We start from the raw sequence: 112814 nt of genomic DNA, 5'->3' as shown, positions 1-112814 counted from the left end.
ACAGGTTGGCACGAATAAGACTTTGATTTTCCTTGCAGATAAGCATGGTTACATGTGGATAACTCAAGTCTCGGCAGCTACAATGATGGCTGTTTTTTGCCTCGCGTCTTGCGATTTAGGGGATGTCCGTGTCTGTGGAACTTTGGCAGCAGTGCGTCGAGCTTTTGCGCGATGAGCTGCCTGCTCAGCAATTCAACACCTGGATCCGTCCACTGCAGGTCGAAGCCGAAGGCGATCAGCTTCGCGTGTACGCACCCAATCGTTTTGTTCTTGATTGGGTTAATGAGAAATACCTCAGTCGCCTGCTCGAGTTGCTTACGGAACGCACCAATGGTCTGGTTCCAGACCTTTCCTTATTAATAGGAAGTAAGCGCAGCAGTGCTCCACGTGCTGCTGTCGCTCCAGTATCAACCGCGTCGGTTACACCCGCTCAGCCTGCCAGTGCTGCGTCGAATGCCGTTAGTAGTGAGCCTTCTCGCGCCAGCTTCGATCCCATGGCCGGTGCGGCCAGCCAGCAGGCGCCGGCGCGTACTGAGCGTACGGTGCAGGTCGAAGGTGGGCTTAAGCACACCAGTTATCTGAACCGCACCTTTACCTTTGATAACTTTGTCGAAGGTAAATCCAACCAGCTGGCCCGCGCAGCGGCCTGGCAGGTGGCGGACAACCCCAAGCACGGTTACAACCCGCTGTTCCTTTATGGCGGCGTGGGCTTGGGTAAGACCCACTTGATGCATGCAGTGGGTAACCATCTGCTGGCGAAGAACCCGAATGCCAAGGTGGTGTACTTGCATTCCGAGCGGTTCGTCGCGGATATGGTCAAGGCCTTGCAGCTGAACGCGATCAACGAGTTCAAGCGTTTTTACCGTTCGGTCGACGCGCTGCTGATCGACGATATCCAATTCTTCGCCAAGAAAGAGCGTTCACAGGAAGAGTTCTTCCACACCTTCAACGCTTTGCTCGAAGGCGGCCAGCAGGTCATTCTCACCAGCGACCGTTACCCAAAAGAAATCGAAGGCCTGGAAGAACGCCTCAAGTCACGTTTCGGTTGGGGCCTGACGGTAGCCGTCGAGCCGCCTGAACTGGAAACCCGCGTGGCGATTCTGATGAAGAAGGCCGATCAGGCCAAAGTCGATCTGCCGCATGATGCTGCTTTCTTTATTGCCCAGCGTATCCGCTCCAACGTGCGTGAGTTGGAAGGTGCGTTGAAGCGCGTCATTGCCCACTCGCACTTCATGGGCCGGGACATTACCATCGAACTGATCCGCGAGTCGCTCAAGGATCTGCTGGCCCTGCAGGACAAGCTGGTCAGCATCGACAATATCCAGCGCACGGTCGCCGAGTACTACAAGATCAAAATTTCTGATCTGTTGTCCAAGCGCCGCTCGCGTTCGGTTGCGCGGCCGCGTCAGGTGGCCATGGCGTTATCGAAAGAGCTGACCAACCACAGCCTGCCGGAAATTGGTGATGCCTTCGGCGGGCGCGATCACACAACGGTATTGCATGCATGCCGTAAGATTGCTGAACTTAAGGAATCCGACGCGGATATCCGCGAGGATTACAAGAATCTGCTGCGTACGCTGACTACCTAAATACGCAACTCCACTAGGCAAGGGACTAGACCATGCATTTCACCATTCAACGCGAAGCCTTGTTGAAACCTCTGCAACTGGTCGCCGGCGTCGTGGAACGCCGTCAGACCTTGCCGGTGCTCTCGAACGTGCTGCTGGTGGTCGAAGGCCAGCAGCTGTCGCTGACGGGTACCGACCTGGAAGTCGAACTGGTTGGTCGCGTCACACTGGAAGAACCTGCGCAACCTGGTGAGATTACCGTGCCGGCACGCAAGTTGATGGACATCTGTAAAAGCCTGCCGTCTGATGCACTGATCGATATTCGTATTGATGAGCAGAAGCTGCTGGTCAAAGCTGGCCGCAGCCGCTTCAGTCTGTCCACCCTGCCTGCCAATGACTTTCCCACTGTTGAAGAGGGTCCAGGTTCGCTGACCTTCAGCCTGGTACAAAGCCGGCTGCGGCGCCTGATCGAACGCACCAGCTTTGCCATGGCCCAGCAGGATGTACGTTATTACCTCAACGGCATGTTGCTGGAAGTACAGACCGGAATCCTCCGCGCTGTGGCCACTGATGGTCATCGTCTGGCGATGTGCTCCATGGAAGCAGCGATCGAGCAGGTCGAACGTCATCAGGTCATCGTGCCGCGCAAGGGGATTCTTGAACTGGCCCGTTTGCTCACCGAACAGGACGGCAGCGTCAGCATCGTTCTCGGTCAGCACCATATCCGCGCGACTACCGGTGAATTCACCTTCACCTCGAAACTGGTTGATGGAAAATTCCCGGATTACGAGCGTGTACTGCCGCGTGGTGGTGACAAGCTGGTGGTCGCCGACCGCCAAGGCCTGCGTGAAGCATTCAGCCGTACTGCGATTCTGTCCAACGAGAAGTACCGCGGAATTCGCCTGCAACTGGAATCTGGCTTGCTGAAAATTCAGGCTAACAACCCGGAACAGGAAGAAGCGGAAGAAGAGATCGCCGTTGACTACAACGGCAGCTCGTTGGAAATCGGTTTCAACGTCAGCTACCTGCTCGACGTATTGAGTGTGATGACCACCGACCAGGTTCGCCTGATTCTCTCCGATGCCAACAGCAGTGCCCTGGTGCAGGAAGCCGACAACGACGACTCGTCCTATGTCGTTATGCCGATGCGCCTGTAACCGCTGAATGTCCCTGACTCGTTTTACCGTCACCGCGGTGCGTAATTTGCACCCGGTGACCCTCTCCCCCTCCCCGCGTATCAATATACTTTCCGGCGCCAACGGCAGCGGCAAAACCAGCTTGCTCGAAGCCATTCATCTGCTGGGGCTGGCTCGCTCCTTTCGTAGCACTCGTCTGCTTCCGGTCATTCAATACGATCAACTTGCCTGCACGATTTTCGGTCAAGTTCAGCTGTCTGATGGACGGCAAGGCAGTCTGGGAATTTCTCGGGATCGTCAGGGAGAATTTCAGATTCGTATCGATGGGCAGAATGCGCGCAGCGCAGCGCAGCTGGCCGAGACCTTGCCGCTGCAGTTGATCAACCCGGACAGCTTCCGTCTGCTCGAAGGCGCACCGAAGATTCGTAGGCAGTTTCTCGATTGGGGAGTGTTCCACGTGGAACCTCGGTTTCTCCCTGCCTGGCAGCGCTTGCAGAAGGCCCTGCGTCAGCGGAACTCATGGCTGCGGCATGGTACACTTGACGCCGCTTCACAGGCGGCTTGGGACCGAGAGTTATGCCTGGCCAGCGACGAAATTGACGGATATCGGCGCGCCTATATTCAGGCCTTGAAACCGGTATTTGAACGCACCCTGAATGAACTGGTTGAGCTGGAAGGGCTGACCCTCAGCTACTACCGCGGGTGGGACAAAGAGCGTGAGCTGAATACAGTGCTTGCATCTACCCTCGCCCGCGATCAGCAATTGGGACACACCCAGGCTGGCCCGCAGCGCGCTGACCTCAGGTTGCGCTTGGGAGCGCACAATGCCGCCGAGATACTCTCGCGTGGGCAGCAGAAATTAGTTGTATGTGCCCTGCGCATCGCGCAGGGACATTTAGTGAATGAGGCCAAGCACGGCCAATGCATTTATCTGGTGGATGACTTGCCGTCAGAACTGGATGAGCAACACCGTCGTGCGCTGTGCCGATTGTTGGAAGACTTGCACTGCCAGGTGTTTATCACCTGTGTAGACCATGAATTGTTGCGGGAAGGCTGGCGCACGGATACGCCAGTTGCCATGTTCCACGTGGAACATGGTGGCATCACCCAGACCCACGACCACCGGGAGTGAAGGCATGAGCGAAAACCAAACGTACGACTCCAATAACATTAAGGTCCTCAAGGGCCTGGATGCCGTACGCAAGCGGCCTGGTATGTACATCGGCGATACTGACGATGGCAGTGGTCTGCACCACATGGTCTTCGAGGTGGTCGATAACTCTATTGACGAAGCCTTGGCCGGTCATTGCAGTGAAATCACCATTACCATCCACCCGGATGAGTCGATCAGCGTGCGCGACAATGGTCGCGGTATTCCAGTGGACATCCACAAGGAAGAAGGCGTTTCCGCCGCTGAAGTGATCATGACCGTTCTGCACGCAGGCGGTAAGTTCGACGATAACAGCTACAAGGTTTCCGGAGGTCTGCACGGTGTGGGTGTTTCTGTAGTTAACGCCCTGTCCAAGGAACTGGTTCTGACCATCCGCCGCAGCGGCAAGATTTGGGAACAGACTTACGTACACGGTGTGCCTCAGGCGCCGATTGCGACCGTGGGCGACAGCGATACCACCGGAACGCAGATCCACTTCAAACCGTCCGAAGAGACCTTCGCCAATATCCATTTCAGCTGGGATATTCTGGCCAAGCGTCTGCGCGAACTGTCGTTCCTCAACTCCGGTGTTGGCATCCTGCTCAAGGATGAACGCAGCGGTAAGGAAGAACTGTTCAAGTATGAAGGCGGACTGCGTGCGTTCGTTGAGTACCTCAACCAGAACAAGATGGCGGTCAACCAGGTGTTCCACTTCACGGTACAACGTGATGACGGTGTGGGGGTCGAAGTTGCCCTGCAGTGGAACGACAGCTTCAACGAGAACCTGCTGTGCTTCACCAACAACATTCCGCAGCGCGACGGTGGTACTCACCTGGCCGGCTTCCGTTCGGCGCTGACGCGTAACCTGAACGCTTATATAGAGCAGGAAGGTCTGGCCAAGAAGCACAAGATCGCCACCACCGGTGACGATGCCCGCGAAGGCCTGACCGCGATTATTTCGGTAAAAGTACCGGATCCAAAATTCAGTTCGCAGACCAAAGACAAACTGGTTTCCAGTGAAGTGAAGACAGCAGTCGAACAGGAAATGGGCAAGTATTTCTCCGACTTCCTGCTGGAGAACCCCAACGAAGCCAAAGCCGTAGTCGGCAAGATGATCGACGCCGCGCGTGCCCGTGAAGCCGCGCGTAAAGCCCGCGAAATGACCCGTCGCAAAGGTGCGCTGGATATTGCCGGCTTGCCGGGCAAACTGGCCGATTGCCAGGAGAAAGACCCTGCCCTTTCCGAACTCTACATCGTGGAAGGGGACTCCGCGGGCGGCTCTGCCAAACAGGGCCGTAACCGCAAAACCCAGGCGATCCTGCCACTCAAGGGCAAGATCCTCAACGTCGAGAAAGCCCGTTTCGACAAGATGATTTCCTCCCAGGAAGTCGGCACCCTGATCACCGCCCTGGGCTGTGGCATCGGCCGCGATGAGTACAACATCGACAAGCTGCGCTACCACAACATCATCATCATGACCGACGCCGACGTCGACGGTTCGCACATTCGTACCTTGCTGCTGACCTTCTTCTTCCGTCAGCTGCCGGAACTGGTTGAGCGCGGCTACATCTACATCGCCCAGCCGCCGCTGTACAAGGTCAAGAAAGGCAAGCAGGAGCAGTACATCAAGGACGACGACGCCATGGATGAATACATGACGCAGTCGGCCCTGGAAGACGCCAGCTTGCACGTCAATGAAGGTGCACCTGGTCTGTCCGGTGAGTCGCTGGAGCGCCTGGTCAATGACTACCGCCTGGTAATGAAAACCCTCAAGCGTCTGTCGCGTCTGTACCCGATCGAGCTGACCGAGCACTTCGTCTACATTCCGCGCGTGGAGACCGAGCAACTGGCAAATAAGGAAGCCATGCAGCAATGGCTGAGCCTGCTCGACGGTCGTCTCAAGGGCATGGAGAAATCCGGCCTGGTGTATAAGACCAGCCTTCATGAAGACCAGGAGCGTCATCTTTGGTTGCCGCAGGTCGAGCTGGTTTCTCATGGCGTATCCAGCTACATCATCTTCAACCGCGACTTCTTCGCCAGTAACGACTACAAGACTGTTACCAGCCTAGGCGATCAGCTCAATAGCCTGCTGGAAGAAGGGGCCTATGTGCAGCGTGGTGAGCGCAAGAAAGCCGTAAGCACCTTCAAGGATGCACTGGCCTGGTTGATGGCCGAAAGCACCAAGCGCCACAGCATTCAGCGCTATAAAGGGCTGGGTGAGATGAACCCGGACCAACTCTGGGAAACCACCATGGACCCGGAAGTACGCCGCATGCTCAAGGTACGCATTGAGGACGCCATCGCAGCTGATCAGATCTTCAATACGTTGATGGGCGATGCTGTTGAACCGCGTAGGGACTTTATTGAAACCAACGCCCTGGCGGTGTCCAACCTGGACTTCTAAAGCCCCTACCAGGAGGCCAGAACGCGTTCTTCCGATTCCGGCCTCTGTTTAAAAGCCCCTGCTGATGTCTTAGCAGGGGCTTTTTTGTTCCACATGGAACATGCAGCCGATTGCAGGTAACTCGAATTGATCGATAAAAAAGCCGGCACTAGGGCCGGCTTTGGATTTCACTGAAAAACTTATGCACGGAATGCAGTAACTCGTGCCTTTGATAAAACGGCTTATGAATCATTGTCTTGAAAGACTTAATGGCACTCTGCCGGTATTTCGCTCACAGGTTATCCACAATGGCTCTAGGCCGGCTCACGAGCCTCGAGTGGCTGGCTTTGTGTATCCAGTGAACCGATATCGCGTTGGGCCTGACTGACCCAGGCAAAGGCGCGGTCATTAAGTTCAGCTATAGCGCGCGGGCCTGTACCTTCGGCGTACATCAGCGGGCCGATCACCACCTGAACGGTTCCGGGCGTCTTGCGCCAGCCCTGCTTGGGCCAAAACTCGCCGGCATTGTGGGCAATCGGCAGCACCGGCAGGTTAGCATTCACCGCGAGGGAGGCGCCGCCACGGCTGAATTTGCCGATCTGCCCTGGTGGAATACGTGTGCCTTCCGGGAATACCAGCACCCAGGCGCCCTGCCCCAGACGCTTATGGCCGAGTTTGGCCAGCTGCTTGAGCGCCGCCTTGGGGTTGCTGCGGTCAATCGCGATGGGTTTGAGCATGGCCATCGCCCAGCCAAAGAATGGCACATAGAGCAACTCGCGCTTGACCACCTGGCTCAACGGTTCGAAGTAGCCGCAGAGGAAGAAGGTTTCCCAGGTGCTCTGGTGCTTGGCGAGGATCACGCAGGGCTGCTCGGGGATATTGTCCAGGCCCTTGATCTCGTAGTTGATGCCGACCACCACCTTGGCCAGCCAGGTGGCGCAGCGGCACCAGTTCTGCACGACGAAGCGGTAGCGTGCGCGGAACGGCAGAAAGGGCGCGACGAAGACGCTGAGGGTGCACCAGAAGAAGGAGCTGGAAGCCAGCAGCAGATAGAAGAGGAAGGTTCTGAGGGTCTGCACTGTCGACATGGGAGCTTTTACCGTCGCAGGCAGAGCCTGCTTTATAAGTGGAGAAGCTGTGCGGCAACCGCCGCCAGATCATCGAATACCAGGGTGCCCGCTGGCAATCCTTTCGCCAGGGTGCGTTCGCCCTTGCCGGTCTTTACCAAAACTGGCTGACAATCGACGGTTAATGCAGCGCTCAGGTCACCGCTGCTGTCACCGACAAACCAGATGCCCTTGAGTGCTATGCCATAGTACGCAGCAATCTGCTCAAGCATGCCGGGTTTCGGTTTGCGGCAGGCGCAGCCTTCATCCGGGCCGTGGATGCAGTGCACGATCAAGCCCAACTCGCCACCTTGCGCTGCCACCAGCTTGCGCAGGCGCGCATGCATGGCTTCCAGCGTGGCCAGGTCGTAATAGCCACGGGCAACCCCAGACTGGTTGGTGGCCACGGCCACCGTCCAGCCGGCTTGCGACAGACTTGCGATGGCCTCGATGGCCCCGGGCAGCGGGATCCATTCGGCGAGGCTTTTGATATAGGCGTCAGAGTCGTAATTGATTACGCCGTCGCGGTCGAGAATCAGCAGTTTCATGCGGTAATCCGTAACCGGCTGGCGGCGGTGTGGCCGCCAGCCGGTAAAGGTGATGATGGGTATCGCTGTGCTCCACCCATCCTATAGGCGACTTAGCCGAGTACCGAGATATCAGCGACGCCGAGGAACAGGCCGCGTAGCTTAGCCAGCAGCGCATAGCGGTTGGCCCGCACTGCAGGGTCTTCGGCGTTGACCAGTACGGCCTCGAAGAAGGCGTCTACAGGCTCACGCAGATTTGCCAACTGGCTGAGCGCCAGGTTGTACTGACGCGCTGCAGCGAGCGGTTGCACCGCATGCTCGGCTTGCTGAATGGCGGCGTTGAGGGCGAACTCGCTGGGGTTGTCGAAGTGATGGGCTTCGACGCTCGCTGCGACCTGGCCTTCGGCTTTGCTTAGCAGGTTGGACACACGCTTGTTGGCTGCTGCAAGAGCGGCTGCTTGCGGCAGTGCGCGGAAGGCCTGCACGGCTTGTACACGCTGATCGAAGTCCAGCGGCGAGGTCGGACTGACGGCACGTACGGCTTGGTACACGGCGACGTCGACGCCTTCATCCTCATACCGCGCGCGCAGGCGATCGAAGATAAAGTCCTGCACCTGCGGTGCCAGGCCGTCAGCTTTGACCTTGTCAGCGAACTGGGCGATGGCAAAAGCGATGGCGTCCGCCAGATCCAGATCCAGCTGTTTCTCGATCAGAATGCGCAGCACGCCAAGGGCGGCACGACGCAGGGCGTAAGGGTCTTTGCTGCCGGTGGGCAGCATGCCGATACCGAAGATGCCGACCAGGGTGTCCAGCTTGTCGGCCAGGGCCACGGCAGCGCCGGTCAAGGTGCTCGGCAGTTCGGCACCGGCACCGCGCGGCATGTACTGCTCGTTCAGCGCCAGGGCCACATCATCGGCTTCGCCGTCGTGCTTGGCGTAGTAGTAACCAGCGATGCCCTGCATTTCCGGGAACTCGCCGACCATTTCACTGGCCAGGTCGCACTTGCAGAGAATGCCAGCGCGGGCGGCACGGGTGGCATCGCCACCGATGCGCTCGGCAATAAAACCGGCCAGGGCGGACACACGCTGTGCTTTGTCGTAGACCGAACCGAGCTGAGCCTGGAACACCACATTGGCCAGGCGCTGGTTGAAGGTCTCCAGCTTCTGCTTCTTGTCCTGCTTGAAGAAGAACTCGGCGTCGGTCAGGCGCGGACGCACCACCTTCTCGTTGCCGGAAATGATCTGCGCCGGGTCTTTGCTTTCGACGTTGGCCACGGTGATAAAGCGCGGCAGCAGCTTGCCGTTACCGTCCAGCAGGCAGAAGTACTTCTGGTTGTCCTGCATAGTGGTGATCAGCGCTTCTTGCGGCACTTCCAGGAAGCGTTCCTCGAAGGAACACACCAGCGGCACCGGCCATTCAACCAGGGCGCTGACTTCATCCAGTAGCGCCGGCGGCACGATGGCCGTGCCCTGCTCTGCTGCAGCCAGTTCATTCACGCGGGCGATGATCTGCGCGCGGCGCTCGGCGAAGTCGGCAATCACATAGGCGCTACGCAGGTCTTCCGCGTAATTGGCCGGCGCGCTGATGCGCACCTCGTGGTTGGCGTGGAAGCGGTGACCACGGGAAACCCGGCCGGCTTGTTGGGCGAGGATTTCGCAGTCGATCACTTCGTCACCGAACAGCATCACCAGCCACTGGCTCGGGCGGACGAATTCGGTCTTGCGCGCGCCCCAGCGCATGCGTTTCGGGATTGGCAACTCGTTCAGCGAGGTTTCGACGATACCCGGCAGCAGGCCAGCCGCCGCTTGGCCGGGAATGCTCTGGCTGAATTTCAGCTTGGGGCCGCTTTGGTCGATTTGGCTCAGCTCAACGCCGCACTTCTTGGCGAAGCCCAGCGCGGCTTGCGTTGGGTTGCCGTCTTTATCGAATGCCGCCTGTACGGGCGGGCCGTCGAGGTTGACGGTGCGGTCAGGCTGCTGGGTGGCGAGTTGCTCGACCAGCACCGCCAGACGACGCGGCGCAGCGTAATAGTGCACGTTGCTGTAGCCCAGACCCGCCGCCTTGAGGCCTTTCTCGATGCCGGCGAGGAAAGCTTCGCCGAGGGTTTTCAGGGCTTTCGGTGGCAGCTCTTCGGTGCCCAGTTCAACCAGGAAATCACGGGTACTCATTCTGCTGCCTCCAGCTTGGCCAATACTTCATCACGCAGGTCGGGAGTGGCGAGCGGGAAGCCGAGTTTGCGCCGCGCTTGCAGGTAGCTCTGCGCCACCGAACGAGCCAGCGCACGCACACGCAGGATGTACTGCTGACGCGCGGTCACCGAGATGGCCCGGCGCGCATCCAGCAGGTTGAAGGTGTGCGAGGCTTTGAGCACCATTTCGTAGGTCGGCAATGGCAGTTCCAACTCGATCAGGCGGTTGGCTTCCGACTCATAGAAATCGAACAGCTCGAAGAGTTTCTCGACGTTGGCGTGTTCGAAGTTGTAGGTCGACTGCTCCACTTCGTTCTGGTGGAACACATCGCCATAGGTGACCTTGCCGAACTGGCCGTCGGTCCATATCAGGTCGTACACCGAATCGACACCCTGCAAGTACATGGCGAGGCGTTCGAGGCCATAGGTGATCTCGCCGGTTACCGGGTAGCACTCAATGCCGCCCACTTGCTGGAAGTAGGTGAACTGGGTGACTTCCATGCCGTTCAGCCAGATTTCCCAGCCCAGACCCCAGGCACCGAGGGTCGGCGATTCCCAGTTGTCTTCAACGAAGCGGATGTCGTGCACCAGCGGATCAATGCCGATGGCTTTCAGCGAGCCTAAGTACAGCTCCTGGAAGTTTTCCGGGTTCGGTTTGAGCACCACCTGGAACTGGTAGTAGTGCTGCAGGCGGTTGGGGTTTTCGCCATAACGGCCGTCAGCCGGACGACGGGAAGGCTGCACATAGGCGGCGTTCCAGGTCTCGGGGCCGATGGCACGGAGAAACGTGGCGGTGTGGAAGGTGCCCGCGCCAACTTCCATATCGTAGGGCTGCAACACCACACAGCCCTGCTCGGCCCAGTACTGTTGCAGGGCAAGGATCAAGTCTTGGAAGGTGCGCACGGCAGGCGTAGTCTGGCTCACAAATTTCACCCGTACTTTGGCGGCTTGAGAAAGTCCGCGAGTATACCGAAGCTCAGGAAAACCCGCATGCCACGCTGTTTCTGGTGCAGTGACGATCCGCTTTATCAGGCGTACCACGATGAAGAATGGGGTGTGCCGCAACGTGATCCTCAGGTGCTGTTTGAATTGCTCCTGCTGGAAGGTTTTCAGGCGGGTCTGTCGTGGATCACCGTACTGAAGAAACGCGAGCACTACCGCAAGGTGCTGTTTGGATTTGATGTACAGCGCTTGGCCGCACTGAGCGACGAGTACATCGAAGAAACCCTGATGCAGGATCCCGGCATCATTCGCAACCGCCTCAAGCTCAAGGCCGTGCGTAAGAACGCCCAGGCCTGGCTCAAGCTGGAAGAACCGGCGGCCTTGCTCTGGTCATTTGTCGGGGGCGTGCCGAAGATCAATCACTTCAGCGAACGCGCTCAGGTACCGGCGGTTACGCCTGAGGCTGTGGCGATGAGCAAGGCCTTGAAAAAAGCCGGTTTCACCTTTGTCGGCCCGACCATCTGTTATGCCTACATGCAGGCCAGCGGCATGGTCATGGATCACACCAGCGATTGTGACCGTTACGCGCAACTGACCACTCGCTAGCTCGGGTGGTTACAATAAGCGCCTTTTGATCGGCTGGAGTTGCCTGTGGAAAAGCTCAAAGGTGCCCTGGTGGTGGGCTTTCTGCGTTTGTTTGCCTTGCTGCCGTGGCGCGCCGTTCAGGCCGTGGGCGCGGCGATTGGCTGGTTGATGTGGAAGCTGCCGAACGGCTCACGCGAAGTGGCCAGCATCAACCTGCGCAAATGCTTTCCCGAACTGGACGAGGCTGCGCACCAGCGCCTGCTGGGCCAATCGCTGAAGGATATCGGCAGAACCCTGACCGAGAGCGCCTGTGCCTGGATCTGGCCGGCGCAGAAATCCATCGACCTGGTGCGTGAGGTCGAAGGCCTGGATGTGCTCAAGGACGCCCTGGCCAGTGGCAAGGGCGTGGTTGGCATCACCAGCCACCTGGGTAATTGGGAAGTGCTGAACCACTTCTACTGCGCGCAGTGCAAACCAATCATCTTCTACCGCCCACCGAAGCTGAAGGCCGTCGATGAGCTGCTGCGTCAGCAACGTGTGCAGTTGGGCAACCGTGTTGCGCCGTCGACCAAAGAAGGCATCCTTAGCGTGATCAAGGAAGTGCGTAAAGGCGGCGCCGTGGGCATTCCGGCTGACCCGGAGCCGAGTTTGTCGTCTGGCGTCTTTGTGCCGTTTCTGGCCACCGAAGCGCTGACCAGCAAGTTTGTTGCTGGCATGTTAAGTGGTGGCAAGGCTTGTGGGGTGTTTCTGCATGCGCTGCGCCTGCCGGATGGCTCGGGCTTCAAGGTTATTCTGGAAGCTGCGCCGGAGGAGATGTACAGCACCCAGACGGAAACGGCCGTTGCGGCGATGAGTTCGGTGATTGAACGCTATGTGCGTACTTACCCGAGCCAGTACATGTGGAGCATGAAGCGCTTCAAGAAGCGCCCAGCCGGCGAGGCCAAGTGGTATTGAGGTAAGCCCCTGAGGGGCATGAAGTTGCAGCCGGGGTTGGCTCTCGACTAGGCTGCTTAAACCCAGTCGGATGGACGGCGCATGAGCAATAGTCGAAAGAATGTCCGCACCCCTCTCAAGGTGCGTTTGCGCATTGACCACCCGGTACACGGTGAGTTGATGGTCACCACGCGGGACATTTCCGAGTGTGGCGTTTATGTGCTGATGGATCATGCGCCCGATAAACTGCTGATGGGTGAGCAGGTGCAGGGGCAGGTACAAGGCCTGCCGATGGAAGCGCCGATTCTGACGCTGGAGGTCGTCCGTGTAGAGCCGCTCGGTGTCGGTCTGCGCTTTGTGCCCTGCGAGCAAACCGACGACTAACGCGCGGGCTTGTCCAGCCGTTTGAGAAACACCGCGATTTCCTTGCCCGCCTGTTTGTCGCCCTTGTCTTCGGCCACTGCCAACCCTTGTGTCCAGGCCATGCGCGCCTCGTCGTTCAACCCCTGTTTGTGCAGGGCCTGGCCGAGCAGTTTCCACGCGGCGGAATACTGCGGATCAAACTGCACACAGCGCTGAAAATGTTCAGCTGCCCGAGTCCATTCGCCTGCATCCAGATAGCCTTTACCCAAACCGAAGCGCAACAGCGCGTTGTCCATGCCTTTTGCCAGCATCTTTTCCAGCGCGTCGGTGCTCATGCAGTCTCCTTGCTCGGGGCAAGCCCTCAGCCAGCGGTTAGGTGCTGAAGGCAGCAGTCGGTTGGCGTTGAGCGCAGCGAAGCCCAACAGACACGTTGGGTTTCGCTAATGGGGCGCAGCAATGAACGTTAAAAGAATGTCAGGCCGACCTGGAACAGTCGCTCAGCGTCGCGGATGTATTTCTTGTCGACCAGGAACAGGATCACATGGTCGCCGGACTCGATCACCGTGTCGTCGTGGGCAATCAGCACCTCTTCATCGCGGATGATCGCGCCGATGGTGGTGCCGGGCGGCAGGGCGATGTCTTCGATCATGCGCCCGACCACCTTGCTCGACTTGGCGTCACCGTGGGCGATGGCTTCAATGGCTTCAGCCGCCCCTCGGCGCAGGCTGTGTACACTTTCGATATCGCCGCGGCGTACGTGGGTCAGCAGGGTGCCGATGGTGGCCAGTTGCGGGCTGATGGCAATGTCGATCTCGCCACCTTGCACCAGGTCGACGTAAGCCGGGTTGTTGATGATGGTCATCACCTTGCGCGCGCCCAGGCGCTTGGCCAACAAGGAGGACATGATGTTGGCTTCGTCGTCGTTGGTCAGGGCCAGGAAGATGTCGGCATCGCTGATGTTCTCTTCCACCAGCAGGTCGCGGTCGGAGGCGCTGCCCTGCAGCACAATGGTGCTGTCGAGGGTTTCCGAGAGGTAGCGGCAACGCGCCGGATTCATCTCGATGATCTTCACCTGATAACGGCTTTCGATGGCTTCGGCCAGGCGTTCACCGATATGCCCGCCACCGGCGATCACCACCTTCTTGTAGCTGTCTTCCATGCGCCGCATTTCGCTCATCACCGCGCGGATATGCGCCTTGGCGGCGATAAAGAACACTTCGTCATCGGCTTCGATCACCGTATCGCCCTGCGGCATGATCGCCCGGTTGCGGCGGAAGATCGCGGCTACGCGGGTGTCGACATTGGGCATGTGCTCGCGTAGCTGACGCAGTTGCTGACCGACCAGCGGGCCGCCGTAGTAGGCCTTGACTGCCACTAGCTGCGCCTTGCCTTCGGCGAAGTCGATTACCTGCAGGGCACCGGGGTATTCGATCAGGCGTTTGATGTAATTGGTCACCACCTGCTCGGGGCTGATCAACACATCGACCGGGATCGATTCGTTGCTGAACAGGCCGCTGCGCGTCAGATAAGCCGCTTCGCGCACGCGGGCAATCTTGGTGGGCGTGTGGAACAGGCTGTAGGCCACCTGGCAGGCGATCATGTTGACTTCGTCGCTGTTGGTCACGGCCACCAGCATGTCGGCATCGTCAGCACCGGCTTGACGCAACACGGTGGGGAACGAGCCGCGACCTTGTACGGTGCGGATATCCAGGCGGTCGCCAAGGTCGCGCAAACGATCAGCGTCGGTGTCGACCACGGTGATGTCGTTGGCTTCGCTGGCCAGGTGTTCAGCCAAGGTGCCGCCGACTTGGCCTGCGCCGAGAATGATGATCTTCATGCAGTAATGTCCTCAGCCGCGCGGGGCGGCGGCGATTTTCATCAGCTTGGCATAGTAGAAGCCATCGTGGCCGTCTACTTGCGGGAAGAGTTGGCGACCGTGGGCCGTTTTATGGCCGAAGGTGCCGGCGATATCCAGCTCACGGGCACCCGGCGTGCGGGCCAGGAAGGCCGCTATGTTGTCACTGTTTTCGGCCGGCATCACCGAGCAGGTGGCATAGAGCAGGATGCCGCCGACCTCCAAGGTTTGCCACAGGCTGTCCAGCAGTTCGCCTTGCAGCGTGGCCAGCGCTGGGATGTCTTGAGCCTGACGGGTGAGCTTGATATCCGGGTGACGACGGATCACCCCGGTGGCCGAGCAAGGCGCATCGAGCAGGATGCGCTGGAACGGTTGGCCATCCCACCAGGCCGCCAGATCGCGGCCATCGGCGGCGAACAGCTCGGCGTGAAGGCCCAGACGTGTGAGATTCTCGCGCACGCGCACCAGGCGTTTTTCTTCCAGATCCACCGCCACCACGCCCGCTAAACCGGGTTCGGCTTCGAGCAGGTGACAGGTTTTGCCGCCCGGCGCAGCGCAGGCGTCGAGCACACGTTGACCGGGTGCCAGGTCGAGCAGGTCGGCGGCCAGTTGCGCGGCTTCATCCTGCACACTGACGCGGCCTTCGGCAAAGCCCGGCAAGGTGGTGACATCGCAGGCGTGCAGCAGACGAATGCCGTCGCGGCTGAAAGTGCAGGGTTCGGCCTCAAAGCCGACCCGGCGCAGCTCGGCCAGGTAATCATCGCGGCTGCCAAGGCGGCGGTTGACCCGCAGAATCAGCGGCGGGTGGGCATTGTTGGCCGCGCAGATGGCTTCCCAGTGCTCTGGCCATTGCGCTTTCAGGGTTTTCTGCAGCCAGCGCGGGTGGGCGGTGTGCAGCACCGGGTCACGCTCGAGGCTGGCAATAATGCTTTCGCCGTCGCGTTGCGCGTTGCGCAGCACGGCATTGAGCAAGCCCTTGAGCGAGGGCTTTTTCAACTTGTCGACGCAGGCGACTGTTTCGCCGAGGGCGGCGTGGGCCGGAATGCGTGTATAGAACAGCTGGTACAGGCCGATCAGCAGCAGCGCTTCGACATCGCGGTCGGCGGCTTTGAAGGGTTTTTGCAGCAGCTTCTCGGCAATCAGGGCCAGACGCGGTTGCCAGCGCGCAGTGCCAAAGGCCAGGTCTTGAGCCAGGCCGCGATCGCGCGCTTCGACCTTGTCCAGCAACGGCGGCAGGCTGCTGCCCAGCGAGGCTTTGCCGGCCAGTACGCTGGCCAAGGCACGGGCGGCGGCGAGACGTGGGTTCATGCGCCCAACACCAAGCCAACGGCAAACTGCTCGCGGCGGCTGTTGTACAGGTCACTGAAGTTCAGCGCCTTGCCGCCTGGCAGTTGCAGGCGGGTCAAGCGCAGCGCGCCTTCACCACAGGCGACGGTCAGGCCCGATTTGTCGGCAGCGAGCACTTTGCCGGGAGTACCGCTGCCCTCGCCCAGCGTAGCGGCATGGACTTTCAAGGCCTCGCCGCCCAGCGTGCTGTGGCAGATCGGCCAGGGGTGAAAGGCGCGCACCAAGCGCTCCAACTCAATGGCTGGGCGACTCCAATCCAGGCGCGCTTCATCTTTGTTTAGCTTGTGCGCGTAGGTGGCCAGGCTGTCGTCCTGAACTTCGCCCTTGAACGTGCCGTCAGCCAGGCCGGTGATTGCTTGAATCACGGCATGTGGGCCGAGGCTGGCGAGGCGGTCGTGCAGGCTGCCACCGGTATCTTCGGCAGAAATGGGTGTGCTGACCTTGAGCAGCATAGGCCCGGTATCCAGGCCCGCTTCCATCTGCATCACGGTGACACCCGACTCGGCATCGCCTGCCTCAACCGCGCGCTGAACCGGTGCGGCACCACGCCAGCGAGGTAGCAGTGAGGCGTGACTATTGATGCAGCCCAGACGCGGTGTATCCAGAACCACCTGCGGCAGAATCAGGCCGTAAGCCACTACCACCATCAAGTCAGGCTTGAGTGCAGCCAGCTCGGTTTGGGCGGCGGGATCGCGCAGACTCTGCGGTTGATACACCGGGATGTCGTGCTGCAGGGCCAGCTGCTTGACCGGACTGGGAGTCAGCTTCTGCCCTCGACCGGCCGGGCGATCCGGCTGGCTGTAGACGGCAATGATCTGGTGTGGCGTGTCGAGCAAGGCCTTGAGGTGTTCGGCGGCGAATTCCGGGGTGCCGGCAAAGACAATACGCAGTGCTTCAGTCATGGGGGCTCGCTAAAGAAAAAGGCTTGCCGCAGCAAGCCTTTGAAAGGTGTGGCTCAAGCCTGCTGGCGATGCTGCTTTTCCAGCTTCTTCTTGATGCGGTCGCGTTTGAGATTAGACAGGTAATCGACAAACAGCTTGCCGTTGAGGTGGTCGCATTCGTGCTGGATACACACCGCCAGCAGGCCTTCGGCGATCAGCTCATAGGGCTGGCCATCGCGGTCCAGCGCCTTGATCTTGACCTTCTGCGGGCGGTCGACGTTCTCGTAGAAGCCTGGTACCGAGAGGCAACCTTCCTGGTACTGATCCATTTCGTCGGTCAGCGGCTCGAACTCGGGGTTGATAAACACCCGTGGCTCGGACTTGTCCTCGGACAGATCCATCACCACGACGCGCTTGTGCACGTTGACCTGCGTCGCGGCCAGGCCAATGCCCGGTGCGTCGTACATGGTTTCAAACATGTCATCGATCAGCTGACGCAAGGCGTCATCGACCACGTCCACCGGCTTGGCGATGGTGCGCAGGCGCGGATCGGGAAATTCGAGGATATTCAGGATCGCCATATGCGTTTGTGATGCACTTGTGGAATAAAGTCAAAATCCGCTGCTAAGATGATGAGCAGCATTGAAAAACGGCTTCACGCCGCAGCACGACTGGGTTTCGTCGCGGCGCTAGGGCGCTCCACGTGAAGACACATAATAAAGGGATTCACCGCATGAGGAAATCACTACTCGCCCTGCTGCTGCTTGCCGCAGGCGGCTTGGCCCAGGCCGACGTGCAACTCAAGGACGGTCACCCAGACCGTTACACCGTGGCCAAGGGCGATACCCTCTGGGATATCTCTGGAAAATTCCTCAGCCAGCCTTGGAAATGGCCGGAAATCTGGCACGCCAACCCCCAAGTGGAAAACCCCCATCTGATCTACCCGGGTGACCAGCTCAGCCTGGTATACATTGATGGTCAGCCGCGCCTGATGCTCAACCGTGGTGAGTCGCGTGGCACCATCAAATTGTCGCCGCAGGTGCGCAGCACGCCAGTGGCTGAAGCCATACCGGCGATTCCGCTGGAGGCTATTAACAGCTTCCTGCTGGTCAACCGCATTGTTGATACACCTGATCAATTCCTAGCTGCGCCCTATATCGTTGCCGGCAATGCCGAGCGCGTTGTCAGCGGTGCAGGCGATCGTGTGTATGCGCGCGGAAAATTCGACGAGAGTGCACCGGCTTACGGCATCTTCCGTCAGGGCAAGACGTACATGGACCCGGAAACCCAGGAGTTCCTTGGAATTAATGCTGACGACATCGGTTCCGGTGAGATTGTCGCCGAGGAAGGTGATGTTGGCACCATGACGCTGACCCGTTCGACTCAGGAAGTACGTCTGGGCGACCGTCTGTTCGCTACTGAAGAGCGCCCGATCAATTCGACCTTTGTGCCGAGTGAGCCTGCCAGTCAGGTCAACGGTGTGATCCTTGATGTTCCACGCGGTGTGACCCAGATCGGTCAGTTCGATGTGGTCACCATCAACAAGGGGGTCCGCGATGGCTTGAAGGAGGGTAACGTACTGGCCATTTATAAGACTGGCGAAACTGTGCGTGACCGCATTACCGGTGAGTCGGTGAAAATTCCGGACGAGCGCTCGGGTTTGCTGATGGTCTTCCGCACCTACGACAAGCTCAGCTATGGCCTGGTGCTGGGGGCGTCACGCTCACTGGCGATCATGGATAAAGTGCGTAACCCATAACATCGAGCAGCCCCGCAAATGCGGGGCTTTTTATTGCTCTTTGAATTTCCAGCCGTCTACACGGCGCGACCGATCAAGGATGATCCGGATGTCGCAATCTTCCGCTCCTCCCCCTGCGGTTTCTCCTGCTGAATTGGAAGCCCGCCTGCGTTTGCACAGCTTGCCGGAGCTGGGGCCTCGACGCTTTCGCAAACTCCTCAGTGCCTTCGACAATGCTTCAGCCGCGCTCAGCGCGCCTGCCAGTGCCTGGCGTTCCCTGGGCTTGCCGCAGGTATGCAGTGAGGCGCGGCGTAGCGTTGAGGTGCGTGAGCGTGCGGCGCAGAGTCTGGCCTGGTTGGAGGTCGCTACGCATCATTTGTTGATGTGGGATGACACGATTTATCCAGGGCTGCTGGCCGAGTTGGCGGATGCACCGCCGTTGCTGTTTGTTGACGGTGACCCGACTTTGCTGGAGCAGCCGCAACTGGCCATGGTCGGTAGCCGGCGTGCGTCGCGGCCAGGTCTGGATACTGCGCAGCGTTTCGCTCGCAGCCTGGCGGGTGGCGGTTTTGTGATTACCAGCGGCCTGGCCTTGGGGATTGATGGCGCGGCCCATCAGGGTGCACTGGATGCCAATGGCAAGACGGTGGCGGTGCTTGGCACCGGTTTGCAATGCCTGTATCCGCCGCGGCACAAGCAACTCGCCGCCGATATCGTCGCCCGTGGCGGGGCGCTGGTGTCCGAATTGCCGCTGGATTGCCCGCCGCAGGCGGGCAATTTCCCCCGGCGCAATCGCATCATCAGCGGCCTTTCCGTTGGCGTACTGGTGGTGGAAGCCAGCCCGTCCAGCGGCTCGCTGATTACTGCGCGCCTGGCCGCCGAACAGGGGCGTGAGGTCTATGCGATTCCCGGTTCGATTCATCACCCCGGCGCGCGTGGTTGTCATCAGTTGATCCGCGAAGGGGCGACGCTGGTGGAAAGTGTCGAGGATATTCTCCAGGCTCTGCGCGGCTGGCAGGCGCACTCACTCACTAGTACCGCTTGCACACCCGAGCCGCCCAGCCATCCATTACTGGTCTTGCTGCATGCTGCGCCGCATAGCAGCGAAGCGCTGGCGGTGGCCAGTGGTTTACCCTTGGCTGAGGTGCTGGCTGCGTTGACAGAGTTGGAACTGGACGGTCGCGTTGTTTGTGAAAATGGCCGCTGGGTGGGCTGCGCGCTTTAGCTTGGATACACTGCCCGCCAGGCCTTAGTGGAGAGCAGTAAATGGTCAGCAATTGGCAGATACAGCAAGCAGCACGGGTGGTGCGCAACGGCGGCGTGATCGCTTATCCGACCGAGGCGGTGTGGGGGCTTGGCTGTGATCCGTGGAATGACGAAGCGGTGGAGCGCTTGCTGGCGCTAAAGGATCGTCCCGTACACAAAGGGCTGATTCTGGTCGCCGCCGAGATTGAACAGTTCGATTTTCTTCTCGAAGACCTGCCGGAAATCTGGCTGGCGCGTCTTACCGGTAGCTGGCCGGGCCCCAACACCTGGCTGGTGCCGCACCAGAACCGTCTGCCTGATTGGATCAGCGGCCAGCACGACAGCGTGGCCCTGCGCGTCAGTGATCATCCGCAGGTGCAGGCGTTGTGTCGTCTGACCGGTCCGCTGGTGTCGACTTCGGCTAACCCGGCTGGCCGCCCGTCTGCGCGTTCGCGCCTGCGGGTCGAGCAGTACTTTCCTGGTCAGCTGGATACGGTGCTTGGCGGAGCCTTGGGCGGGCGCAAGAACCCGAGCCTGATTCGCGACTTGATCAGCGGTGATGTAATCAGGCCGTCCTGACCCGAGCATCCCAGATACGTGCGACTGAAGCCTCGTGGCTAAGGAAAACCAGGGCTTCAGCTGCATGAGGCGTTACGGCAACAGAATGCTCGACCCGGTGGTCTGCCTTGCGCTCAAGGCCGTTTGCGCCAGTGCCGCATCCTTGAGTGCATAGCGGTTGCTGATCTGCACCTGCAACTGGCCGCTGGCAATCATGCTGAATAGTTCGTCCGCCATGCTTTGCAGCCGGGAAGGCGTATCGGCGTAACCGGCCAGGGTTGGGCGGGTGACGAACAGTGAGCCTTTTTGCGCGAGGATGCCCAGGTTGACGCCGGTTACGGCGCCCGACGCATTACCGAAGCTGACCAGCAGGCCGCGTGGCGCTACGCAGTCCAGCGAGGTTTCCCAGGTATCCTTGCCGACGCCGTCGTAAACCACCGGGCACTTCTTGCCGTCAGTCAGTTCCAGTACGCGTTGGACAACGTTTTCATGGCTGTAGTCGATGGTCGCCCAGGCCCCCTGCTCTATGGCCCGCGCCGCTTTTTCCGCCGAGCTGACGGTGCCGATCAGTTTGACCCCAAGCGCCTTGGCCCATTGGCAGGCGAAGGAGCCCACCCCACCGGCAGCGGCATGCAACAGAATGGTTTCGCCGCCCTGCAGCGGGTAGGTCTGGCGCAGCAGATACTGCACCGTCAGGCCCTTGAGCATCACTGCGGCGGCCTGCTCGAAACTGATCGTATCCGGCAAATTCACCAGCTTCTCGGCTGGCAGTACGTGCAGTTCGCTGTAAGCGCCCAGCGGTCCAGTGGCATAGGCCACGCGGTCACCCACCTGAACGCTGCTCACTGCAGAGCCCACCGCCTCGACGATCCCCGCTCCCTCGGTACCCAGGCTGGATGGCAGGCCCGGCGGCGCATACAGGCCGCTGCGGAAATAGGTGTCGATATAATTCAGGCCGATCGCCTGGTTCTTCACCCGCACTTCATTCGGACCAGGGGCTGCGGGGGTGTAGTCGGTGTAGTCGAGAACATCCGGGCCGCCGTGATGGTTGAACTGGATACGCATGGCCATTTTCAGAGTCTTCCGCGATTGAATGCCTGGATGATGCCCGCAGGGGCAGAAATGTGCCGTTATCCAATCGTCTGCATTGACCGTCGTCAACTGCGGCCTTGGGGTGGCTGGTGTTATGCTGGCCGCCCATTTTCCCCGCGGCCACGTGCCGCCTGGCCTTACCCGTTTTCAAGGTGCCGCCGTGAGTGACCGTACTGAGGCCGTCAAAGCCTACCTGCTGGACCTGCAAGACCGTATCTGCACTGCCCTGCAAGCCGAAGATGGTGGTGCCGAATTCTTCGAGGATGCCTGGCAGCGGCCAGCCGGCGGTGGCGGTCGCACGCGGGTGATGGAGAACGGCGCGCTGATCGAAAAGGGCGGGGTGAACTTCTCCCATGTGTTCGGCGATAGCCTGCCGCCCTCGGCCAGTGCGCATCGGCCGGAACTGGCCGGGCGCGGCTTCGAGGCCCTTGGCGTGTCACTGGTGATCCACCCGGAAAACCCCTATGTGCCGACCTCCCACGCCAACGTGCGCTTCTTCAGCGCCGAGAAAGAAGGTGAAGAGCCGGTCTGGTGGTTCGGCGGCGGCTTCGACCTGACGCCTTACTACGGCAATGAAGAAGACTGCCGGCACTGGCACCAGGTCGCCCATGACGCCTGCGCGCCCTTCGGTGCCGAGGTCTATCCGAAGTTCAAGGCCTGGTGTGATCGCTACTTCCACCTCAAGCACCGCGGCGAGCCGCGCGGCATTGGTGGGCTGTTCTTCGATGACCTGAATCAGTGGGATTTCGACACCAGCTTCGCCTTTATGCGCGCCATCGGTGATGCCTATATCCAGGCCTATCTGCCCATCGTGCAGCGCCGCAAGCTGACCCCCTATGGCGAGCGCGAGCGTGAATTCCAGGCCTTCCGCCGTGGCCGCTATGTCGAGTTCAACCTGGTGTTTGATCGCGGCACGCTGTTCGGCCTGCAGTCCGGCGGACGCACCGAATCGATCCTGATGTCGCTGCCGCCGCATGTGCGCTGGGGTTACGACTGGAAGCCAGAGCCGGGCAGTGAAGAGGCGCGCCTGACCGAGTACTTCCTGACCGACCGTGATTGGCTTGCAAATTTGCCTTGATCGCTGCTGCGCTAGGCCATGCTGCGTTGAGAGCAGGCTCGGAATGCTCATTTACAGCTCGTAAACTCCGCTTCCTCGCCTGCTCTCGCCTTGCCTGACCGTCGCTCGCGGCGCGCTGAAGGCAAATTTCAAAGAGGATTTTTGATGGACCGCTACGGCGTATTCGGCAACCCCATTGGCCACAGCAAATCGCCGCTGATTCATCGTCTGTTTGCCCAGCAGACTGGCGAGCAGTTGAGTTATGAAGCCCTGCTTGCGCCGCTGGACGACTTCCCCGGATTTGCCCGCACGTTCTTTGCCGAGGGTTTGGGGGCGAATGTCACGGTGCCGTTCAAGGAACAGGCCTTTGCTCTCGCTGATCAGCTCAGTGCCCGTGCTCAACGCGCTGGTGCGGTGAATACCCTGAAGAAGCTGGCTGACGGCAGCCTGCTGGGTGACAACACCGACGGTGCTGGTCTGGTGCGTGATCTGACGGTAAATGCCGGGGTAACCCTCAAGGGCCAACGCATCCTCCTGCTCGGTGCCGGCGGTGCGGTGCGCGGGGTGCTGGAACCGTTACTGGCCGAACAGCCGGCGGCGCTGGTGATTGCCAACCGCACGGTGGAAAAGGCCGAGCAACTGGCCCGCGAATTCGCCGACCTGGGCCCAGTGGTTGCCAGCGGTTATGACTGGATTGATGCGCCGGTGGACCTGATCATCAACGGCACTTCGGCCAGCCTGGCCGGCGAGCTGCCGCCGATTGCCCCCAGTCTGATCCAACCCGGGCATACCCTGTGCTACGACATGATGTACGGCAAGCAGCTGACTGCCTTTAACCGCTGGGCTGCCGAGTACGGCGCGGTGCGCACCCTGGATGGTCTGGGCATGCTGGTCGAGCAGGCCGCCGAAGCCTTCTTCCTCTGGCGCGGCGTGCGCCCGGCCAGCGCGCCGGTATTGGCCGAACTGCGCCGCCTGCTGGCCGAGGGCTGAAGACGTGGGATTGAGCGCTGACAAATTAGCGCAGATCAGCGCGCTAACCCTGCGCCATTATCAGGGCTGTGCCGAAGCCTTTCGCGAGGGCACCCGCGATCATGATGTCAGCCAGAATATCGCCGCTCTGCTCGCGCATATCGAGGCCACGGCGCCCTACCAGATTCTCGATTTCGGCTGCGGGCCGGGCCGCGATCTGCGCACCCTTAGCGCCATGGGCCACACCGCCGTCGGTTTGGATGGCTGCGCGCGCTTTGTCGAAATGGCCCGCGCCGACAGCGGCTGCGAAGCTTGGCAGCAGGATTTTCTTGCCCTCGACCTGCCGCCTGAACGCTTCGACGGCGTGTTTGCCAATGCCTCGCTGTTTCATATCCCCCGCCAGGAGCTGCCACGGGTGTTGAAGCAATTGCATGCCACCCTTAAACCCGGTGGTGTGTTGTTCAGCTCCAACCCCCGTGGTGAGAATCAGGAAGGCTGGAATGGCGAGCGTTACGGCGCCTATCACGACCTGGCCAACTGGCGCGTATTGCTCAATGCTGCCGGCTTCAGCGAATTGCAGCACTACTACCGTCCGGCTGGCTTACCACGTGACCAGCAGCCCTGGCTGGCCAGCGTGTGGCGCAGTCGTAATTAATGTGATTTTGAAAACTTGACTTACGGGTCTGATTCTTCAAGGATGCCCATCTCCCCTACTTGACGATCGCAGTGCACTTGCCTGGCTCGTATGAACGGCTTAAGCGCTATGTCTTTTCGTATATAGCGATGCTGATTCATAAGCTGGCGATGGATTGCAAAGGAGTTCTGGATGAAAACGGGTTTTCCCCGACACCTAGTCAGTCTACTTGCCGCAGCGGTATTCAGCAGTCACGCCCTGGCCGAGCAGGTGCAGGTCGCGGTGGCGGCCAACTTCACCGCGCCGCTGCAGGCGATTGCCAGTGAGTTTGAACAAGACACGGGACACAGCGTGGTCGCCTCCTTCGGTGCCACCGGCCAGCTGTATGCACAGATTCAGAACGGTGCGCCGTTCGAAGTGTTGCTCAGTGCCGATGAAAGCACCCCGGCCAAGCTCGACAGTGAAGGCCTGGGCGTCAGCGGCTCGCGCTTTACCTATGCAGTTGGCAGCCTGGTGCTGTGGTCGGCCAAACCGGGTTATCTGGATGGCAGCGACGCGGTGCTCAAGGCCAATCAGTACAAACACCTGGCGATCGCCAACCCGAAAGCCGCACCCTACGGCTTGGCGGCCACCGAAGTGCTGGACAAGCTGGGCTTGAGTGCGGCAGTCAAAGACAAGCTGGTCGAAGGGCAAAACATCACCCAGGCGCATCAGTTCATTGCCACCGGCAACGCCGAGCTGGGCTTTGTTGCACTGTCGCAGGTGTACAAGGATGGCCAGCTCAGCAGTGGTTCGGCCTGGATGGTGCCGGCGCAGATGCACACGCCGATCAAGCAGGATGCGCTGATCCTCAAGAAAGGCGAACATAATCCCGCCGCGGCAGCCCTGACCGAGTACCTGAAAGGTGAGAAGGCGACGAAGATCATCAAGTCCTACGGCTACCAACTCTAAAAGGCGGTTGTGATGCCACTGACTAAAGCCGATCTCGCTGCGGTCCTGCTGACGCTTGAGCTGGCATCGCTGACCACCCTGTTGTTGCTGCTGATCGGTACACCGATTGCCTGGTGGCTGGCGCGCACGGGATCGCGCTGGAAGCAGCCGATTGGTGCCATCGTCGCCCTGCCGCTGGTGCTGCCGCCGACGGTGATCGGTTTCTACCTGCTGGTGAGCATGGGCCCACACGGTTTTATCGGGCAGCTGACTCAGAGCCTCGGCCTCGGCACCCTGACCTTTACCTTCACGGGGCTGGTGATCGGCTCTGTGTTCTATTCCCTGCCCTTTGTTGTGCAGCCGCTGCAGAACGCCTTCGAGGCCATTGGCCGTGGGCCGTTGGAGGCCGCAGCGACGCTGCGTGCGGGCCCATGGGATGCATTTTTTACAGTGGTGCTGCCGCTGGCCAAGCCGGGTTTTATCACGGCGGCGATTCTCGGTTTTGCCCATACCGTGGGCGAGTTCGGTGTGGTGCTGATGATTGGCGGCAATATTCCCGGCAAGACCCAGGTGGCGTCGGTGCAGATCTACAACCATGTGGAAACCATGGAGTACGCCCAGGCCCACTGGCTGGCGGCTGGCATGGTGCTGTTCTCCTTTATCGTGCTGCTGGCGCTCTATTCTGGTCGAAGCAGCGGGCGCAGCAGTACGCGGGTGTGGCAATGATCTGGCCCTTGGCGCGGCGCAATCCGGTGATTCGCTCAGTCGCTGAGCCGGGAGCAATCAAGGCGCGCTTCAAGGTTGAGTATGCGGGCTTTCGCCTGGATGTTGAGCTCAACCTGCCGGGGCGCGGCGTTAGCGCCCTGTTCGGCCATTCCGGCTCGGGCAAGACCAGTTGTCTGCGTTGCTTTGCCGGGCTGGATCAGCCGAGCGCAGGCTACCTGCAGGTCAACGGCGAACTCTGGCAGGACAGCGTCCAGGGCATTTTCGTCCCGGCACATCAGCGCGCCGTGGGTTATGTGTTTCAGGATGCCAACCTGTTTGCCCACCTCACGGTACGGCGTAATCTGCAGTACGGGCTGAAACGCATCCCCGCTGCGCAGCGGCGGATTGCCCTGGAGCAGGCGGTGGAACTGCTCGGTATAGAGCATCTGCTGGAACGCTTGCCGGGCAAGCTGTCCGGTGGCGAGCAGCAACGCGTCGGCATTGCCCGCGCCCTGCTGACCAGCCCGCGTCTGCTGCTGCTAGACGAGCCGCTGGCGTCCCTCGACCTCAAGCGCAAACAAGAGGTGCTGCCCTATCTGGAGCGCCTGCATCAGGAGCTGGAGATTCCGATTGTCTACGTCAGCCATTCGCCGGATGAAGTGGCGCGCTTGGCGGATCACCTGGTGCTGCTAGAAGACGGCCAGGTCAGCGCCAGTGGCCCGCTAAAGGAAACGCTTTTGCGCGCCGACCTGCCGTTTGTCTTCGAGGACGATGCCGAAGCGGTGGTCGACAGTGTGGTCACCGCCCATGATCAGGCCTACGGGTTGCTCTACCTGCAATTGCCAGACAGCCCGATCAACCTGCGTCTGCCTCACGGGCCGTTGCCACTGGGCCAGTCGGTGCGCATCAAGGTCAAGGCGCGCGATGTCAGCCTGAGCTTGCAACAGGCCGAGGACAGCAGCGTGCTTAACCTGTTGCCGGCGCGGGTAGTGGACTGGATCAACGTCGCCGAACAAGCCCATGTACTGGTGCGCGTGCAAGTGGGCGGCGAGCAACTGATCGCCCGTATCACCCGATACTCCTTCGATCGCCTGCAGATCCAGCGCGAGCAGTTGCTATGGGCGCAGGTCAAGTCGGTGTCGTTACTGAGCACTCACTGATGCCTGGGCAAACGCGCCGGGGATGACCTGCGAGCGCTTCAGGCCCAGCCACTCCAACTCGATAAACACCAGTACCACAACAGCCTGGACGATCACGAAGGCGTAGCCCAGCACGTTCGGCGTGAACCAGCCGCTGAGCAGCACCAGCAGGCTGAGCACCACCCATAGCGCATTCAGGCCGATCACCGTGTAGACCGCTGCCCGCGCCATGCTTTCACGGCGCGACAGCCAGAGCAGAAAGGCCACCAGCGGAATCAGTACCACGCCGACGCCGAAGAGGAATTCACCCGGCAGGGCCAACAGGCTGCTGAGCCCGTCAGCCAGCAGCAGGAGTTGCGCCGTGGTGATCACGCCGACCAGACCATCGGCGAGCAGGGCACGGCGCAGTAACAGCGAAGGGTGCAAGGTAGTCATGGCGAAATCTCCGTAAAGAACCGTCGAAATGGCGGCTTGCCCTTAGATTTCGCCGATCCGCGCGCGGTGTCGATTACCTCGCAGGTAATGGCTGCAATGACCTCGCTGGTCTATCGTCGATGCCCATGAACAGCCAAATCCAGCCCGTCGGCGCTCTGCTGCGCCAGTGGCGCCAACATCGTCGTCTTAGCCAGCTCGACCTCGCTTGCGAGGCCGACATTTCCACTCGCCACCTGAGTTTCGTCGAAACCGGGCGCGCCCAGCCCAGCCGCGAGATGCTGCTATTGCTCGCCGAGCAGCTGGAGATTCCGCTGCGCGAACGCAATCGCCTGCTTAGCGCCGCCGGCTATGCGCCGCTGTTCACTCAGCGTGAGCTTTCCGAGCCAGCCATGGCGGCCGCGCGCAGCGCCATCGACCTGTTGCTCAAGGCCCACGAGCCCTACCCGGCACTGACCATCGACCGCCACTGGAATCTGCTGGCGGCCAACAGCGCCCTCGCGCCCTTTCTACAAGGCATTGCCCCCGAGCTGCTGACGCCGCCGATCAACGTCATGCGCCTGAGCCTGCACCCGGGCGGGTTGGCCCCGCGTATCGTCAACCTGGGGCCGTGGCGCGCCTACCTGCTGGCGCGTTTGCAGCGCGATATTCAGGCCAGCGGCGATGCTCAGTTGCAGGCACTGTGGGATGAGCTGAACGCCTACCCGGGGCCTGTGGCGTCCGCGCACTTTGACAGCGACACGGTGCTGATGCCGCTGCAGTTTGCCAGCGAGCAGGGTGTGGTCAGCCTGATCGGCACCACCACGGTATTTGGCACCGCCAACGACATCACCCTGGCGGAACTGGCGCTGGAAACCTTCTTTCCGGCCGATGCCTTTAGCGTGCAGTACCTGCGTGACTTGGCTGAATCGACGCATCTTTCCGACGAAATCACTCTTTAGGCTACTTTTCTCCAGCATTCAGTGCAGTACCCTGTGGCACGCGATTGTATAAGCTGACCTGGTTCAGCACTGCTCACAACAATAATAAGGAGCACACCTCGTATGCGTTCTACAACGCTGTCTCGCTCGCTATTGCTCGCGGTTATCGGGTTGTTGACCAGCCTCTCGCCGTTGGCCTTTGCCCAGGCTATAACCCCGCATGAACAGGTTCAGGTGCAGGCCAGCCGGGTCACCAGCAGCCTGATGCTGTTACGCGGAGAGGGTTTCCAAAAGAAACACCAGGACGCCCTGGAATCTGATCTGCAGGCCCTGGCCGCTGCGGTGCAGAGCCTGCCGCAAAGCAGCGATGCGCTGCGCAGCGCCCATCAGGAACTGGTGGTGCAGATTCGTCGTGGTGTGGCCTTCGGCCCGAGTGAAGATGACATGCCCTGGCGCTACCCCGAGGACCTCAGCAAGGCCCTGCTCGGCGTGCTCGAGGAAACCCGCAAGCTGGCAGGGCCGGGTGAAAGCGAACTGTCTGCCAAGCTCGAATACCTCTCGGTGCAGTACCTCAGCCGTGCGTACTTCGGCAATTTTGAAACGGCGCGCGAACAGCCCGACACCTACCTCGGCCAGGATGAGCGCAAGATTGTGCCGTCGGTGGATGAGCAACTGGCCGCGCTAGATGGCAAGGCCGACCCGCAGATCGGCAAGCTGAAAACCCGCTGGGATTATCTCAAGGCTGCGTTGGTTGACCTCAACAGCCAGAGCAGCGCTCTGCAGAGCGCCTCGGGCCGACCGTTTGCGCCGATCACCGTGTATCGCCATACACGGTCGCTGACCACGCAATGGATGGCGATGTACTAAGTCCGTCTTCGATCTGCTGCGCGTCGGCGATACTGCGTTAAAAATGGCCTCGGAAAGCCCTTGCGGCTAACGCGCTTTAACGCGACCCGAAGGGCGAGTGAAGCGAGTACTGCTCATTTACAGTCGTAAACTCCGCGCCCTCGGCCATTTTGACCAGCCGAAGGCTGTTACTAACGTAGCGCCTTGTCTCGCTCTAGCTCGCGAGATCCGGATCGGCCTAGCAGTTTCAAGCAGTGGCTTTCTTCTCGCGAATACAGGTCGGGCCGGCGCGTTCGACGATGGCCTGTTCGACCTCTTTGCGCAGGCCCAGCAGGAAGGCCGCTTCAGCGGCGACGAACAGGGGGCCGATCACCAGGCCCATCACGTCATCGACAAACGCCGGTTTGCGCCCTTCGTAGTAGTGGCCGACAAACTGGATGATCCAGCCGATCACGAACAGACCGATGCCGCTGCTCAGCCATACCGCCGTCGATTGCACCGCCAGGCCCGCCGCCGCCCACAGGCTGAGCCCCAGCAGCAGTGCCATCAGCAGGCCGAAGCGCAGGTCCAGGCGCAGGTAGAACACCCCTGCCGCCAGAGCCACCAGCAGGGCTGGAGACAGCCACAGGCCGAGCAGCTCGAAGCCGGGGCGTGACAACAGCACGGCCACCGCCACAACGATCAGTGGAATACCGATAAAGTGGCTGAGAATATTGCGTTGGTCGCGGTGATAGGCCGCGTATTGAGCCAGATGATCAACCAGGGTTTTCATTATTATTTTCCTCATGCAAGACAGGTGGCCAGCATGAACCCACGCCCACGCAGCGCTCTGTCAGCTAGCCGACAAACCGCTTGGAACCGTCGATGAACAGCGAGCACCGCTATCAGGCACGTTTGCGTCAGGGCCACTGGTTCAGCGCCCTGCCCGCTGCATTGCAGGAGGCGCTGCTGGCGGCTGCTCAGGTGCAGCAACTGGCGCCCGGTCAGGTGCTGTTTCGCCGGGGCGACAAACCCTGTGGCTTGTATGCCGTGGTCGAGGGTGGCATGCGCATCGGTGCGGTCAGCGCCACCGGCAAGGAAGCGCTGCTGACCCTGGTTGAGCCGCCCTACTGGTTTGGCGAGATTTCCCTGTTCGATGGCCAGCCACGCACCCACGATGCCTTTGCCGAAGGCCCCGCCACTTTGTTGCTGGTGCCGCAGGCGCGGCTGCTGGCGCTGCTTGAACAGCAGCCGCAGTACTGGCGTGATTTCGCCCTGCTGATGAGCCACAAACTGCGCCTGGCGTTTATCGCCCTGGAAGAGATGAGCCTGCTGCCCGCCGCCCCGCGCCTGGCCCGGCGGCTGCTGCTGATCGCGGAAAACTATGGCGAGGGCGAGCCGCGCCGCGTGCTGCACCTGCCGCAGGAACAGCTGGCGCTGATGCTGGCGATCTCCCGGCAGACCACCAATCAGATCCTCAAGGAGCTGGAGGCTCAGGGCATTCTGCGCCTGACCTATGGCGAGATCGAACTCCTCGATCTGCCACGCTTGCGTCAGGCGGCGCAGTGAGCCAAACCGGCCGGGCAGGCTGCAAAGACTGAACCTGTGGCGCAGAATGGCGCTCTATTGCCGATCTGTTTGCCGCCAGAGCCCGATGTACCGATGCCGATAACCGCTGTTACCCCCACTGCCGCCCACGCTGACCTGCCCCCGGTGTTGGCCGGTCCGCTGCTGCGCCGCATGGAAGCGCAGCGCCTGGTGCTCTGGTTAGTTGGCAGCCGGCCGCTGACCCTTACCCTGCAGCTGAGTCATGGTGATGCAGCCGAGCCACAGCGCTTGCCGCTGCACGGTGAAAGCTGCCAGGTTATCCAGATTGGCGAGCAGGCGTTTATCCACCTGATTGACCTCAAGCTGGAAGCGCCGCTGCCCTGCGATATGCAGATTGATTACGACCTGCTGATCGAACAGCCGGATCAGGCCGCGCTGGGTATCGCCGACTGGGCGCCGCACCTGCTGTACGACGGCGCGACCCAGGCGAATTTTGTGCTGCGCGTGCAGCTGGATCATCTGCTGCACGGCTCTTGCCGCAAGCCGCATCACCCGGCGGCCGATGGCCTGCTCTGCGCTGACCGTCTGCTGGCCGAAGCGCATGCCGCCGAGCAGCGCCCGGCCTTGCTGCTGATGAGTGGCGACCAGATCTACGCCGATGATGTCAGCGGGCCGCTGCTGCGGGCGATTCATCAGGTGATTGAGCGCCTGGGTTTGTTTGGCGAGCATTTGCAAGGTGCGGTGGTCGATGACAGCACGGCGCTGTACCAGCACCCCGCCAGCTACTACCAGCGCGCCGAGCTGCTGCCGGCGCTGAAGAGCAACGAAACCCTGCGCGAACGCTTCTTCGGCGGCGTGGAAAAACCGGTGTTCACCAGCAGCAGCGCCGACAACCACCTGGTGACCTGCGCCGAAGTGTTGGCCATGTACCTGCTGGTCTGGTCGCCGCTGCCCTGGACCTTGCTGGATGCGGAAATGCCGGCACTCAGCGCCGAGGAAGTGCCGCGTTATCAGGTCGAGCGTGGGCGTATCGAAGCCTTTCGCGGCGGGCTGAGCCAGGTCGCCCGTGCCCTCGCCCACTTGCCGACGCTGATGATCTTCGATGACCACGACATCACCGATGACTGGAACCTCTCCGCACAGTGGGAAGAAACCGCCTACGGCCACCCGTTTTCCAAACGCATCATCGGCAATGCGCTGATCGCCTACCTGCTGTGCCAGGGCTGGGGCAATAACCCGGATGTGTTTGCTGAGCCGCTGCAGATGATCCGTGCGATGACCGAGGGCCGCGATGCTGCCAACCACATGGACAGTCAGCCGCAGGATGCGCTGATCGACACCTTGCTGAGCTTTCACCAGTGGCAATTCGTCCTGCCGAGCAGCCCGGCGCTGGTGGTGCTGGACACCCGCACCCGGCGCTGGCGCAGCGAGCGCAACCTCAAGCGGCCGTCCGGTCTGCTGGATTGGGAAGCGCTGTGCGAACTGCAGCAGGCGCTGCTCGACCAGCCGTCGGCGATCATTGTTTCCCCCGCGCCAATGTTCGGCGTCAAGCTGATCGAGACCATCCAGAAGGTCTTCAGCTGGGCCGGCCATCCGCTGATGGTCGATGCCGAGAACTGGATGGCCCACCGGGGCGCGGCGCAGGTGATGCTGAACATCTTCCGCCACTCGCGCACGCCAGGTAACTACGTGATTCTCTCCGGCGACGTGCATTACTCGTTTGTCTACGAGGTGCTGATCCGCCAGCGCAAGCGCGGGCCGAAGCTTTGGCAGATCACCAGCAGCGGCCTGAAAAACGAATTCCCGCCGCGCCTGCTCGACTGGTTCGACCGCCTTAACCGCTGGCTCTACGCGCCGTGGTCACCGCTCAACTGGCTGACCACGCGCCGGCGTATGCAGGTCAAGCCGCGCATCCCCTCGCGCAGCAAGGCCGGCGAACGCCTGTGGAATGGCGCGGGACTCGGCCAGGTGTGGTTCAACGACAACGGCCAGCCCTGTGCGGTCTACCAGCTGAGTGCCGATGGCTCGCCGGCGGTAGCGTTTGTCGATGACCGTGATAACGCACCGAGCACCGCGCCTGCCCGCCGCGCAGCAACTCAGTCGGCAGATCGCTCAGCCTGAGGACGCGCGGGCCAGAGCCGGGCCAGCCATTGCGCGCGCCAGCTCAAGGTCAGGGCGACGAGCAGCGTGGCAACGCCCAGCAGCATCAGCCACAGCAGGATGGCCATGGCCGGCGAATCGCCCGCCAGGCTGCACAGCAATGACAGCCCGAGCATCAGACTGGCGCCGCTGCGCAGGGCGACTTGCCGTGACGCCGTCTGTTGCACGCCGTGATGCACCTGACGCCAATGGTTGGGCAAGGCCAGGGCGAGCCAGGCAAAGCCCAGCACCGCCAGCAGCAGGGCCAACAGTGAGTACAGGGTGGCGTCAGACATGGGCGACCTCCAGCGTTTCTGCCTGCGGCACGCGGCGGCGCAGCTTGTGCGCGGCCAGCAGGGCGAGTGCTGCCCCAGCGAGCAGGCACAAGTCGGTGCCGGCCACCGGACCGTTGCCGCTGCGCAGGGTGGCCAGCAGGTGGTCGCCGGTGGTCAGCCAGTTGGCCAGAACGGCCAGCACGGCCAGCAGCGCAATCGCCGTGCACTGCTCGCGCCAGGCGTGCAGGTAACCGAGGCGCGGGTCATGCATCACGCGCCACACGGCATGGGCGCTCGCCACGAGCCACAGGGCATAGAAACTCAGGATTTCGACACGCGCGCGGCCCAGGCCAAACAGCTGCTCCTGCAGCGGCAGCCAGCGGTTGGCCAGCAGGAACGCCAGGGTGGCGAGAATCACCCCGCACACGCCGGCAACACTCAGGGCATCCAGCAGCGAGACGCCGAGATGGCCGTGGCGCTGCTGCTTCTTGCGCCGGGCCTGGGTCCAGAAGAACAGCCCGGTGGCGATCACCACACAACCGCCCAGGCCGCCGAGGAAATACAGCCAGCGCAGGGCGTCGTGGCGGAACTGGATGTAGTGCAGGCCGGCGATGAAGTTCCAGGTGTTCACTGTGGTTGAGGCCTGAAAGCGACCTATGACCTCACCGCTGACACTGGAAAAGCGGAAGTTGTCGATGTCCTTGGTCACGCTGCTGTGGCTGGTGCGGCGCAGCAGCACATTGCCGTTGGCATCCTTGGGATTGTTAACCCGCAGCAGGTACACCGAGCCCGGTCCCCAGTGTTGTTCAGCCTTGGTCACCATGGGCTCCAGCGGCGCCAGTTCTCCCGGCTGCTTGGCGGCCCGCAGGCGGATGCGACCGAGTGCTTCGCCGAGGAAAGCGCGTTCGGCGCTGACACCGCTTTGCACCTGCTCGCGGTAGGTGTGTTGCGGCGCATCGGGGTAGTAAATGGCGAACGCGACGATCAGCCCGGACAGGGTGATCAGCAGGTGGAACGGCAGCAGCGCCACGCCGGCTACGTTATGCACATCCAGGGTGCTGCGGCCAAAGGCGCGGTGCAGGCGCAGGGTGAAAAACTCGCTAAACAGCTTGCGGTGGATCACCACGCCAGATACCAGCAGGCAGAGCATGGCCATGCCGGCAATCCCCACTAACCAGGCGCCGATGTTTTTGTAGCGCAGCGTCAGGTTGTGGTGGAAGGGGTAGATAAAGCCACTGGCCCCCAGGGTCAACGGCTTGGCCAGCGGCTCCAGGGTGATCGGGTGGAACAGGTCGCGGCGGCTCTTGCGCGACTCTTCGCTGCCGTAAGTGAGGGTCAGGAACGGCGTGCGCTCCAGGGGCAGGATGATGGTCCAGACGGGCGCGTTGGCGGCGCGTTGTTCCAGCAGTGGGCGAATGTCACGGTCCAGCGACGGCCGCTGCATGCTGTCATCCCAGTGCAGGCGGGTGCTGGGCATCATCCAGCGGTCGATTTCCTTGTCGAACACCGACAGGCTGCCGGTCCAGAATACGGCGAACAGCAAGACGCCGAGCAACACGCCGGCCCAGGTGTGCAGCTCGCCCATGCGGCTTCTGAATCCTGTTTTCATGCTTGCCCCTGCAGCAGCAGGGGCGTGCCCCAGGCGATCAGGCTCAGGCCGCCGAGCAACAACCAGGCGTTACGCCGGCGCTCGCGGGAAAAGCCCCAGAGCAGCAACACCAGCAGGTAAATGAAGCCGAGCATGATCGCCAGCATCACCGCATCGCCCTGACTCATGCCGGCCCACCAGGCCAGCAGGCCGCTCAGGCCAACCAGTTGTGCGCTGGCGAAATAGGCCAGCGCACACAGGCCGACAACATGGCTGGCCGTCGCGGCCGGTTGGATAACATCGCGCAGGTGCATGGCGGCCTCACTCAAAGCGGTAGCTGGTGCTGAATTGCAGCGAGCGCGGCTCGCCCGGCAGGATGCCGAGGTCATTGGTGGCCGACTCGTAGTAGGTCTTGTCGCCCAGGTTGCGGGCGTTGAGGGCAAATGCCCACGGGCCGCGCTCATGGAACAGCCCGGCATCCAGCACGGTGTAGGCCGGCAGGGTGACGGCGTTGGTGGTCGAGGCTAAGGAATCGCCCTGATGGCGCACACCGAGGCCGACGCGCCAGCCGTTACCCAGCTCTTTGACGCCCCACAGGGTGGCGCTAAAGCGTGGGGCGTTGGCCGCCCGTTTGCCTTCCAGCGGGGTGGCCGGCGGCGTCGGGGTGATCGCCGGTGCCGTGGTGTTGTTCGACTGGGTCACCCGTGCATCCAGGTAGGTGAGCCCGCCCTGCAGGCTCAGGCCGTGGCCGAGATCGCCGAGGGCCGACAGCTCGACCCCTTCGGCGGTGATTTCACCGACATACAGCGACGGGCCGTTGGGGTCGCTGGGGTCACGGGTCGGCACGTTTTCCTTGATGATCTGGAACAGGCTCAGGCCCAGCTCCAAAGCACCGTCGTTCAGGCGCAGCTTGCTGCCCAGCTCATAGCTGGTGGTGATCTCCGGCGGCTGGATGGCGTTGCCCGGGTCGATCACCCCGGTGGCGCTGCCGGGCTGGTAAGAACGTGAGGCGGACAGGTAATAAGACGACCAGTCATTGGGCTGATAGACCAGGCCGGCGCGCGGGCTGCGGTAATCATCGTCGCGGCTGTAATCACTGTCGACGCGGTTGTCGAAATCGCGCTCCAGCTGATCTTCACGCAGGCCCAGCAGCATCACCCAGTGCTCGTTGAAGCGCATCAGGTCCTGGATGTAGTAGCCGGCGGTGTGGGTTTCGTAGATGCCATCGCGGCGCACGGAGGCAGCGCTGTAGGGCACGGTCTTGAGCACCGGGTTGTACACCGACAGGTTGTAGGCAGCCGGCAGGTCGCCGCCGCGTGACAGGGTGTCGCGCTCCTCGAGGGCGTACTCGGCGCCGACCATCAGCTCGTGCTGGATGCCCAGCCATTCGACCTGCTTGCTCAGCTCCAGCTTGTTGGCCAGGTCAGTCTGCTGGCTGTCGAAGTTGCTGCGCGACAGGCGTACGGTGGGCGTTACGGTGTTGAGCAACAGGCGGTTGATGGTGGTTTGGTTGCGCTCAAGGTCCAGGGTGCGATAGCTCAGGGTGTTGCGCAGTTGCAGGCTGTCGCTCAGGTCCACCTTGAGGTCGGCCTGGAAGGTGCTGTCAGCGCTGGTGCCGCTGTCGTTGTCGCCCGGGTTGGCCGAGCCGTAATAGGTCGAGCGCGAGACATCCGCCGGCTTGCCGTTGATGCCGGGAATGCCGGCATCGAACACGCGCTCATCCGCCAGGTGCTGGGCGCGCAGGTCGAGGGTCACGTCATCGTTGAAACGCAGGGTGGAGGCCAGCGCCAGGCCGTGCTTGTTGTACCAGACCTCATCGCGGTACGAGTCGCCCTCGTCAGCCATGGCATTGATGCGCACCTGCACCGCTTCGTTGATCGGCTGGTTGACGTCGAGTGTCAGGCGCCGGGCATCGTACGACCCCAGGCTGGCGGCCAGGTCAGTCTGCGCCTGCGAGTGCGGGCGCTTGCTCACCAGGTTGATCAAGCCCCCGGCCGAGCCCCGGCCGTAGAGCACACCACTGGGGCCTTTGACCACTTCCACCTGCTCCAGGTTGAAGGTGTCGCGGAAGCTGTTGCCGCCATCGCGCATGCCGTCCACATAGGTATCCGAAATAGCCGAGAAGCCACGGATGACGAACTGCTCGCGAATGCCCTCGCCGGTGCTGCTGGTTACGCCTGGGGTGTACGCCAGGGCGTCCTTGATCGAGCGCGCGCCGCGATCACGCAGCACGCTGGCCGGCACCGCATCGACCGTCTGTGGCACATCCAGCGAGTCGGCATCGGAGCGGGTGGCGCTGCTCACCGGCACGCTGCTCTGGTAACGGCTGGCCTTGCCGGAAATGGTCATGGCGGGCAGTTCGGTGCGGGCCGCTGCGTTGTCCGTGTGCGCGGGTGCGGGCCGCAGCACATAACCACCAGCCTCTACCTGCACGGCTTGCAAGCCGGTGCCGGCCAGCAGCACCGCCAGGGCTTCGGGCACGGTGTAGTGGCCTTGAAGACCTGCGGTTAACTTGTCGGCCGTTTGCTCGGCGGTAAAGCTGAGCAGCAGGTTGGCGCTGCTCGACAGGCTGCGCAGCGCCGGTGCCAAAGGCCCGGCGGCAATCGCGAAGGTTTGCTGCCCCTGCTGTTGGGCCGGCGCGGTGTCTGCGGCCAAGGCCACGCCCGGCAGTTGCTGGAGGGCCAGGCTGCAGGCCAGGGCCAAGAGCAGGCGGCCACTCGGTCGCTGTTGGAGGTTGTGCGCGGTGTGACGCGGCGGCGTCACGGGGCGATTGGCACGGTGCATGGGGGCTCCTGGCACAGAAAGCGAATAAGGTTCTTGCTGTGTAGGTGCCGCGAGAATGGCAATCGGGCAGTGCGTGGCTGAATTATTTTTCGCCGCGCTCGGCTATCTGCTGCGACGCGGGCTTAGCCGGCCTGTTCGATCAGCACCCAGTAGCGGCTGCGGGTGCGCACCTGCACTGGCAGCACGCTGGACAGGGTGACGAGAATGCGATCGCTGTCGTGCACCGGGAACACCCCGGACAGGCGCAACCCGGCCACGTGCGGATCGCAGCGCAGCACCCAGGGGCGGTAACGATCAAGCTCGGCGATAAATTCGCCCAGGGGCATGTCGTCAGCAATGATCTGCCCACGGGTCCAGGCCAGATCAGCCTCATGCAGCGGGCGCAGCGGGTCGATATGGGTGCGGCTGAAGCCGGTGCGTTGCCCAGCCAGCAGCACCTGCACGCGGTCACTGCGGCTCGGGTGGAGCTGTACGGCGCTTTCCTGCACGGCCACTTGGGTATGGCCGTCGTCCTGGCGCACGCTGAAACGCGTGCCCAGCGCGCGAATGCGCCCTTGTGCGGTTTGCACCTCCAGCGGCCGTGGGTCAACAGGCTGCAGGCCCTGGGCCGCGGCAGTGACGACCATGATCTCGCCCGCGCGCAGGTGCAGCAGGCGGGTGTGCGCATCGAACTGCAGGTCGAGCGCCGTGGCGGTGTTGAGTGTCACGCGGGTGCCATCGCTGAGGGTCACGCGGCGTTGCTCACCCGTGCCCGTGCGGTGTTCGGCGAGCTGTTCCCGCCAGGTGCTGGTGCGGCTGGCCAGCAGCCCGGAGCCGGCCAGCAACCCACCCCAGAACAGCGAGCGCAGCAGCGTGCGGCGGCTGGCCTGAGCCGTTTGTCGGGCATAGGGTGAGAGCGTCTGGTAGGCACTCTTGGCTGGCAATGCCTTGAGTCGGCCGGTCATGGCCTCGATATGCCGCCAGGCGCGTTCGTGCTCAGGGCTGGCGGCGCGCCAGGCCTGCCAAGCCAGCTGCTCCTGCGTGCTGGTTGCGCCGGACATCAGCAGGGTCAGCCATTCCACCGCCTGGTCGGCCACTGCCGCGCTGATCGGCTGACCCTCGGCCAAAGGCCTGGCGGGTGTGTTGGGGTAAACCGCGCTGCGTTGTCCGTTCATGTTCAGCTGGCCAGCGCGAACAGGTATTGGCGGTTGGCACGCATCAGGTACTGCTTCACCGAGCTGCTGGACACGCCCAGGCGTTGGGCGATTTCGGCATAGCTGAGTTCTTCCAGGTGGGCGAGCAGGAAGGCTTCCTTGACCTGGGCCGGCAGGCCGTCGAGGGCGCTGTCGATCTGGCGCAGGGTTTCCAGTGCCTGCAGTTGTTCTTCCGGAGAGGGATAAACCGCTTCCGGCAGGCTGGCGAGCACTTCAAGGTAGGCGTCTTCCAGGCGTTGGCGGCGATGGCGATGGGCAATCAGACGGCGCGCAATGGTCGCCAGAAAGGGCCTGGGTTCGCGAATTTCACTGGCCTGAGCGGAATGAATAACGCTGACGAAGGTGTCCTGGGCCAGGTCTGCGGCGGCAAAGGTGTCGTTCAGCTTGCGCCGCAGCCAGCCTTCCAGCCAGCCGTGGTGCTGGCGGTAGAGCGTGTCGAGGTCGGTGGAGAGGTCTAAATCAGAGGCAGGCACAGTGAGCTCCGGTCAGCCGGATGGCTACTCAGGCGCACATGATAATTATTATTATTAAAAACTCAATGCTGCCGGTAACGCCGTGCCCCGGCAGCTGATCAGCGGACTGCGCGCGCGTCAGCGCCGCACCGTTCTTAACGCAGTTTTTCCAGCATCTGGTAGTACCACATGCCGGCGGCCAGCATCGGGTTGCCGAACACATCCCCCAGCGGCACTTTGATGTGTCTGCAGGCGGCGAAGGTGTCGTAGTGACCCAGGGTGCCGGTCAGGGCGTTGGCCATGATCTCGCCCATGATGTGGGTGGTGGCGATGCCGTGGCCGGAGTAGCCCTGGCAGTACCAGACATTGTCCGAGAGTTTGCCCAGCTGCGGGATGCGGTTGATCACGATGCCCATGGCGCAGCTCCACTGAAAATCAATGGCGACGCCCTTGAGCTGCGGGAAGGTCTGCTCGATGCCGGGACGCAGTTCGGCCGCAATGTCGCGTGAGTCACGGCCGGAGTAGTTGCAGCCACCGCCGAACAGCAGGCGACCGTCGGCGGTCATGCGGTAGTAGTCGAGGACAAAGCGGCAGTCGTACACCGCCAGATCCTGCGGGTTGATTTCCTTTGCCCGCTCACCCAGCGGCGCGGTGGTGACGATGCCGCCCATGGCCGGGAAGATCATGCCCTTGAGCTTTTTCGGCTCCAGCTTGTGGTACACGTCGCCGGCCAGCAGCACCTGCTTGGCGTTGATCCGGCCTTGGGCGGTGACCACTGCCGGGGTGTTGCCATGCACAATTTCCAGCACTTCGGAGTGCTCGAAAATCAGCGCGCCCAGGCTGGCGGCGGCTTTGGCTTCGCCGATGCACAGGTTCAGCGGGTGCAGGTGCATGTTGCGGGTGTTCTTCAGCGCGCCGCTGTACAGGTCGCTGGCCAGGTGGCTGCGCACCCCGGCGCGGTCGAGCAGGGTCACGTCAGCGCCCATGCCGCGACGCTGTGCTTCGGCGTAGGTGGCTTCGAGCTCCTGCATATGCGTGGGCTTCATGGCCGCGTGCAGGTGACCGTGCTTGAGGTCGCACGGGATGGCGTACTTCTCCACACGGTTCTTGATGATCTCGTGGCCGCGCCAGCGCAGGTGCCAGATAAAGTCTTCGACTTCCTCGCCAAGGGTGTTGCGCATCTGCTTGGTCATCGCCGCATCACCGGACAGGCTGCCGGTGACCTGCCCGCCGTTGCGCCCGGTGGCGCCCCAGCCAATCTTGTTGGCTTCGACAATCGCCACCTTGAGGCCGCGCTCGGCCAATTCCACGGCAGACGCCACGCCGGTAAAACCGCCGCCGATGATCACCACATCGACACTGACCTCGCCTTGCAGGGTCGGGTAATCGGTTTCTTCATTGAGGGTGGCGCTGTAGTAAGACGGGCAACGCACAGCGGCCGGAGTAACGGGTTTGAGGGCGGCATTCATAAGCAGCTTCCTGGTAGACGACGGGAGTGGGCAGAGCAGTCAGAAACGATCCGATCGGCCATCCGGCGGACGCGCGTGACGGCAATGCCACAACGCCCAAAACGCCAAGGTTTGCGGCAGTTTGAGCTGATCACGCGGCGTTGCTGCGGGCAAAGGGGCGGGATAAAACACAAGAGAAGAGCGCATGGGTGCAAGGTTCACACAGGGCCATGCGTTGGTTAAATGCGGTTTTTTACATGCTTGGTTGTTGCTGGGCTAAACATTGGCGACCGCTTAAGCACCGCGTAACTGCGCCATCACCCGTTCGGCGTTCTCGGCGCAGGCCATGCCTTCGGGCTTGCTTTCGATGCTGGCAATAATGCCCAGCAGTTGCGCTTTGTTCTGCGCTAAACGCTGTTGCATGGCCTCGATTTCGCTGACTTTGCGCTGCAGGCTGCCGAGCAACTGATCGTGGGCCCAGCCTGCGGCGTTGGCATCGGGCAGCAGGTGGCGGATTTCCTCCAGGCTGAACCCGGCCTGCTGCGCACAGCTGATGATGCCCAGGGTCTGCACGGCCTGTTCCGGGTAGCGGCGGTAGCCGTTGGCCTGACGTTGCGCGCTGATCAGCCCGCTGGCTTCATAGAAACGAATACGCGATGCCGCCAGCCCGGTGCGGCTGGCCAGTTCACCGATTTTCATTCCATCACTCCGCACTATTGACCTTAAAGTTGACTTTAACCTTAGCCTTGCTCCACCTGCTACCTCGGAGTACGCCATGCCTGCCTTCCAACCGCTGCACCTGCCCAACGGTACTGTCATCCCCAATCGCATTGCCAAGGCGGCGATGGAAGAAAACCTGGCCGATACCCGCCAAGGCCCGTCTGCTGAATTGCTGCGCCTCTATCAAGCCTGGGCCGAGGGTGGTGCCGGGCTGTTGATCACCGGCAATGTGATGGTCGACCGCCGCGCCATGACCGGCCCCGGCGGCGTGGTGCTGGAAGATGCGCGCCAGCTGGATAAATTCCGCGAGTGGGCGCGCATCAGCCGGGCGCAGGGTGCGCAGGTCTGGATGCAGATCAACCACCCCGGCCGGCAAATGCAGGCCAACCTTGGCCAGCAGACCGTAGCACCGTCAGCGGTCGCGCTGGAGCTGGGTGGCCTGTCGAAAATGTTCCCCGTGCCCAAGGCGCTGGATGAAGCAGAAATCCAGGACCTGATTCAGCGCTACGCGCGCACTGCACAGCTGGCCGAACAGGCCGGCTTTACCGGCGTACAGATCCACGCGGCGCACGGTTATCTGCTCAGCCAATTCCTGTCGCCGCTCAGCAACAAACGCAGCGACCGCTGGGGCGGCCCTTTGGAAAACCGCGCACGCCTGCTGCTGGAAGTGGTCAAGGCGGTACGGGCTGTGGTGGCCCCCAGCTTCTGCGTGGCGGTCAAACTCAACTCGGCGGACTTTCAGCGTGGCGGCTTCGACGCGGCCGATGCCAAGCAGGTGGTTCAACTGCTCAATGAGCTGGCGGTTGATCTGGTCGAGCTGTCCGGTGGCAGCTATGAAGCGCCGGCCATGCAGGGCGATGCCCGTGATGGCCGCACCCTCGCGCGTGAAGCCTACTTTCTGGAGTTCGCCGGTGAGATTGCCGCTGCGGCGACGATGCCGGTGATGGTCACCGGTGGGATTCGTCGTTTGCCAGTGGTCGAACAGGTGCTGGCCAGCGGCGTGGCCATGGCCGGGATAGCCACGGCCTTGGCCATTGAGCCAGCGCTGCCCAAACACTGGCAGGCTGGGCAAGCGAGCCACGCCGAACTGCCGGCAATCCGTTGGAAGAACAAGGCGTTTGCCTCCCTGGCTTACATGGCCGTGGTGAAGTTTCAACTGCGCCAGCTCAGCCTAGGCAAGCACACCCACGCTGGGGTCTCGCCGCTACGCGCGCTGGTGTTGGAACAGCTGAAAAGTGCGCGACGTACCCGCCATTACAAACGCTTGATGGCCGCAGGCCGTTAATCGGGCAAGTGCCCGGTTTTCACCCAGATCAGGCAGCCGGCTTCGCTGAACGGCGTGTGCTGTGACAGGTGCGGACTGCGCAGCCAGCTGCCCGCGGGGTAGTCGCCGAACTCGTCCTGAAAGGTGCCTTCAAGCACCAGGATTTCTTCGCCGCCCCAATGCCGGTGGGCATTGAAGTAGGTGCCGGGGGCCCAACGCACCAGCGCCACGTGCTCGGTGCCGTGCTGGTGCAACGGCAACACCTGCAAGCCCGGCACCAGGCCGGACCGCCATTGCGCCTGGGTGCTGTCGATCACCACAGGCTGGTCATCGGCCACATCGAACTGCATCAATTTGACGAAGATGGTGCAGCCTTCGCGGCTGAAGGGCGCGTGATGGCTGCCGATGGGGTTACGTACGTAGGTGCCGGCCGGGTAATCGCCGCGCTCATCGGAGAACACCCCCTCGAGCACAAGAAACTCCTCGCCGCCGGGGTGGTGATGCGCGCTGAAGTGCGATCCTGCGGCGTAACGCACGATGCTGGTGGCACGTGCCACCTCATCGCCGATACGGTCCAGCATGCGCCGCTCCACCCCTGGCATGGGTGAGGCCACCCAGGGGCTGTCGGCAGCACGGATCAGGGCGCGCTGACTAAAGTCGGCATTCAGTTGCATGGTCGCCCCCCTTCACTCCGTCTGCTTCAGGCCTGCTTGAGCAGGTGGATCAACGCGTCGGCGGTGGCATCCGATGAGGCCGGGTTTTGCCCGGTGATCAGTAGGCCATCTACCGCTACATGGCTCTGCCAATCGTTCGTGCTGGTGTAATGGCCACCGTTGGCGATGAGCATATCTTGCACCAGGAATGGCACCACGTCGGTCAGCTGTACCGCAGCCTCTTCGCTGTTGCTAAAACCGGTGACTTTCTTGCCGCTGACCAGCGGCAGACCGTTGGCCGCTTTGACATGACGCAGCACACCCGGAGCGTGGCAGACCGCCGCCACCGGTTTGTTTTGTGCCTGGAAGTGTTCGATCAGTGCGATGGAGGTACGGTCTTCGGCCAAATCCCACAGTGGACCATGGCCGCCTGGATAGAACACGGCGTCGAAATCATCTGCCTTCACCTGGCTCAGCGGCACGGTGTTGGCCAGCGCCTGTTGCGCTGCCGGATCAGCACGGAAGCGCTCGGTAGCGGCTGTCTGTGCATCAGGGGCGTCGCTTTTGGGATCCAAAGGTGGCTGGCCACCCTTGGGCGAGGCGAGAGTCAGTTGGGTGCCAGCATCCTTAAACACGTAGTAAGGCGAGGCGAACTCTTCCAGCCAGAAGCCAGTTTTGTGTCCGGTGTTGCCCAGTTGGTCGTGTGAGGTCAGTACCAGCAGAATCTTCATGGTGTACTCCTTGGGGCGCAGGCCGTGATGATCAAAGAGAGCGGCAGCTTACGTGCGTTGGCCGCGGGCGATAATTCAAAAGCCGTGATGGTGCCTATCACGGCCAGGCATGGTCGGGCCATTAGAGCTCTGGCTTGTAGCCCAGGCGAATGCCGCCCCAATGCCGACCCTGAACCATGATGGGTACGGACAGGTCATGCATCAGCTCGCCGGTGTCACGCATGTAGGTTTGCAACAGCAGCGGCTTCTGGTGACTGCCGCAGCGGATGCCGGTGCGGTCATTGAACAGGCGCTTGCTGCGGCTTTTGAGGATATCCACCGCACGGTCGCCGCAGGGTGGATGGTTGAAGGCATTGTTGTGCGTGGGCACATAACCTTCCGGGGTGCAGGCGATGGCGAAGACCAGCCCCTCGTGCTGACTGAGCAGCGGCTCCTGAATGGCCGGCAGGGTCTGATCGGCATAACTGTCGAAACGGGTTTTGTACTTGGCCGGAAAGGTATTGGCGATGGGCTGATAGGTACGGTCAAAGAGGTCACTCTGACTGATGCGACCACGCTCCAGATCGGCCTCAAACTGCGCGGCAATCTGCACGGCGGCTTGCCGCGCCAGGTCATAGATGCGCTGGTGATAACTCGCCAGCCCGACTTCGGCGAGTTGCTCGCTGACGTACTCAGCTTCGCCGACCAAACGCTCGGCGGCCTGGCTGAGCTGCTGTGTCTGGGTGGCGCTGTCGCTGACGTCGCCGCGTAACTGACCGACGGCCACCGAGAGTTCGGCCAGGCGTTCGTGGTTGTGGCGGGTGCCGGTGTCGATCTGCCCGACCTGCTCCTCCACCTCTTCGGCCAGGCTGGCGATGCGCTGCAGTTGCTCGCCGGTTTGCTCAACCTGTTGCGCCGCGCGGGTCAACTGCTCGGCCTGCTGTTGCATGTGGCTGACCACCGCCGCACTTTGCTGACGGATGTCGCTGACAATCTGCCCGACTTCTTCGGTGGCGCTGCTGGTGCGGCCCGCCAGGTTGCGCACCTCATCGGCGACCACGGCAAAGCCACGGCCGAGGTCACCAGCACGGGCCGCTTCAATGGCCGCATTGAGCGCCAGCAGGTTGGTCTGGCTGGCGATGGCCTGAATCACCAGGGTGACTTTCTCGATCTGTTCGGTACGGCTGCTGAGGCCGTCAATCAGCTCGCGACTGGTGGCCGTTTGCGCACTGAGTTGCTGCATGGCGCTGATGGCCTCACGCAGGTCGTGCTGACCGCTGGCGCAGTTCTCGCGCACGCTCTGGGCCGCGCGCAGGGTGTGTTCGGCGCGCTGAGCGGTGTTCTGTTCGGTCTGAATAATGGCTTCAGCGGCGTGGTTGATTTGCTCGGTCGCGCCCAATTGCGATTGCAGCTTGCCGGCCACCTGATGCGCGGCATGGGCCACTTCGGCAGAAGCCAGCGCGTTATGGCAGGTGTGCCGTGACAGGTTTTGGCTGATACCAACAAACTCATCGTCGGCCTGGGTCGCCGTTGGCACCCCTTCATCCTGACGCTGCCAGGGCCCCAGCCACGGCCACAAGGCCAGCAGCAAAAAGGACGGGACGCTGACAAACCAGGGTACTTGCATCTGCTGGTATGCCACCATCAACCCGGCCAGACCCAGAGCATGCAGCGCGCAGGCCTTGGGGTAGGTAATAAACGCAGAGCGCATGACAAACCTCGTTATTTTTATTCTGGCGCGGCTAACACCAGAAACAGCCCGCGGCGCACCGCCAGACTATTTAAGCTCGTAACTCGCCCTGATGATGCGGACAATTGGCCGGGCAAGCGGCCATCGTCGTTAATTCTATAGACCATAGCGGGTGTCGCTCCTGGCGGCCAACTTCGCTTAACAGCCTGATTCGAACACCCAAGTCCAGCCAGGGCCAGGACACGTTGCTCGCACCTGAATTAACAACGGCCGCCCTGCTGCCGGATCAGTGGGCCGTTCAAAAACTGTGACGGTGGATAAACCCCTTGTCGAGCAGGTCTTTCCAGCGACCCAGGCATTGGCCGCCGGCACTGTGCCCGTACCAGTCCATCAGCGCGCCGCCATCGCCAGTGGCCAGCAAGGCGAGGGTATGACGCTGCGGCCGATAGGCTTTGAGTGGCTGGCCACGCAGGACCGCTTGCAGGTTAAACGCCAGCACCGGCCCCTGGCGCACCGCATAGACCCCACTTTTGCGCGCACCCGGCAGGCTGGCGCAGTCGCCCACAGCAAACAGGCTGGGCTGGGTGTAGCTCTGCAACGTGGGCGCCACTAAAACAAAGCCCTGCTCATCACACCCCAGACCACTGTGCGCCAGCCACGGCCACGCCGCCGCGCCGCTGGCCAACAGCAAGCGTAAACCGCGCCACACGGGTTCAGTGCCACTCAACAAGCTGTCGCCGTTGATCTGGCTTATGGGACAGTCTTCACGCACCTGCACCCGGCGTTGGCGCAGATGGCCGAGGGCGCGTAAACGCAGGCCAGGCGACAAGCCATCGAGCAGATGACCGGCACAGAACAGGGCCAGTTGCGGCACCTTGTCGGCCACGGCCAACGCCAGTTCAACCGCCGCTGCACCGCCACCGAGAATCGCCACAGGTTCAGGCTGCGCCTGCCAGCGCTGCCAACCCTGCAGAAACTCATCGAAAGGTTTGACTGCCAGCAACTGCATGGCGCTGCCCTGCTGCGCCGGCGTGCGGATGCCCGCGCCGACATTCAGCGACAGCCATTGCGCGCTGAACGTACGGCCGTCCGCCACTTGCACCAGCTGTTGCGCGGCGGACAGGCTTTCAACCGGCGCGATGATCAACTCAACCTTGGCCGCACGGCACAGCGCCAGCAACTCGACCTGACAGTCCTCCGCCCGATGCCGCCCGGCCAGCAAACCGGGCAACATGCCGGAATACCAAGCCTCCGGCCCCGGACTGAGCAAGGCAATGCGCCCCGGTGGCCGTTCGACCAAGGCCCAGCGCCGCAGCACACCCAGGTGGGCGTGGCCGGCGCCGATCAACAGCAGGTCGTAGTGAGTGCTCAATCGCGCGTATCCATCATGAAAACGGGGCCCTTATGGTACTGGATGTGCTCAGCCCCGTTAGCGTTGCAACTGCGGCGCAGCAAAATAGCTGTGCGCCGATTCCCCGGTGTTGTCGCTGTCGGCGGCAAACACCACGCCGAGGATTTTGCGCGGTGCGCTGCCAAAAGCGGCAATGGCATCGGCGCGCAGGTCGCGCGATTCGCGCTGCCACTGGCCCAGCGCTGCTTCCGGGCCGCGCAGCACAATCATCTCCACCGTCTCGGTATAGGCACTGCGTGCATGGGTGCCGGGGGCGGCGCGGTTGTCCCAGACATAACTGAGGGTCGCCGCCGGCAGGTCGGGATCGAAGAAGGTGCGCGCCAGACGCAGCTTCTGCCGCGTGGCGAAGCTCAGCGAATCCAGCGGGTAATCCAGCAGTACATAAACGCGTGCGGAGTAGTCGTCGCCTTCTCGGGTGGCAAAACGGGCCTGATCCAAGGCCTGTTCGGTGCGCCATTGCCAGCTCAGTTGCCAGGGTTGATCGCCGGGCAAATCGAGCGGATGAAGCAAACCACCCGCTGCCGCATCGGCCTTGATTTGCAGCACGGGCTGACCGTCCAGCTCTACCAGCGTGCGCGCCGAGGGTTTCAGCTTGGGGATATCCGCCAGCTTCCACGGCGTTGACCATTCGCCCGCTGGTGGCCCGGCTGTCCAGGGGCTCAGCACGTTTTCCGCCTGCGCCAACGGCGCCAGCAACAGCGTGGCCAGCAGCCCGATGCGCCTCACTTAAGCCTCCAGGCATGAAAGCGCTGGACCAGGCGCAACAGGCCCTGCGGGGCATGCGCGCGCTTCCATTCACCGGCGGCGTATTTATTCGCCTCGCTCATGGTCGGGTAGCTGTGGATGGTGCCGAGAATCTTGTTCAGCCCGAGGTTGTACTTCATGGCCAGCACGTATTCGGTGAGCAATTCGCCGGCATGTTCGCCGACGATGGTCACGCCGAGGATCTGATCCTTGCCCGGCACGGTCAGCACTTTGACAAAGCCGTGGGCGGCTTCGTCGGCAATCGCGCGGTCGAGGTCGTCGATGCCGTAGCGCGTCACTTCATAGGCAATGCCCTTGGCCTGCGCTTCTGTCTCCGAGAGGCCGACCCGGGCCACTTCCGGGTCGGTGAAGGTGCAATGCGGGATGACCCGGTAATCCACCTTGAAGCGTTTGAAACTGCCAAACAGCGCATTCACCGCTGCGTACCAGGCTTGGTGCGCCGCCACATGGGTGAATTGATAAGGCCCGGTGACATCGCCCACGGCGAAGACATTGGGCAGACGCGTGGCCAGGTACTCGTCGGTTTCCAGCGTGCCGTTGGGGCGTAGGGTCAGGCCCAGCTCTTCAACGCCATAACCGCTGACATTGGCCACCCGGCCCAGCGCCAGCAGCAGGCCATCAAAGGCGATGGTCACTTCTTCGCCGGTGTCCTGACGGCGGGCAATCATGCGCTGCTCGCCGTTGACCACTTCAAAGCGTTCCGCCCGGTGTTGCAGGCGCACGTCGACGCCATCGGCCAGCAAACTGTTGAGCACCAGCGCGCTGGCGTCTGCGTCTTCACGCGGCAATAAGCGCTCGGCCAGTTCCACCTGAATCACCTGGCTGCCCAGGCGCTGAAAGGCCTGCGCCAGCTCGCAGCCGATTGGCCCGCCGCCCAGCACCAGCAGCCAGCGCGGTTGTTCGCGCAGGCCCCAGATGGTGTCCGAGGTGTACGTGCGCACCTGATCCAGGCCCGGAATGCTCGGCACCAGCGGCCGTGCGCCAGCGGCGATAATCAGGTTGCGGCTGGTCAGGGTCTGGCCGTTGACCGCCACGCTCCAGGGCGAGAGGATTTTCGCCTGCCCCTGAATCACTTCAACGCCCAAGCCGGTGTAGCGTTCGACCGAGTCGTGCGGCTCGATGTCAGCAATCACCCGCTGCACCCGTTCCATCACCGCCGGGAAATCCACCGTGCCGTGCACACCGCTAAACCCCAGCGCCGGGGCTTTCTTCAGCTCATTGGCCAGCTTGGCCGAACGCAGCAGCGCCTTGGACGGCACGCAGCCGGTGTTCAGGCAGTCGCCGCCCATCTGGTGTTTTTCGATCAGGCTGACTTTGGCTTTTACCGCCGCCGCGATGTACGCGCTGACCAAGCCACCGGCACCCGCGCCGATCACCAACAGGTTGCGGTCGAAGGTCTTGGGTTTATCCCAACCGGCGTACACCCGCCGCGCCTGAATCAGGCCCAGCAGCTTGCGCGCGATCAGCGGGAATACGCCGAGCAGCACAAAGGCACCGAGCAGCCCTGGTGAAAGAATGCCGGCCAGCGAATCGAGCTTGCCCAGTTCACGCCCGGCGTTCACGAACACCAACGTGCCCGGCAGCATGCCCAGTTGGCTCACCCACCAGTAGGTGCGCGCTGGCAGCCGGGTCAGACCCATGGCCAGGTTGATCAAAAAGAACGGGAACACTGGCACCAGACGCAGGGCAAACAGATAAAACGCGCCTTCACGCTCAATGCCCGCATCAATACCCGCCAAGCGCTGCCCAAAGCGGCTCTGCACCCAGTCGCGCAGCAGAAAACGGCTGCTGAGCATGGCCAACGTGGCCCCCAGCGTCGAAGCGAACGACACCAGAATAAAACCTTCGAGCAGGCCGAACAGCGCACCGGCCAGCAGCGTCATCAACGCCGCACCGGGCAAGGACAATGCCGTGACCGCCACATAGGCGAGGAAGAACACCCCGGCCGCCAGCCAGGGCTGCGCCGTTACCTGGGCATTCAATGCCGCCTGCTGTGCTTTAAGCGCCTCCAGATTGAGGTACTGGCCAACGTCGAACACAAAGAAGCTGCCCAGCAAGGCGAGAATCACGCCCATCAAGGCCAATTTACGGCTATTCATCAGTCAGCGCCTCCAGAGCGCACAGGCTGTGGCACAGGCTAAAGCCGGCCAGTAGGGCATGCTGCGGCTGGTCGGCCACAGCACCCAAAATACGTGAACGGTAGGACAGTGCCGCCGGGCTGCCGGCTGGCCACTGGCGGTCGAAATCGGCGAGGAAGGCATCGTGGTCGTAGTTCAATGCAAGCGCCTCGATAAACACCCCGTCGCGCTCGGCACGGTAGAGCGCAGCCGGGTGGGGCGTACGGGCGATGCGGCTGACCAGGCCATAACGACCGCCGGCAAAGTTGCTCATGCCGGCCGCGCCGTTATTGATCAACGCGCCGTGCGTCAGGTTAAGCGCCACCGCCGCGCACGTATGGCTGGTGGCCAACACCTGAATGTTCTGCGCGGCGAACCATTGGTCCAGCTCGTGCTGACGCGCCGTCTCGCACAGCGATTCACGCGAACAACTCCAACCCGCCAGAGACTGCTCGTCGCCATGGCTGATCGCCACGCGTTGCCCCGCCACGCTGACCACCGCCGTGCAGGGCCGTGTGGCCAAACATTGCGCCATGCCGGGGATGCCGTGCACGGTGCGCTTCAACTGCTGCTGGATGGCATTGGAGCGCTCGACCACGGCCTCATCCACGCTCATCGGGTAGGCGCAACCGCAGCCCGCGCCGCTGTCATCGGCACGACCCAGTTCGGTTTCAACATTGCCACGCAGCGCCATATGGTCCGCAAGGCCCTGCTCAATCTGTTGGAAAATCGCAGCATCGGCGTCAAACCAGTGGGCATCGCCGTTGAACACCAGGCGCGCGCCCGGCTCACTGGCCACACGCTGCTGCAGGGCCGCCAAGGCCTGACGGTTGCCATACAGGCCACCGGCCACATACAGCGTGTCGCAGGCAAACAGCGGCTCAGCGGCAAAGGCCTCGCGCCGCAAACGGTAATCCAGCGGGCAATCGCGACCGGCGCGCATCAAGCTGTCCGTTGCGGGCGGCGCGACAACCAGCCCGGCAGCAGGTAGCCCAACACACAGAGGCCCAGGCCATACAGGTTGGTGCCCAGCAGCAGGGCGTACTTGCCGTCGCCGATGGCCCAGCTCTGCGGAATCCAGTTCAGGGTCAGGGCTACACCGAGGCCCAGACCGGTCCAGAAGCTCAGATGAAAACCCAGGCGGGTTGGCGTGGTCAGGCCATGCAGAACAAATACCGGGGCCAGGCCGATGACCATGGTGCCGCTGATGGTGGTGGCCTTGAGAATGTCGGTGCCGGCGATCATCGGCAGGTTACCCAGCAGGGCAAACACCACCATCACCGCCATCCCGACGCCAATGGCTTTCTGCCCGAGATCGCGGCCGGCCAGTTTTGGCAGCTCGCGGCCGACCAGTTTGGCCAGGCTGGAGAAGGTCGAGTCCAGGGTTGAGCCGGCGGCGGAGACCATCACCACGGTCATCAGCAACAGCGCGCCAATCCCCATGGTTTTCGCCAGCGCGGCCGGCACGTTGTCGGAAGCCGGCACACTCAGCAGTTGGGCATGCACGCCGATCAGGCTGAAGGCGAAAATGGCGATAAAACCGAGAATGCCGGCAATCAGGAAGGAGCGGCGCATGGACTTTTCTTCGCTGATAAAGCCGCGATCAGTCAGCACCGGGTCGTGGAAGCCATAGCTGAAGGCTTGCAAGCCGGCGACCAGCAGCAGGTCGACGCCAGCACTCAACGCCCAATGACTGGTGCTGGCCAACTCGCGGGGCGAGTGCTGCGGCAACACCATGCCCAGCACCCAGACCAGCGCAATGACGAAGATCGCCGCTTGCGCCGCGTCGGTAATGATCGAGCTGCGCAGCCCGCCGCGCAGGCTGTAGGCCAGGGTCACGGCGGTAAACAGCAGGGCGGCGGCGATAAATTTGAAGCTGCCCGAGTCACCGTAATAGCCGCCAACCACCGCGGTGTTGCTCCACACCTCGTTAAACAGGCGGATCAGGATCGCCGCCGAGAACGCCAGCGCTGCGCCATGGCCATAATGGCTGCTCAGGAAGCTCACCAGCCCGGTGGCCGCGTAACGGCGGCGCAGGCGGTAGATGACGAAACCGGTGAGCGGGATCGACAACCAGTACATGGCATACGCCAGGCCGCCGACCAGACCATAAGTGGCCCCCAGATTGGCGGCGTTGGTCACCGATTTGGCGAAGATCCAGCTGATAAAAATGCTGGAAGTGATCAACCACGGGCTGGCGCTGCGGCCCTGGTTGTCCTCGCCATTGAAGAAGCCGCCCAGGGTCACCGCGCGCGGCGACAGCGCCAACATCAGCACGCCGTAGACCACAAGAAAACCCCAGAAAAACAGCCCGGTCAGACTGGTTGGTTGCATGCTTCGATCCTTAGGAAGTGAGTGAGCCGCCGCAGCTGGAACCCTGCCCAGCCGTACAGGCGTAACAATGATCACGAGTGACGATCGGGTTGCCATTCAGACTGGCGAGCAGCAGGTCACGCAGGTGCGCGCGCTCGCGGCCGATCAGCTGGCCCTGCAACTGCAGCGGCAAATCGAGCATCTGGTTGAAGTCGCAGTCGTACAGGTAGCCCTGCCAGTCGACGCTGACCAGACTGCGGCACATCAATGGTTCGAGGTTTTCCGGCCGGTAGCTGTCGCGCAGCAACTGCATGTAGCCATTGAACTGGCCTTTGCTGACCAGGGTGCTGCCAAAACGTGCAATGGGTTGATTGGTGATGGTCAGCAGGTGGTTGAAGACGATGCCGAAATCTTCGGCCAAACGGCGTTTGTAATCGGCTTCGAGCGCCGCTTGTGGCGGCGGCAGGCTTGGACCTTGTGGGTTGAACACCAGGTTGAGGATCAGGCCACTGCCCGGCTGGCCGTAACCCAGGGCATTGAGCTGTTGCAGGCCACGGATGCTGGCATCAAACACACCATCACCGCGCTGCTTGTCGACGTTATCGCGCGAGTAACAGGGCAGCGAGGCACTGATTTCCACACCTTGGTCGGCGAGAAACTGCGCCAGGTCTGCATACCCCGGCTCGCTGAGGATGGTCAGGTTGCAGCGGTCGATCACCCGCAGGCCTTCGCGGCGCGCGTGGCTGACGATCTCGCGAAAACGTGGGTGCATCTCCGGCGCACCGCCTGTGAGGTCGAGGGTGTGTACGGGGTGGGCGTCGATCACTTGATGCAACAACGCCAGGCTTTCATCGGTCATGGCCTCGGTGCGCGTCGGCCCGGCATTGACGTGACAATGCAGGCAGCGCTGGTTGCAGCGGTAGGTCAGGTTGATCTGCAGCGCTTCCAGTTGACCGCGGCGGATCGCCGGAAAGGCCAGTTGGTCGAGCAGGGGCAGCATGGCGTGCACGGTAGGATCCCTCTAAGGGTAGGCGGACTGATTGGGCGTCGTCGGCGTCTGGTCGCCACTATAGAGAGTGCTCGACTGCTTTTGTTACACAGGTGTAAACAAGAATTACGCCTTATAAGTTGTACAACACTTGTACAGGTATTGCACAATTACAGTCCTTATCTTCTTTTACCGTCTTTGAGGGCTCGATCATGCTTGTACGCCTCACGTATGCCAGCCGTGCCAGTCACAGCGTGTCGGCGGAGCTGATCCGTGACATTCTCGACAGCTCACAGCGCAACAACCCGAGCAAAGGCCTGACCGGCATGCTCTGCTGCAACGCCGACAGCTTCCTGCAGGCGCTGGAAGGCCCACGCAGCGAGGTGAATGCGCTGTACAACCGGCTGGCCGATGACAGTCGGCACAAAGACCTGACCATCCTCGACTACGCCGAAATCAACGTGCGCCGCTACAGCACCTGGAGCATGGGCTGGGCCGGTGCCAAGCAGGCGAATCGCGAGTTGTTTCTGAAATATTCGGCCAGTGATCGTTTTGATCCTTTCAACATGAGTGCGGAGCAAATTACCGGTCTGCTGCTGGAGCTGAGTGAGACCGTCAGCGCAATCAAAACGCCAGTTCTCAGCTAGAATTCCAGAGCGTCAACTCGCCCAGGCGAGCCGTGTTCACCCTGAGCCCTGGCGCACCTCGCAGTAGATAGAGGCGCCAGGATGCTTCGTCGGTTCAACCTTCCCTTTCTGCTTGTGCTGCTCAGCGTTGTCCTGGGCAGCAATGCCGTGTATGCGTCGATACCGATGCTGACGCTGAAGGCCGAGCAGTTGACGCAGCCGGTCGCGGTGCCCGCCAGCCTGGTGCTGGAAGATCGCACGGGCAACCTGAGCGCTGGTGAAGTGCAGCAGTTGATCGAACGCGACGGCGCGCTGGTACGCGGTGTACCGCGCCTGGGGTATTCGGCGAGTGCCTGGTGGCTGGCTTTTCGCCTCGATGCGCCGGTGGCCGTGCAGCTGGAGTTGATCATCGATCGACCCTTTCTTGACGACATCGAGGTCTGGCTGTACGACCGGGATCGTCTGATCGCGCCCTTCTACAGTGGTGATCACCGGCCTTTCCTGCAGCGGGGTGAGCCAACTCCGCACTTCATGTTTAGTTTGCCTCGCCTCGGCCAGGGGCCGCATACGTTGCTGTTGCGCGTGCAAAGTGGTTCAGCAGTGAGCGTGCCCATGCAGTTGGTGGCGGCCGAGCAGAGTGCTGTGCTACTGGCTGAGCACTGGATGCGCAGTGGTCTGCTGCTGGGTGCCCTGCTCAGCCTGACGCTGTTTTTCCTGGTCAAATTCAGCACCCTGCGCGAGCCGCCGCTGGTGTGGTTCTGCCTGACAGTGGCGAGTGTGGCGCTGTACAACGCTAGTCTGCATGGTGTTATCAGTCTGCTGGGGCAGCAGTGGACCTGGTTATCGGCCCAGCTGGCCAACCTGGCCAATCCCGGCATGCTGATTTTCAGCAGCCTGTTCCTGGCCAGCGCGTTGCAGCTTGAATTAGGCCGCGTGCGCTACCTGCGCAATGTCCTGTTTGCGGCCACCTTGTTGGTGTGTGGCTGGACCATCATCAGCTATGGCCATTACCGCGCTTACCAGGCGCTGAACGTGCTGATCCTGCTGACCGGGGCGTTCCAGCTGTTGCTGCTGCTGCTCGGGTTGCGTCAGCGGCGACCTTACGCCGTCGGTTACCTGCTGTGCTGGTCTTCGGCGTTGCTGCTGATGCTGCTGGTGCCGCTGGGGCGCAGTGGGGTGATTCCGTTGCCGTCGGGCTTCGATTACATGCACGCCTACTTGCCGGTGCTGAGTATGCTGCTGTTTGGTGGCATCCTCGATAAACAGCTGGAGCAGATCCGTCGCGCTCTGCTCGAGAGCAAGGCCCAGGCGCTGGGTAATCTGCAGCAGTATCAGGCGTTGTTCAGCAGCAGTGGTGAGGGCATTTTCCGCTGTACCCGCAGCGGCACGCTGATTGAGGCCAATCCGAGTTTTCTCGCCCTGCTGGGATTGGCGCAGGTGAACGCGGATATGTCCATGCAGCAGCTGTTGGGCGCTGAACACTGGGCGGCGCAAGTTGCGCAGTTGCACGGCGAGCAGCCCGCGATCAGTCAGGAATGCCAGATGCACGGTCTGGATGGGCAGAGCCGTTGGGTGTATCTAGCGTTGCATCTGCGTTCGACCCAGGATTGCATCGAAGGCATCGTGGTTGACCTCAGCGAACGTCGCGCCCTGGAAGAGCGCCTGCAGTACCTGGCCGCGCATGATTCGCTGACCGGTTTGCTCAATCGCCGCGAACTGGAACGTCTGTTGCGCGAAAGCCTTCAGGGCGAGGATGCGCGCCGGTTCAGTCACTTGCTTAGTCTGGATCTGGATCAGTTCAAGCAGGTCAACGATCTGTGTGGCCACTCGGCGGGCGATCAGCTGCTGCGTCAGCTCTCCAGCCAGCTGCTCCATCACCTGCCGCACGCCGCCGAGTTGGCGCGCCTGGGCGGTGATGAGTTCGCCGTGTTGCTGCGCGATGCCGACAACCCGACAGCGCTGGCGCACGCAGAAGCCCTGCGCCAATGTGTTGAGCAATTTGTCTTCACCTGGAAGGGACGCCCCTTCCGCGTGCAGGCCAGCGTCGGCTTGCTGGCACTCAACCGTGCGGTGACCGACTGGGAAACCGCGCTGAACTGGGCCGACAGCGCCAGCCAACGGGCCAAGCACCTGGGCCGCAATCAGGTGCAGCAGTTCAACCCCGAAGACGGCCAACTGCTCGAACACCAACGCCAGTTGCAGTGGATCACCCGCCTGCGTGAGGCGATCGAACAAGGCCACTTCGAGCTGTTCTATCAGCCGGTGATGGCGCTGCAACAGCCGGCCAACGGGCTGCACTATGAAGTGTTGCTGCGCTACCGCGACCCGCAGACTGGCGCATGGGTCAGCCCCGGACAGTTTCTCGACGCTGCTGAACGTTATGGCTTTCTCGGTGCCATCGACCGCTGGGTGGTCACTCACCTGCTGCAGTGGCTGGCGGACAACCCCCTGCACCTGGCGCAGCTCGAGCAGGTCAACCTCAACCTGACAGCCAGCTCACTGCTCAACGTGCACTTCCACGAACTGTTGGAGCAGGAGTTGCAACGGCACAACTTGCCCGCGCACAAACTGTGCATTGAAGTCACGGAAATGGTCGCCCTGGGCGAGCTGGGCGTTTCGGCACAATGGATTACGCAACTGCGCCGCATGGGCCTGAAGGTGGCACTGGATGACTTCGGCAGCGGTTTTGCGTCCTACGCCTACCTGCGCCATTTGCCGCTGGATATTTTGAAAATCGACGGCAGTTTTATCCTGCAACTGGAGAGCGACCCGATCAATCAGGCCATGGTCGGCTCCATGCAACAGATCGCCCAGCAACTGGGCCTGCGAACCGTGGCTGAATTTGTCGAAACCCAGGCCAGCCTCGACTGCGTGCACCGCCTTGGTCTGGACTATGCTCAGGGTTACGTCATCGGCCATCCGCAACCACTGTCCAAGCTGAGCGATGGACACCTGACGGACACGCAGTTGCACCTGCCGCTTGATCCACGCTGATACGGCTCAACCTTTGTTGGAATAAGCCGAAATACAGGATACAACCGGCCGTGCCGGATGTTTTCTCCTGCCTTCCCTTGGAGTTCTGTGCACCATGTTCGACAGTAAATGGCGTTTGCGTTGTGAAAGTCTGGAGCAGGAAGTCAGCCGCCTGAATCAGGAAAAATCGGCCATGCAGCGCGAGCTGGATGAGCTGCGTAGCCTGACTCAGCAAAACCAGCAAGAACGCGATGCACTCAATGGCGTAACGCGTTACCAGCACGAACTGCACGGCAAACTGGCGCGCTTTGAAGACTCGCTGTCACAGACCCGTGACGGGGTGGTGGCGCAGGCTGACCAGCTCAGTCGCGAAGTCAGCAAACTCGAACAAAACAGCGGCATCTTCCAACAGACCTCGGCCCTGCTCGGCGGCTTTTCTGAGTCGCTCAGCAGCATGGCCGTGCAAGGTGTCAGCAGCGTACAAAGCGTTGATCTGCTGCAGCAGCGGGTCAGCGAGATCAGCCGGATTGTCGAGCTGATCAAAGCCATTTCCGACCAAACCAACCTGCTGGCGTTGAACGCTGCCATCGAAGCCGCCCGCGCGGGCGAGCAAGGCCGTGGTTTTGCCGTGGTCGCCGACGAGGTGCGCGCACTGGCGCAACGCACCAGCCAGGCCACGCAGGAAATCAGCACCTTGGTAGGCAGCATCAATCAGGAAACCGACAGCGCCAGCCGTTCCATCGGCAGCCTGTCGAGTGAAGCCACGCGGCTGTCCGGGGATGTATCGCGCTCAGCCCAGACCCTGGATGAAATGGTCGTGCTCGGCGAACACATGACCCAGCTGATTGAAGCCATTGCTCTGGGCTCGTTCTGCGAGGCGGTCAAACTCGATCACCTGCTGTTCAAGCTCACGGTGTACCAGCGCCTGTTTCTGCAAGACAGCAACACCCAACTCAGCAGCCACACCAGCTGCCGCCTGGGCCAGTGGTACCAGAGCAGCGACACCCATGCGCGTTACGCCAAACAACGCAGTTTCCAGCAGCTGGATCAGCCGCACCGCGTGGTGCACGAAAGTGGCCACGAAGCGCTGCAGGCGGCACAAGGCAGAGACTGGAGCAAAGTGCTGCGCGCCGTCACGGAAATGGAGCGGGCAAGCATGGACGTCAACGCGATCATTTCCGACCTGGCCGCCAAGGATCTCTGACCGTTCAGCCCGGCTTACGCCATTGCCAGCGCCTGAGCATCCGCCGGGCGCGGCAGCGGCAGCCGTTTAAGCAAGCCGGCATCCAGGCGCAACAGCCGTGCACACCGGCTGTCGAGCAACTCGTGGGGGTGCCGGTCGCCCAGATTAAGCAGCTCGTTGACCAGATTGAGGATCACCGCCTCGCGACTGAACACGCCGCTGCCCAAGCTGTAGAACGCCGCAATCAGCTCGCGCAAACCAATCGGCAAACGCCACTGAATGCGCAGGGCCGAGCCAAAACCGGCGGCGCGGCGACTCATCTGCAGCGCAATCGCTTCATCGTCTAATTCGCCTCCGCCATCGAGCCAATCCTGCAGGCTGCGCAACAAAGCCAGCTCACCGATGTTGTGCAGCAAGCCGGCGGTAAAACACAGCTCGGCATCCAGATGCAGTTCATTGGCCAACCAGTGCGCCAGGTCGGCGCTCTGTTCAGTGCGCGCATAAACCGCTTGGGCCAGGCTCGCCAGACGCGGGTCTTTGAGTTGCACATTGCGCTGAATGGCCAGCCCCAGCACCAGGTTAAGCGTATGTGCCACACCCAGACGCGGCAGCGCCTGACGCAAGGTCTGGCAAGGTGCGCCCTGATGCTGGGCGGCGCTGTTGGCCGCTGCAATCAGGCGCGCGGTGATCTGCGGCTCACGGCTAAACAAGCGCTCCAACTGGCGCAGGTCATAGTCTTCACCATTCAGGCAACGGCTGACGGCATCACGTACCTCTGCGAGCAAAGGCGCGCCTTGGCCGTCTTCACGCACCGTATCGAGGTAGTCATCCAGGCTGTTGGTGGGCCGCGCCGGTGCGTTCGATGCGGCTTTAGCACTGCCGAGTAGCGTTTGTAAGCGCTGACGCAATTTTTCGGCATTGAAGGGTTTGGCGAGGTAGGCCGCGGGGGCCAGTGGCCGCGCAGCGCGCACGCTGTAAACATCGAGACGCCCGCTGATCAGCACGAAGGGCAATTGGGCACCGCGCGGCAGGCGACGCAACTGGCGCAGCAACTCCAGGCCGTCCACCCCCGGTAACTCGCCATCAGCGATAACCAACGCCGGCCAGCGTTTCTGACAATGCACCAAAGCCGCTTCGCCGTCGCTGACCACGTGAACGCGCGCATCAGGCCTGACATCACGCACCAGTTGCAGGAGCAGATCAGCCGTCCAGGGTTCCGCCTCAGCAATCAGAACGTGCAACGCTTTGGCCGAAAACGGCATGAACACCTCAAACAGGGTAATCGCACAATGATGGCGCAGACTGAAGGGCGCGCAGTCTAAGCATTCGAGGCTTAAAAACCACTACCGGCCGCGTCCAACAGCTGATGCAAGGGTCAACTTTTAGCACGCCCATAACGCCCGACCTAGAGCGGCTAAAGTATTAAATGAGAAGGCTTATCGGACTATTGACGTGGATCAGCGGCGAGCTTTTTGCCAGCGCCAGAGAGGTAACCACTGGGCTTCGCTGCAACTCGGCCAACCCCTAGAACTGAGCGCGTCATCGAATCTGTCGCCGCCAAAGCGCCTCCCACGAATGGCTGCTGCCTACGCGCGCGCGCTCTGTGGGAGGGGCTTTAGCCGCGAGAGGCACCCTGCTGCATATGAGTGCCGGGCTGAAATGCACAAAACCCGCCGAAGCGGGTTTTGTGGGTCACGCACTGAGGCTTAGGTCAGTTCGTCGAAGCACTCGGCGATGATCGCCAGGCCACGGTCGAGCAGTGCGTCTTCAGCGGTCAGCGGCACCAGCACGCGCAAGACGTTGCCGTAAGTACCGCACGACAGCAGGATCAAGCCCTTCTCACGCGCCTTCGCAACGATCTGCCCGGTCAGCGCGGCGTTGGGCTTATGCACGTCGCCACCTTCGCACAGTTCCATGGCAATCATTGCACCAAGGGCACGCACTTCGCCGATGCTGTTGTGCTTGGCTTGAATGGCTTTCAGGCCGGTAACTAGGCGCTCGCCCACGGCCTTGCAGCGGTCCAGCAGTTTCTCTTCCTCGAATACATCCATCACCGCCAACGCTGCGGCGCAGGCCAGCGGGCTGCCGGCGTAAGTGCCGCCCAGACCGCCAGGGGCGATGGCGTCCATGTATTCCGCCTTGCCGCACACGCCCGCCACCGGGAAACCACCGGCGATGGATTTAGCGAAGGTGGTCAAATCGGCGGCGACGCCCATTTGTTCCATGGCAAAGAAGGTGCCGGTACGGCCCGCGCCGGTTTGCACTTCGTCGGCGATCAGCAGGATACCGTGCTGATCACACAGGGCGCGCAGGCGCTGCATAAAGTCTTTCGGCGCGACGTAGAAACCACCCTCGCCTTGCACCGGCTCGATGATGATCGCGGCGATGTCACGCGGTTCGGCGTCGTTCTTGAAGATACGCTCGATGCTGGCGATCGCATCATCGCTGCTCACGCCGTGCAGTTCGCACGGGTACTGGGCGCGGAAGATGCCACCGGGCATCAGGCCCATGCCAGCCGAGTAGGGTACGACTTTACCGGTCAGGCCCAGGGTCATCATGGTGCGGCCGTGGTAGCCGCCGGTGAAAGCGATCACGCCCGCACGGCCGGTCGCAGCGCGAGCGATTTTGATCGAGTTCTCCACCGCTTCGGAGCCGGTGGTGACCAGCAGGGTTTTCTTGGCGAAGTCGCCTGGCACGCGTGCGTTAACTTTCTCGCACAGTTCAACGTACGGCTCATACGCCAGCACCTGGAAGCAGGTGTGGGTCAGCTTGGTCAGTTGTTCTTGCACCGCTGCCACCACTTTCGGGTGCAGGTGACCGGTGTTGAGCACGGCGATGCCGCCGGCGAAGTCGATAAACTCGCGGCCTTCGACGTCGGTGACGGTGGCGTTCTTCGCCGATTCGGCAAAGATCGGGTGGATCTGGCCCACGCCGCGCGGAACGGCAGCGGTGCGGCGTTGCATCAAAGATTCGTTGGTCTTGCTCATAAAGTCCTCATTCGCCGGTCAATCTCGGCGTGGTTCAAGGATGTGTCACCGGCGGCGGCTTGGCAGTATTCGATGATCGACTGCCCCAACACGCCCGGCCACAGCTATGTCCATATACATGCAGAAGACGCAGCGCTCTCGTGCGCCTCCTGCGGGGTTACTTCGCCAGGTTACACGCCCAGGCAGAGGTATTTGATTTCCAGGTAGTCCTCAATGCCGTACTTCGAGCCTTCGCGGCCGAGGCCAGAGGCTTTCACACCGCCGAACGGTGCCACTTCATTGGAGATTAACCCGGTGTTAACGCCGACCATACCGTATTCCAGGGCTTCGGCCACACGGAACACACGGCCCAGGTCACGGGCGTAGAAATACGAAGCCAAACCGAACTCGGTGTCGTTGGACATGGCGATCACCTCGGCCTCGTCCTTGAAACGGAACAGCGGCGCCAGCGGGCCAAAGGTTTCTTCCTTGGCGACGGCCGCGTTGTTCGGCACATCCACCAGAATGGTCGGCTCAAAGAAACTGCCGCCCAGCGCGTGCGGCTTGCCGCCCGTGAGCACGCGTGCGCCTTTGCTGACCGCGTCTTCAATATGCTCCTGCACCTTGGCCATGGCCTTGGCATCGATCAGCGGGCCGGTGGTGATGCCGTCGTCCAGACCATTACCGATCTGCAGCTTGGCCACCGCAGCGGCCAGTTTTTCGGCGAAGGTGTCATACACGCCGTCCTGAATGTACAGGCGGTTGGCACACACGCAGGTTTGGCCGTTGTTGCGGTATTTGGAAATCAGCGCGCCTTCAACGGCTTTATCCAGGTCGGCGTCGTCGAACACGATAAACGGTGCGTTGCCGCCCAACTCCAGCGACACCTTCTTGATGTCCTTGGCGCATTCGGCCATCAGTTGGCGGCCGATTTCAGTGGAGCCGGTGAAGCTCAGCTTGCGCACGATCGGGTTGCTGGTCAGCTCGCCGCCCACTTCGCCGGCGCTGCCGGTGACCACGCTCAACACGCCTTTCGGAATCCCGGCACGCTCAGCCAACGCAACCAGCGCCAGCGCGGAGAACGGTGTTTGCGACGCTGGTTTGATCACCATGGTGCAACCCGCAGCCAGTGCCGGGCCGGCTTTACGGGTGATCATCGCCGCCGGGAAGTTCCACGGCGTGATGGCCGCAGTTACACCGATTGGCTGCTTGATCACGATCAGGCGCTTGTCCGGCTGGTGGCCCGGAATCACGTCACCGTACACACGCTTGGCTTCTTCGGCGAACCACTCAATAAAGGACGCCGCGTAGGCAATCTCGCCCTTGGCTTCGGCCAGCGGCTTGCCTTGCTCCAGCGTCATCAGACGGCCGAGGTCGTCCTGATTTTCGATCAGCAGTTCAAACCAGCGACGCAGTTTGTTCGAGCGCTCTTTGGCCGTCAGTGCACGCCAAGCCGGCAAGGCACGGTCGGCCGCTTCAATGGCGCGACGGGTTTCGGCGGTGCCCATTTTCGGCACGCTGCCGATGATTTCACCGGTGGCCGGGTTGTTGACCTGAATGGTCTGGCCGCTGTCCGCGTCCAGCCAAACACCGTCGATAAACGCCTGCTGGCGAAACAGCTGGGTGTCTTTCAGTTGCATGGCAGTCTCCTAAAACCCGACACCCAGGCATCGGTACAGGTTATCGAATGCGCCGCATGGCCGCGTCGCAAAGGCTTGTTCGCTCGGCTCATGCGTGTGCAACGGTTTTGTGCATGAGCGTTTGAAATCTCAAACGAATCCTAGGGTCATGAGGGGTAAAGGGCAAGAGCCTGTTCGAAAAAATTAACGCCTAATCACGCTTATTCAAGCCTTTATGCTGAAAAGCCCCGCACTAGCCTGACCGTGCAGAATCACGAACAAGGCACCAGCATGGACGCCTGCCAGCGACATGCGTATGATTGCGCCCGCGCTGCACCAGTAGCTCAGCTGGATAGAGTACTGCCCTCCGAAGGCAGGGGTCGTGGGTTCGAATCCCGCCTGGTGCGCCATATAAAACAAGGGCTTAGGTGAAAACCTAGGCCCTTTTTATTTTGGCCTGTGGCTAAACCGTGCCTCTAAGGTCTGGGCCTTGTAACGGCCTTACACGCGTCTGCGTAGTGGCCTCAAACAGGGTCATAGACCGTTAGCCCTTCTTGTTCCAGAGCTGTACTTCTCTTCCGTCAATCGATGACTCGCGCAAGCGGCTATTTTCAGGCTCGTTCATGAAGCCCAGAGGGCGGTTGTGGCTCAGGAACAAACTCATGCAGCGCCCCGTCTGCCAACTGGAGGGTGCGGTCCATGTAGCGTAACGCGGCCAGTCGGTGGGTGATCAGCAATACAGCTAGCTCTGGCCTGGCCGAGCGCAAGGCTTGTAAAAATTGATGTTCCGTCAACTGATCCAGGGAAGCAGTCGCTTCGTCAAGAATCAGCAGATCATGGGAATGCAGGAGTGCGCGGGCAAGACCGATACGCTGCCGTTCTCCACTTGAAATGCGTTGTTCAAAAACCTCAACTGGAGTGTCCAGTCCGTTCGGGAAACGCTTTACCAAGGCTTCAAGCCCCGTAATATTCAGGGCATTCATCAGGTGCTCATCGGTGCAGCCCGTGCCGAGGAAAGCCAGGTTCTCGCGCAAGGTTCCGGGGAGCAGTGTGGTAAAGGCGCCTATGTAGCCTATAGAGCCGTGTTCGCGCTGAGTGTGGAACCACTGTATGCACCCGGCCGTGGGTTTTAACTCGCCAATGAGCAGGTCCACCAGAGTGGATTTCCCCGCGCCGGATTGACCGACCAACCCGACCCAATCGCTTTTGTGCATGTGCATCTTCAGGTTGGCGATCACCTTTTGCTCGGCCTGCGGGTACTGAAAATTCAGGGCTTCGCAGCTCATTAAAAGCTGGGGTAGGGATTGGCAAGGTTCGACGTGAGTGTGCACCTCAGGTGGTGACGGATTGGCTGCGGCTATCTGCTCAAAAAATGGTCGCGAGAATTTAATCGTGAGCAGGCTAAACGAGATGCGGCGCAAGCCCGGTATCAGCCTTAAACCCACGGCAGCAAAGAGCACCAGCGGATGAAGATCTGCCTGCCAGGTGGTCTCACTGGCAATCAGCACCGCGCCGCCCAGAATCGAAAGGAGTAATAGCTCTATGACGGGTGACTGGATATCCATCAGCGTTCGCTCGCGCGCGGTTTCTCTGGCGAAGCGCTTTGCAACGGGAAGATAGCCACCTAATACTGCGGGCAACCGGCGGTAGAGGCGGATTTCGCGCAAGCAGGCGACGCTGTCGGAAACCCAGCGCTGCATCAATATTTGGGGCTTACTGCTGCGTCCCAATCGGTAGGGCGTGAGGTATTTTGACAGCACGCTGCCCGCCGCTACTGCAGCCAATAAGGCCGCGATCATTATGACGGTCGCCAGTGGTTCGAATATCAGCAACACACCCAGCAGAACACTGATCACCATTAGCTCGGTGAGCAACTCGAGGCTGGGCAATACCGTCCCCATGACAATCTTGGGTACCAGGTAGTTGACGGCAACGTTGCTGCCTTGAGTGTGCAGTTCGATGCGCTGAGGAGCCTCGCGCGTCAGCTCCCGCTCAAAAACCTTCATGGAGATCAGCAGCGTCCAGGCGTCGATAAGCTGGCCACGGATACCCGACAGCACAGGTGCAAGCACGCCCTTGCACAGGATCAATATCGCCAGGAGCAGCATCACTGGCGATACCCAGGTGCCTGCTAGAGCATTCCATTGCTCCTCCGCCAGTGCGTACCAACCTGCAGGGTTTCTGCCCATGGGAAGCAGCACGCCAAGTAACGCGGCAACCAGCAGAGCAGATAAAGCGTCCAGCGCAGCTTTACCTAACAGCAGAAGCGCCATTGAGGCAATGCTTGCTGAGCGTGCCCCGCATTGCCTGACAAACGCCAATGCTCGCAGAGGAACGCTAAAAATTGGCAAAAATTCTTGGTTATTCATTGGCTTAAAAAGATTAAAGACTTGGTTAGATCCACGATGCACTCATGGGCAATTCGCGTACCAGAAAATAAAACCCGCAATCACAGTCGGTCAGCAAACGAGTGCCATCTTCCAACTGCTCAGCGTTGTGGCTGTGGGTCGTACATGATCAATGCTTAAGTGCTAAACAGCGGTTCAACCATATCCGGACTGAGTGGGGAAACCAACGGAACAATCGCGTCATGTAGTGGCATTTGACGGGATACTAAAAATCCGAGGTTCAAACCGGACACCCTTAAGCGATAGGCCGGACTTTGCATGCCACTTATCCAGCGGGGCCCTGCCCCGTTTGCGTTTAAGCGCCGGCCAATGTCTGGCTGATGATGGCATGGGGTAATATCCCTGACTGATATGGCTTTGCCGCAAGCTGGATCAGTGAGTTGCCAGCTCCAATCGTGTGGGCCGCGACTCTTATGAGATGGATACACACCCCTGATGCTTACTCAGCATGTGCCTTTAGTAAACCACGATGCCACTCAGGCTGAACGCCGTGATTCTTCATCAGACAATGCGTTGCTCAGCGCCACGCTCTGGTTGATGGGCTTTGAACATGAGTTTTCAGCGCCCTGCGTGGTACGGTTGTCAGCGTTTATTCGACATCATGGAGTCGCCGGCCTGCTTGATCAGGCTCGGGCGGACGCTCTAGGCATTGGGTATTCAGCTCCTCTTATGCTGGAGCGAAGAGCCATTGCACTAAGAGCCCTTAGCCTAGGTGCAACCCTCAGGCGTTTGACGTTAGCGCTTGCTGCATGCGGGTTGCAGCCTTTGGCGTTAAAGGGCCCGGCTCTGGCGCTACAGGCGCATGGTCAACTTTGTGCGCGTGGGGGCGTTGATCTGGATATCCTGCTTGGAGAGGACCAGTGGCCTGAGGCACTGAGAGTCTTCAATGAACAGGGGTATAGCGTTGCAGCAGGGCAACAGCTTCCGCTGCCCAAGGCACATCATGAACTTGTCTTAACTCATGCTGGCGGACTGCCAAGAGTGGAGCTGCATAGGCGCCTATTACGCAATCAGTACTTACTCCCCGCCGAAATCTGTATGACACAGCAGGTTGATTTACAGGGCGTAAGCCTCTCAACCCTGGCCCCTATCCATGCCCTGCCATACTTAATTGCACATGCCAGCCAACACAGTTTCCGCAAATTGGTTTGGCTTTTGGACATTCATGCACTGCTACAACGTGCGGACCTGGATGCAGAGCAACTGGCTGCGGAAATAAGACGCACGGGTACTCGCGCCATGCTTGATGCTTGCCTCACCCTGCTCTCTGTCTTGTTTGGGACGCAGGTAGCAGCACCTTTGCAACACGCGCGCCGGCCCTGCAGGGCTAGCCGAGCGATGGTTCAAGCCGCGCTCGATGGGCTTCGCGAAGCGCTTACTGATGATCAGGTGGCAACCCGGCAGGGGATTTTTAAACGCATGTTGATCGATATCGCAATGCAGGACAGCGTCCTGGCGAAATGGCATGCATTGAAAGGCTGGTTGAGTCCTACAACCAAGGACAGTGGCTGGGTCATACTTCCGCAGAAACTGTCTTTTCTTTACCCCATCATTCGCTTGGCTCGACTGGTGACACGGCAATTTAAAAAGTAGTCCCGTTAGGGTAAGGCCTTCCAGGGGGGAGTAGCTTAGTTTGCCGCTGATTTTATTGCGGTCGCGGCATTCCCGGTCCTGGTGATAAACGCGCCTGTAGGTGGCGACGCCGGACTCCGTGCTGACACGGGTGCCGGCATGGAGGTCAAAGTCTTTGCCGGTCCACTCCACCGGTTTACGCAGGCTGCCAAAACCGAATAGGCCACCCCACACTTCTTCGCCTTTGAAGTGGAGCATCTCGTCAGTTAGAGCAACTCACTGTCCTTGAAGTAATACCAAGCCAGGTAAAGCGTGCCTAACTGGGCAAATCAAACCCTCGAATATCGAAGAACTCTTGTCCACTCAGCTGCTTAACTGAGCGCTGCGCCACACTCACTGCGAGGCGGTCGTGGACGAAGTGGCCAAATAATCGATGCATGGGCTCGCTGATGGTTCTCGATGGTTCTTCAAACCATGCTGAGAGTAATACCTCCCACAAATCTGCTTGATCGCGTGTACCGGCGGCACGCCAGCCGCGCACCGGGTTGTCCAGGGCGGCGCGCATGCTTGTGGCTTCATCGTGGACCGCTTCCAGCCAACCCAAATCGGTGCGCAGTTGGGTTCTTTCCTGGCTAATGGCCTGCAAGCGCGTTTCGCGCGCTTGGCGTTGCGCGGCGCTTTCGCGCGAGATGCCCAGCATGCCGCTCATACTGCCCAGTGCGCCGGCGCGCAGCCGGTCTTCCTCTTCATTAAGCTGGCGCAAGCGGGCCTGGTAAGGCCTCCAAAGCGCAGCCAGCCAACGCAGATAAACCCGCATGTGAGCGGCAAACAGCTGTTGCTCGCGGCGCATTGGGGCATTGGCATAAACAGGCTTAAAGGCCCGAACTTGCGCCAGACTGGCCTGCGCCTCGCGCTCATAATGCCGGCTCAGCCCTTTGGCGCTGACGTTATCGATGTGGTCGTTAAAGATAAAGAGCTCGGCCGTTTTCCGATCCGTCAATGGCAGCTCTTCAAGTGAAGGAAACGGCGCACCGGCGCGGCGAGCGGCATGGTACATCTCATGCAAACTCACCAACGCCAGCTCTGCACTGGGCTTCTGCTCGCCTGGCAGCAGGCTGCCGCCGACATCTTCACTGACACCGGGCACCCACTTTTCGCGCCACTGTGTACGGCTATTGCCCAGCAAACGTGCGCGTCGGTAAAAGCGCCGTTCATGGCCTGCCACCAAGTGCAATGCCTGCTGCACACGCACGGGCAGCGGGCCGCCGTCGTCAAGCACGGTTCGCAGGGGCAGCGGCAGGGGGAAATCAACATGACTGCGATCCACACCATCAAACAACCCGGCAAACAGAATATTCAGCGCCTTGCCCTGGTAACGGTATGGCCCCTCTTTGGCTTGCGGCTCACGGCTGAGTAATTCGTGCAGAAAAGCCCGAGCCAAGGTGGCCCCGTAGTCAAAGCCATACACGGTTAACTCGATATGCTTGAGCGGCGGTTGGTCGCGTTGCGCCTCGACTTTACGGATTGCTTCGTTAAGAAAATCTACCGCTCCCTGTATCCGGGTGTCCGCGCCAGTTTTCAGCAACTCGGCCGCAAAACGGCTGTCGCGCACCGGGGCCAGGACCTCTAGGCTGGCATCGATTGCCGCGCCTTTGAGCAGGCCAGCAAGCTTAAGCGGGTTATGCAGCAAGCTTTTCAGGTTGCGGATAATGCGCTCCCACCAATTGCGTTTAGGGTCGAAGGCATCCTTGGCGGACTCAATGGCCTGCTCTTTGACCTGATCGGCTGGGACCTCAGTGGCCGATGTGCCAAAGCTGGTAAGGGCGCTGTTGGCCGTTACATTCAGGTCTGCGGAAAAGTCTTCGCCAAGGCCGGGAATATAAGCTCGACGATAAGAGCACAGCGGATCAGACCTTTCTATATCAGGGTGGGCTGTATAGAGCTTGCCAACATTGCTAACTCGGCCTGTCTGCAAGTCTTTTAAAAGATGGCGGCCGAACCCGTCGAAGAAGAACCCAATTTTCAGCGTGTGTGAACAAATCTGTATGTGCGAATTTGCCGAAGAAGGACGACAGCGAGCGGCCATACCTGCGGCTTTTTCGGTGATTCGAGAACTCATTGTGTTTGTTCCTTGCTGTCTGGAGCTTCTTTGAGATTCTCAAAAGGGCTATCCAGATTCGGGCTCCAAAACAAGCGCACCTGATCTCCCGGAAAGAAATGCACATGCAGGTACTTGTCTTGCCGGGTGCGCGGGGGGTTGGGCACTTGCCGCGATAGGGTTTCTTCACGCATACCCGCTTCGTACTGCGGTTGAGTCGTGCTTTTAAGCCACTCTACCGTCAGCACATCGCCTTCAATGCGCCAGCAACATGTGAAACCTCCACCATTTACGGCTACGTTCCCTCCCCAGTTTTCATTAACGAAATAACTAAAAATGGGGCGATCCGTATGGTTATGCACAGAAAGGCCGGCCCCCGGCATTTGCGTATAGGCCCAGGTCACGTAGGCCAGTACCAGTAAGCCAACAGAGGCCAGGCTAAGCAGCGATTTGACGAACCCCGGCAGCCCTTGCCAATGATTACGCCACGCGTGGAGTCGATTCATGATTAAGCCTCTCATTGCGCTGCTTCCTTGAGGTTTTCATAACGGCTGTCCAGATTCGGACTCCAAAACAAGCGCACCTGATCACCCGGGAAGAAATGCACATGCAGGTACTTGTCTTGCCGAGTGCGCGGGGGGTTGGGAACCTCTAGCGTGACGGTCTCTTTCTGCACACCTTGGCGGACTTGTTCGCCGGTACGCCCCTTTATCCATTCCACCGTCAGTACATCGCCCTCTATGCGCGAGCAGCAAGTAACCTTCCCACCACCATAGGCGAAGGCATTTCCACCCCACGCTTCGTTTACGGCATAACCGGATATAGGCCGATCCGTATGGTTATGCACATAAAGCATGGCCCCAGGCATTTGCGTATAGGCCCAGGCCACGTAGCCCAGTACCAGCAAACCGACAGAGGCCAGGCTAAACAGGGATTTAACGACCGCTGGTAGCGATTCCCAGCGTTTAAGTAATACGTTGACGTGCTTCACTGCTGAACCTCTTGATCCGGTGCGTCCTTGAGTCCCTTATAGGGGCTGCCCGGTGTCGGGCTCCAAAACAAACGCACCTGATCACCCGGAAAGAAATGCACATGCAGGTATTTGTCTTGGCGAGTGCGCGGGGGGTTGGGCACCTCCAGCGTGACGGTCTCTTTCTGCACACCTTGGCGGACTTGTTCGCCGGTACGCCCCTTTATCCATTCCACCGTCAGTACATCGCCCTCTATGCGCGAGCAGCAAGTAACCTTCCCACCACCATAGGCGAAGGCATTTCCACCCCACGCTTCGTTTACGGCATAACCGGATATAGGCCGATCCGTATGGTTATGCACATAAAGCATGGCCCCAGGCATTTGCGTATAGGCCCAGGCCACGTAGCCCAGCACCAGCAAGCCAACAGAGGCCAGGCTAAGCAGCGATTTGACGAACCCCGGCAGCCCTTGCCAGCGGTTACGCCACGCGTGGAGTCGGTTCATGGTTAAGCCTCGCATTGCGGTGCGTCCTTGAGGCCCTTGTGCGTTCGCCCGTTCATCCTTGGTTGTCCTCGTCCAGTTCCGCTTGCACCTGAGCCAGTGCCTCTCCGTTTTGTTCTACGCGGCGCAGTATGTCGGGCCAGTTCGGGTTGTCGCGGATGGCTTGGCCGCCGAGCAAGCTATACAGCGCATAAAAATAGTGGTCCGGCTGGCGTGTCAGGCCGGCCTCCCGCGCCTGTGACAATGCCTCACTGGCACGGTTCAGGCGCGCACCGTAACACTCATCGGCGAAAACCTCAGGTGCACCGGCCTGTAGCTCTTCAACCAGTGCCTGCGCGTGAGGATCAACGCCCAATGCCTCCACAAGCGCCTGGTCAAGTTCAATCGGGTGATAGGGCGGCACGTTGCGTTGCGCCAATCCTGTTAGGGCGTGCCAGCCTTGGCCGACTGGCAGCCACCACTGCGTGATGGGGCCGAACAGCCATGCGTGCCAAGGCTGCTCCTGCCGTTGATGCAGAACGGGCGCTACGTTGTGCGCATAACTGCGGATCAGCAGTGTTTCACCATCAATGTTGCGGCAAGCCAGGGCATCGCCCAGGTGTTGTTGCAGTTCAACTATGCCCAGCCGACTGCTTAGCCAACCATGCTGCGCGCTGCGAGTGAGCTGCTCGTGAAGCTGGCTATAGGTGGCATACGGCTGGCCACTCAGCTCGATAAGCGCTGGGCCTTCATTGCTTAAATGGGTGACACCCGGCTGCCGCAGCAGTGGCCAGACCGCCTGTGTGGAGAAAAGACCAAGGCGAGATTCCTCAGCCAGCAGCCCAAGCTCTACCACCATGACCAGCGTCTGCTCGGTCGCCACTGCGGCTTCCCAGTCGATGCGCGCGGCGTCTTGCTCCGTCATACCGATGCTCCTGCTAGGGTCGCACTGCCTTCACGCATGGCCTTGCGTAAGCACTCTAGGCATATGCCTTGTGGTGGCGCGAGCCTCAGCCCGGCTTCAGCCCGCTCCAGTAAATTGCCCGCTTTATCCGCATCCGCCGGTTTCACCTTGCCCGGCAACATCGGCGCAGCTCCCGAACCACTCCCCGGCGCACCGCCGGAGTTGAATTTGATAATCGGGCCGACCAGGGTGATGCCGCTGGCATCCAGCTTGATAAAGCTGCCGGCGGCTTTGAAGGTCAGTTCGCTGCCGGCTTCGAGTACAACTTTCTGGCCGCTGGACAGGTGGATCTCTTGGCCTGCGTTAATAAATTGGCCGGTGCCGATTTTAATGTGCTGGTTGTTGCCGACGGTGAGGTGGTCGTTAGCTTTGATCTCGCTTTTACGGTCGGCGTGGGTGGTGCGGTGTTCTTCGGCTTTGAATTCGCTGTAGCTGTTGGCTTCGACGGTGTCGTGCCGTTCGTTGCCGATGCGGATTTTCTGGTCATGCTCGATGTTTTCATCCCAGTCGCGCTCGGCGTGGATGTAGATCTGTTCAGCGCCCTTTTTGTCTTCGATACGCAGCTCGTTATAGCCACCACCGCCGGGGCTGCTGAGGGTCTTGAACAGGCTGCGGGTCTTGTTCGCCGGCAAGACGTAGGGCACCACGTGTTCGGCGTGGTACAGGCAGCCGGTGACCAGCGGTTGATCGGGATCGCCTTCGAGGAAGGTGACCAGCACCTCCATGCCCACCCGCGGGATGGCGATGCCGCCGTAACGGTCACCGGCCCAGCTTGAGCTCACGCGCAGCCAGCAGCTGGTTTTGTCGTCGGCCTGGCCTTCGCGGTCCCAAAAGAATTGCACCTTGATCCGGCCGTACTCGTCGCAGTGAATCTCTTCACCGGGCGGGCCGGTAACCACCGCGCTTTGGCTGCCGAGGATGCGCGGTTTTGGGTGGTTGAGCGGCGGCCGATACAACACGGTCCAGGGCGTGGCGGTAAAACGGTTGCGGTAGCCCTGCTGGAAACCATCGCCGGCCTCGGTGTGGCTGGTCACCGACTCTTCCAGCACCTGCGGCTGCTTGCCCTCGTGGTGGATTTCGGTGAGCAGCCAGAGGTCGTTCCAGCTGGCGCGCGGGTGCTCGGTCAGCGCCAGGAAGTGACCGCTGACCAGCAGCGGCTGATCGCCGTCGCCTTGCGCCCGTTCGAAGTCGTGGCGGTGGCGTTCGAGGATGCGCTGGCTAAGGTGTTTGCCGCGCTCACGGTCGACAAAACGGCCGGGGTAGTCGTAATCCTCGAGGTCGGGTTTGAACGCGCTCTTGGCGTCCGCTTCCATCAGCAGCTTGGGTTTTTCGAAGTCGTAATCGCGGCGGGTCACCCGGCTCGAACGTGTTTCCACGCGCACGCCGAAGCGCTTGATGACTGGTTTGTCAGCGACCAAGCCGCTGTCCTGCTGATAGGCGGTAGGCGCGAGTTTGGGGAACGGCGTCTGGTCGTCGCCGAAGACCACTGCATGGCCTTGCTCGCTGTGCTGGAAGTGGTAGTGAATACCCTCCTCCTCGCACAGGCGCTGGACAAAGTGCAGGTCGGATTCGTCGTACTGCACGCAGTACTCGCGCTCGGGGTAGATCGAGCCGAGTTGGAATTGGTAGGCGTTGGCCTGAATGCCGTGCTCTTGCAGCACTTGGCTGATGATCTTCTCCACCGTCAGGTGCTGGAAGATACGTTGGTTGGTGCGGTGCGCCAGGTACGCCAACTGCGGGCGCAGGGTCACGTGGTAGCGGGTCAGGCGCTTGCAGGATTCGCCCTGGGCGACGCGGTAGATCTGCCCGTGAATGCCATGGCCGGTTTGGTTGAAGGCGAGAAAGGCGGCCTGATGCAGCAGGCTTTCCAGATCCAGGTCAGGACGTTCGCTGACCAGTTCCAGTTCGAACGCGAAGGGCTGACTGATCGCCTCGCGACCGTTGAATTCGAGCACCTGCAGGTCGTGGCTTACACCTTCGATCGTCAGGCTGAAATGAGTCCGGTTGGCGGCGGCGAACATTCGTTGTTCCTCTCGTTTCGTTCCATGAATCAAACCACTGCGCATTTCTAAAACAGGCTTGCCTGTTCGCGATTTTGCGCGATGCCTGTCAGCGTTTGGCGACGCAGGTCTCACTGGAAACGCAGCGGCCAGGACAAGCCTGGCCGAAGCGGTAATGCGTGAACTCAGCCAATGCTTAGAACCTGCATACGATCTGCTGCGCGTCGGCTATACGGCGTTGAAAGCGGCCTCGGAATACTCATTTACAAATCGTAAACTCCGCTTCCTTGGCCGCTTTCGTCCCCGTTTATCTCTAGCTCGCGAGATCGTAAATAGGTTCTTAGGCGGAGATCGGGGTACGCCAGTCGTCGGAGCCGGAAGTGCCGGACACTTCGTGAGTCCAGACGATTTTGCGGTAGGTGAAGTACACGTCTTCAAGGTGCGTGAAGTGCGACATGTTCGGGTCCTGGCAGTTCGGCATACGCGACTGCACGTCAACGATCACGGCATCTTCCAGCTCGATGGTGAAGTAGTGCTCTTGAGTACCGGTGGAGGAAGTGCGGTACCACTCCAGACGGCACTTGGACAGACGCTCACCGGAGGTCAGGGAGTTGAAGATCAGCGGCGAGGATTTGTCGAAGACTTTGGTGATCATCAGCGGCTTGTGCACGCGCTGGCCAGTCGGCTGACCGGACTGCGGATCACGCGGTATGATGACCTGGTGGTTGAAGGCTTGAACCAGGATCTGGTCTTCATGACCTTCCTGGAAGATGTTACCGACGGAATCTTCGGTGAAGGTGCCGGCAGTGATCAGGCCTTGTTTGGTGCCTTCGAGGGACAGATACGCGGGTGTTGGCATGAGTGCTTTCCTTGCCTTGGGTCATGGATCTGCAGTGATCCGGGAACTCCCCATAGAGCGACAAGCATGCCAATTAAATAAAAACCTTATAAATCAGTGTCTTGTAATATTTTAAAGCACGAATTCAAACCCACTGTGCGCCAGATCACTAAAAGCTGAGCAACTTGTTGCGCAGGGCTGCGCAGGAAATTGCTCAGCAGATCAAACATGCTGCCCACGATGAGTCTCCTCGATGTATGCACAGACTTATCCACAGATTGCTGCGCAATAACTTGCACACCGTAGTGGCTGGCTACATCCATCCCTGCTCTCGGTAGCAGCGCAGGGCGCTGCCGTTGTCCAGGGCCGTGCATGCAACTCCGTGCTCGTCTGCCCCGGGATTGAGCAGGCGACAAATCGACTGGCCCGCCACCGAGTACATGCCCTTCTGACCACCCGTGGCAATCCAAAGGGCGTACTCGTTGGCCTGTCTGCATAGCCTGAGAGCATGCTCCACAGCATCGCCGGCAACATCCACGTTCAGGCATTTCCTGTTAACCACCATTCTGTCCTCCTCGGTAAGGCGCCACGCTTGTGGACCTCAATCCGTCTAACCGCTACCGCCGAGCCACAGCTTTGGGCAGAATCAGGCCATGGCCAAACACACTCTGGATTCACAACATACCTCGGTCAGTGCCAGCATCACCCTCGCGGTGTTGCATGCGGCCAGTCGTCTGGGGCTTGATCGCTCTCAGCTGATGAGCGACTGCGGACTTAGCGATAAGCAGCTCAGCGATCCTGATGCACGCGTGCCCTTCGCCACGCAGGAGCAGCTGTGGCAGCACCTCAGTCGCATTGAACACGCTGAGCCTGGGCTGGCGCTGGGCTGCAACCTCGCCCCTGGGCCGTTCAGCGTGCTTGGCTACTTGTTGCAAAGTAGCCCGACCCTGGGTGACGCACTGGCTGCCGGGCTGCGTTACCAGCGCCTGGTCGGTGAGGGAGGCGAGGTGCAGCTGCGCGAACAGGGCGATGAGCTGCAGCTGCTCTACCGCCCGCTGCATCCTGAACTGCCGGCCACCCGTACTCGGGTGCTGGCACTGATGGCCTGTTGGGTGCAGATGTTCCATCCGCTGTTGGATAACTGGCAGCTGCTGCGCGCGCAGTTTGTTCATCCAGAGCCGCTGAGGCTGGACAGTTACCGCGACACGTTCGCCTGCCCGCTGCAATTTGCCGCACGTGATTACGGTATCGTCCTGCCGCGCCGCCTGGCCAGCGCGCCGCTGATCCAGGCCAACCCGCCGTTACAAAACCTGTTACGCCAGCACGCAGAGGTCCTGCTCGCCAGGCTGCCCAGTGAAGGGTTGAGCGTCCGCGTGGTGGCCTTGCTCGGCCAGCAACTGGCCCGCGGCGAGCCAGATCGTGGTGAACTGGCGCGCCATCTGCACCTTAGCGAGCGCACGCTGCAACGACGTCTGGCCGATGAAGGTTGCAACTACCAGCAACTGCTCAACGACACCCGCCGGCAACTGGCCGAGCAGCACCTGAACAACAGTGACCTGCCCGCCGCCGAAATCGCCCTGCTGCTCGGTTACTCGGAGCCCAGCGTATTCTTTCGTGCGTTTCGCCAATGGACCGGGCTAACGCCGGGTGAATATCGGTCGCAGCAGAAGGGGTCATAGCCCTCATCTGCGTCCACTGAATGGCGTGATGGACAACGCATTGGTTGAAGCACCGTCGGTTGATCAGCTCAGCTTGCACTCCAGGTGTCAGGACATGACTTCCCTGGAGGACTGTTCGGCGGGCCTCGATGTTTGTGCTGCGACTGGGGCGGGCGAGTCGTGCTGATGCGCTGAACGAAGGTTCTTGGCTGTGCCACGAAGCAAGGCGAGCGGCGTGCTCAATACGATGAAGGTGTCCAAAAACACTGACTGCCGGGAGATGTACTCCAGATCATCGGCGACTCTCAGCAGCATGTCGGCAATGGTCTTGGTTTCACCGCGCCGCCCCCGTATTTGCGCCAGGCCTGTTAAACCGGGCTTGGCTGCTTGGCGCAGGTTGTAATACGCGATGCTGGCGGCATAGTGCACGTCATGTGCGACGGCGTGAGGTCGCGGGCCGACCATGGACATATCGCCCCGCATGACGTTCAGCAGTTGTGGAAGCTCATCCAGCCCCCAGTGACGTATCCACCGACCAACCGGTGTAATACGCGGATCATGGTTCTGCGCCTGAGGAGCCAGCGGGTCATGCCCTGCGCTCACGCGCATGCTGCGAAACTTCAATACCGTAAAGCAAACCCCGTGCAGGCCCAGGCGCTTCTGGCGAAATATGACCGGGCCACCGTCGTACGCGCGGACAATAAACGCGATGCCCAACATGATGGGTGCGCAGCAGCCAAGAAGAAGGGATGCACACATTAAGTCGAAGAGCCGTTTCTGAGCTGCAGACAACGCTGTTCCAGGCACATGCTGATCTGCGGCTGAGCAGGTTGGCGCTGCTGGGGCTTGTAAACAGGCATCAAAGATAAGCACTTGTCCTGCAGGAGGACGGCTGTGCTCATCACTCAGCCACGCAACGGCCTGTTCGCGCGTGAGCTGCTGCGTGGCGCTGATCTGCTGAGCAACGTACTCACTGGCGTGACGGCATTCTCCAGCGATTACTTGAATGGGCATCTGTGGTCGCCAAGCGGCAACCTGATTATTGAGCATTTCCAAAGCGACCAGGCTCAGGCCGGTCATGGTCAACCACGCCACTGACCACAACCACGGCAATGAGGTATCAGCGAGCGCAGCAACAGAGTTCGCCGCCGCAAGCGTGATTAGCAACTGACCAAGATTGGTTGCCAGGCGCTCTGCCAGCCGGCTTTGGGGGCAGAGCATCAGGCGGTCCAAGAATATGAACAGCAGTACAGCCGGCATTGCCCCCAGAAAAACGGTCTCACCCAGCATCTGTGGCGCAACTAACTCGCTGGCCAGCCAGGCCATCACACCGACCGTGATGCCGCGAAACCAATAGCGCGAAGCAGGGACTTTAACGCTGTGACTACTCAACGATCGGCCCTTCAATAATCCCAATAACGTACTCATGCGCCCGAAGCCTTGTCTTAGGGGCGCGACTTACAACTCAATCTGAGTTAAACGAAGTGTCCCGGCATTACACAGGGCGCATACGCCAATACTCTCATAACGTAATGTTCATGTGGCTCGGCACTTTGCACGATGCGCATAGGCTATCGTCAGCCAACCAAGCACTGCTTAACCGGAGTTGGCAACTGAGCGTCACCAGCTGTAGCGTAACGCCACTCGAACAGGCGGATATTACCCTATGAAGTCATCAACTGGGCTGCGAGGCAGGTTCTCGGAGCAGTATGTTGATTTGCTTCAGCGCTTTGGCGAAGAAGCTGCAGCCGTGCGCCATGAGATGTTCTTTCTGGCCGCGGGTAGATCACCCTTGATGGCCCGATTGCGGGCATGTGCGGCACTGCTGCGCGATGTGTGGTTATTGCTGTTTCATACCGGCCCTGAACCACGTGGCTCTGCTACACACCAGGCTGTAATGCTCACTACCCTGGCCGGCGTCAGCGGCTGGGGAACCCTGTCGCGTAGTCTTCCTGATATCGCCGCTACGGGTTATCAGCCCCTAGTCCTGGCTCACCCTCGACTCCGGCCTGCGCTTTTTGCGGCGGGTCTGCCTGTCATGCGTCCCGCTCGAATCGGCTGGCGCTCATGGATGTCCGCACTGCGTACTTTCATGGGTTCATTGAAGCAGTACCCTCTGACCCTGGCTTGCTGTCTGACTCGGCGCCGACTCTGGGTCGCCAGCCTGCAGAAAACCCTGGCCGAATGCCGTGGGGTGCTCTTACTGCACAACGATTTTGATCTGATGAGCAGAGCTGCTATCGGTCTTGGTTTGCCGGCGATCTGTCTGCAGCACGGCATACCAACAGATGAGTTCTTTCCAACGCATGCCGATTGGTATGTGGTTTGGGGCAGCAGCAGCCGCCGTGCATTTACCGCCCAGACTGCGGCAGGAACCCGGTTGATTGAAGATGCCCTGGGGCGTGGCGAGATGGTCATGACGTCAACCCACAGCGCACCTACAGCTGTTGCACTGCTTTCCCAGACCCATGCGCAGGTGCTCGGGGACGGTATTCACGGCATGCTCAGTACATTCGCCGCCGATCTGTTGGACGTCATACCGCAAGCGCGTATCCTGCTGCACCCTCAGGAAGGGCAGCCCTACATCGGTGCAGTGGCCACCGCCACACGGCAGCCACCGCATGCGGAACTAAAGCCAGCAGCGACGGCTTGCTGCCTTGTCGCCGGTTACTGCTCCACCGCGATGCTCGATGCCGCACTGGCAGGGCACTGGGTCGTAACCCTTCGACTTCCTTTGGCGGGCAACACGGTGGCACGCGATGTCGTGGCGGCCCCTTTGCAGGTGGAGACGGCTGATCAGCTTTCAGCGCTGTATCGACGCCTGCAGGAGGATCATGCCTTTCGCCTTGCCTGCGCCGAGGCGCAGAACACATGGCTTGCTGCCTGCTTCTCGCGCCCGTCCGGAAGCTTTGCCGATTTACTGCAGCGACTGAAACGAGAACAACCGTTGGAGCGCGATCTGTGACCATACAAGTGCTGCATGTCAGCCGAGAGTTCGAGCCCTTGTGCAGCGGCGTGGCGCGCCATATCCAGGGCTTGGCCCAGGCGATCCAGGCTAACCCTGCCATTCGGCTGACGATTCTTGCCCCGCTGATCAGCGCAGACAGCAGCCCTGCCAATTTATGCAAAGGAAGCTACGGGCAGTTGTGGCGTGCCGTTGGCAACAGTGACGTGGTTCATGTGCACGGTGCACGCTCGCCGATAGCCGCGCTGGCCGCGGCATGCGCGATCATACGTGGCGTACCCTTGATCTATACACCGCATTGCTACTACAACGCTGGGCCGTTGTGGTACCGCTTGGCCAAACGCGTATGGGACACAACGGTTGAGCGCGTGATGGTGCGCGGGGCCGCAACCGTTATTCTGCTTCATCAGGGCTGGGAAGGTGAGTTGGCCAAGCGCGGCTTATGCCCGAAGAAAACCATGATCGTCCCCAACTGCATCGATGAGCGCCGCCAGGCCACAGCCGACGCCCCCATTAAACTAGAGGGCTCCCCGGCATTGCTTTCAGTGGGCCGTCTCGACCCGATAAAGCGCCTCGATGATGCGATTGCTGCACTGAACACCCCGCACCTGAAACAGGCCGTGCTGCATATCGTTGGGCAAGGTTCTGACCGGGTGCGACTTGAGGCGTTGGCTGCGCAGCAGAAATTGACCGCGCGCGTTCGCTTTCATGGCTGGCAAGACGACCACGTGACGCAGCGGATGATGGCGGGGTGTGACTCCATGCTACTGGCGTCGGAACGGGAAGGCATGCCGACTGTGGTGCTAGAAGCACTCCTCGCCGGGGTGCCGATTGCCTGTTCAGATATCGAAGGCTGTCGTTCCATCACCGACGTTGTGGGTTGGGAAGCGATTTTCCCCGTGGGGAATCCCAATGCCCTTGCCGAGAGCGTTGCACACAGCGCGTCCAGCAATGTTTCGGAGGCCGTCATTGAGGCGGTGCGCGAGGGGTTTACCTGGCAACGCAAAGCAGCTGCGCTTGTCAGGCTCTATGAGAGCTTGGTTTCTCCATCAAGCCAGCTTGGCCGCTGATAGCGCACGCAGCATTCTTGAGTCATTCCATCCCCCAGGATCGTTCGGAGCAGCACCCAATGCATCTGGTATTTGTACTGGGTACACGCCCGGAAATAATCAAACTGTCGTCGTTGATCAGTGCCTGTATTCGCGAGGGCATTCACTACACGCTGATTCACACCAATCAGCACTATGCGGCGTCAATGGACAGCGTGTTCTTCGACGAACTTGAACTACCTCGCGCGCATTTCAACCTTGGGGTCGGTTCTGAGACGGCTACGGCGCAACTGGCCCGGATGATGATGGGCATAGAGCCGCTATTGCAGACCTTGCAGCCAGACTATGTGGTGGTGCAAGGGGACACCAACAGTTCACTGGCCGGTGGGCTGGCTGCCAACAAATTGAATATTCCGGTTGCGCATGTGGAGGCCGGGTTGCGTAGCTATGATAAAACCATGCCTGAGGAAGTGAACCGGATATTGCTGGATCACCTGTCCAGCTTCTGGTTCTGCCCCTCTGCGTTGCAGCAGCGCTTGCTGGCCAAGGAGGGGATCCAGGGGCCGCATGTTCATGTAACGGGAAATACTGGCAACGACGCGACCTTGCGCCATGCCCGGCGCGCCGAACAGCATTCGACCATTCATTCGACACTCGACCTGCAGCCAGGCCGCTATCTGCTGCTGACCTGCCATCGGCCGGGCAACACGGATGATCTTGGGCACTTTGCGCGGTTGATGACAGCCGTACAGCGCCTGGCCGACAGCCTGGAGCGTACAGTGGTTTTCCCTGTCCATCCCAGACTCGGCCATCAGCATCAACAGATCATTGGTGGCCAGGCGCGCATCAAAGCCATCGACCCGGTGACCTACCTTGACCTGCTTGCCTTGTTGCAGGGCGCCCAACTTGTGTTGACAGACAGTGGTGGCCTGCAGGAAGAGGCCTGCGTGCTACAGCGGCCCTGCCTGGTGTTGCGGGCGAATACCGAGCGTCCGGAAAGCCTGGAAAGTGGCGCCGCTCGGCTCGCTCCGGTCACGACGGAGTACAGCCTGGTCGAGGCTGAGCAAAGCCTGCGCCGAGTGGCCATCAATTGGAGTAATCCATTTGGCGACGGTCAGGCCAGTCAACGGATTCTCCAGGTGCTGGCAGCACATGCCGTGCAGATGCGCGAGGTGGCGTTACCTGAGCCTGTTAGCCGCTGATCGTGCTGCCGCGCTGCGGTGTCGCCCGGCCGGCAATGCAGTGTTTAGGGTGTTTGGGACAGTGAGCGGCTGATGTCATCCGCCAGTTCCCCGGCCACTTCATCGATGTTGCGATTCAGCGCCCGGCGCTCCAGGAGAAATTTGGCTGCTGCGAGTTGAGGGTTGCGGGTGAGCAGCGCCCCAGGCAGACGCCCGGAGCGGTCCTGGGCGGTCAGTTGCTGCACCTCTCCGGCCGCCAGATCACTGATCCACACCTGTGCCTCGACAGCACTGGCGCCTGCGCCAAAGCCAACCGCTGTGCGCACCAGGCGTCGGCCGGCCTGGCTCGACACCTGCCCTTGAATCAGCCAGCCGCTGTCAGGCAAGGCCGCCTGGTCATTGAGCGGCTGCACCTTAATCTGGCGGGCCAGCAGGGCCTGTTTCAAGGCGTCGTCCAGCTGTGCCGCGTGTTCACGCTGTTGCTTGTCGTTTGGGTTCTCCACAGCGAAAGGGCTCAGGTAGAAGGTTTTCTGAGGTTCAGCGGCGGTGGCCATGATCGGCAACAACACGGCGAATACAGCGGGCAGGATCTTGGACATGGCAGGCCTGAATAATCGGATCGGAGCTGGGACGCTAGAGCAAGCGGATACCGCTGTCGAGCCGTAGCCGGCGAATTGCCGGGTGAGGTGGGTGAGCGGCGTTCTGAGCTGAACGCTCATGCTGTGAGCACCTCAGAGGTTGTCAGGGATCATCAGACCTTTGCGTCGATAGGCTTCAATATCAATGCCAAAGGCTCCGCTGCTGTGTACCTCGCGAATTCGATAGGGCTTTCCCGCTGCATCCCGAACAGTTTGGGTAAGGTCGATGATGCTTTCCTTGCAGGGCTGCTTTTCTGCATCCAGCACCCGTATCACCCTGGGCTTGAGCTTATTGCCGGGCGCGCAGCCAATAATGATGCCGACCTCACCGGTGTTCAGTTCGACAATTTCACCCGGTGGATAGATGCCGATCAAGCGAATGAAACAGCCGACGATTTCTTCATCGAAATGGCTGTTGGTGGCATCAAACAGTATGCGTAACGACTCCAGGCTGGATTTGCCTTTGCTGTAAATGCGATCACTGTTGATCGCGTCATAGCTGTCGGCAACGGCGATGATCTTGGCAAAGTAAGGGATTTTGCTGGCATCCAGGCCGCGCGGGTAGCCCTTGCCATCGAGGCGCTCGTGATGCGAGTAAGCCACGTCGACAGTGGCTGGGGTGATCTGCTGATTGCTCATCAACAGCTTGCGCCCTTCAGCCGCATGGCTCTGCATGATGCGCAGTTCATCGTGGGTTAGCGCGCCGGGTTTGTTGAGAATCTCGCTGGGTACCTTGATCTTGCCGACATCGTGGAGCATGCCGCAGACGCCGATCTGCTCCAGTTGATATGCCGGCAGGCCGAGTTCTTTACCCAGAGCAATCGACAGGATGGAAACCCGCAGTGAGTGCTCGGCGGTGTAATCATCACTGTTCTTGATGCGCGCCAGCCAGAGCATGGCCGCCGGGTTGCGCAGAATGCTTTCGACACAGTCCTTGATCACCGCCTTGACGGCACCGACATCCAGCTCCTGCCCCATTTTTATGGCTTGCAGGATACGCAGCGATTCCTCACGAGCTGCATGCCAGGTGGGGGCGGCCTGCTGTATTTCCAGGTTGAATTCGACCTTGGCAATCACCGGTTGCAGGTTGTCGGGCTGCGCCAGGTTCTCTGTCAGCTGACTGAGCATTCCGATTGAGCGGCTCGCATCGACCCAGACATAGCGGCAGGCTTCTTGTAACAGGCGGATTTCCTGCTGCTGACGTATGCGGAAGCCCTGAAAGAGAAAGGATGTGTCCGTCCATGGCCGATCCAGCTCCACCACATACATGCCGATGGTCAGCTGCGCAGCCTCGACTTTGATGCGATCTGTATGGGTGTCAGCAGCCATAAGGGCTCTCCGCAGGGAGCGGGAAAATACAGTGGCTATTAGCTACTTCCGGCCGGCGCTTCGACAAATTGCATTTGCCTATTGCCGGGACCAACAGGCTCAGGTCGAACCTACTCAAATGTTAGCAACGTGCCTGCAGTTATGCGGCCTGTTGTCAGCCATTTTCCAACCCCAGGCGCTTGGCCAGGCGGATCAGGTTGGCGCGGTCGATGCCCAGTTCGCGGGCGGCGGCGGCCCATGTGTGTTGATGGCGCTCCAGCGCTTGGCTGATCAGTTGTTTCTGGTAGGCGTCGATGGCTTCGCGCAGTGGCAGTTGGCTGTATGGCTCTGCTGTGCGTTGAGTCGCAGGTGCTGCTGTTGGCTGGCTGCTCGGCAAATCCAGGTGGGTGCTGTCGATGCTGAGAATGCGTGGGCGTTCGCTGCAGCCTGCCAGTGCCTTGAGTGCGGCGCGGCCGATCAGGTGCTCGAGTTCGCGCACGTTGCCCGGCCAGTTGTACGCCAGCAGGCTGGCCTGGGCTTCGGCCGTCAGACGCAGGCTGCGTAAGCCCAGACGGGCGCGGTTTTCTTCGAGGAAGTAGCCGGCCAGCAGCAACACATCGCGGCCGCGTTCGCGCAGCGCCGGGACTTTCAGCGGGTAGACGCTGAGGCGGTGATACAGGTCGGCGCGAAAACGCCCGGCGCGCACTTCCTCGGCCAGGTCGCGGTTGCTGGCGGCCAGTACGCGCACATTGACCCGCTGTTCCTGGTCGGCACCGACCCGTTGCAGCTGGCCGCTTTGCAATACGCGCAGCAGCTTGGCTTGCGCAGCCAGCGGTAGTTCACCGATTTCATCGAGAAACAGGCTGCCGCCATCGGCCAGTTCGAACTTGCCGCGGCGCTCGTTGTGCGCGCCGGTAAAGGCCCCGCGTACATGGCCGAACAGTTCGCTTTCCACCAGGTTATCGGGCAGCGCCGCGCAGTTGAGGCTGATCAGCGGCTTGGCGGCGCGTGGGGATGCGGCGTGCAGGGCTTCGGCAACCAGCTCTTTACCGACCCCGGTTTCACCGCTGATCAGCACGCTCAGTTCACTGTTGCCGACCAGCGCAATCTCCGCTGCCAGGCGCTTGTGCACAGCGCTCTGGCCGATCAGTTCGCGCGGGCGTTGCTGGACGGCGGCCTGCTTGTAAGCCTCGGCCAACTGGTGCTGATCCTCGGCGCGTTGCAGCAGCGCGTTGATCCGTTCGCTGGCCATCACGGTGGCGGCGGCCAGGCTGGCAAAGGCTTGCAGGTTATCCAGATCGACCCGGCCGAAGCTCGCCGGATCGAGCGAGTCGAGGGTCAGCAGACCCCAGGGTTGATCCTGCACATACAGCGGACAGCCGAGGCAGTCGTGCACGGGCAAGTGGCCGCGATGGCCGTCGACCAGGCCGTCATAGGGGTCGGGCATCTCGCAGTCAGTGGCAAAGCGGGTCGGCCCGCGTTGCGCCAGCAGGGCCTGCAGGCGCGGCTGTTCGTCGAGCTTGAAGCGCCGGCCAAGGGTGTCGGCGCTCAGCCCTTCAACGGCCAGCGGAATCAGCACATCGCCGTCGAGCCTGAGCAGCGCCACGGCGTCGCACGGCAGCAGCTGCCGCAGCGCGTTCAGCAGGCGGCGATAGCGCTCGGCTTCTGGCAGTTCGCGGGACAGATCGGCGACCAGGGGAATCAGGGCGGTAAGCAGTGGATTTGCTGTCATAAGGACACGCTAGTTGTCATTAAGACTCGGAATGCTTGCTGTCATAAAGACACAAGTATTTATAAGTCTATGATTTATATAAATAAAATAATTGGCACGCTTCCTGTAATAGCCAGAGTGATATGAACCGAAGCGCTGCGCAAGTGCAGCGTGTCACCTTGACGAGGAAGCACTATGTTGACCCCTGCCCAAACCGCCCTGATCAAAGCCACCGTACCGCTGCTGGAAAGCGGCGGTGAGGCCCTGACCCGGCACTTCTACCAGATGATGCTGAGCGAGTACCCCGAGGTGCGCGCGCTGTTCAATCAGGCGCACCAGGCCAGCGGCGGCCAACAGCGTGCCCTGGCCAATGCGGTGCTGATGTACGCCCGGCATATCGACCGGTTGGAGGCGTTGGGGCCGCTGGTCGGACAGATCGTCAACAAACATGTGTCGCTGCAGATCCTGCCCGAGCATTACCCGATTGTCGGCAGCTGCCTGCTGCGGGCGATTCGTGAAGTGCTCGGTGAAGAGATTGCCACCGATGCGGTGATCGAGGCCTGGGCCGTGGCGTATGGGCAACTGGCGAACATCCTGATTGGCGCTGAAGAGGCCGCTTACAGTGCCAACGCCAATGCCGAGGGTGGCTGGCGCGGGGCACGCAGTTTCCGCTTGAGCCGCAAGGTGCAGGAAAGCGAAGAGATTGTTTCGCTGTACCTGGTGCCGGCCGACGGTGGCGCGCTGGCGGCATTCCAGCCCGGCCAGTACATCGGCCTGCGCCTGCTGCTGGACGGTGGCGAGCAGCGTCGCAACTACTCGCTGTCGGCCCTGAGCAATGGCCGCGAGTACCGCATCAGCGTCAAGCGTGAGGCGGGCGGCAAAGTCTCCAATTACCTGCATGACCAGCTGCAAGTCGGCGACAGCCTGGAGCTGTTCGCGCCGGCAGGGAATTTCGTCCTGCGCGAGTCGGCCAAGCCGCTGGTGCTGATCACCGCCGGTGTCGGCATCACCCCAGCGCTGAGCATGCTGGAGGCGGCGCGCGACACGGGCCGCGATATCCACTTTATCCACTGCGCCCGCCATGCCGGCGTGCACGCCTTCCGTGACTGGGTTGAGGCGCAGCGTGCTGAGCGTCCACAGCTGCGCCATTACGTGTGCTACAGCGAGCCGCGTGCGGGCGATCAGGGTGATGCTGAAGGCTTGCTCAGCCTGGAGCAGCTGGCGCAATGGCTGCCTGAGCAGCGCGATCTGGATGCCTACTTCCTCGGCCCCAAGCCGTTTATGGCGCAGGTCAAACGGCATCTGCACAGCCTCGGCGTACCGGCGGCGCAGAGCCATTACGAGTTCTTTGGTCCGGCCAGCGCGCTGGACAGTTAATAACGCGGCCTAGGAGGTGATTATGTTGGCGTATCTATCCTGCCCATCGCGGGTACTGCAACTGGCGAACCGCATGCTGCTGGCCGGTGTGCTGCTGTTGCTCAGCGGCTTGCTGGGCGCTTATGGCCTGGAGGCGCAGCTGAGTATGGGCAGCCTGGTCACGGCGCATGCGCTGACGATCATCGGCCCAGGTCTGCTCAAGCTCGGTTATGTGCTGCGCCTGGCCGCGCAGCAACATCTGCGCAAGCAACAGGAGCCTTGCTGTGCAGTTGCGTGATCGCCAGCAGGAACTGGCCGTTGCGCCACTGTGGCGGCTGGGTTTTCGCCCGTTCTTTCTCGGTGGCGCGCTGTTTGCCGTGCTGGCAATCGGTCTGTGGGCGGCGGCATTACTGGGTTATCTGCCAGGTTGGCAGCCGGTGGGCGGTAGCTTGGTTTGGCATCGGCATGAACTGCCGTTCGGTTTTGCAGTGGCGATCATTGCCGGCTTTCTGCTCACCGCCGTGCAGAACTGGACGGGGCGGCCAGGCCTGAGCGGTTGGCCGCTGGCGGCGCTGTTCGGCTTGTGGTTGCTGGCGCGACTGGCCTGGCTGTTCGGTGCGCCGTTGCCACTTTTGCTGGCGCTGCAACTGCCCTTTCTACCGCTGCTGGCGTTGTTGCTTGGACGGCAGCTGTGGCAGGTACGCCAGTGGCGCAACTACCCGCTGGTGGCCGTGGTGTTGCTGATGGCCGGCTGCGAGTGGCTGCTGCTGTATGGCCTGGCGCTGGGTGATGACGATTTGCAGCGGCGCGGTGCATTGGCCGGGTTGTTGCTGATTGCTGCGCTGGTGAGCATTATCGGTGGGCGGGTGATTCCGTTCTTTACCCAGCGTGGCCTTAACCGAGCGGAGCCTGCTGCACCGCGGCCGCGCCTGGATCTGCTGGTGCTGGTGTTGTCGCTAAGCCAAGCGCTGCTGTTTGCCAGTGGCTTGGCCGTGCAAACGTCGCTATGGCTGCTGCCGCTGTTGCTGGCTCTGGTTGCGCTGCATGGTTTGCGCCTGTGGCACTGGTATGACGCCGGGATCTGGCGCGTACCGCTGCTGTGGTCATTGCACCTGGCCTATGCCTGGTTGCCGCTGGCGTTACTGGCCCTGGCGGCCTGGCATGCTGGCTGGCTGAGCAACGCCAGCTTGGCCTACCACGCCTTGGCGCTGGGTACGGTCGGCGGGGCGATTCTGGCGATGCTGGCGCGGGTCAGCCTCGGGCATACCGGTCGGCCGTTGCAGCCGCCGGTCGCAATGGGCTGGGCGTTTGCCAGTCTGCAGCTGGCGGTTGTGGCACGGGTGCTGCTGGTGCCGTTCGCACCGGATGCAGGGCTGGGGCTGTCCAGCTTACTGTGGATCGCGGCCTTTGCCCTGTTTGTGCGCCATTACGCGTTGATGTTCTGCACCGCGCGGGTGGATGGGCAGCCGGGTTAGTGCGTTTTACAGCACCCCAGCTTCACGTAAGGCGGTGATCTGCTCTGCGCTTAGACCCAGGTGGCGGGTGAGTACCTGCTCGGTGTGTTCACCGAGCAGCGGTGGTGCGTTGCGGTATTCCACCGGGGTTTCGGACAGGCGCAGCGGGCTGGCGACTTGAGGCGTGGTGCTGCCCAGGCTGTTGGGCAGGTCGAGGCGCAGGCCGCGCGCTTGCACCTGAGGGTCGGCAAACACCTGCGCCAAATCGTTGATCGGCCCGCAGGGCACGCCGGCAGTTTCCAGCAGCGTCACCCATTCGGCGGTGGTTTTAAACACCGTGGCTTGGCGCAGCAGCGGGATCAGCTCGGCGCGATGGGCGACGCGTGCCTTGTTGGTAGAAAAGCGCGGGTCATCGGCCAACGCCGTCAGGCCAGCGACCTCACACAGTTTGCGGAACTGCCCGTCGTTGCCCACGGCGATGATGAAGTTGCCATCGGCCGAGGGGAAATCCTGATAGGGCACGATATTCGGATGGGCATTGCCCAGGCGTTTGGGCGCGACGCCGGTGTTGAGGTAATTCATCGCCTGATTGGCCAGGCAGGCGACCTGCACGTCGAGCAGCGCCACGTCGATATGCTGGCCGAGGCCGGACTGTTCGCGCTGGTTGAGCGCGGCCAATACGCCGACCGTGGCATACAGGCCGGTGAGAATATCGGTGAGGGCGACGCCGACCTTGATGGGGCCGGCACCCTCCTCGCCGTCGGGCTTGCCGGTCAGGCTCATCAGCCCGCCGAGGCCCTGAATCATAAAGTCGTAACCGGCACGTTTGGCGTAAGGACCGTCCTGACCAAAGCCGGTGATTGAGCAATAAATCAGCCGTGGATTAAGCGCTTTCAACGAGGCGTAGTCGAGGCCGTAAGCCGCCAGGCCTCCGACCTTGAAGTTCTCCAGCAGCACATCGCAGTTCTGCACCAACTCGCGCACCAAACGCTGGCCTTCGGGTTGGGTGAAATCCAGCGTCAGCGATTGTTTGTTGCGGTTGGCGCTCTGGAAATACGCCGCTTCGCGCGAGTCATGGCCGTTGGCATCTTTCACATAGGGCGGCCCCCAGTGGCGGGTGTCGTCACCTGAACCGGGACGTTCGACCTTGATCACCTCAGCCCCGAGGTCACCAAGAATCTGCCCAGCCCAGGGGCCGGCGAGTACGCGGGACAGGTCGAGTACGCGGATATGCGATAGGGCGCCGGGCATGAGAGGCCTCACGGTTGCAATTGGGCGTAGGTTGGGTCGGGCGGCGTTCCGTTGAGCCTGCAAAGCCCAACAAAGTGGTCATATGGGGCTGTTGTTTGTTGGGCTTCGGCGCTGCGCGCCTTAACCCAACCTACGTGTGGATCAAAAGAACGCCTGCAGTCCGGTCTGAGCCCTGCCGAGGATCAGCGCATGCACGTCGTGGGTGCCTTCATAGGTGTTGACCACTTCCAGATTGACCAGATGACGGGCCACGCCGTACTCGTCGCTGATGCCGTTGCCGCCCATCATGTCGCGGGCCAGGCGCGCGATATCCAGCGCCTTGCCGCAGCTGTTGCGCTTCATGATCGAGGTGATTTCCACCGCCGCGGTGCCTTCGTCCTTCATCCGGCCGAGGCGCAAGCAACCTTGCAGGGCCAGGGTGATCTCGGTCTGCATGTCGGCGAGTTTCTTCTGAATCAGCTGGGTTTGCGCCAGCGGGCGACCGAACTGTTTGCGGTCGAGGGTGTACTGACGCGCGGTGTGCCAGCAGAACTCGGCCGCACCCAGCGCGCCCCAGCTGATGCCGTAACGGGCCGAGTTGAGGCAGGTGAACGGGCCTTTCAGGCCGCGCACGTCGGGGAAGGCGTTTTCTTCCGGGCAGAACACGTTGTCCATGACGATTTCACCGGTGATCGACGCGCGCAGGCCGACCTTGCCGTGAATCGCCGGGGTGCTAAGGCCTTGCCAGCCTTTTTCCAGGACAAAGCCGCGAATCTCGCCGGCATCATCCTTGGCCCAGACCACAAACACATCGGCGATCGGGCTGTTGGTGATCCACATCTTCGCGCCGGTCAGGCGGTAGCCGCCGTCGACTTTCTTCGCGCGGGTGATCATCGAACCAGGGTCGGAGCCGTGATCCGGCTCGGTGAGGCCGAAGCAGCCGATATATTCGCCGCTGGCCAGTTTGGGCAGGTACTTCTGCTTGGTCGCTTCGTTGCCGAACTCGAAGATCGGCACCATCACCAAGGAGGACTGCACGCTCATCATCGAGCGGTAGCCGGAGTCGATGCGCTCGACTTCGCGGGCGATCAGGCCGTAGCACACGTAGTTCAGGCCGCTGCCGCCGTATTCGGCGGGAATAGTGGCGCCGAGCAGGCCGGTGTCGCCCATCTCGCGGAAAATTTTCGGGTCGGTCTGCTCGTGGCGGAAGGCTTCAAGTACGCGCGGGGCCAGCTTGTCGGCGGCAAACTGCTGGGCGCTGTCACGCACCATGCGCTCTTCTTCGGTCAGTTGCTGATCGAGCAGCAGCGGGTCGATCCAGTTGAAGCTTGCCTTGGCCATCGCGAAAACCTCGAAATCAGACAGTGATAGGGCGGGTATCTGCGCAGCCGCACTGCGCTCGCCGGTGAGTGGATTGATCGTAGGCGGCTTGTGGCAGGCAGGCAAACGAGTATTGCGCACGCAGTTGTGCGAGTTGCTCACTTCGAGATAGCTTTAGTCGGCCTGTTTAACCGATCAAAGTGAGGGTGACGCACAGATGCGCCGCAAGATTCCCAGCACCGCCGCCCTTATCGCGTTCGAGTCTGCTGCTCGGCACCAGAGTTTCACCAAAGCGGCGCAGGAACTGAGCCTGACTCAGGGCGCAGTGTGCCGGCAGATAGCCGCGCTGGAGGCCTTCCTTAATATCGAGTTGTTCCGCCGTTCGCGCCGTGGCGTGCTGCTGACGGAGGCCGGGCAATCCTACGCGCGGCGGGTGGCCGGACAGCTTGATGCCGTGGAGCGCGACACCCTGGCGGTGATGGGCCAGCAGGGCGCGATGAGTATCGAACTGGCGGTGGTGCCGACCTTTGGTACGCAGTGGTTGCTACCGCGCTTGAAGGATTTTCAGCGCCTGCACCCGGAGATCACGGTCAACCTGACCAACCGCACGCGGCCCTTTCTGTTTGCCGATACCGAGTTCGACGCGGCGGTGTACTTCGGCGATGGCGACTGGTCCGGTACCCAGGCCCATCTACTGATGGGCGAAAACCCGATGCCGGTGTGCAGCCCTTCGTTGCTGGGCGGCCAGGCGGCGCTCAGTGCCGAGCAGATCGCCAACCTGCCGCTGTTACAGCAGACCACGCGGCCTTACGCTTGGCGTCAGTGGTTCAATGCCCAGGGGGTGAGTACCGTGCGAGACATGACCGGGCCGCGTTATGAGCTGTTCTCCATGTTGGCCCAGGCGGCCATGCACGAAATGGGCGTTGCACTGATTCCGCCGTTTCTGATTCGCCGTGAGTTGGATGAGGGACGGCTGGTGATTGCTGTGCCGTTGAGCCTGCCGACCGACAAGGCGTATTACCTGATGATTCCCGAGCGCAAGTTGGAATCGGCGGCACTGTTGTTGCTGCGCGACTGGCTGGTGCGCGAGGCGCATGCCTATGCCCTGGTCCATGGCTTGAAATAGACAACGGTCTGTCAGGTTGTTGGCGAGAAAGACCGTCAAAGCTTCGGCGGCAATTGGTCGGAAAAACCGTTACCTCGCGAGAAAGGCCCCCCAGCGTGCGGGCTTGATCAATGTTGACCCCGTAGTCAGCTATCTGGATGGCTACACTTACCCGCCTACCGGCGCGTGCCAGGTGTTGCATTTTTTGCACACAAATGCCCCTGCAGCCCCCTGAAACAGTGGTTCTACCGGTTTATCAGGGGTATCGCCGTTGATCTGATGGCGCTGCATTTACGTCAAGAATGTATAAACCCTACTTTGCTTCGCTCGACTGGCTATAAGCCTTGCTCCACAAGGCCTTACGGGTTTTTGCTGGTTGTGAGGTCATGCAGTGACTTGTAGTTATCGCAAGGTTTTACTTCATAACGCCTTGAAGGCTATGGCCTTCGCCTGCAAAATGCCGCGCCCCGCTTGTATCAATGCTGTTTGCAGGTCGGGTTTGTGCTGATCCTCCCCATTGCCCGCGTGCCACCCGCAGTGCGCCGGTTCACTAAAAAGATCACGCAGGAGAATTGAAGTGCACATCGGTGTTCCTCTCGAAACCCATGCTGGTGAGACGCGCGTTGCCGCAACTCCCGAAACCATCAAGAAGCTGATCGGCCAGGGCCATCAGGTGACTGTGCAAACCGGTGCCGGCGTCAGCGCCAGCATTCCGGACAGTGCCTATGAAGCCGTTGGCGCCGCCATCGGCAATGATGCCGCTGCTTTTGGTGCCGATCTGGTGCTCAAAGTGGTTGCGCCGACCGAAGCCGAGTTGGCCCACATGAAAACCGGCGCGGTGCTGGTTGGCATGCTCAACCCGTTCAGCAACGAAACCATCGCCCGCATGAATGCCCGCGGCATCACCGCCTTTGCCCTGGAAGCTGCGCCGCGCACGTCCCGCGCACAGAGCCTGGATGTACTGAGCTCGCAAGCCAACATCGCCGGCTACAAGGCCGTGCTGCTGGCGGCGCATCACTACCCGCGCTTTATGCCGATGCTGATGACGGCGGCCGGTACGGTCAAAGCCGCACGCGTGCTGATTCTTGGTGCCGGTGTGGCAGGTCTGCAAGCCATCGCGACGGCCAAGCGCCTGGGTGCGGTGATCGAGGCCTCCGACGTGCGTCCTGCCGTGAAGGAGCAGATCGAGTCGCTCGGCGCCAAGTTCGTCGACGTGCCGTTCGAGACCGATGAAGAGCGTGAGTGCGCCCAAGGCGTGGGCGGCTATGCCCGGCCGATGCCCGCCTCGTGGATGGAGCGTCAGGCCAAGGCGGTGCACGAGCGCGCCAAGCAGGCTGACATCGTCATCACCACCGCACTGATTCCGGGCCGCAAGGCGCCGACTCTGCTGCATGAAGCCACTGTGGCGGAAATGAAACCAGGTTCGGTGATCATCGATCTCGCGGCGGCGCAAGGCGGCAACTGCCCGCTGACCGAAGCCGAGCAGGTGGTGATCAAGCATGGCGTGACCATCGTGGGCCACAGCAACCTGGCGGCCATGGTGCCGGCGGATGCTTCCGCGCTGTATGCACGCAACCTGCTGGACTTCCTCAAGCTGGTCATCGACGGCGAAGGCAAGTTCCACCTCAACCTTGAAGACGACATCGTCGCTGCGTGCCTGATGTGCCGCGATGGCAACGTCGTGCGCACTAACGGCTAAGGGGAGTACCGCTCATGGATATGATTTCTGACGGCATCTACAACCTGATCATCTTCGCGCTGGCCATCTATGTGGGCTACCACGTGGTATGGAACGTCACCCCGGCCCTGCACACCCCGCTGATGGCGGTAACCAACGCGATTTCCGCGATCGTCATCGTCGGCGCCATGCTGGCCGCTGCCCTCACCGTGACCCCGCTGGGCAAAGCCATGGGCACCCTGGCGGTGGCCCTGGCGGCGGTCAACGTGTTCGGTGGTTTCCTGGTAACCCGGCGCATGCTGGAAATGTTCAAGAAGAAAGCGCCCAAGGCGCAGGCGGAGAAGCACTGATGAGCATGAACCTGATCACTGTTCTCTACCTCGTTGCCTCGATCTGCTTTATCCAGGCGCTTAAAGGCCTGTCGCACCCGACCACGTCGCGTCGCGGCAACCTGTTCGGCATGATCGGTATGGGCATCGCGGTGCTTACCACCGTCGGCCTGATCTACAAGCTCGGTGCTGAAATTGCCACCCAGGGCATCGGTTACGTGATTGTCGGCCTGCTGGTCGGCGGTACCGCTGGCTCGATCATGGCCAAGCGTGTGGAAATGACCAAGATGCCGGAACTGGTCGCCTTCATGCACAGCATGATCGGCCTGGCTGCGGTGTTTATCGCCATTGCCGCCGTCGTCGAACCGCAGTCCCTGGGTATCGTTGCGGCCCTGGGTGATGCAATCCCGGCCGGTAACCGTCTGGAACTGTTCCTCGGTGCGGCCATTGGCGCGATCACCTTTTCCGGTTCGGTCATCGCCTTTGGCAAACTCTCGGGTAAATACAAGTTCCGCCTGTTCCAGGGCGCACCGGTACAGTTCAAGGGCCAGCACCTGGTCAACCTGCTGGTTGGCCTGGCCATCATCGGCCTGGGTCTGTACTACACCTTCACCGGCAACATCACCGCCTTCGCCATTCTGGTGGCCCTGGCCTTCGTCATCGGCGTGCTGATCATCATCCCGATTGGCGGTGCTGACATGCCGGTGGTGGTGTCGATGCTCAACAGCTACTCGGGATGGGCGGCGGCCGGTATCGGCTTCTCGCTGAACAACTCGATGCTGATTATTGCCGGTTCGCTGGTGGGTTCTTCGGGCGCGATTCTCTCGTACATCATGTGCAAGGCGATGAATCGCTCGTTCTTCAACGTCATCCTCGGTGGCTTTGGTGGCGCGGCAGATGCCGGCGGCCCAGCCGGTACCCAGGAAGCGCGTCCGGTTAAGTCTGGCTCGTCCGACGACGCCGCCTTCCTGCTGACCAACGCCGACACCGTGATCATCGTTCCGGGCTACGGCCTCGCGGTAGCCCGTGCCCAGCACGCACTGATGGAGCTGGCCGAGAAGCTGACTCACCGCGGCGTGACCGTGAAGTACGCGATTCATCCGGTTGCCGGTCGTATGCCGGGCCACATGAACGTTCTGCTGGCTGAGGCCGAAGTGCCTTACGAGCAGGTGTTCGAGATGGAAGACATCAACTCCGAGTTCGGCCAGGCCGACGTGGTGCTGGTGCTGGGCGCCAACGACGTGGTCAACCCAGCCGCGAAGAACGATCCGAAGTCGCCGATCGCCGGCATGCCGATCCTCGAGGCCTACAAAGCCAAGACTGTGATCGTCAACAAGCGCTCGATGGCCAGCGGTTACGCCGGCCTGGACAACGAACTGTTCTACCTGGACAAGACCATGATGGTCTTCGGCGACGCCAAGAAAGTCATCGAAGACATGGTTAAAGCGGTGGAGTAACACGCGCCGCAGCGTTGCTGAAAGAGCCCGGCCTTCGCGCCGGGCTTTTTTATGCGCGTATATCCCGCCGTTGGGCCGATTTGCGCAAACAACAGTGCCCACGCCCTTAATTGTCTGATCGATCAGAAAACGCTGTTAACCCGCGCAGAATCTGAAAAACAGGTCAGCTGTCACAGCAGTGCAATGCGTAACTGTACTGGTTATAAATCACTGCTATTTTTATATAAGGCAGTTAATAAGTCTGGTAATTCCATAATTTCAGAGCGAATCACTTATTAGCATTACAGTTAACGCAATAAAATACAGCACAGTTACAAAGCAACCTATCTATTAGCCCTGCAATTCAATTCAGCTGTGGCTACAGCGCCATGGGTGTGCGCTGCATAATTCTCCCATCGCAACACACCACTGACCCGCCACAAGCGGAAGGATGATCACCATGGAACGTACCCTCAGTTCCGACCTGTTTTTCGACCACAGCCAATCCACCGGCTCCAGCGCCCTGCCGCTGCGTATCTTCACCACTGTTCTGCAATGGCAGCGCCGCGTTGTTAGCCGCCGCCAGCTGGCGCGCCTTGATGGCCGTCTGCTTGCCGACGCCGGCATCAGCGAAGCACAGCGTCATGCTGAACTGAGCAAGCCCTTCTGGCGTTAAGCGTCACCAAGCACCGATTTCTGCTCCTCCCTTAATGGGATTTTTGAAAGCTCCAGCGCCCTGCGTGTTGGGGCTTTCTTTTTATGTGCCGGGAAAGTGCTCAGGCCGTTGACTGGTTGCAACAGTCTGCTGTGCTGCTAAGCGGTACAGTTCTTATAAAAAGCCTACTGCGCCATAACAATTTTCAGGCGCTGTCTCTGACCCTGCTCTCCGCTTCTGCGCACCATAGGTTGCCTTTTTTCGTCTTTGACAAGGAGTTGCGCTATGGAACGCACAATCAAGCATGAGCCCTCGCAAAACACTCAGGTGGATCAACCGCTTTGGTTACGCGCCTATCTAGCATTCTGTGGCTGGCAGCGTAATAGAGATGTTCGCAGACAACTGGCGCGCCTTGATAGCCGTCAGTTGGCCGACGCCGGCATCACCGAGGCGCAGCGTCAGGCCGAGTTGGCAAAGCCGTTCTGGCGCTAGGCCGCCGGGCAACCAACCCGCACAGCCGGGGTCTACACTGAACCCAGCCTGTCTGTTGGGCCATTTTCAGGAGTGTGGATATGAATGTGATAAAGACCTTGAGCCTTGCTGCATTAATGGCTCTGGCAGGCACGGCTGGCGCGACCAGCTTTGTGGTTACCACCGATGCGGTGGTGGGAGCGATTGGGGCGACCTCGGAAGCGATCTCCGATGTGTCCTCGTCTTTTACCGATGACAAGATTGTGCTGGTCGCGCGCGATGACGCCGCTGCGTTTGTCGCCAGCCAGGGCAACATCCGTGGAGTGCACCTGGAGGCCGCTCTGCAGCATATCCGTCAGCAGGTACCGACGCTGCAGGGCGACGACATGCAGCTGGCGACGGCAATCCTCAGCCTTTGAACGCGCCGCCAGCGCTTGGCCAGAAGCGCTGGTGGAACTGTGCGGCACACTGCCCGTCTAAGCAGGCCCATCCGACGGAATGGCTGATTTTTGGAGATGCATATGCGCCCTATCTTGCTCAGTACCCTGGTTGCAGCTGTACTGCTCAGTGCCACCGCACAGGCGCAAACCCTGGTGGCGACCAGCAATATCATCGTGCGTGCGCTGGATCGTTCCTTCGATTTCACCTCGGATACCACCACGTCCATTCGTGATTCGAAAGTCGTGCTCGCGGCGCGTGACGATGCGGCCAGCTTTGTTGCCAGCCAAGGGCAGTTCCGTGGTGCCCAGCTGGAAGCGGCCATCGGCATCATTCGTAGCCACGTGCCTGAAGCGCAGAGCGCTTCCGATCTGGTACTGGCCGAAGCCATCCTGGCGCTGTGAGTTGGTCGCGTACCTGGCTGCTTGGGTTGGCGTTACTGGCCAGCACCTGTAGCCAAGCCGAGTTGCGCCTGCAACTCACGGATGCCGAACTCAGTCCTGCTGAGCGCCAGGCTAGCCAGCAACTGCTGCAAGACGCCTTGGCCGCTTTGCCGCCACGCCTCAAGCAGCAACTCGACCGTCGCGTGAGCGTGCGTTGGCGCAATCTGCCTGCGCAGGTGTATGGCCGCGCCGGGCGTTTCAGCGGCATTGAACTGAATAGCGCGTTGCTGCCTGGGTTAAGCGACGGCAGTCGCACCACCACCCTGACCTCACGTCCTCATGGCACTGTGCGCCGCGAATTGTTGGCGACGGTGCTGCACGAAATTACCCATCTCTATGACCGCGCCCAGCTCTGGCCGCAGGTAGAGCGGCAACTGCAACACCAGTGCCGTCAGCGCGAGCAGAGCCTGGGTGCTGTTGGCCTGCCGGATTACTGTCGGGGACAGACGGCGCGGCGCTTTACCCTGAGTGATGATCCGCTGCTGCTCGACCTGGCCGGCTGGCCGCAGCAGGTCGGCCGGCGTGGTACGCGCGAGCAGGACAATCATCAGGTCGCGCGCAGCCCGGATAGCTACGAACTGAGCAACCCACGCGAGTTTCTCGCCGTCAACATGGAGTATTTCCTCCTCGACCCTAGCTACGCCTGTCGCCGGCCTTCGTTGGCACGCTACATGAGCGCGCATTTCGCCTGGACGCCGGCGAATCAGCAGCCTTGCGCTGAAGGCTTGGCCTACCTGAATGCCGGGCGCGACTTCGCTCGCCAGCCGCTGGGCAGTATCGACCCGCAGCGGGTGTATCAGGTGGATTACCTGCTGGCCGAAGCCAACGATGCACTGGCCAGCCGTTGGGGCCACAGCATGTTGCGTCTGGTCATCTGCGCGCCTGGTCGGCCGCTGGGGCCGGACTGTCGGCTGGATCTGCAGGAGCACCTGGTGCTGTCCTATCGGGCCTTTGTTGGTGATGTGCAGTTGTCCAGTTGGGATGGCCTGACGGGTGCCTACCCTTCGCGGCTGTTTGTGCTGCCACTGGAGCAGGTGATCGAGGAATACACCAAGGTGGAGCTGCGCAGCCTGGCCTCGGTGCCGCTCAGGCTGAACCGTGTGCAGTTGGAGCATTTGGTGACCCGCGCCGTCGAGCAACACTGGAGCTATGACGGCGACTACTGGTTCCTTTCCAACAACTGTGCTGTGGAAACCCTCAAGCTGCTGCGCAGTGGTACTCAGCATCCGCGTCTGCACGCGCTCGACAGCATCATGCCCAATGGCCTGCTCGACACCCTGCTGGCGCGTGGTCTGGCCGACCGCAGCGTACTGGCTGACGATGCCGAGGCATTGCGTCTGGGCTATCGCTTCGACTCGTTCCGTGACCGTTACCAGGCCATGTTCAGTGTGCTGCAGGCACAGCTGCCGATTGAACAGACCCAAGTCGAGGACTGGCTGGCCTTACCGGCGGAGCAGCGTCAGCCCTGGTTTGCTCGCGCCGATCTGCGCACCAGCGCGGCCCTGCTGCTGCTCGAGCAGGCGGCACTGCGTCGGCAACTGCTATTGGCTCAGGATGAGCTCAAGCGCCGTTACCTCAGTGGCCGTGATGGTGTTGATCCCACGCTGAACAAGGCCGGTGGTGCGTTGCATCAGATCCTCGCCAACAGCGGTTTTCTCAGTCGCCCGGCGGAATTGCTCGAAGGCGGCTACGGCCTGCCGCAGCGCGCCGAATGGCAGCGACTGGAAACCCAAAGCCAGGCGCGCCAGCAGCAATTGCGCCAGCTCAGTGACAACCTCGACCAAGAAGTGCGCACTCTGCTGGAGCCGGCTCGTTTGGCCGAGATGCAAGCCACTGAAACCAACCTGACGCAACTGGGTGCGCATCTGCGTGCCCTGCATAAATCCGGCGGCGGCCTGCAGTTGCCCTAGCCCATGATTTCCTGGTCTTCCTCGGGCAGCTGCGGGTCGAGGTGCAGCCAGGGCAGGCGGCTTTGCACCCAGATATGCCGATCCGCCGGGGCCAGTTCAGGCTCGTCCAGCGTAGCGACGGTTACATCCAGGGTCTCCGGACTGAGCTGGGTGAGCAACGCCAGATGCGCGCCGCATTGCCCACAGAAATAACGTGTGCAACTGGCTGACGAGGCGTACTCGCGCGGCCTGCCGGCCAGCCAGCGAAAGCTCGTCTGCGGCACGCTGATCCAGGTCGTGACGATGCCGCCCGTGCTGCGTCGGCAGATCGAGCAATGACAGTGGGCAATGTCGCGTAGCGGCGCGCTGAACGCATAACGCAAGGCACCGCAGTGGCAACCGCCCTGATGGATAGCAGACATAGGACGTCCTCGTCGGGATGCTCAGGTCAATTAGCCTAATCCCGACATCGGCCTTGCGTCACGCGATAGGGCTGACCAATATGAGCGCTGACCACCGCCGGGGGCTCCCGTGACCGAACTGTTGTTGGCCTTGTGGCCATTGTTTGCCCTGATCGTTGCAGGCTGTTACCTGCGTCGCTGGGCGTTCCCCAATGAGGCGTTTTGGCCGGGTGCTGAGCGGCTGAACTATTTCATACTGTTCCCGGCGCTGCTGTTCAGCAGCCTGGCGACGGCGCCGCTGGATAATCCGGCGTTGCCGCGCCTAGGTTTGGCGGTGCTGCTGGCGCTGGGTATTGCCTGGCTGGCGCTGTTGCTGGTGCGACGGGTGCGGGGTTGGCCTGCAGGGCGTTTTGGCGCGTTCAGCCAAGGCATTCTGCGTTTCAATACCTATCTCGGCTTGGCGGCGGTGGGCAGCCTGTTTGGCCAAGAAGGCCTGACCCTGGCGGCCATCATGCTCGCCCTGATGGTGCCGACGGTGAATGTGCTGTCCGTCTGGTCGCTGACAGCCGAGCGTGGCGTCAGTGCGCGCAGACTGTTGCTGCCGATCCTGAAGAATCCGTTGATCCTAGCCTGCCTGGGCGGCGCGCTGGTCAACCTCAGTGGCCTTGGCCTGCCGGGCGGCAGTGACCGTCTGCTTAGCCTGCTGGCAGCCGCGAGCCTGCCGCTGGGTCTGCTCTGTGTCGGTGCGGCGCTGAAACCGGAGCAGTTGGGCGGCGAGATTCCGGCCCTGGGGTGGAACAGCCTGCTGCGTCTGCTGGGCATGCCCTTGCTGGCCTGGCTGGTCGCCGATGGTCTGCATTTACCGGCGATGGAAAGCACGGTGTTGGTGTTGTTCTTTGCCCTGCCAACCGCGCCTACTGCCTATGTACTGACCCGTCAGCTGGGCGGTGAGAGCCAACTGATGGCCGGTATCATCACCCTGCAAACCCTGCTGGCGGCGGCCAGCTTGCCGCTGTTGTTGCTACTGGTGGCTGGCTGATGCATATCCCAGGAAAGGGCGGGCGGACGCTCGAAGCTTGGTGATGCTTATAAATTACTGTATTTATATACAGTAATTTATGGAGCCAGCCCATGTCCGTTTCTTTGCCGCCGCGCGGTCGCGGGACCGCCAGTAATCCACATAACCGTTTTGCGCCGCAGCGCATTATCGCCAGCGATGACGGCTGGTTTCAGGAGGTGCCGCCCAGCCGGGCAACCGAGGTGCGCAGCGAAACCGCAAAAAGCATCATCACCCGCAACCAGTCGCCGGACTTGCCCTTCGACCGCTCGCTCAATCCCTACCGTGGCTGTGAACATGGTTGCATTTATTGTTATGCCAGGCCCAGTCACGCCTACTGGGATCTGTCGCCGGGGCTGGATTTCGAAACCAAGCTGATCGCCAAGACCAACGCCGTGGCGCTGCTTGAACAGCAACTGAGCAAGCCTGGTTATGTCTGTGCGCCGATCAACCTGGGTTCCAACACCGATCCTTATCAACCGATCGAGCGTCAGCATCTGCTGACGCGCAACAGCCTCAAGGTGCTGCTTGACTACCGTCACCCGGTCACCATCGTTACCAAGGGTTCGTTGATTCTGCGTGACCTCGATCTGCTCACTGAGCTGGCGCAGCAGCGGCTGGTGGCGGTGATGATCAGCCTGACCACCCTGGATGACGAACTCAAACGCATCATGGAGCCGCGTGCCGCTGCGCCGGCAGCGCGCCTACGGGCGATTCGCGTGCTGCGTGACAACCGTATTCCGGTTGGTGTGCTGTGTTCGCCCATGATCCCGATGATCAACGACATGGAGCTGGAGCACTTGCTGGCAGCGGCCAAGGAGGCCGGCGCGCAGAGCGCCAATTACATGCTGCTGCGCCTGCCACGTGAAGTGGCGCCGTTATTCGAGGAGTGGTTGCAGGCGCATTATCCGCAGCGCGCCGAGCATGTGCTCAGCCTGATCCGGCAGAGCCGGGGCGGTGCGCTGTATGACAGCCGTTTCGGTCAGCGTTTTCGCGGTGAAGGGGCGTTTGCCGAATTGCTCGCGCAACGCTTTGCCCTGGCCAGCAAGCGCCTGGGTCTGAATCGACGCGAGGCGTTCAACCTGGACTGCACGCGCTTCTGTCCGCCGGGTGGCCAGCTGGCGCTGCTGTAACAGGCGTGCAAGGTTGCCGTCAGCGCCTGCGCCAGTGACACTTGGCATGTGACTTGCCAGCCTGCTTGGCTGTCGCTTTAGCAGGTTTTTTCAGGTTCAGAGGTCGCAAACATGCCATACAAGCATCAGTTGATCCCGCTGCAAGGGCGCACAGGCACTGAGAGTGCCGAGGAAGCCTTGCAGATCATCTTTGATGGTTTCAAGCGCTTTCGCAGCGAAATATTTCCGCAGCAGGAAGACCTGTTCAAAAAGCTCGCCACTGCGCAGAACCCGCGCGCAATGTTTATCACCTGCGCCGACTCGCGGGTGGTGCCGGAGTTGATCACGCAAAGCTCGCCTGGCGACCTGTTCGTCAACCGCAATGTTGGCAACGTGGTGCCGGCCTACGGGCAGATGATGGGTGGGGTGTCCACCGCCATCGAGTACGCGGTGCTGGCGTTGGGCGTGCAACACATCATCGTGTGCGGCCACTCTGACTGCGGTGCGATGAAGGCCGTATTGGCCCCCGAGACCCTGGAGAGTATGCCGACGGTGAAGGCCTGGCTGCGTCACAGCGAAGTGGCGCTCAAGGTGGTCGAGGCGAACTGCGGCTGTGAAGGCCATGACAGGCTGGGTATTCTCACCGAGGAGAATGTGGTGGCCCAGCTCAATCACCTGTGCACCCACCCATCGGTGGCGGCACGGGTGGCCAGCGGCCAGCTGTTTATCCACGGCTGGGTGTATGACATCGAAACCAGCGAGATCAAAGCGTACGACGCGGTGAAAGGTGAGTTCCGATTGATCGGCGACGGCCCGCTGCCGATGGCCACCCCCCGTGCGCGCTATCTGCCGAGCAGCTAGTCAGCCACCGCGCGAGGGGTGAAGGCCTGCTATCCCGCCGCGCGGGTTTCATCCAGTTGCAGCTCAACCCCGAGCTGCCGCGACAGGCACGGCCAGCGTTGCCATGCCGCATCGGTCTGTGGATTGTGCAGGCGCTCGCGGTAGGCCTGTACCGAGTCCAGGGCAAAACTGGCATCGTCGAGCATACCGTCGACGGCATGGTGCACAGCCTCATCCAGCTGGTTGGCAAAGGCTTCGCCAATCAGTTGGTGGGCAATCAGGTTGGCCACTGTAGTGTCCAGCGGGATCAACGGTGCGCCCAGGTGGGCGATATAGCGATCATTCACTTCCTCGACCAGGCGATGGGCCAGATAGGCCTCATCCAGCAATCCTTCCAAACCATCATGTCCGCTCATCAGTGCCGGAGGTTGCAGAAAGAACTGCTCGGCCACTTTCAGTACTGGCTTGATCTGCGCTTCGATTCCGGCTTCGCGTGCTACTTGTTGGGCCGCCTGCAGCAGCTCCGGTACTTGCTCGATATAAGCGCTGACAAAGCGCAACAGCACACCGTCGGTATCAATACTGGGCAGGCGAATGGACGGGTGTAACTGGTCCAGGTGGCGGCGCATCTGTGCGGCCAGTCGGCCCGTGCTGGCTTCATGTTGCTGGGCATGCTGAATCAGTTGCTGCAAGGCGGCGATGTTCATGACTGCTCCTGAAATGAGGACATGGGCGAGAACCTTAGCTGGCTCAACGCATTTGCTAAGACTCGATTGTCATAATTATTAAACAGTTATGCGAGTCAGCTATATAAGCCATCGCCGAGTTCTACCGTCCCCACGATTTCCGCGGCTTTCAGAGAGGGTTCTGGGGTCGCTGCCTGATTTCAGCGTCAGCGTTGCCAGGTGGGAGGCCGTGTCTATACTCGAATTCGAAAGGCAGTACCTGATGACTCCGAATTAGCAGCGGCGAAACAGTTTTCACAGGCATTTTCACCGTGGAAATGTGTGACTACTCAGCCAAAGACCGATTCGGCGGATAACAAGAAAAATTAAGGGGAACCCGCAATGATGCGACATCCACGAGTCTGGATGGGCCTCCTGTTGTGGTTGGTATTCAGCTCGGCACACGCCAGCTGGGGCGTCAATATGGCGCCAGGTGCCACCGAGGTCAGCCGCTCCGTTTTTGATCTGCACATGACCATCTTCTGGATCTGCGTCGTGATCGGTGTGATCGTATTCGGCGTGATGTTCTGGTCGATGCTTATCCATCGCCGCTCTACGGGGCAGGAGCCGGCACACTTCCACGAAAGCACCACGGTCGAGATTCTCTGGACCGTCGTTCCGCTGGTCATCCTGGTGCTGATGGCCATACCGGCCACCAAGACCTTGATCGAAATCTACGACTCCAGCGAATCCGAGCTGGATATTCAGGTCACGGGCTATCAATGGAAATGGCATTACAAATACCTGGGTGAAGACGTCGAGTTCTTCAGCAACCTGACCACGCCCAAGGATCAGATCAACAACAAAGCCACCAAAGGCGAGCACTACCTGCTCGAGGTGGACGAGCCGCTGGTGGTGCCGGTCGGCACCAAAGTGCGCTTTCTGATCACGGCCGCCGACGTCATCCACTCTTGGTGGGTGCCGGCGCTGGCAGTGAAGAAAGACGCCATCCCTGGTTTTATCAACGAATCCTGGACGCGTATCGACGAGCCGGGCATCTACCGTGGCCAATGCACCGAGTTGTGCGGCAAGGACCACGGCTTTATGCCCGTGGTGGTAGAAGCCAAGTCGAAAGAGGACTACGCGGCCTGGCTCGCCGAGCGCAAGGTGGCAGCGGCCGCTGAGCGTGAACTGACCACTAAAGAGTGGACCATGGACGAGCTGATGGCGCGTGGCGAGAAGTCCTATCAGACCAACTGCGCATCCTGCCACCAGCCAACCGGTGAAGGCCTGCCGCCTATGTTCCCGGCACTCAAAGGCTCGGCGATTGCTACCGGACCTGCGGCCGGTCATATCGGCATCGTGGTCAACGGCAAGTCGGGCACTTCGATGGCCGCTTTTGGCAAGCAACTCTCGGAAGTCGATATCGCCGCGATCATCACCTACGAACGCAACGCCTGGGGCAATGCGGTAGGCGACATGGTCACGCCGAAAGACATCCTCGCGTTCAAACAGGCTCAGGAGTAAGGACATGAGTGCAGTGATCGATCCGGGCCACGCTGGCCACGGTCATGCCGGACATGACCATCACCACGGCCCGGCCAAAGGCCTGATGCGCTGGGTGTTGACCACCAACCATAAAGACATCGGCACCATGTACCTGTGGTTCAGCTTCGCCATGTTCCTGCTGGGTGGCAGCATGGCCATGGTGATTCGTGCCGAGCTGTTCCAGCCGGGCCTGCAGATCGTGCAGCCGGAATTCTTCAACCAAATGACCACCATGCACGGCCTGATCATGGTCTTTGGCGCAGTGATGCCGGCGTTTGTCGGCCTGGCCAACTGGATGATTCCGCTGATGATCGGCGCGCCGGACATGGCCCTGCCGCGGATGAACAACTTCAGTTTCTGGCTACTGCCAGCGGCGTTCGGCATGTTGGTCAGTACGTTGTTCATGGAGGGCGGCGGACCGAACTTCGGCTGGACCTTCTATGCGCCGCTGTCGACCACCTACGCGCCGGAGTCGGTGACCTTCTTTATCTTCGCCGTGCACCTGATGGGTATCAGTTCGATCATGGGGGCGATTAACGTGGTCGCCACCATCCTCAACTTGCGCGCCCCCGGCATGACGCTGATGAAAATGCCGTTATTCGTCTGGACCTGGCTGATCACCGCTTTTCTGCTGATCGCGGTCATGCCGGTACTGGCCGGTTGCGTAACCATGATGCTGATGGACATCCATTTCGGCACCAGCTTCTTCAGTGCTGCCGGTGGCGGTGACCCAGTGCTGTTCCAGCATGTGTTCTGGTTCTTCGGTCACCCCGAGGTGTACATCATGATCCTGCCGGCGTTCGGCGCGGTCAGTGCGATCATTCCTGCCTTCGCCCGTAAGCCGCTGTTTGGCTACACCTCGATGGTCTATGCGACGGCAAGCATCGCCTTTCTGTCGTTTATCGTCTGGGCGCACCACATGTTTACCGTCGGCATCCCGCTGACCGGCGAGCTGTTCTTTATGTACGCCACCATGCTGATTGCCGTGCCCACCGGGGTGAAGGTGTTCAACTGGGCCAGCACCATGTGGCGCGGTTCGATGACCTTTGAGACGCCGATGCTGTTCTCGGTGGCCTTCGTCATCCTGTTCACCATTGGTGGTTTCTCCGGCCTGATGCTGGCCATCGCCCCGGCGGACTTCCAGTACCACGACACCTACTTTGTGGTGGCGCACTTCCATTACGTGCTGGTGCCTGGGGCTATCTTCGGCATCTTCGCCTCGGCCTATTACTGGCTGCCGAAGTGGACCGGGCACATGTACGACGAAACCCTCGGCAAGCTGCATTTCTGGATGAGCTTTATCGGCATGAACCTGGCGTTCTTCCCGATGCACTTTGTCGGCTTGGCCGGCATGCCGCGGCGTATTCCGGACTACAACATGATGTTCGCCAACTTCAACATGGTGTCGAGTATCGGCGCCTTCATGTTTGGCGCCACTCAGTTGCTATTCCTGTTTATCGTCATCAAGTGCATTCGTGGCGGCAAGCCTGCCGCAGCCAAGCCTTGGGACGGTGCTGAAGGGTTGGAGTGGACGGTGCCGTCGCCGGCGCCCTATCACACCTTCACCACACCACCTGAAGTGAAATAAGGACACCGACCGATGAGCGAAGCCCTGTCGACCCGCCGCCTGGTTATCCGCCTGTCACTGGTGGTGGTCGGCATGTTCGGCTTCGGTTTTGCCTTGGTGCCGATCTATGACGTGATGTGCCAGGCCTTTGGCATCAACGGCAAAACCGCTGGTGCTTATGAGGCTGGGTTGCAAAGCACCGATGAGTCGCGCCAGGTGCGCGTGCAGTTTCTCGCCACCAATGCCGCCGAGATGGTCTGGGAGTTCAGTCCTCAGGCCGATGAGGTTCTGGTGCATCCGGGCGAAAGCACGCAGATGCTGTTTGTCGCCTACAACCCCACGGATAAGCCGATGACCGCCCAGGCAATTCCCAGCGTGGCGCCGTCCAAAGCCGCTGCCTACTTTCACAAGACCGAGTGTTTTTGTTTTACCCAGCAGGTACTGCAACCCGGTGAGCGTATCGAAATGCCGGTGCGCTTTATCGTCGATAGAGACTTACCGGCAGATGTTCGCCACCTGACCCTGGCTTACACCTTGTTTGATATCACTGCGCGCAAACCGGCGGTGGCACAAGCGACCCTTAACCGGGCGACTCCATAAGGAGAACAATAAATGTCGAGTCACGAAACTCATGAAAACTATTACGTCCCGGCCCAGAGCAAATGGCCGATCATCGCCACGTTGGGCATGCTGTTCTCGGTGTACGGCGTGGGCACCTGGTTCAATGATCTGAAGGCGGACCGCGCCGACTCCAATGGTCCATTGATCTTCTTTATCGGCGGACTGTTTCTCGCCTACATGCTGTTCGGCTGGTTCGGCAATGTGATCAAGGAAAGTCGCGGCGGCCTCTACAGCCCGCAGATGGATCGCTCGTTCCGCTGGGGCATGAGCTGGTTCATCTTCTCCGAGGTGATGTTCTTTGCGGCGTTCTTTGGCGTGCTGTTCTACGTGCGTACCTGGGCCGGCCCCTGGCTCGGTGGTGAGGGCGACAAAGGGGTGAGCAACATGCTCTGGCCGGGATTCGAATACACCTGGCCGCTGCTCAACACGCCTGATCCGAAACTCTATCCCGCCCCCAGTGGGGTCATCAGTGCCTGGGGCCTGCCGCTGATCAATACCATCTTGCTGGTCACTTCCAGCTTTACCCTGACCTTCGCCCACCACGCGCTGCGCAAGAACCACCGCAAACCGCTGACCCTGTGGCTGGCGCTGACGGTGATTCTCGGTATCGCCTTTTTGGTGCTGCAGGTCGAAGAGTACATCCATGCCTACACCGAACTGGGCCTGACCCTCGGCTCGGGCATATACGGCGCCACCTTCTTCATGCTCACCGGCTTTCACGGTGCCCACGTGACCCTGGGCGCCCTGATGCTGAGCATCATGCTGATTCGGGTGATCCGTGGCCATTTCAGCCCCGAGCAGCATTTCGGCTTCGAGGCGGCGGCCTGGTATTGGCACTTTGTTGATGTGGTGTGGATTGGCCTGTTTGTCTTTGTCTATGTGCTGTGAGGTGCTTACCAGGTGACGTGGGAAACCAGTTGGCCGCTGTAGAAGCCCCAGGCAATAAGGGCAACGGTCAGCGCGGTAAGGGTCACGCGCACAGTCAGCGCGTTGACCACCCGGGAGGTTTTACCTTCGTCCTTGACCAGAAAGAACAGGCCACTGAATAGGCTGACCAGAGTAGCCAGTAGTAACAGGACGATCGCGGCTTTGAGCATGCGTGACTCCCAAGCGGAACTTCGGGGGAAGGGAAATGCGCTTCAGCTGCAGTATAGCCAGCTTGTGCAGGGCTTTAGGGAGGTTGCCATGAGCACCTTCCGTCCTGGCTGGCTGCCCAGCGTACTGGTGCTGCTGCTGTTTCCCTGCCTGATCGCCCTAGGCTTCTGGCAGCTGGCACGGGCCGAAGAAAAGCGCGAGCTGCTGGCCGCACACCAGGCCCAGCAACTGGCCGCCCCGATCAGCATCGATGAGCTGGAGCGTCAGCCCAATCCGGCTTACCAGCGCGTGCAGCTCCAGGGCTTCTTCGATGCACGGCATACCCTGTTGCTCGACAACCGCACCCGTGACGGCAAAGTCGGCGTCGAGGTGCTACAACCCTTCTATGACCAAATCAGCGGCCTTTGGCTATTGCTCAATCGCGGCTGGCTGCCTTGGCCGGATCGTCGCATCAGCCCAACCTTCGCTACCCCGGATACCCCGCTGCGTTTGCAGGCAACGGTGTATGTGCCTCCAGGGGAGACCTTTCAGCTCCAGAACACGCCACCGGCCGGCGGCTGGCCGCGTGTGGTCAGCGAGGTCAAGCCTGAAGCCTTGTGGCAGCAACTGGGGCGTGGTGGCCTGAGCTATGAGGTGCGCCTCGAGCCGGGTCCCGCGTCATTTCAAAGCGATTGGCCGGTTATCGCCATGAGTCCTGACAAACACCTCGGTTACGCCGTGCAATGGTTCTCCCTGGCGGCGGCTTTGCTCGGCCTGTTTATCTATCTCGGTCTATCTAATGCGCGGGAGATTCGCCATGAACCCAGCCATCGCCCTGCCTGAAGTGTCACCTAGTCAGCGTCGCCGTGGGCGGCTGCAGCTGATCCTGATTCTGGCCGTGGTTATCGGCCCGATGATCCTCGCCAGCGCCATGTATCAGTGGCGTTTCTGGGTGCCGGAAACCCGCAGCTACCACGGTGAGCTGATCGGCACCGGGCAGACCCGCGCCGACCTCGGGGTTGTCGGTGCCGAAGAACAGCGCTGGCAATTGCTGGTGACCGTTCCGGATGACTGCGATGCCGCCTGCAAGGAACTGGTGTTCCTCGCCCGCCAGGTGCATATCGGCCTCAACCGTGATGTCGGCCGCGCTGCCCATGGTCTGGCCACTGCTCAGCCGCTGAGTGATGACTACGACGCCCAGCTGCGCCGCGAATATCCGCAACTGGCGCGTTATCAGCTGCAGCTGGATGCCTACGGCAAAACCGCCGGCCAGGCCGAAGGTGCGCAACTGTGGATCGTCGATCCACACGGCAATCTGGTGCTGCGTTATGACGCCACCAGCAAGGGCAAGGCGATTCTCAACGACCTGCGGCATCTGCTGAAAATCTCACAAATTGGTTAATGCTGCCCTCGGCTAAGGACTGATGATGAGCAAGCCTGGTTACCGTTTTGCCCTGTTCGCCACCCTGCTGGCGGTCGTGGTCGTGCTGCTCGGTGCCTATACCCGCTTGACCCACGCCGGCCTGGGTTGTCCGGACTGGCCGGGTTGCTACGGCTTTATCGGCGTGCCGATGAGCGAGCACAAACAGACCCTGGCTGAGGCGCGTTTCCCTGAAGCGCCGGTGGAAGTGGCCAAGGGCTGGTACGAGATGATTCACCGCTATTTTGCTGGCGCTTTGGGGCTGGTGATTCTCGGTCTGGCGGTGCAGGCGCTGCGCCGTCGTGGCGAGGTGGGTCAGCCACTCAAACTGCCGCTGTTCTTGCTGTGCCTGGTGACACTACAGGCCGCCTTTGGCATGTGGACAGTGACCCTCAAGCTCTGGCCGCAGGTGGTGACGGCGCACCTGTTGGGCGGCTTTGCCACCCTCAGTCTGTTGTTTCTTTTAACCCTGCGTCTATCCGGCAAGGCGGCCGCCTTGGCCAATCTGCCGGCACGGCTGCGCAGCCTGGCAGTGCTCGGCCTATTGCTGGTGATCGGGCAGATCGCTCTGGGCGGTTGGGTCAGCAGCAACTATGCGGCGGTCGCCTGCGTCGATCTGCCGACCTGTCATGGCGAATGGTGGCCGGCGATGGATTTTGCCAACGGTTTTCACCTGACCCAGCATATCGGCCCCAACTACCTCGGCGGGCAGCTCGACAGTGATGCGCGCACCGCCATTCATATGACCCACCGTATCGGCGCACTGCTGGTCACCCTGGTGCTGCTGCTATTGGCCTGGCAATTGAAACGCCATGGCCTGTTGAGGCTTGCCGGTTTGCTGGTGCTGGCACTGGCGGTGCAAATCAGCCTGGGTATCAGCAACGTGGTGTTTCATTTGCCGCTGCTGGTAGCGGTGGCGCATAACCTCGGCGGCGCGGCGCTGCTGCTGACCCTGGTGCTGATCAATTACCGTCTGCGCCGCCCTGCATGGTTGGCATCCCCCGTGACAGAGACGTCTGCCGGCTTCGCCGCGCTGCCCGGCAAATAACCAGAACAATCGAGGAGAGACCTTATGGCTACTCTAGTGCGCGAACAGCAAGCCCATGCCACTTGGCGCGATTATCTGGAGCTGACCAAACCCCGGGTGGTGGTGCTGATGCTGATCACCTCCCTGGTCGGCATGTTTCTCGCCACCCGCGCAGGCGTTGCCTGGGAGGTGTTGATCTTTGGCAACCTGGGTATCGGTCTGTGTGCCGGCGCGGCGGCGGCGGTCAACCATGTGGTCGACCGGCGTATTGATTCGATCATGGCGCGCACCCATAAACGGCCGGTGACGGCCGGGCGTTTGTCACCGACTGCGGCGCTGGGCTTCGCCTTGCTGTTGGCGGTTGCAGGCATGGCCTTGTTGCTGACCTTTACCAACGAGCTGGCGGCCTGGCTGACCTTGGCCTCGCTGCTAGGTTATGCGGTGCTTTACACCGGCTTTCTCAAACGCGCCACGCCGCAGAATATCGTCATCGGCGGCCTGGCCGGCGCGGCGCCGCCGTTGCTCGGCTGGGTGGCAGTCACTGGACATGTCAGTGCCGAGCCATTGTTGTTGGTGCTGATTATCTTTGCCTGGACGCCTCCGCATTTCTGGGCCCTGGCCATCCACCGCAAAGAGGAATACGCCAAGGCCGATATCCCCATGCTGCCGGTGACCCACGGCGAGCACTACACCAAGGTGCATATTCTGCTGTACACCCTGGTGATGTTTGCCGTGACCCTGCTGCCTTACGCCATTCACATGAGCGGGCTGCTCTATCTCGCCTGCGCTGTGCTGTTGGGCGGGCGCTTTCTGTACTGGGCGGTGGTGCTGTACCGTGACAGCAAACCGCACGCGGCGATCAGCACCTTCAAGTACAGCATCTGGTATCTTTTCGCGCTGTTTATCGCCCTGCTGGTCGACCACTATCTGCTGTTAAACCTGTAATCGTTGGTGCCATGACCCGAACCCAGATCACCGTTTTTGTTCTCGTTGCCATCGTCGCCCTGGTGCTGGGGCTCACCGTCAATAAGGTGCTGACCAGCAAGGGCCAGGGTGACCCCACCGTGCTGCTGGATGCCGGCATCGTTCTGCTGCCACAAAGCCGCAGCCTGCCGGAGCTGAGTCTGACCAATCAGGACGGGCAGGCCGTGGCGGTTGATCAGCTCAAGGATCAGTGGAGCCTGCTGTTTTTCGGCTACACCTTCTGCCCAGATATTTGCCCGGCCACCCTCGCCCAGTTACGCCAACTGCAAGGTCAGCTACCGCCGGAAACCCTGGCCAAGTTGCGTATCGTGCTGGTCACGGTTGACCCCAATCGTGACACGCCGGAGCAGTTGAAGAAGTACCTGGATTATTTCGACGCTGGTTTTATCGGCCTGACTGCTGAGCAGGCGACCATCCAGAAGCTGGCAAATGCTGTCAGCATTCCGTTTATTCCGGCTGATACCAGCCAGGAAAACTACACTGTCGACCACAGCGGCAACCTGGTGCTGATTGGCCCCGATGGCAAGCAGCGTGGCTTTATCCGCGCGCCGATCAACAACACCAAGCTGGCCGCGCAGTTGCCCGGCCTACTTGATCGCCCGTAACCCGCTATTTGGCAAAGAGCTGACTGATGTCCTTGAACGCCTTGAATTCCAGGGCGTTGCCGCACGGGTCGAGCAGGAACAGCGTAGCCTGCTCGCCGACCTGGCCGGCGAAGCGCACATAGGGCTCGATCACAAATGGCGTGCCCTTGGCCTGTAGCCGCGCCGCCAGCGTTTGCCAGTCCTCCCAGCTCAATACCACACCGAAATGCGGCACTGGCACGTCGTGGCCGTCCACCGGGTTGCTGTGCGCGGCTTCCTGATGCGCCATCTTTGGCGCCTGGTGGATCACCAGTTGATGGCCGAAGAAATCGAAATCCACCCAGTGGTCGCTGCTGCGGCCTTCGGCACAGCCGAACACCTCGCCGTAGAAGTGCCGTGCGGCTGCCAGGTCGTAAACGGGAATTGCCAGGTGAAAGGGGGCGAGTGCCATGGGTGCGGTCCTTCAGGTTGCGGTCAGGAGATTCTCATCAGCAGCGATACTGATGAAAAGCGAATATCCTTGCTCGCAAGCGCCAATAAAATTGATCAATCGGGGCGTCGATGCTGCGCGAATTGAAAACCTTTGTAGCCGTGGCCCGCTACGGCACCTTCGCTGCGGCTGGGCAGCAGGTGGGTCTGACCCAGTCGGCGGTCAGCGCACAAATGCGCGTACTGGAGCAGAGCCTGGGCGTTCGGTTGTTCGAGCGAAGTGGGCGTTCGGCGGTGCTCAATGCGGCCGGTCGGCATGCCTTGCCGCTGGCGGAGCAGATGCTTGGGTTGTATGCGCAGATGGCCTTGCCGACCAGCGCGGCCGAGTGGCAGGGCGAACTCAAGGTCGGTTCGATTGCCACCCTGCAGACCGGCCTGCTGCCCGAGGCCTTGCCGCGATTTCGTGCAGTCGCGCCATGCGTCGAATTGAAGCTGGTGCCCGGCGTGTCGCTGAACCTGCTGAGCCAGATCGATGCCGGCGAACTCGATCTGGCGCTGTTGATCAAGCCGCCGTTCGAGCTGCCCAAGGAGCTGCTGCAGATCAGCCTGGCGCGCGAGCCGTTTGTGCTGATCACCCCGCTCAGCGTGACGACGGATGAGCCGCTGCAGATCCTCGCCGAACAGCCGTTCGTGCGCTACGACCGGCGCTCGTTCGGCGGTCGGCGGGTCAACCAGTTCCTCCGCGAGCATCGCTTAGTGGTGCAGGAAGCGCTGGAGCTGGATGAGCTGGAGGCTATCGTGCGGATGGTCGAGTGCGGCCTTGGCGTCTCGCTGATTCCGCGTGCCGGCCTGTGGCTGCAGCGGCCGACGCAGTTGCGGGTGATCGAGCTGGGCGAGCTGACCTTCTACCGCGAACTGGTGGCGATATTGCGCCGCGCTCAGCGTCAGCCTGCTCTGGACTGCCTGCTGGACTGCCTGCGTGAGGCGGCCCTAAATGACAAACCCCGCACGGGGCGGGGTTTGGCTGAGGGTGCAGCAAACGCGGCGTCTTAGAACGCCGGAACGACAGCGCCCTGATACTTCTCAGCGATAAAGGCTTTCACTTCGGCGCTGTTCAGCGCCTTGGCCAGTTTCTGCAGGGCCGCGTTGTCCTTGTTGTCGGCACGCGCGACCAGGATGTTGACGTACGGCGAGTCGCTGCCTTCG

Annotated in this window: 106 protein-coding genes, 1 tRNA gene and 1 pseudogene; 56 read left to right on the top strand and 52 right to left on the bottom strand. The window is 61.0% G+C overall.

The window, feature by feature from the left end:
• Positions 1-128 precede the first annotated feature (128 nt).
• Genes dnaA through gyrB form a run of 4 tightly spaced genes read left to right on the top strand, consistent with a single transcriptional unit; the run spans position 129 to position 6258 of the window.
• A complete protein-coding gene (dnaA, locus tag DBR00_RS20165) occupies positions 129-1589 on the top strand; it encodes a chromosomal replication initiator protein DnaA (protein ID WP_108486198.1) in 1461 nt (486 codons plus the stop codon).
• A 32-nt stretch (positions 1590-1621) separates the two neighbouring features.
• The gene (gene dnaN, locus DBR00_RS20160; RefSeq protein ID WP_108486186.1) at positions 1622-2725 is read left to right on the top strand and encodes a DNA polymerase III subunit beta; all 1104 of its coding nucleotides are present in this window, start codon (positions 1622-1624) and stop codon (positions 2723-2725) included.
• A 7-nt stretch (positions 2726-2732) separates the two neighbouring features.
• Positions 2733-3836, top strand: coding sequence for a DNA replication/repair protein RecF (gene recF / locus DBR00_RS20155; RefSeq protein ID WP_108486187.1), 1104 nt, complete (start codon positions 2733-2735; stop codon positions 3834-3836).
• 4 nt (positions 3837-3840) lie between these two features.
• Positions 3841-6258 carry a DNA topoisomerase (ATP-hydrolyzing) subunit B gene (gene gyrB / locus DBR00_RS20150; protein ID WP_108486188.1) on the top strand — a complete coding sequence of 806 codons (2418 nt, stop codon included), beginning with the start codon at positions 3841-3843 and terminating at the stop codon, positions 6256-6258.
• Between the two features lie 293 nt (positions 6259-6551).
• Here the strand turns inward: gyrB and DBR00_RS20145 are convergent, their stop codons facing one another.
• The 4 genes from DBR00_RS20145 to glyQ form a co-directional block, all read right to left on the bottom strand.
• Entirely contained in the window at positions 6552-7325 is a 774-nt protein-coding gene (locus DBR00_RS20145) for a 1-acyl-sn-glycerol-3-phosphate acyltransferase (protein ID WP_108486189.1), read from the bottom strand.
• Between the two features lie 32 nt (positions 7326-7357).
• Entirely contained in the window at positions 7358-7891 is a 534-nt protein-coding gene (gene gmhB, locus DBR00_RS20140; RefSeq protein ID WP_108486190.1) for a D-glycero-beta-D-manno-heptose 1,7-bisphosphate 7-phosphatase, read from the bottom strand.
• Between the two features lie 92 nt (positions 7892-7983).
• Positions 7984-10038: a glycine--tRNA ligase subunit beta gene (gene glyS / locus DBR00_RS20135; protein ID WP_108486191.1), complete on the bottom strand. Its 2055-nt coding sequence runs from the start codon at positions 10036-10038 to the stop codon at positions 7984-7986.
• Complete coding sequence (gene glyQ, locus DBR00_RS20130) at positions 10035-10982, bottom strand: glycine--tRNA ligase subunit alpha (RefSeq protein WP_108486199.1); 948 nt, start codon at positions 10980-10982, stop codon at positions 10035-10037. The genes glyS and glyQ overlap by 4 nt, the downstream gene beginning before the upstream one ends.
• Positions 10983-11048: 66 nt before the next feature.
• Between glyQ and DBR00_RS20125 the strand changes: the two genes are divergently transcribed.
• From DBR00_RS20125 to DBR00_RS20115, 3 genes are all read left to right on the top strand, one after another.
• Positions 11049-11606 (top strand): DNA-3-methyladenine glycosylase I, encoded by a 558-nt coding sequence (locus DBR00_RS20125; RefSeq protein ID WP_108486192.1) that lies wholly within the window; start codon positions 11049-11051, stop codon positions 11604-11606.
• Positions 11607-11651: 45 nt separating this feature from the next.
• Positions 11652-12539: a lysophospholipid acyltransferase gene (locus tag DBR00_RS20120; RefSeq protein WP_108486193.1), complete on the top strand. Its 888-nt coding sequence runs from the start codon at positions 11652-11654 to the stop codon at positions 12537-12539.
• 81 nt (positions 12540-12620) lie between these two features.
• Positions 12621-12902 carry a PilZ domain-containing protein gene (locus DBR00_RS20115; protein WP_108486194.1) on the top strand — a complete coding sequence of 94 codons (282 nt, stop codon included), beginning with the start codon at positions 12621-12623 and terminating at the stop codon, positions 12900-12902.
• Here DBR00_RS20115 and DBR00_RS20110 read toward each other — a convergent pair.
• The 5 genes from DBR00_RS20110 to def form a co-directional block, all read right to left on the bottom strand.
• Complete coding sequence (locus DBR00_RS20110; protein ID WP_108486195.1) at positions 12899-13216, bottom strand: tetratricopeptide repeat protein; 318 nt, start codon at positions 13214-13216, stop codon at positions 12899-12901. The two genes, DBR00_RS20115 and DBR00_RS20110, sit on opposite strands and share 4 nt — an antisense overlap.
• Before the next feature lie 128 nt (positions 13217-13344).
• Positions 13345-14718, bottom strand: a complete 1374-nt coding sequence (trkA, locus tag DBR00_RS20105) for a Trk system potassium transporter TrkA (RefSeq protein WP_108486196.1) — start codon at positions 14716-14718, stop codon at positions 13345-13347.
• Between the two features lie 12 nt (positions 14719-14730).
• Positions 14731-16044, bottom strand: coding sequence for a 16S rRNA (cytosine(967)-C(5))-methyltransferase RsmB (gene rsmB, locus DBR00_RS20100; protein ID WP_108486197.1), 1314 nt, complete (start codon positions 16042-16044; stop codon positions 14731-14733).
• Positions 16041-16985, bottom strand: a complete 945-nt coding sequence (gene fmt / locus DBR00_RS20095) for a methionyl-tRNA formyltransferase (protein ID WP_108538106.1) — start codon at positions 16983-16985, stop codon at positions 16041-16043. Before fmt ends, rsmB begins: the two co-directional genes overlap by 4 nt.
• A gap of 53 nt (positions 16986-17038) precedes the next feature.
• On the bottom strand, positions 17039-17545 hold the full coding sequence (def, locus tag DBR00_RS20090) for a peptide deformylase (protein WP_108487485.1): 507 nt from the start codon (positions 17543-17545) through the stop codon (positions 17039-17041).
• 152 nt (positions 17546-17697) lie between these two features.
• Between def and DBR00_RS20085 the strand changes: the two genes are divergently transcribed.
• The 3 genes from DBR00_RS20085 (at position 17698) to DBR00_RS20075 (ending at position 20526) form a co-directional block, all read left to right on the top strand.
• On the top strand, positions 17698-18723 hold the full coding sequence (locus DBR00_RS20085; RefSeq protein WP_108487486.1) for a LysM peptidoglycan-binding domain-containing protein: 1026 nt from the start codon (positions 17698-17700) through the stop codon (positions 18721-18723).
• 88 nt (positions 18724-18811) lie between these two features.
• Positions 18812-19927, top strand: coding sequence for a DNA-processing protein DprA (gene dprA / locus DBR00_RS20080; protein WP_108487487.1), 1116 nt, complete (start codon positions 18812-18814; stop codon positions 19925-19927).
• 41 nt (positions 19928-19968) lie between these two features.
• Complete coding sequence (locus DBR00_RS20075) at positions 19969-20526, top strand: L-threonylcarbamoyladenylate synthase (RefSeq protein WP_108487488.1); 558 nt, start codon at positions 19969-19971, stop codon at positions 20524-20526.
• A 72-nt stretch (positions 20527-20598) separates the two neighbouring features.
• Here the strand turns inward: DBR00_RS20075 and DBR00_RS20070 are convergent, their stop codons facing one another.
• Complete coding sequence (locus tag DBR00_RS20070; protein ID WP_108487489.1) at positions 20599-21576, bottom strand: NADPH:quinone reductase; 978 nt, start codon at positions 21574-21576, stop codon at positions 20599-20601.
• A 181-nt stretch (positions 21577-21757) separates the two neighbouring features.
• Here DBR00_RS20070 and hemF point away from each other — a divergent pair, with 181 nt between their 5' ends.
• The 6 genes from hemF to modC all read left to right on the top strand — a co-directional run bounded on the left by hemF (position 21758) and on the right by modC (position 27052).
• Positions 21758-22675 carry an oxygen-dependent coproporphyrinogen oxidase gene (hemF, locus tag DBR00_RS20065; protein ID WP_108487499.1) on the top strand — a complete coding sequence of 306 codons (918 nt, stop codon included), beginning with the start codon at positions 21758-21760 and terminating at the stop codon, positions 22673-22675.
• Between the two features lie 144 nt (positions 22676-22819).
• Positions 22820-23644, top strand: coding sequence for a shikimate dehydrogenase (gene aroE / locus DBR00_RS20060; protein WP_108487490.1), 825 nt, complete (start codon positions 22820-22822; stop codon positions 23642-23644).
• Between the two features lie 4 nt (positions 23645-23648).
• Positions 23649-24278 carry a bifunctional 2-polyprenyl-6-hydroxyphenol methylase/3-demethylubiquinol 3-O-methyltransferase UbiG gene (locus tag DBR00_RS20055; protein WP_108487491.1) on the top strand — a complete coding sequence of 210 codons (630 nt, stop codon included), beginning with the start codon at positions 23649-23651 and terminating at the stop codon, positions 24276-24278.
• A gap of 171 nt (positions 24279-24449) precedes the next feature.
• Positions 24450-25208 carry a molybdate ABC transporter substrate-binding protein gene (modA, locus tag DBR00_RS20050; RefSeq protein ID WP_108487492.1) on the top strand — a complete coding sequence of 253 codons (759 nt, stop codon included), beginning with the start codon at positions 24450-24452 and terminating at the stop codon, positions 25206-25208.
• A 12-nt stretch (positions 25209-25220) separates the two neighbouring features.
• Complete coding sequence (gene modB, locus DBR00_RS20045; RefSeq protein ID WP_108487493.1) at positions 25221-25913, top strand: molybdate ABC transporter permease subunit; 693 nt, start codon at positions 25221-25223, stop codon at positions 25911-25913.
• Positions 25910-27052, top strand: coding sequence for a molybdenum ABC transporter ATP-binding protein (gene modC / locus DBR00_RS20040; RefSeq protein WP_108487494.1), 1143 nt, complete (start codon positions 25910-25912; stop codon positions 27050-27052). The genes modB and modC overlap by 4 nt, the downstream gene beginning before the upstream one ends.
• On the opposite strand, the gene DBR00_RS20035 is transcribed toward modC, so the two are convergent.
• Positions 27035-27466, bottom strand: coding sequence for a hypothetical protein (locus DBR00_RS20035; RefSeq protein WP_108487495.1), 432 nt, complete (start codon positions 27464-27466; stop codon positions 27035-27037). The two genes, modC and DBR00_RS20035, sit on opposite strands and share 18 nt — an antisense overlap.
• 125 nt (positions 27467-27591) lie before the next feature.
• Between DBR00_RS20035 and DBR00_RS20030 the strand changes: the two genes are divergently transcribed.
• The gene (locus tag DBR00_RS20030; RefSeq protein WP_108487496.1) at positions 27592-28404 is read left to right on the top strand and encodes a helix-turn-helix domain-containing protein; all 813 of its coding nucleotides are present in this window, start codon (positions 27592-27594) and stop codon (positions 28402-28404) included.
• Between the two features lie 102 nt (positions 28405-28506).
• Positions 28507-29250 carry a hypothetical protein gene (locus DBR00_RS20025; protein WP_108487497.1) on the top strand — a complete coding sequence of 248 codons (744 nt, stop codon included), beginning with the start codon at positions 28507-28509 and terminating at the stop codon, positions 29248-29250.
• Positions 29251-29476: 226 nt separating this feature from the next.
• Here DBR00_RS20025 and DBR00_RS20020 read toward each other — a convergent pair whose 3' ends face one another.
• Positions 29477-30001 carry a DUF962 domain-containing protein gene (locus DBR00_RS20020; RefSeq protein ID WP_108487498.1) on the bottom strand — a complete coding sequence of 175 codons (525 nt, stop codon included), beginning with the start codon at positions 29999-30001 and terminating at the stop codon, positions 29477-29479.
• Positions 30002-30093: 92 nt separating this feature from the next.
• On the opposite strand from DBR00_RS20020, the gene DBR00_RS20015 reads away from it, so the two are divergent.
• A complete protein-coding gene (locus DBR00_RS20015) occupies positions 30094-30777 on the top strand; it encodes a Crp/Fnr family transcriptional regulator (protein ID WP_108538105.1) in 684 nt (227 codons plus the stop codon).
• Between the two features lie 93 nt (positions 30778-30870).
• Positions 30871-32877 (top strand): alkaline phosphatase D family protein, encoded by a 2007-nt coding sequence (locus tag DBR00_RS20010; RefSeq protein WP_108489031.1) that lies wholly within the window; start codon positions 30871-30873, stop codon positions 32875-32877.
• Here the strand turns inward: DBR00_RS20010 and DBR00_RS20005 are convergent.
• From DBR00_RS20005 to DBR00_RS19970, 8 genes are all read right to left on the bottom strand, one after another.
• Positions 32853-33191, bottom strand: a complete 339-nt coding sequence (locus DBR00_RS20005; RefSeq protein WP_108489030.1) for a DUF3325 domain-containing protein — start codon at positions 33189-33191, stop codon at positions 32853-32855. The genes DBR00_RS20010 and DBR00_RS20005 overlap by 25 nt on opposite strands.
• Positions 33184-34779: a PepSY domain-containing protein gene (locus DBR00_RS20000; protein WP_108489029.1), complete on the bottom strand. Its 1596-nt coding sequence runs from the start codon at positions 34777-34779 to the stop codon at positions 33184-33186. Before DBR00_RS20000 ends, DBR00_RS20005 begins: the two co-directional genes overlap by 8 nt.
• Entirely contained in the window at positions 34776-35072 is a 297-nt protein-coding gene (locus DBR00_RS19995) for a hypothetical protein (RefSeq protein WP_108489028.1), read from the bottom strand. The genes DBR00_RS20000 and DBR00_RS19995 overlap by 4 nt, the downstream gene beginning before the upstream one ends.
• 7 nt (positions 35073-35079) lie before the next feature.
• Positions 35080-37542 carry a TonB-dependent siderophore receptor gene (locus DBR00_RS19990; RefSeq protein WP_108489027.1) on the bottom strand — a complete coding sequence of 821 codons (2463 nt, stop codon included), beginning with the start codon at positions 37540-37542 and terminating at the stop codon, positions 35080-35082.
• Between the two features lie 122 nt (positions 37543-37664).
• Positions 37665-38696, bottom strand: a complete 1032-nt coding sequence (locus DBR00_RS19985) for a FecR domain-containing protein (protein WP_108489026.1) — start codon at positions 38694-38696, stop codon at positions 37665-37667.
• A gap of 2 nt (positions 38697-38698) precedes the next feature.
• Complete coding sequence (locus tag DBR00_RS19980) at positions 38699-39208, bottom strand: sigma-70 family RNA polymerase sigma factor (RefSeq protein ID WP_108489025.1); 510 nt, start codon at positions 39206-39208, stop codon at positions 38699-38701.
• A 134-nt stretch (positions 39209-39342) separates the two neighbouring features.
• On the bottom strand, positions 39343-40656 hold the full coding sequence (locus DBR00_RS19975) for an FAD-binding oxidoreductase (RefSeq protein ID WP_108489024.1): 1314 nt from the start codon (positions 40654-40656) through the stop codon (positions 39343-39345).
• Positions 40657-40929: 273 nt separating this feature from the next.
• Complete coding sequence (locus DBR00_RS19970; protein ID WP_108489023.1) at positions 40930-41334, bottom strand: MerR family transcriptional regulator; 405 nt, start codon at positions 41332-41334, stop codon at positions 40930-40932.
• 76 nt (positions 41335-41410) lie between these two features.
• Between DBR00_RS19970 and DBR00_RS19965 the strand changes: the two genes are divergently transcribed.
• Positions 41411-42640, top strand: coding sequence for an NADH:flavin oxidoreductase/NADH oxidase family protein (locus DBR00_RS19965; protein ID WP_108489022.1), 1230 nt, complete (start codon positions 41411-41413; stop codon positions 42638-42640).
• Here DBR00_RS19965 and DBR00_RS19960 read toward each other — a convergent pair.
• The 9 genes from DBR00_RS19960 to arsS all read right to left on the bottom strand — a co-directional run bounded on the left by DBR00_RS19960 (position 42637) and on the right by arsS (position 53278).
• Positions 42637-43293: a cupin domain-containing protein gene (locus DBR00_RS19960; protein ID WP_108489021.1), complete on the bottom strand. Its 657-nt coding sequence runs from the start codon at positions 43291-43293 to the stop codon at positions 42637-42639. The genes DBR00_RS19965 and DBR00_RS19960 overlap by 4 nt on opposite strands.
• Before the next feature lie 26 nt (positions 43294-43319).
• On the bottom strand, positions 43320-44003 hold the full coding sequence (locus DBR00_RS19955) for a type 1 glutamine amidotransferase domain-containing protein (RefSeq protein WP_108489020.1): 684 nt from the start codon (positions 44001-44003) through the stop codon (positions 43320-43322).
• Between the two features lie 121 nt (positions 44004-44124).
• Positions 44125-45609, bottom strand: a complete 1485-nt coding sequence (locus tag DBR00_RS19950; RefSeq protein WP_371920686.1) for a methyl-accepting chemotaxis protein — start codon at positions 45607-45609, stop codon at positions 44125-44127.
• 361 nt (positions 45610-45970) lie between these two features.
• Positions 45971-47044 carry an FAD-dependent oxidoreductase gene (locus tag DBR00_RS19945; RefSeq protein WP_108489019.1) on the bottom strand — a complete coding sequence of 358 codons (1074 nt, stop codon included), beginning with the start codon at positions 47042-47044 and terminating at the stop codon, positions 45971-45973.
• Positions 47045-47101: 57 nt separating this feature from the next.
• Positions 47102-47809: a DUF3047 domain-containing protein gene (locus DBR00_RS19940; protein ID WP_108489018.1), complete on the bottom strand. Its 708-nt coding sequence runs from the start codon at positions 47807-47809 to the stop codon at positions 47102-47104.
• The gene (locus tag DBR00_RS19935; protein ID WP_108489017.1) at positions 47806-49947 is read right to left on the bottom strand and encodes an FAD-dependent oxidoreductase; all 2142 of its coding nucleotides are present in this window, start codon (positions 49945-49947) and stop codon (positions 47806-47808) included. The genes DBR00_RS19940 and DBR00_RS19935 overlap by 4 nt, the downstream gene beginning before the upstream one ends.
• Positions 49940-50908, bottom strand: coding sequence for a hypothetical protein (locus DBR00_RS19930; RefSeq protein ID WP_218276651.1), 969 nt, complete (start codon positions 50906-50908; stop codon positions 49940-49942). Before DBR00_RS19930 ends, DBR00_RS19935 begins: the two co-directional genes overlap by 8 nt.
• Positions 50908-52299: a sodium:solute symporter gene (locus DBR00_RS19925; RefSeq protein WP_108489015.1), complete on the bottom strand. Its 1392-nt coding sequence runs from the start codon at positions 52297-52299 to the stop codon at positions 50908-50910. Before DBR00_RS19925 ends, DBR00_RS19930 begins: the two co-directional genes overlap by 1 nt.
• A gap of 10 nt (positions 52300-52309) precedes the next feature.
• Positions 52310-53278, bottom strand: coding sequence for an arsenosugar biosynthesis radical SAM (seleno)protein ArsS (gene arsS / locus DBR00_RS19920; RefSeq protein ID WP_218276657.1), 969 nt, complete (start codon positions 53276-53278; stop codon positions 52310-52312).
• Positions 53279-53478: 200 nt separating this feature from the next.
• Here arsS and DBR00_RS19915 point away from each other — a divergent pair, with 200 nt between their 5' ends.
• From DBR00_RS19915 to DBR00_RS21545, 4 genes and pseudogenes are all read left to right on the top strand, one after another.
• Positions 53479-53913, top strand: a complete 435-nt coding sequence (locus tag DBR00_RS19915; RefSeq protein ID WP_108489013.1) for a BLUF domain-containing protein — start codon at positions 53479-53481, stop codon at positions 53911-53913.
• Positions 53914-53994: 81 nt separating this feature from the next.
• Positions 53995-56886, top strand: a complete 2892-nt coding sequence (locus DBR00_RS19910; protein WP_108489012.1) for an EAL domain-containing protein — start codon at positions 53995-53997, stop codon at positions 56884-56886.
• 511 nt (positions 56887-57397) lie between these two features.
• Positions 57398-57670 (top strand): annotated as a pseudogene (locus tag DBR00_RS21550) (methyl-accepting chemotaxis protein); the annotation flags it as partial.
• 6 nt (positions 57671-57676) lie between these two features.
• Entirely contained in the window at positions 57677-58069 is a 393-nt protein-coding gene (locus DBR00_RS21545; RefSeq protein WP_371920685.1) for a CZB domain-containing protein, read from the top strand.
• 14 nt (positions 58070-58083) lie between these two features.
• On the opposite strand, the gene DBR00_RS19900 is transcribed toward DBR00_RS21545, so the two are convergent.
• From DBR00_RS19900 to gabD, 3 genes are all read right to left on the bottom strand, one after another.
• Positions 58084-59310: an HDOD domain-containing protein gene (locus tag DBR00_RS19900; protein WP_108489010.1), complete on the bottom strand. Its 1227-nt coding sequence runs from the start codon at positions 59308-59310 to the stop codon at positions 58084-58086.
• A 444-nt stretch (positions 59311-59754) separates the two neighbouring features.
• Positions 59755-61035, bottom strand: a complete 1281-nt coding sequence (gene gabT, locus DBR00_RS19895) for a 4-aminobutyrate--2-oxoglutarate transaminase (protein ID WP_108489009.1) — start codon at positions 61033-61035, stop codon at positions 59755-59757.
• A gap of 170 nt (positions 61036-61205) precedes the next feature.
• Complete coding sequence (gene gabD / locus DBR00_RS19890) at positions 61206-62654, bottom strand: NADP-dependent succinate-semialdehyde dehydrogenase (RefSeq protein ID WP_108489008.1); 1449 nt, start codon at positions 62652-62654, stop codon at positions 61206-61208.
• A 312-nt stretch (positions 62655-62966) separates the two neighbouring features.
• On the opposite strand from gabD, the gene DBR00_RS19885 reads away from it, so the two are divergent.
• Positions 62967-63043, top strand: a tRNA-Arg gene (locus DBR00_RS19885).
• Positions 63044-63244: 201 nt separating this feature from the next.
• On the opposite strand, the gene DBR00_RS19880 is transcribed toward DBR00_RS19885, so the two are convergent.
• Positions 63245-64906, bottom strand: a complete 1662-nt coding sequence (locus DBR00_RS19880) for an ABC transporter ATP-binding protein (protein ID WP_158271587.1) — start codon at positions 64904-64906, stop codon at positions 63245-63247.
• A gap of 570 nt (positions 64907-65476) precedes the next feature.
• Here DBR00_RS19880 and DBR00_RS19875 point away from each other — a divergent pair.
• On the top strand, positions 65477-66634 hold the full coding sequence (locus DBR00_RS19875) for a nucleotidyltransferase family protein (RefSeq protein WP_108489006.1): 1158 nt from the start codon (positions 65477-65479) through the stop codon (positions 66632-66634).
• Between the two features lie 295 nt (positions 66635-66929).
• Here DBR00_RS19875 and DBR00_RS19870 read toward each other — a convergent pair whose 3' ends face one another.
• From DBR00_RS19870 to DBR00_RS20600, 8 genes are all read right to left on the bottom strand, one after another.
• The gene (locus DBR00_RS19870; protein ID WP_256583090.1) at positions 66930-68732 is read right to left on the bottom strand and encodes a phospholipase effector Tle1 domain-containing protein; all 1803 of its coding nucleotides are present in this window, start codon (positions 68730-68732) and stop codon (positions 66930-66932) included.
• On the bottom strand, positions 68729-69217 hold the full coding sequence (locus DBR00_RS19865) for a DUF3304 domain-containing protein (RefSeq protein ID WP_108489033.1): 489 nt from the start codon (positions 69215-69217) through the stop codon (positions 68729-68731). The genes DBR00_RS19870 and DBR00_RS19865 overlap by 4 nt, the downstream gene beginning before the upstream one ends.
• 11 nt (positions 69218-69228) lie before the next feature.
• Complete coding sequence (locus tag DBR00_RS19860; protein ID WP_256583089.1) at positions 69229-69702, bottom strand: DUF3304 domain-containing protein; 474 nt, start codon at positions 69700-69702, stop codon at positions 69229-69231.
• On the bottom strand, positions 69699-70187 hold the full coding sequence (locus tag DBR00_RS19855; protein ID WP_108538112.1) for a DUF3304 domain-containing protein: 489 nt from the start codon (positions 70185-70187) through the stop codon (positions 69699-69701). Before DBR00_RS19855 ends, DBR00_RS19860 begins: the two co-directional genes overlap by 4 nt.
• Positions 70188-70239: 52 nt before the next feature.
• Positions 70240-71088 (bottom strand): DUF4123 domain-containing protein, encoded by an 849-nt coding sequence (locus DBR00_RS19850; RefSeq protein ID WP_108490540.1) that lies wholly within the window; start codon positions 71086-71088, stop codon positions 70240-70242.
• Positions 71085-73148, bottom strand: coding sequence for a type VI secretion system tip protein TssI/VgrG (gene tssI / locus DBR00_RS19845; protein WP_108490539.1), 2064 nt, complete (start codon positions 73146-73148; stop codon positions 71085-71087). The genes DBR00_RS19850 and tssI overlap by 4 nt, the downstream gene beginning before the upstream one ends.
• A gap of 319 nt (positions 73149-73467) precedes the next feature.
• Positions 73468-73986 (bottom strand): Hcp family type VI secretion system effector, encoded by a 519-nt coding sequence (locus tag DBR00_RS19840; protein ID WP_108490538.1) that lies wholly within the window; start codon positions 73984-73986, stop codon positions 73468-73470.
• Between the two features lie 86 nt (positions 73987-74072).
• A complete protein-coding gene (locus DBR00_RS20600) occupies positions 74073-74288 on the bottom strand; it encodes a hypothetical protein (protein ID WP_108490537.1) in 216 nt (71 codons plus the stop codon).
• Between the two features lie 330 nt (positions 74289-74618).
• Between DBR00_RS20600 and DBR00_RS19830 the strand changes: the two genes are divergently transcribed.
• Positions 74619-75644 (top strand): AraC family transcriptional regulator, encoded by a 1026-nt coding sequence (locus DBR00_RS19830; protein ID WP_108490535.1) that lies wholly within the window; start codon positions 74619-74621, stop codon positions 75642-75644.
• A gap of 87 nt (positions 75645-75731) precedes the next feature.
• Here DBR00_RS19830 and DBR00_RS19825 read toward each other — a convergent pair whose 3' ends face one another.
• On the bottom strand, positions 75732-77051 hold the full coding sequence (locus DBR00_RS19825) for a sugar transferase (RefSeq protein ID WP_108490534.1): 1320 nt from the start codon (positions 77049-77051) through the stop codon (positions 75732-75734).
• Between the two features lie 238 nt (positions 77052-77289).
• Here DBR00_RS19825 and DBR00_RS19820 point away from each other — a divergent pair, with 238 nt between their 5' ends.
• The 3 genes from DBR00_RS19820 to wecB are packed head-to-tail and all read left to right on the top strand — an operon-like array spanning position 77290 to position 80839.
• Positions 77290-78588, top strand: coding sequence for a hypothetical protein (locus DBR00_RS19820; RefSeq protein ID WP_146180717.1), 1299 nt, complete (start codon positions 77290-77292; stop codon positions 78586-78588).
• Positions 78585-79658 (top strand): glycosyltransferase family 4 protein, encoded by a 1074-nt coding sequence (locus tag DBR00_RS19815; protein WP_218276650.1) that lies wholly within the window; start codon positions 78585-78587, stop codon positions 79656-79658. Before DBR00_RS19820 ends, DBR00_RS19815 begins: the two co-directional genes overlap by 4 nt.
• Positions 79659-79717: 59 nt before the next feature.
• Positions 79718-80839 (top strand): non-hydrolyzing UDP-N-acetylglucosamine 2-epimerase, encoded by a 1122-nt coding sequence (wecB, locus tag DBR00_RS19810; protein ID WP_108490532.1) that lies wholly within the window; start codon positions 79718-79720, stop codon positions 80837-80839.
• A 44-nt stretch (positions 80840-80883) separates the two neighbouring features.
• On the opposite strand, the gene DBR00_RS19805 is transcribed toward wecB, so the two are convergent.
• From DBR00_RS19805 to norR, 3 genes are all read right to left on the bottom strand, one after another.
• Positions 80884-81417: a DUF4410 domain-containing protein gene (locus DBR00_RS19805; RefSeq protein ID WP_158271586.1), complete on the bottom strand. Its 534-nt coding sequence runs from the start codon at positions 81415-81417 to the stop codon at positions 80884-80886.
• A 132-nt stretch (positions 81418-81549) separates the two neighbouring features.
• Positions 81550-82785, bottom strand: coding sequence for an HD-GYP domain-containing protein (locus tag DBR00_RS19800; protein ID WP_108490530.1), 1236 nt, complete (start codon positions 82783-82785; stop codon positions 81550-81552).
• Between the two features lie 154 nt (positions 82786-82939).
• Positions 82940-84496, bottom strand: coding sequence for a nitric oxide reductase transcriptional regulator NorR (gene norR, locus DBR00_RS19795; protein WP_108490529.1), 1557 nt, complete (start codon positions 84494-84496; stop codon positions 82940-82942).
• A gap of 174 nt (positions 84497-84670) precedes the next feature.
• Here norR and hmpA point away from each other — a divergent pair, with 174 nt between their 5' ends.
• The 3 genes from hmpA to DBR00_RS19780 are packed head-to-tail and all read left to right on the top strand — an operon-like array spanning position 84671 to position 87306.
• Positions 84671-85852, top strand: a complete 1182-nt coding sequence (gene hmpA / locus DBR00_RS19790; RefSeq protein WP_108486667.1) for an NO-inducible flavohemoprotein — start codon at positions 84671-84673, stop codon at positions 85850-85852.
• Positions 85853-85874: 22 nt separating this feature from the next.
• Positions 85875-86129 carry a hypothetical protein gene (locus DBR00_RS19785; RefSeq protein ID WP_069521419.1) on the top strand — a complete coding sequence of 85 codons (255 nt, stop codon included), beginning with the start codon at positions 85875-85877 and terminating at the stop codon, positions 86127-86129.
• Positions 86116-87306, top strand: a complete 1191-nt coding sequence (locus tag DBR00_RS19780) for an NnrS family protein (protein ID WP_108486666.1) — start codon at positions 86116-86118, stop codon at positions 87304-87306. Before DBR00_RS19785 ends, DBR00_RS19780 begins: the two co-directional genes overlap by 14 nt.
• Positions 87307-87312: 6 nt before the next feature.
• Here the strand turns inward: DBR00_RS19780 and DBR00_RS19775 are convergent, their stop codons facing one another.
• Both DBR00_RS19775 and DBR00_RS19770 read right to left on the bottom strand, forming a co-directional pair.
• Complete coding sequence (locus tag DBR00_RS19775) at positions 87313-88536, bottom strand: CaiB/BaiF CoA-transferase family protein (protein WP_108486665.1); 1224 nt, start codon at positions 88534-88536, stop codon at positions 87313-87315.
• 141 nt (positions 88537-88677) lie between these two features.
• Complete coding sequence (locus DBR00_RS19770; protein ID WP_108486668.1) at positions 88678-89856, bottom strand: acyl-CoA dehydrogenase; 1179 nt, start codon at positions 89854-89856, stop codon at positions 88678-88680.
• A 196-nt stretch (positions 89857-90052) separates the two neighbouring features.
• On the opposite strand from DBR00_RS19770, the gene DBR00_RS19765 reads away from it, so the two are divergent.
• From DBR00_RS19765 to DBR00_RS19725, 9 genes are all read left to right on the top strand, one after another.
• Positions 90053-90961, top strand: coding sequence for a LysR family transcriptional regulator (locus DBR00_RS19765; protein WP_108486664.1), 909 nt, complete (start codon positions 90053-90055; stop codon positions 90959-90961).
• 556 nt (positions 90962-91517) lie between these two features.
• The gene (locus DBR00_RS19760; RefSeq protein WP_108486663.1) at positions 91518-92639 is read left to right on the top strand and encodes a Re/Si-specific NAD(P)(+) transhydrogenase subunit alpha; all 1122 of its coding nucleotides are present in this window, start codon (positions 91518-91520) and stop codon (positions 92637-92639) included.
• Between the two features lie 14 nt (positions 92640-92653).
• A complete protein-coding gene (locus DBR00_RS19755) occupies positions 92654-92968 on the top strand; it encodes an NAD(P) transhydrogenase subunit alpha (protein ID WP_108486662.1) in 315 nt (104 codons plus the stop codon).
• Positions 92968-94404, top strand: coding sequence for an NAD(P)(+) transhydrogenase (Re/Si-specific) subunit beta (locus tag DBR00_RS19750; protein ID WP_108486661.1), 1437 nt, complete (start codon positions 92968-92970; stop codon positions 94402-94404). The genes DBR00_RS19755 and DBR00_RS19750 overlap by 1 nt, the downstream gene beginning before the upstream one ends.
• Before the next feature lie 439 nt (positions 94405-94843).
• The gene (locus tag DBR00_RS19745) at positions 94844-95059 is read left to right on the top strand and encodes a DUF1127 domain-containing protein (RefSeq protein ID WP_108486660.1); all 216 of its coding nucleotides are present in this window, start codon (positions 94844-94846) and stop codon (positions 95057-95059) included.
• 264 nt (positions 95060-95323) lie between these two features.
• Complete coding sequence (locus DBR00_RS21540) at positions 95324-95530, top strand: DUF1127 domain-containing protein (RefSeq protein WP_108486659.1); 207 nt, start codon at positions 95324-95326, stop codon at positions 95528-95530.
• Positions 95531-95610: 80 nt separating this feature from the next.
• Complete coding sequence (locus tag DBR00_RS19735) at positions 95611-95928, top strand: DUF2388 domain-containing protein (protein ID WP_108486658.1); 318 nt, start codon at positions 95611-95613, stop codon at positions 95926-95928.
• A 102-nt stretch (positions 95929-96030) separates the two neighbouring features.
• Positions 96031-96351, top strand: a complete 321-nt coding sequence (locus tag DBR00_RS19730; protein WP_108486657.1) for a DUF2388 domain-containing protein — start codon at positions 96031-96033, stop codon at positions 96349-96351.
• Positions 96348-98300 (top strand): DUF4105 domain-containing protein, encoded by a 1953-nt coding sequence (locus tag DBR00_RS19725; protein ID WP_108486656.1) that lies wholly within the window; start codon positions 96348-96350, stop codon positions 98298-98300. Before DBR00_RS19730 ends, DBR00_RS19725 begins: the two co-directional genes overlap by 4 nt.
• Here the strand turns inward: DBR00_RS19725 and DBR00_RS19720 are convergent.
• Positions 98297-98701, bottom strand: a complete 405-nt coding sequence (locus tag DBR00_RS19720) for a GFA family protein (protein WP_108486655.1) — start codon at positions 98699-98701, stop codon at positions 98297-98299. The genes DBR00_RS19725 and DBR00_RS19720 overlap by 4 nt on opposite strands.
• A 109-nt stretch (positions 98702-98810) precedes the next feature.
• Between DBR00_RS19720 and DBR00_RS19715 the strand changes: the two genes are divergently transcribed.
• The 3 genes from DBR00_RS19715 to DBR00_RS19705 all read left to right on the top strand — a co-directional run bounded on the left by DBR00_RS19715 (position 98811) and on the right by DBR00_RS19705 (position 101710).
• Positions 98811-99719 (top strand): AEC family transporter, encoded by a 909-nt coding sequence (locus DBR00_RS19715; protein WP_108486654.1) that lies wholly within the window; start codon positions 98811-98813, stop codon positions 99717-99719.
• Positions 99720-99811: 92 nt separating this feature from the next.
• Positions 99812-100870, top strand: a complete 1059-nt coding sequence (locus tag DBR00_RS19710; protein ID WP_108486653.1) for a PA0069 family radical SAM protein — start codon at positions 99812-99814, stop codon at positions 100868-100870.
• A 111-nt stretch (positions 100871-100981) separates the two neighbouring features.
• On the top strand, positions 100982-101710 hold the full coding sequence (locus DBR00_RS19705; RefSeq protein ID WP_108486652.1) for a carbonic anhydrase: 729 nt from the start codon (positions 100982-100984) through the stop codon (positions 101708-101710).
• A 29-nt stretch (positions 101711-101739) separates the two neighbouring features.
• Here DBR00_RS19705 and DBR00_RS19700 read toward each other — a convergent pair whose 3' ends face one another.
• Positions 101740-102396 (bottom strand): hypothetical protein, encoded by a 657-nt coding sequence (locus DBR00_RS19700; RefSeq protein WP_108486651.1) that lies wholly within the window; start codon positions 102394-102396, stop codon positions 101740-101742.
• Positions 102397-102756: 360 nt separating this feature from the next.
• Here DBR00_RS19700 and coxB point away from each other — a divergent pair, with 360 nt between their 5' ends.
• Genes coxB through DBR00_RS19680 form a run of 4 tightly spaced genes read left to right on the top strand, consistent with a single transcriptional unit; the run spans position 102757 to position 106978 of the window.
• Positions 102757-103881 carry a cytochrome c oxidase subunit II gene (coxB, locus tag DBR00_RS19695; RefSeq protein WP_177480033.1) on the top strand — a complete coding sequence of 375 codons (1125 nt, stop codon included), beginning with the start codon at positions 102757-102759 and terminating at the stop codon, positions 103879-103881.
• Between the two features lie 4 nt (positions 103882-103885).
• The gene (ctaD, locus tag DBR00_RS19690) at positions 103886-105490 is read left to right on the top strand and encodes a cytochrome c oxidase subunit I (RefSeq protein WP_108486649.1); all 1605 of its coding nucleotides are present in this window, start codon (positions 103886-103888) and stop codon (positions 105488-105490) included.
• A gap of 12 nt (positions 105491-105502) precedes the next feature.
• The gene (locus tag DBR00_RS19685) at positions 105503-106069 is read left to right on the top strand and encodes a cytochrome c oxidase assembly protein (protein ID WP_108486648.1); all 567 of its coding nucleotides are present in this window, start codon (positions 105503-105505) and stop codon (positions 106067-106069) included.
• A gap of 12 nt (positions 106070-106081) precedes the next feature.
• Entirely contained in the window at positions 106082-106978 is an 897-nt protein-coding gene (locus DBR00_RS19680; RefSeq protein ID WP_108486647.1) for a cytochrome c oxidase subunit 3, read from the top strand.
• 5 nt (positions 106979-106983) lie between these two features.
• On the opposite strand, the gene DBR00_RS19675 is transcribed toward DBR00_RS19680, so the two are convergent.
• Positions 106984-107187, bottom strand: coding sequence for a twin transmembrane helix small protein (locus tag DBR00_RS19675; protein ID WP_108486646.1), 204 nt, complete (start codon positions 107185-107187; stop codon positions 106984-106986).
• An 88-nt stretch (positions 107188-107275) separates the two neighbouring features.
• Here DBR00_RS19675 and DBR00_RS19670 point away from each other — a divergent pair, with 88 nt between their 5' ends.
• The 5 genes from DBR00_RS19670 to DBR00_RS19650 are packed head-to-tail and all read left to right on the top strand — an operon-like array spanning position 107276 to position 111200.
• A complete protein-coding gene (locus DBR00_RS19670) occupies positions 107276-108007 on the top strand; it encodes an SURF1 family protein (protein ID WP_108486645.1) in 732 nt (243 codons plus the stop codon).
• Positions 107982-108566 (top strand): hypothetical protein, encoded by a 585-nt coding sequence (locus DBR00_RS19665; RefSeq protein ID WP_108486644.1) that lies wholly within the window; start codon positions 107982-107984, stop codon positions 108564-108566. Before DBR00_RS19670 ends, DBR00_RS19665 begins: the two co-directional genes overlap by 26 nt.
• A gap of 25 nt (positions 108567-108591) precedes the next feature.
• Positions 108592-109632 (top strand): heme A synthase, encoded by a 1041-nt coding sequence (locus tag DBR00_RS19660; RefSeq protein ID WP_108486643.1) that lies wholly within the window; start codon positions 108592-108594, stop codon positions 109630-109632.
• Between the two features lie 24 nt (positions 109633-109656).
• Complete coding sequence (cyoE, locus tag DBR00_RS19655; protein WP_108486642.1) at positions 109657-110556, top strand: heme o synthase; 900 nt, start codon at positions 109657-109659, stop codon at positions 110554-110556.
• Positions 110557-110567: 11 nt separating this feature from the next.
• The gene (locus DBR00_RS19650) at positions 110568-111200 is read left to right on the top strand and encodes an SCO family protein (protein WP_108486641.1); all 633 of its coding nucleotides are present in this window, start codon (positions 110568-110570) and stop codon (positions 111198-111200) included.
• A gap of 4 nt (positions 111201-111204) precedes the next feature.
• Here the strand turns inward: DBR00_RS19650 and DBR00_RS19645 are convergent, their stop codons facing one another.
• Entirely contained in the window at positions 111205-111630 is a 426-nt protein-coding gene (locus DBR00_RS19645) for a VOC family protein (protein ID WP_108486640.1), read from the bottom strand.
• Positions 111631-111740: 110 nt separating this feature from the next.
• Between DBR00_RS19645 and DBR00_RS19640 the strand changes: the two genes are divergently transcribed.
• Positions 111741-112661 carry a LysR substrate-binding domain-containing protein gene (locus DBR00_RS19640; protein ID WP_108486639.1) on the top strand — a complete coding sequence of 307 codons (921 nt, stop codon included), beginning with the start codon at positions 111741-111743 and terminating at the stop codon, positions 112659-112661.
• Here the strand turns inward: DBR00_RS19640 and DBR00_RS21230 are convergent.
• Positions 112658-112814: MetQ/NlpA family ABC transporter substrate-binding protein (locus tag DBR00_RS21230; RefSeq protein ID WP_256583104.1), on the bottom strand; the 157-nt coding region annotated here is incomplete at its 5' end. The two genes, DBR00_RS19640 and DBR00_RS21230, sit on opposite strands and share 4 nt — an antisense overlap.

Source organism: Pseudomonas sp. HMWF032 (assembly GCF_003060885.1).
Taxonomy (GTDB): Bacteria; Pseudomonadota; Gammaproteobacteria; order Pseudomonadales; family Pseudomonadaceae; genus Aquipseudomonas.
This window is presented reverse-complemented; position numbering and strand designations above follow the sequence as displayed.

Bases quoted from the DNA above. Each gene is read 5' to 3' on its own strand.
- gyrB (WP_108486188.1), top strand. From the start codon at position 3,841: ATGAGCGAAAACCAAACGTACGACTCCAATAACATTAAGGTCCTCAAG.
- DBR00_RS19765 (WP_108486664.1), top strand. From the start codon at position 90,053: ATGCGCCGCAAGATTCCCAGCACCGCCGCCCTTATCGCGTTCGAGTCT.
- DBR00_RS19925 (WP_108489015.1), bottom strand. From the start codon at position 52,299: ATGCAACCAACCAGTCTGACCGGGCTGTTTTTCTGGGGTTTTCTTGTG.
- DBR00_RS19785 (WP_069521419.1), top strand. From the start codon at position 85,875: ATGTTGGCGTATCTATCCTGCCCATCGCGGGTACTGCAACTGGCGAAC.
- DBR00_RS20070 (WP_108487489.1), bottom strand. From the start codon at position 21,576: ATGGCCATGCGTATCCAGTTCAACCATCACGGCGGCCCGGATGTTCTC.
- wecB (WP_108490532.1), top strand. From the start codon at position 79,718: ATGCATCTGGTATTTGTACTGGGTACACGCCCGGAAATAATCAAACTG.
- DBR00_RS19900 (WP_108489010.1), bottom strand. From the start codon at position 59,310: ATGCCGTTTTCGGCCAAAGCGTTGCACGTTCTGATTGCTGAGGCGGAA.
- DBR00_RS20110 (WP_108486195.1), bottom strand. From the start codon at position 13,216: ATGAGCACCGACGCGCTGGAAAAGATGCTGGCAAAAGGCATGGACAAC.
- tssI (WP_108490539.1), bottom strand. From the start codon at position 73,148: ATGTTCGCCGCCGCCAACCGGACTCATTTCAGCCTGACGATCGAAGGT.
- cyoE (WP_108486642.1), top strand. From the start codon at position 109,657: ATGGCTACTCTAGTGCGCGAACAGCAAGCCCATGCCACTTGGCGCGAT.
- DBR00_RS20145 (WP_108486189.1), bottom strand. From the start codon at position 7,325: ATGTCGACAGTGCAGACCCTCAGAACCTTCCTCTTCTATCTGCTGCTG.
- def (WP_108487485.1), bottom strand. From the start codon at position 17,545: ATGGCGATCCTGAATATCCTCGAATTTCCCGATCCGCGCCTGCGCACC.
- DBR00_RS19675 (WP_108486646.1), bottom strand. From the start codon at position 107,187: ATGCTCAAAGCCGCGATCGTCCTGTTACTACTGGCTACTCTGGTCAGC.
- DBR00_RS19820 (WP_146180717.1), top strand. From the start codon at position 77,290: ATGAAGTCATCAACTGGGCTGCGAGGCAGGTTCTCGGAGCAGTATGTT.
- DBR00_RS19830 (WP_108490535.1), top strand. From the start codon at position 74,619: ATGGCCAAACACACTCTGGATTCACAACATACCTCGGTCAGTGCCAGC.
- DBR00_RS21545 (WP_371920685.1), top strand. From the start codon at position 57,677: ATGGTCGTGCTCGGCGAACACATGACCCAGCTGATTGAAGCCATTGCT.
- DBR00_RS20000 (WP_108489029.1), bottom strand. From the start codon at position 34,779: ATGAAAACAGGATTCAGAAGCCGCATGGGCGAGCTGCACACCTGGGCC.
- DBR00_RS20025 (WP_108487497.1), top strand. From the start codon at position 28,507: ATGCGTTCTACAACGCTGTCTCGCTCGCTATTGCTCGCGGTTATCGGG.
- DBR00_RS19865 (WP_108489033.1), bottom strand. From the start codon at position 69,217: ATGAATCGACTCCACGCGTGGCGTAATCATTGGCAAGGGCTGCCGGGG.
- dnaN (WP_108486186.1), top strand. From the start codon at position 1,622: ATGCATTTCACCATTCAACGCGAAGCCTTGTTGAAACCTCTGCAACTG.
- DBR00_RS19965 (WP_108489022.1), top strand. From the start codon at position 41,411: ATGCCTGCCTTCCAACCGCTGCACCTGCCCAACGGTACTGTCATCCCC.
- DBR00_RS19770 (WP_108486668.1), bottom strand. From the start codon at position 89,856: ATGGCCAAGGCAAGCTTCAACTGGATCGACCCGCTGCTGCTCGATCAG.
- DBR00_RS19805 (WP_158271586.1), bottom strand. From the start codon at position 81,417: ATGTCCAAGATCCTGCCCGCTGTATTCGCCGTGTTGTTGCCGATCATG.
- gabD (WP_108489008.1), bottom strand. From the start codon at position 62,654: ATGCAACTGAAAGACACCCAGCTGTTTCGCCAGCAGGCGTTTATCGAC.
- DBR00_RS19985 (WP_108489026.1), bottom strand. From the start codon at position 38,696: ATGAACGGACAACGCAGCGCGGTTTACCCCAACACACCCGCCAGGCCT.
- DBR00_RS19960 (WP_108489021.1), bottom strand. From the start codon at position 43,293: ATGCAACTGAATGCCGACTTTAGTCAGCGCGCCCTGATCCGTGCTGCC.
- DBR00_RS19665 (WP_108486644.1), top strand. From the start codon at position 107,982: ATGAACCCAGCCATCGCCCTGCCTGAAGTGTCACCTAGTCAGCGTCGC.
- DBR00_RS19645 (WP_108486640.1), bottom strand. From the start codon at position 111,630: ATGGCACTCGCCCCCTTTCACCTGGCAATTCCCGTTTACGACCTGGCA.
- DBR00_RS20010 (WP_108489031.1), top strand. From the start codon at position 30,871: ATGCCGATAACCGCTGTTACCCCCACTGCCGCCCACGCTGACCTGCCC.
- DBR00_RS21540 (WP_108486659.1), top strand. From the start codon at position 95,324: ATGGAACGCACAATCAAGCATGAGCCCTCGCAAAACACTCAGGTGGAT.
- DBR00_RS20005 (WP_108489030.1), bottom strand. From the start codon at position 33,191: ATGTCTGACGCCACCCTGTACTCACTGTTGGCCCTGCTGCTGGCGGTG.
- DBR00_RS19700 (WP_108486651.1), bottom strand. From the start codon at position 102,396: ATGAACATCGCCGCCTTGCAGCAACTGATTCAGCATGCCCAGCAACAT.
- modB (WP_108487493.1), top strand. From the start codon at position 25,221: ATGCCACTGACTAAAGCCGATCTCGCTGCGGTCCTGCTGACGCTTGAG.
- trkA (WP_108486196.1), bottom strand. From the start codon at position 14,718: ATGAAGATCATCATTCTCGGCGCAGGCCAAGTCGGCGGCACCTTGGCT.
- dprA (WP_108487487.1), top strand. From the start codon at position 18,812: ATGTCGCAATCTTCCGCTCCTCCCCCTGCGGTTTCTCCTGCTGAATTG.
- DBR00_RS19880 (WP_158271587.1), bottom strand. From the start codon at position 64,906: ATGGCGCTTCTGCTGTTAGGTAAAGCTGCGCTGGACGCTTTATCTGCT.
- modC (WP_108487494.1), top strand. From the start codon at position 25,910: ATGATCTGGCCCTTGGCGCGGCGCAATCCGGTGATTCGCTCAGTCGCT.
- DBR00_RS19935 (WP_108489017.1), bottom strand. From the start codon at position 49,947: ATGAATAGCCGTAAATTGGCCTTGATGGGCGTGATTCTCGCCTTGCTG.
- DBR00_RS19990 (WP_108489027.1), bottom strand. From the start codon at position 37,542: ATGCACCGTGCCAATCGCCCCGTGACGCCGCCGCGTCACACCGCGCAC.
- DBR00_RS19750 (WP_108486661.1), top strand. From the start codon at position 92,968: ATGAGCATGAACCTGATCACTGTTCTCTACCTCGTTGCCTCGATCTGC.
- coxB (WP_177480033.1), top strand. From the start codon at position 102,757: ATGATGCGACATCCACGAGTCTGGATGGGCCTCCTGTTGTGGTTGGTA.
- DBR00_RS19970 (WP_108489023.1), bottom strand. From the start codon at position 41,334: ATGAAAATCGGTGAACTGGCCAGCCGCACCGGGCTGGCGGCATCGCGT.
- DBR00_RS19870 (WP_256583090.1), bottom strand. From the start codon at position 68,732: ATGAGTTCTCGAATCACCGAAAAAGCCGCAGGTATGGCCGCTCGCTGT.
- DBR00_RS19680 (WP_108486647.1), top strand. From the start codon at position 106,082: ATGTCGAGTCACGAAACTCATGAAAACTATTACGTCCCGGCCCAGAGC.
- recF (WP_108486187.1), top strand. From the start codon at position 2,733: ATGTCCCTGACTCGTTTTACCGTCACCGCGGTGCGTAATTTGCACCCG.
- DBR00_RS19720 (WP_108486655.1), bottom strand. From the start codon at position 98,701: ATGTCTGCTATCCATCAGGGCGGTTGCCACTGCGGTGCCTTGCGTTAT.
- gmhB (WP_108486190.1), bottom strand. From the start codon at position 7,891: ATGAAACTGCTGATTCTCGACCGCGACGGCGTAATCAATTACGACTCT.
- DBR00_RS19825 (WP_108490534.1), bottom strand. From the start codon at position 77,051: ATGAGTACGTTATTGGGATTATTGAAGGGCCGATCGTTGAGTAGTCAC.
- glyS (WP_108486191.1), bottom strand. From the start codon at position 10,038: ATGAGTACCCGTGATTTCCTGGTTGAACTGGGCACCGAAGAGCTGCCA.
- DBR00_RS19950 (WP_371920686.1), bottom strand. From the start codon at position 45,609: ATGCAAGTACCCTGGTTTGTCAGCGTCCCGTCCTTTTTGCTGCTGGCC.
- DBR00_RS19710 (WP_108486653.1), top strand. From the start codon at position 99,812: ATGTCCGTTTCTTTGCCGCCGCGCGGTCGCGGGACCGCCAGTAATCCA.
- DBR00_RS20085 (WP_108487486.1), top strand. From the start codon at position 17,698: ATGAGGAAATCACTACTCGCCCTGCTGCTGCTTGCCGCAGGCGGCTTG.
- DBR00_RS19775 (WP_108486665.1), bottom strand. From the start codon at position 88,536: ATGCCCGGCGCCCTATCGCATATCCGCGTACTCGACCTGTCCCGCGTA.
- DBR00_RS20015 (WP_108538105.1), top strand. From the start codon at position 30,094: ATGAACAGCGAGCACCGCTATCAGGCACGTTTGCGTCAGGGCCACTGG.
- DBR00_RS20075 (WP_108487488.1), top strand. From the start codon at position 19,969: ATGGTCAGCAATTGGCAGATACAGCAAGCAGCACGGGTGGTGCGCAAC.
- fmt (WP_108538106.1), bottom strand. From the start codon at position 16,985: ATGACTGAAGCACTGCGTATTGTCTTTGCCGGCACCCCGGAATTCGCC.
- DBR00_RS19685 (WP_108486648.1), top strand. From the start codon at position 105,503: ATGAGCGAAGCCCTGTCGACCCGCCGCCTGGTTATCCGCCTGTCACTG.
- DBR00_RS19735 (WP_108486658.1), top strand. From the start codon at position 95,611: ATGAATGTGATAAAGACCTTGAGCCTTGCTGCATTAATGGCTCTGGCA.
- DBR00_RS20030 (WP_108487496.1), top strand. From the start codon at position 27,592: ATGAACAGCCAAATCCAGCCCGTCGGCGCTCTGCTGCGCCAGTGGCGC.
- DBR00_RS19670 (WP_108486645.1), top strand. From the start codon at position 107,276: ATGAGCACCTTCCGTCCTGGCTGGCTGCCCAGCGTACTGGTGCTGCTG.
- DBR00_RS19955 (WP_108489020.1), bottom strand. From the start codon at position 44,003: ATGAAGATTCTGCTGGTACTGACCTCACACGACCAACTGGGCAACACC.
- norR (WP_108490529.1), bottom strand. From the start codon at position 84,496: ATGACAGCAAATCCACTGCTTACCGCCCTGATTCCCCTGGTCGCCGAT.
- DBR00_RS19745 (WP_108486660.1), top strand. From the start codon at position 94,844: ATGGAACGTACCCTCAGTTCCGACCTGTTTTTCGACCACAGCCAATCC.
- DBR00_RS19660 (WP_108486643.1), top strand. From the start codon at position 108,592: ATGAGCAAGCCTGGTTACCGTTTTGCCCTGTTCGCCACCCTGCTGGCG.
- DBR00_RS19855 (WP_108538112.1), bottom strand. From the start codon at position 70,187: ATGAACCGACTCCACGCGTGGCGTAACCGCTGGCAAGGGCTGCCGGGG.
- DBR00_RS19975 (WP_108489024.1), bottom strand. From the start codon at position 40,656: ATGAATGCCGCCCTCAAACCCGTTACTCCGGCCGCTGTGCGTTGCCCG.
- rsmB (WP_108486197.1), bottom strand. From the start codon at position 16,044: ATGAACCCACGTCTCGCCGCCGCCCGTGCCTTGGCCAGCGTACTGGCC.
- DBR00_RS20020 (WP_108487498.1), bottom strand. From the start codon at position 30,001: ATGAAAACCCTGGTTGATCATCTGGCTCAATACGCGGCCTATCACCGC.
- DBR00_RS20600 (WP_108490537.1), bottom strand. From the start codon at position 74,288: ATGGATGTAGCCAGCCACTACGGTGTGCAAGTTATTGCGCAGCAATCT.
- DBR00_RS19910 (WP_108489012.1), top strand. From the start codon at position 53,995: ATGCTTCGTCGGTTCAACCTTCCCTTTCTGCTTGTGCTGCTCAGCGTT.
- DBR00_RS19730 (WP_108486657.1), top strand. From the start codon at position 96,031: ATGCGCCCTATCTTGCTCAGTACCCTGGTTGCAGCTGTACTGCTCAGT.
- DBR00_RS19930 (WP_218276651.1), bottom strand. From the start codon at position 50,908: ATGCGCGCCGGTCGCGATTGCCCGCTGGATTACCGTTTGCGGCGCGAG.
- DBR00_RS19755 (WP_108486662.1), top strand. From the start codon at position 92,654: ATGGATATGATTTCTGACGGCATCTACAACCTGATCATCTTCGCGCTG.
- DBR00_RS19915 (WP_108489013.1), top strand. From the start codon at position 53,479: ATGCTTGTACGCCTCACGTATGCCAGCCGTGCCAGTCACAGCGTGTCG.
- DBR00_RS19800 (WP_108490530.1), bottom strand. From the start codon at position 82,785: ATGGCTGCTGACACCCATACAGATCGCATCAAAGTCGAGGCTGCGCAG.
- DBR00_RS19850 (WP_108490540.1), bottom strand. From the start codon at position 71,088: ATGACGGAGCAAGACGCCGCGCGCATCGACTGGGAAGCCGCAGTGGCG.
- DBR00_RS20125 (WP_108486192.1), top strand. From the start codon at position 11,049: ATGCCACGCTGTTTCTGGTGCAGTGACGATCCGCTTTATCAGGCGTAC.
- DBR00_RS19640 (WP_108486639.1), top strand. From the start codon at position 111,741: ATGCTGCGCGAATTGAAAACCTTTGTAGCCGTGGCCCGCTACGGCACC.
- gabT (WP_108489009.1), bottom strand. From the start codon at position 61,035: ATGAGCAAGACCAACGAATCTTTGATGCAACGCCGCACCGCTGCCGTT.
- modA (WP_108487492.1), top strand. From the start codon at position 24,450: ATGAAAACGGGTTTTCCCCGACACCTAGTCAGTCTACTTGCCGCAGCG.
- aroE (WP_108487490.1), top strand. From the start codon at position 22,820: ATGGACCGCTACGGCGTATTCGGCAACCCCATTGGCCACAGCAAATCG.
- DBR00_RS19995 (WP_108489028.1), bottom strand. From the start codon at position 35,072: ATGCACCTGCGCGATGTTATCCAACCGGCCGCGACGGCCAGCCATGTT.
- DBR00_RS19705 (WP_108486652.1), top strand. From the start codon at position 100,982: ATGCCATACAAGCATCAGTTGATCCCGCTGCAAGGGCGCACAGGCACT.
- hmpA (WP_108486667.1), top strand. From the start codon at position 84,671: ATGTTGACCCCTGCCCAAACCGCCCTGATCAAAGCCACCGTACCGCTG.
- DBR00_RS19650 (WP_108486641.1), top strand. From the start codon at position 110,568: ATGACCCGAACCCAGATCACCGTTTTTGTTCTCGTTGCCATCGTCGCC.
- DBR00_RS19840 (WP_108490538.1), bottom strand. From the start codon at position 73,986: ATGCCAACACCCGCGTATCTGTCCCTCGAAGGCACCAAACAAGGCCTG.
- DBR00_RS20035 (WP_108487495.1), bottom strand. From the start codon at position 27,466: ATGACTACCTTGCACCCTTCGCTGTTACTGCGCCGTGCCCTGCTCGCC.
- ctaD (WP_108486649.1), top strand. From the start codon at position 103,886: ATGAGTGCAGTGATCGATCCGGGCCACGCTGGCCACGGTCATGCCGGA.
- arsS (WP_218276657.1), bottom strand. From the start codon at position 53,278: ATGCTGCCCCTGCTCGACCAACTGGCCTTTCCGGCGATCCGCCGCGGT.
- DBR00_RS20115 (WP_108486194.1), top strand. From the start codon at position 12,621: ATGAGCAATAGTCGAAAGAATGTCCGCACCCCTCTCAAGGTGCGTTTG.
- DBR00_RS19875 (WP_108489006.1), top strand. From the start codon at position 65,477: ATGCTTACTCAGCATGTGCCTTTAGTAAACCACGATGCCACTCAGGCT.